At 72.5% G+C, this 111,833-nt stretch carries 107 protein-coding genes and 2 pseudogenes (1 of these 109 running past the window's edge); 62 read left to right on the forward strand and 47 right to left on the reverse strand.

Features of this window, described 5'->3' with window-relative positions:
* Positions 1-256 precede the first annotated feature (256 nt).
* The 5 genes from P3T37_RS06620 (at position 257) to P3T37_RS06640 (ending at position 4,397) form a co-directional block, all read left to right on the forward strand.
* Positions 257-1,039: a DUF4232 domain-containing protein gene (locus tag P3T37_RS06620; protein WP_280722494.1), complete on the forward strand. Its 783-nt coding sequence runs from the start codon at positions 257-259 to the stop codon at positions 1,037-1,039.
* A 99-nt stretch (positions 1,040-1,138) separates the two neighbouring features.
* Positions 1,139-2,134 (forward strand): pirin family protein, encoded by a 996-nt coding sequence (locus tag P3T37_RS06625; protein ID WP_280722495.1) that lies wholly within the window; start codon positions 1,139-1,141, stop codon positions 2,132-2,134.
* A 178-nt stretch (positions 2,135-2,312) separates the two neighbouring features.
* Positions 2,313-3,536 (forward strand): beta-ketoacyl-ACP synthase II, encoded by a 1,224-nt coding sequence (locus tag P3T37_RS06630; protein ID WP_280722496.1) that lies wholly within the window; start codon positions 2,313-2,315, stop codon positions 3,534-3,536.
* Positions 3,537-3,558: 22 nt separating this feature from the next.
* Positions 3,559-3,906 carry a hypothetical protein gene (locus P3T37_RS06635; protein ID WP_280722497.1) on the forward strand — a complete coding sequence of 116 codons (348 nt, stop codon included), beginning with the start codon at positions 3,559-3,561 and terminating at the stop codon, positions 3,904-3,906.
* Positions 3,903-4,397, forward strand: coding sequence for an N-acetyltransferase (locus P3T37_RS06640; RefSeq protein ID WP_280722498.1), 495 nt, complete (start codon positions 3,903-3,905; stop codon positions 4,395-4,397). The genes P3T37_RS06635 and P3T37_RS06640 overlap by 4 nt, the downstream gene beginning before the upstream one ends.
* Positions 4,398-4,400: 3 nt before the next feature.
* On the opposite strand, the gene dacB is transcribed toward P3T37_RS06640, so the two are convergent.
* Complete coding sequence (dacB, locus tag P3T37_RS06645) at positions 4,401-5,945, reverse strand: D-alanyl-D-alanine carboxypeptidase/D-alanyl-D-alanine-endopeptidase (RefSeq protein WP_280722499.1); 1,545 nt, start codon at positions 5,943-5,945, stop codon at positions 4,401-4,403.
* A 192-nt stretch (positions 5,946-6,137) separates the two neighbouring features.
* Between dacB and P3T37_RS06650 the strand changes: the two genes are divergently transcribed.
* Positions 6,138-6,572: a GNAT family N-acetyltransferase gene (locus P3T37_RS06650; RefSeq protein ID WP_280722500.1), complete on the forward strand. Its 435-nt coding sequence runs from the start codon at positions 6,138-6,140 to the stop codon at positions 6,570-6,572.
* Here the strand turns inward: P3T37_RS06650 and P3T37_RS06655 are convergent.
* Positions 6,569-7,651, reverse strand: coding sequence for a Scr1 family TA system antitoxin-like transcriptional regulator (locus P3T37_RS06655; RefSeq protein WP_280722501.1), 1,083 nt, complete (start codon positions 7,649-7,651; stop codon positions 6,569-6,571). The genes P3T37_RS06650 and P3T37_RS06655 overlap by 4 nt on opposite strands.
* Positions 7,652-7,920: 269 nt before the next feature.
* Between P3T37_RS06655 and P3T37_RS06660 the strand changes: the two genes are divergently transcribed.
* Positions 7,921-10,275 carry a family 20 glycosylhydrolase gene (locus P3T37_RS06660; protein WP_280722502.1) on the forward strand — a complete coding sequence of 785 codons (2,355 nt, stop codon included), beginning with the start codon at positions 7,921-7,923 and terminating at the stop codon, positions 10,273-10,275.
* Here the strand turns inward: P3T37_RS06660 and P3T37_RS06665 are convergent.
* Both P3T37_RS06665 and P3T37_RS06670 read right to left on the reverse strand, forming a co-directional pair.
* Positions 10,272-11,336: an NAD(P)-dependent oxidoreductase gene (locus P3T37_RS06665; RefSeq protein ID WP_280722503.1), complete on the reverse strand. Its 1,065-nt coding sequence runs from the start codon at positions 11,334-11,336 to the stop codon at positions 10,272-10,274. The genes P3T37_RS06660 and P3T37_RS06665 overlap by 4 nt on opposite strands.
* A gap of 21 nt (positions 11,337-11,357) precedes the next feature.
* Complete coding sequence (locus tag P3T37_RS06670; protein WP_280722504.1) at positions 11,358-12,842, reverse strand: MFS transporter; 1,485 nt, start codon at positions 12,840-12,842, stop codon at positions 11,358-11,360.
* 152 nt (positions 12,843-12,994) lie between these two features.
* On the opposite strand from P3T37_RS06670, the gene P3T37_RS06675 reads away from it, so the two are divergent.
* From P3T37_RS06675 to acs, 4 genes are all read left to right on the forward strand, one after another.
* Positions 12,995-13,783 carry a TauD/TfdA family dioxygenase gene (locus P3T37_RS06675; RefSeq protein WP_280722505.1) on the forward strand — a complete coding sequence of 263 codons (789 nt, stop codon included), beginning with the start codon at positions 12,995-12,997 and terminating at the stop codon, positions 13,781-13,783.
* 93 nt (positions 13,784-13,876) lie between these two features.
* Entirely contained in the window at positions 13,877-14,269 is a 393-nt protein-coding gene (locus P3T37_RS06680) for a hypothetical protein (protein WP_280722506.1), read from the forward strand.
* Positions 14,270-14,352: 83 nt separating this feature from the next.
* A complete protein-coding gene (locus tag P3T37_RS06685; protein WP_280722507.1) occupies positions 14,353-15,012 on the forward strand; it encodes an acetate uptake transporter in 660 nt (219 codons plus the stop codon).
* Positions 15,013-15,025: 13 nt separating this feature from the next.
* Entirely contained in the window at positions 15,026-16,996 is a 1,971-nt protein-coding gene (gene acs, locus P3T37_RS06690) for an acetate--CoA ligase (protein ID WP_280722508.1), read from the forward strand.
* A 26-nt stretch (positions 16,997-17,022) separates the two neighbouring features.
* Here acs and P3T37_RS06695 read toward each other — a convergent pair whose 3' ends face one another.
* Positions 17,023-17,235: a hypothetical protein gene (locus P3T37_RS06695; protein ID WP_280722509.1), complete on the reverse strand. Its 213-nt coding sequence runs from the start codon at positions 17,233-17,235 to the stop codon at positions 17,023-17,025.
* Positions 17,236-17,559: 324 nt separating this feature from the next.
* Positions 17,560-17,874: a hypothetical protein gene (locus P3T37_RS06700; protein ID WP_280722510.1), complete on the reverse strand. Its 315-nt coding sequence runs from the start codon at positions 17,872-17,874 to the stop codon at positions 17,560-17,562.
* Positions 17,875-17,954: 80 nt separating this feature from the next.
* Between P3T37_RS06700 and P3T37_RS06705 the strand changes: the two genes are divergently transcribed.
* From P3T37_RS06705 to P3T37_RS06720, 4 genes are all read left to right on the forward strand, one after another.
* Positions 17,955-18,314: a DUF6204 family protein gene (locus P3T37_RS06705; protein WP_280722511.1), complete on the forward strand. Its 360-nt coding sequence runs from the start codon at positions 17,955-17,957 to the stop codon at positions 18,312-18,314.
* A gap of 107 nt (positions 18,315-18,421) precedes the next feature.
* Entirely contained in the window at positions 18,422-18,826 is a 405-nt protein-coding gene (locus tag P3T37_RS06710) for a YciI family protein (protein WP_280722512.1), read from the forward strand.
* Positions 18,823-20,079 (forward strand): sigma-70 family RNA polymerase sigma factor, encoded by a 1,257-nt coding sequence (locus P3T37_RS06715; protein ID WP_280722513.1) that lies wholly within the window; start codon positions 18,823-18,825, stop codon positions 20,077-20,079. The genes P3T37_RS06710 and P3T37_RS06715 overlap by 4 nt, the downstream gene beginning before the upstream one ends.
* Positions 20,080-20,100: 21 nt before the next feature.
* Positions 20,101-20,319, forward strand: a complete 219-nt coding sequence (locus tag P3T37_RS06720; protein WP_280722514.1) for a DUF2277 family protein — start codon at positions 20,101-20,103, stop codon at positions 20,317-20,319.
* Positions 20,320-20,331: 12 nt separating this feature from the next.
* Here P3T37_RS06720 and P3T37_RS06725 read toward each other — a convergent pair whose 3' ends face one another.
* The gene (locus P3T37_RS06725; protein ID WP_280722515.1) at positions 20,332-22,359 is read right to left on the reverse strand and encodes a nitrate- and nitrite sensing domain-containing protein; all 2,028 of its coding nucleotides are present in this window, start codon (positions 22,357-22,359) and stop codon (positions 20,332-20,334) included.
* Between the two features lie 586 nt (positions 22,360-22,945).
* Between P3T37_RS06725 and cspC the strand changes: the two genes are divergently transcribed.
* Positions 22,946-23,155 (forward strand): cold shock-like protein CspC, encoded by a 210-nt coding sequence (cspC, locus tag P3T37_RS06730; protein ID WP_280722516.1) that lies wholly within the window; start codon positions 22,946-22,948, stop codon positions 23,153-23,155.
* Here the strand turns inward: cspC and P3T37_RS06735 are convergent.
* Positions 23,152-23,946: a leucyl/phenylalanyl-tRNA--protein transferase gene (locus P3T37_RS06735; protein ID WP_280722517.1), complete on the reverse strand. Its 795-nt coding sequence runs from the start codon at positions 23,944-23,946 to the stop codon at positions 23,152-23,154. The genes cspC and P3T37_RS06735 overlap by 4 nt on opposite strands.
* Positions 23,947-23,959: 13 nt before the next feature.
* The gene (locus tag P3T37_RS06740) at positions 23,960-27,271 is read right to left on the reverse strand and encodes an amino acid adenylation domain-containing protein (protein WP_280722518.1); all 3,312 of its coding nucleotides are present in this window, start codon (positions 27,269-27,271) and stop codon (positions 23,960-23,962) included.
* Between the two features lie 258 nt (positions 27,272-27,529).
* Between P3T37_RS06740 and P3T37_RS06745 the strand changes: the two genes are divergently transcribed.
* Both P3T37_RS06745 and P3T37_RS06750 read left to right on the forward strand, forming a co-directional pair.
* Entirely contained in the window at positions 27,530-30,688 is a 3,159-nt protein-coding gene (locus P3T37_RS06745; RefSeq protein ID WP_280722519.1) for an EAL domain-containing protein, read from the forward strand.
* Positions 30,685-32,892 (forward strand): FUSC family protein, encoded by a 2,208-nt coding sequence (locus tag P3T37_RS06750; RefSeq protein WP_280722520.1) that lies wholly within the window; start codon positions 30,685-30,687, stop codon positions 32,890-32,892. Before P3T37_RS06745 ends, P3T37_RS06750 begins: the two co-directional genes overlap by 4 nt.
* Before the next feature lie 13 nt (positions 32,893-32,905).
* On the opposite strand, the gene P3T37_RS06755 is transcribed toward P3T37_RS06750, so the two are convergent.
* Entirely contained in the window at positions 32,906-34,345 is a 1,440-nt protein-coding gene (locus P3T37_RS06755; RefSeq protein ID WP_280722521.1) for an alkaline phosphatase family protein, read from the reverse strand.
* 234 nt (positions 34,346-34,579) lie between these two features.
* Between P3T37_RS06755 and P3T37_RS06760 the strand changes: the two genes are divergently transcribed.
* A complete protein-coding gene (locus P3T37_RS06760) occupies positions 34,580-35,137 on the forward strand; it encodes a C40 family peptidase (protein WP_280722522.1) in 558 nt (185 codons plus the stop codon).
* Positions 35,138-35,187: 50 nt separating this feature from the next.
* Complete coding sequence (locus tag P3T37_RS06765) at positions 35,188-35,883, forward strand: NAD(P)-binding domain-containing protein (RefSeq protein WP_280722523.1); 696 nt, start codon at positions 35,188-35,190, stop codon at positions 35,881-35,883.
* Positions 35,884-35,894: 11 nt separating this feature from the next.
* Here the strand turns inward: P3T37_RS06765 and P3T37_RS06770 are convergent, their stop codons facing one another.
* Complete coding sequence (locus P3T37_RS06770; protein WP_280722524.1) at positions 35,895-36,920, reverse strand: bile acid:sodium symporter family protein; 1,026 nt, start codon at positions 36,918-36,920, stop codon at positions 35,895-35,897.
* Positions 36,921-37,041: 121 nt separating this feature from the next.
* On the opposite strand from P3T37_RS06770, the gene P3T37_RS06775 reads away from it, so the two are divergent.
* Together P3T37_RS06775 and P3T37_RS06780 are read left to right on the forward strand one after the other, a co-directional pair.
* Positions 37,042-37,902, forward strand: coding sequence for a LysR substrate-binding domain-containing protein (locus P3T37_RS06775; RefSeq protein WP_280722525.1), 861 nt, complete (start codon positions 37,042-37,044; stop codon positions 37,900-37,902).
* Between the two features lie 30 nt (positions 37,903-37,932).
* Positions 37,933-38,757, forward strand: coding sequence for a M55 family metallopeptidase (locus tag P3T37_RS06780; protein ID WP_280722526.1), 825 nt, complete (start codon positions 37,933-37,935; stop codon positions 38,755-38,757).
* 25 nt (positions 38,758-38,782) lie between these two features.
* Here the strand turns inward: P3T37_RS06780 and P3T37_RS06785 are convergent, their stop codons facing one another.
* Positions 38,783-39,001 carry a hypothetical protein gene (locus P3T37_RS06785; protein ID WP_280722527.1) on the reverse strand — a complete coding sequence of 73 codons (219 nt, stop codon included), beginning with the start codon at positions 38,999-39,001 and terminating at the stop codon, positions 38,783-38,785.
* Positions 39,002-39,075: 74 nt separating this feature from the next.
* Positions 39,076-39,591, reverse strand: a complete 516-nt coding sequence (locus P3T37_RS06790) for a MarR family transcriptional regulator (RefSeq protein ID WP_280722528.1) — start codon at positions 39,589-39,591, stop codon at positions 39,076-39,078.
* Between the two features lie 44 nt (positions 39,592-39,635).
* On the opposite strand from P3T37_RS06790, the gene pip reads away from it, so the two are divergent.
* Both pip and P3T37_RS06800 read left to right on the forward strand, forming a co-directional pair.
* Positions 39,636-40,595 carry a prolyl aminopeptidase gene (gene pip, locus P3T37_RS06795; protein ID WP_280722529.1) on the forward strand — a complete coding sequence of 320 codons (960 nt, stop codon included), beginning with the start codon at positions 39,636-39,638 and terminating at the stop codon, positions 40,593-40,595.
* 127 nt (positions 40,596-40,722) lie between these two features.
* On the forward strand, positions 40,723-41,505 hold the full coding sequence (locus P3T37_RS06800) for a TetR/AcrR family transcriptional regulator C-terminal domain-containing protein (RefSeq protein ID WP_280722530.1): 783 nt from the start codon (positions 40,723-40,725) through the stop codon (positions 41,503-41,505).
* Here P3T37_RS06800 and P3T37_RS06805 read toward each other — a convergent pair.
* The 6 genes from P3T37_RS06805 to P3T37_RS06830 form a co-directional block, all read right to left on the reverse strand.
* On the reverse strand, positions 41,495-42,031 hold the full coding sequence (locus P3T37_RS06805) for an AAA family ATPase (protein WP_280722531.1): 537 nt from the start codon (positions 42,029-42,031) through the stop codon (positions 41,495-41,497). The genes P3T37_RS06800 and P3T37_RS06805 overlap by 11 nt on opposite strands.
* Before the next feature lie 70 nt (positions 42,032-42,101).
* Complete coding sequence (locus P3T37_RS06810; RefSeq protein WP_280722532.1) at positions 42,102-42,881, reverse strand: 3-oxoacyl-ACP reductase; 780 nt, start codon at positions 42,879-42,881, stop codon at positions 42,102-42,104.
* 4 nt (positions 42,882-42,885) lie between these two features.
* Positions 42,886-44,274: an aldehyde dehydrogenase family protein gene (locus tag P3T37_RS06815; RefSeq protein ID WP_280722533.1), complete on the reverse strand. Its 1,389-nt coding sequence runs from the start codon at positions 44,272-44,274 to the stop codon at positions 42,886-42,888.
* Between the two features lie 66 nt (positions 44,275-44,340).
* Positions 44,341-45,054, reverse strand: a complete 714-nt coding sequence (locus tag P3T37_RS06820) for a gamma-glutamyl-gamma-aminobutyrate hydrolase family protein (RefSeq protein WP_280722534.1) — start codon at positions 45,052-45,054, stop codon at positions 44,341-44,343.
* The gene (locus P3T37_RS06825; RefSeq protein ID WP_280722535.1) at positions 45,051-46,415 is read right to left on the reverse strand and encodes a glutamine synthetase family protein; all 1,365 of its coding nucleotides are present in this window, start codon (positions 46,413-46,415) and stop codon (positions 45,051-45,053) included. The genes P3T37_RS06820 and P3T37_RS06825 overlap by 4 nt, the downstream gene beginning before the upstream one ends.
* Positions 46,415-47,977 (reverse strand): amino acid permease, encoded by a 1,563-nt coding sequence (locus P3T37_RS06830; protein ID WP_280722815.1) that lies wholly within the window; start codon positions 47,975-47,977, stop codon positions 46,415-46,417. Before P3T37_RS06830 ends, P3T37_RS06825 begins: the two co-directional genes overlap by 1 nt.
* A gap of 281 nt (positions 47,978-48,258) precedes the next feature.
* Here P3T37_RS06830 and P3T37_RS06835 point away from each other — a divergent pair, with 281 nt between their 5' ends.
* From P3T37_RS06835 to P3T37_RS06845, 3 genes are read left to right on the forward strand one after another with little or no spacing between them, the layout of a single operon-like run.
* Positions 48,259-49,005: a GntR family transcriptional regulator gene (locus tag P3T37_RS06835; protein ID WP_280722536.1), complete on the forward strand. Its 747-nt coding sequence runs from the start codon at positions 48,259-48,261 to the stop codon at positions 49,003-49,005.
* 36 nt (positions 49,006-49,041) lie between these two features.
* The gene (locus tag P3T37_RS06840) at positions 49,042-49,842 is read left to right on the forward strand and encodes a methyltransferase domain-containing protein (RefSeq protein ID WP_280722537.1); all 801 of its coding nucleotides are present in this window, start codon (positions 49,042-49,044) and stop codon (positions 49,840-49,842) included.
* A gap of 31 nt (positions 49,843-49,873) precedes the next feature.
* Entirely contained in the window at positions 49,874-50,320 is a 447-nt protein-coding gene (locus tag P3T37_RS06845) for a YchJ family metal-binding protein (RefSeq protein WP_280722538.1), read from the forward strand.
* A 48-nt stretch (positions 50,321-50,368) separates the two neighbouring features.
* On the opposite strand, the gene P3T37_RS06850 is transcribed toward P3T37_RS06845, so the two are convergent.
* From P3T37_RS06850 to gndA, 5 genes are all read right to left on the reverse strand, one after another.
* On the reverse strand, positions 50,369-50,938 hold the full coding sequence (locus P3T37_RS06850; protein ID WP_280722539.1) for an RICIN domain-containing protein: 570 nt from the start codon (positions 50,936-50,938) through the stop codon (positions 50,369-50,371).
* A gap of 114 nt (positions 50,939-51,052) precedes the next feature.
* Positions 51,053-51,583: a gamma carbonic anhydrase family protein gene (locus P3T37_RS06855; RefSeq protein ID WP_280722540.1), complete on the reverse strand. Its 531-nt coding sequence runs from the start codon at positions 51,581-51,583 to the stop codon at positions 51,053-51,055.
* Between the two features lie 77 nt (positions 51,584-51,660).
* A complete protein-coding gene (locus P3T37_RS06860; RefSeq protein ID WP_280722541.1) occupies positions 51,661-52,464 on the reverse strand; it encodes a family 1 encapsulin nanocompartment shell protein in 804 nt (267 codons plus the stop codon).
* The gene (locus P3T37_RS06865) at positions 52,461-53,474 is read right to left on the reverse strand and encodes a Dyp-type peroxidase (RefSeq protein ID WP_280722542.1); all 1,014 of its coding nucleotides are present in this window, start codon (positions 53,472-53,474) and stop codon (positions 52,461-52,463) included. Before P3T37_RS06865 ends, P3T37_RS06860 begins: the two co-directional genes overlap by 4 nt.
* Positions 53,471-54,955, reverse strand: coding sequence for an NADP-dependent phosphogluconate dehydrogenase (gene gndA, locus P3T37_RS06870; protein ID WP_280722543.1), 1,485 nt, complete (start codon positions 54,953-54,955; stop codon positions 53,471-53,473). The genes P3T37_RS06865 and gndA overlap by 4 nt, the downstream gene beginning before the upstream one ends.
* 213 nt (positions 54,956-55,168) lie before the next feature.
* Between gndA and P3T37_RS06875 the strand changes: the two genes are divergently transcribed.
* The 7 genes from P3T37_RS06875 to P3T37_RS06905 all read left to right on the forward strand — a co-directional run bounded on the left by P3T37_RS06875 (position 55,169) and on the right by P3T37_RS06905 (position 59,459).
* The gene (locus P3T37_RS06875; protein WP_280722544.1) at positions 55,169-55,723 is read left to right on the forward strand and encodes a YceI family protein; all 555 of its coding nucleotides are present in this window, start codon (positions 55,169-55,171) and stop codon (positions 55,721-55,723) included.
* A 77-nt stretch (positions 55,724-55,800) separates the two neighbouring features.
* Positions 55,801-56,274, forward strand: a complete 474-nt coding sequence (locus P3T37_RS06880; RefSeq protein ID WP_280722545.1) for a cold shock domain-containing protein — start codon at positions 55,801-55,803, stop codon at positions 56,272-56,274.
* Between the two features lie 37 nt (positions 56,275-56,311).
* On the forward strand, positions 56,312-56,596 hold the full coding sequence (locus P3T37_RS06885; RefSeq protein WP_280722546.1) for a DUF427 domain-containing protein: 285 nt from the start codon (positions 56,312-56,314) through the stop codon (positions 56,594-56,596).
* Positions 56,597-56,646: 50 nt separating this feature from the next.
* Positions 56,647-57,366 (forward strand): YoaK family protein, encoded by a 720-nt coding sequence (locus tag P3T37_RS06890; RefSeq protein WP_280722816.1) that lies wholly within the window; start codon positions 56,647-56,649, stop codon positions 57,364-57,366.
* Between the two features lie 114 nt (positions 57,367-57,480).
* Positions 57,481-58,263 carry an SGNH/GDSL hydrolase family protein gene (locus P3T37_RS06895; RefSeq protein WP_280722547.1) on the forward strand — a complete coding sequence of 261 codons (783 nt, stop codon included), beginning with the start codon at positions 57,481-57,483 and terminating at the stop codon, positions 58,261-58,263.
* A 105-nt stretch (positions 58,264-58,368) separates the two neighbouring features.
* On the forward strand, positions 58,369-58,917 hold the full coding sequence (locus P3T37_RS06900) for a hypothetical protein (RefSeq protein WP_280722548.1): 549 nt from the start codon (positions 58,369-58,371) through the stop codon (positions 58,915-58,917).
* Between the two features lie 5 nt (positions 58,918-58,922).
* Positions 58,923-59,459 carry an ATP-binding protein gene (locus P3T37_RS06905; protein WP_280722549.1) on the forward strand — a complete coding sequence of 179 codons (537 nt, stop codon included), beginning with the start codon at positions 58,923-58,925 and terminating at the stop codon, positions 59,457-59,459.
* A gap of 18 nt (positions 59,460-59,477) precedes the next feature.
* On the opposite strand, the gene P3T37_RS06910 is transcribed toward P3T37_RS06905, so the two are convergent.
* Positions 59,478-59,759: a hypothetical protein gene (locus P3T37_RS06910; protein ID WP_280722550.1), complete on the reverse strand. Its 282-nt coding sequence runs from the start codon at positions 59,757-59,759 to the stop codon at positions 59,478-59,480.
* 43 nt (positions 59,760-59,802) lie between these two features.
* Positions 59,803-59,958, reverse strand: a complete 156-nt coding sequence (locus P3T37_RS06915) for a hypothetical protein (protein ID WP_280722551.1) — start codon at positions 59,956-59,958, stop codon at positions 59,803-59,805.
* Positions 59,959-60,106: 148 nt separating this feature from the next.
* Here P3T37_RS06915 and P3T37_RS06920 point away from each other — a divergent pair, with 148 nt between their 5' ends.
* The 4 genes from P3T37_RS06920 (at position 60,107) to P3T37_RS06935 (ending at position 62,937) form a co-directional block, all read left to right on the forward strand.
* The gene (locus P3T37_RS06920; RefSeq protein WP_280722552.1) at positions 60,107-60,739 is read left to right on the forward strand and encodes a TetR family transcriptional regulator; all 633 of its coding nucleotides are present in this window, start codon (positions 60,107-60,109) and stop codon (positions 60,737-60,739) included.
* Positions 60,740-60,841: 102 nt separating this feature from the next.
* Entirely contained in the window at positions 60,842-61,888 is a 1,047-nt protein-coding gene (locus tag P3T37_RS06925; RefSeq protein ID WP_280722553.1) for a hypothetical protein, read from the forward strand.
* 9 nt (positions 61,889-61,897) lie between these two features.
* Positions 61,898-62,476, forward strand: a complete 579-nt coding sequence (locus P3T37_RS06930; RefSeq protein WP_280722554.1) for a hypothetical protein — start codon at positions 61,898-61,900, stop codon at positions 62,474-62,476.
* A gap of 116 nt (positions 62,477-62,592) precedes the next feature.
* Positions 62,593-62,937, forward strand: a complete 345-nt coding sequence (locus P3T37_RS06935) for a rodlet layer protein (RefSeq protein WP_280722555.1) — start codon at positions 62,593-62,595, stop codon at positions 62,935-62,937.
* 185 nt (positions 62,938-63,122) lie between these two features.
* Here P3T37_RS06935 and P3T37_RS06940 read toward each other — a convergent pair whose 3' ends face one another.
* On the reverse strand, positions 63,123-64,493 hold the full coding sequence (locus tag P3T37_RS06940; RefSeq protein ID WP_280722556.1) for an amidase family protein: 1,371 nt from the start codon (positions 64,491-64,493) through the stop codon (positions 63,123-63,125).
* A gap of 176 nt (positions 64,494-64,669) precedes the next feature.
* Positions 64,670-64,978, reverse strand: a pseudogene (locus P3T37_RS06945) (transglycosylase family protein); the annotation flags it as partial.
* Between the two features lie 562 nt (positions 64,979-65,540).
* On the opposite strand from P3T37_RS06945, the gene P3T37_RS06950 reads away from it, so the two are divergent.
* The 11 genes and pseudogenes from P3T37_RS06950 (at position 65,541) to P3T37_RS07000 (ending at position 77,973) form a co-directional block, all read left to right on the forward strand.
* Positions 65,541-66,233 (forward strand): aspartate/glutamate racemase family protein, encoded by a 693-nt coding sequence (locus tag P3T37_RS06950; RefSeq protein ID WP_280722557.1) that lies wholly within the window; start codon positions 65,541-65,543, stop codon positions 66,231-66,233.
* A 500-nt stretch (positions 66,234-66,733) separates the two neighbouring features.
* Positions 66,734-69,010, forward strand: a complete 2,277-nt coding sequence (locus P3T37_RS06955) for a nitrate- and nitrite sensing domain-containing protein (protein WP_280722558.1) — start codon at positions 66,734-66,736, stop codon at positions 69,008-69,010.
* Positions 69,007-69,432, forward strand: a complete 426-nt coding sequence (locus P3T37_RS06960) for a roadblock/LC7 domain-containing protein (RefSeq protein ID WP_280722559.1) — start codon at positions 69,007-69,009, stop codon at positions 69,430-69,432. Before P3T37_RS06955 ends, P3T37_RS06960 begins: the two co-directional genes overlap by 4 nt.
* A gap of 43 nt (positions 69,433-69,475) precedes the next feature.
* Positions 69,476-70,693 (forward strand): ABC transporter substrate-binding protein, encoded by a 1,218-nt coding sequence (locus tag P3T37_RS06965; protein ID WP_280722560.1) that lies wholly within the window; start codon positions 69,476-69,478, stop codon positions 70,691-70,693.
* Between the two features lie 22 nt (positions 70,694-70,715).
* A pseudogene (locus tag P3T37_RS06970) lies at positions 70,716-72,508 on the forward strand (branched-chain amino acid ABC transporter permease).
* Positions 72,505-73,242, forward strand: a complete 738-nt coding sequence (locus tag P3T37_RS06975) for an ATP-binding cassette domain-containing protein (protein WP_280722561.1) — start codon at positions 72,505-72,507, stop codon at positions 73,240-73,242. The pseudogene P3T37_RS06970 and the gene P3T37_RS06975 overlap by 4 nt, the downstream one beginning before the upstream one ends.
* 2 nt (positions 73,243-73,244) lie before the next feature.
* The gene (locus P3T37_RS06980; protein WP_280722562.1) at positions 73,245-73,970 is read left to right on the forward strand and encodes an ATP-binding cassette domain-containing protein; all 726 of its coding nucleotides are present in this window, start codon (positions 73,245-73,247) and stop codon (positions 73,968-73,970) included.
* Positions 73,970-74,785 carry a class I SAM-dependent methyltransferase gene (locus P3T37_RS06985; RefSeq protein WP_280722563.1) on the forward strand — a complete coding sequence of 272 codons (816 nt, stop codon included), beginning with the start codon at positions 73,970-73,972 and terminating at the stop codon, positions 74,783-74,785. The genes P3T37_RS06980 and P3T37_RS06985 overlap by 1 nt, the downstream gene beginning before the upstream one ends.
* Positions 74,786-74,817: 32 nt before the next feature.
* On the forward strand, positions 74,818-75,561 hold the full coding sequence (locus P3T37_RS06990; protein ID WP_280722564.1) for a PIG-L family deacetylase: 744 nt from the start codon (positions 74,818-74,820) through the stop codon (positions 75,559-75,561).
* A gap of 93 nt (positions 75,562-75,654) precedes the next feature.
* A complete protein-coding gene (locus P3T37_RS06995; RefSeq protein WP_280722565.1) occupies positions 75,655-76,197 on the forward strand; it encodes a PadR family transcriptional regulator in 543 nt (180 codons plus the stop codon).
* A 54-nt stretch (positions 76,198-76,251) separates the two neighbouring features.
* Positions 76,252-77,973 (forward strand): acyl-CoA dehydrogenase, encoded by a 1,722-nt coding sequence (locus P3T37_RS07000; RefSeq protein WP_280722817.1) that lies wholly within the window; start codon positions 76,252-76,254, stop codon positions 77,971-77,973.
* A gap of 63 nt (positions 77,974-78,036) precedes the next feature.
* Here the strand turns inward: P3T37_RS07000 and P3T37_RS07005 are convergent, their stop codons facing one another.
* On the reverse strand, positions 78,037-78,336 hold the full coding sequence (locus tag P3T37_RS07005) for a hypothetical protein (protein WP_280722566.1): 300 nt from the start codon (positions 78,334-78,336) through the stop codon (positions 78,037-78,039).
* 177 nt (positions 78,337-78,513) lie between these two features.
* Between P3T37_RS07005 and P3T37_RS07010 the strand changes: the two genes are divergently transcribed.
* A complete protein-coding gene (locus tag P3T37_RS07010; protein WP_280722567.1) occupies positions 78,514-79,752 on the forward strand; it encodes an FAD-dependent oxidoreductase in 1,239 nt (412 codons plus the stop codon).
* A 17-nt stretch (positions 79,753-79,769) separates the two neighbouring features.
* Here P3T37_RS07010 and P3T37_RS07015 read toward each other — a convergent pair whose 3' ends face one another.
* The 5 genes from P3T37_RS07015 to P3T37_RS07035 form a co-directional block, all read right to left on the reverse strand.
* Entirely contained in the window at positions 79,770-80,468 is a 699-nt protein-coding gene (locus P3T37_RS07015) for a hypothetical protein (protein WP_280722568.1), read from the reverse strand.
* A gap of 94 nt (positions 80,469-80,562) precedes the next feature.
* Positions 80,563-81,939, reverse strand: a complete 1,377-nt coding sequence (locus tag P3T37_RS07020) for a cytochrome P450 (protein WP_280722569.1) — start codon at positions 81,937-81,939, stop codon at positions 80,563-80,565.
* Positions 81,940-82,162: 223 nt separating this feature from the next.
* The gene (locus P3T37_RS07025) at positions 82,163-83,437 is read right to left on the reverse strand and encodes a cytochrome P450 (protein WP_280722570.1); all 1,275 of its coding nucleotides are present in this window, start codon (positions 83,435-83,437) and stop codon (positions 82,163-82,165) included.
* Positions 83,438-83,627: 190 nt separating this feature from the next.
* Complete coding sequence (locus P3T37_RS07030) at positions 83,628-83,834, reverse strand: hypothetical protein (RefSeq protein ID WP_280722571.1); 207 nt, start codon at positions 83,832-83,834, stop codon at positions 83,628-83,630.
* A 113-nt stretch (positions 83,835-83,947) separates the two neighbouring features.
* A complete protein-coding gene (locus P3T37_RS07035; RefSeq protein ID WP_280722572.1) occupies positions 83,948-84,712 on the reverse strand; it encodes a CDP-alcohol phosphatidyltransferase family protein in 765 nt (254 codons plus the stop codon).
* Positions 84,713-84,804: 92 nt separating this feature from the next.
* On the opposite strand from P3T37_RS07035, the gene P3T37_RS07040 reads away from it, so the two are divergent.
* Positions 84,805-86,268 carry a N,N-dimethylformamidase beta subunit family domain-containing protein gene (locus tag P3T37_RS07040; RefSeq protein WP_280722573.1) on the forward strand — a complete coding sequence of 488 codons (1,464 nt, stop codon included), beginning with the start codon at positions 84,805-84,807 and terminating at the stop codon, positions 86,266-86,268.
* A 13-nt stretch (positions 86,269-86,281) separates the two neighbouring features.
* On the opposite strand, the gene P3T37_RS07045 is transcribed toward P3T37_RS07040, so the two are convergent.
* Together P3T37_RS07045 and P3T37_RS07050 are read right to left on the reverse strand one after the other, a co-directional pair.
* Positions 86,282-87,139 (reverse strand): lysozyme, encoded by an 858-nt coding sequence (locus P3T37_RS07045; protein WP_280722574.1) that lies wholly within the window; start codon positions 87,137-87,139, stop codon positions 86,282-86,284.
* Between the two features lie 139 nt (positions 87,140-87,278).
* Positions 87,279-87,746 (reverse strand): MarR family transcriptional regulator, encoded by a 468-nt coding sequence (locus P3T37_RS07050; RefSeq protein WP_280722575.1) that lies wholly within the window; start codon positions 87,744-87,746, stop codon positions 87,279-87,281.
* 133 nt (positions 87,747-87,879) lie between these two features.
* Here P3T37_RS07050 and ribA point away from each other — a divergent pair, with 133 nt between their 5' ends.
* The gene (gene ribA / locus P3T37_RS07055; RefSeq protein ID WP_280722576.1) at positions 87,880-88,536 is read left to right on the forward strand and encodes a GTP cyclohydrolase II; all 657 of its coding nucleotides are present in this window, start codon (positions 87,880-87,882) and stop codon (positions 88,534-88,536) included.
* Between the two features lie 197 nt (positions 88,537-88,733).
* A complete protein-coding gene (locus tag P3T37_RS07060) occupies positions 88,734-89,156 on the forward strand; it encodes an alpha/beta hydrolase (RefSeq protein WP_280722577.1) in 423 nt (140 codons plus the stop codon).
* Between the two features lie 5 nt (positions 89,157-89,161).
* Here the strand turns inward: P3T37_RS07060 and P3T37_RS07065 are convergent, their stop codons facing one another.
* Together P3T37_RS07065 and P3T37_RS07070 are read right to left on the reverse strand one after the other, a co-directional pair.
* Positions 89,162-90,379: a 4-hydroxybenzoate 3-monooxygenase gene (locus tag P3T37_RS07065; RefSeq protein WP_280722578.1), complete on the reverse strand. Its 1,218-nt coding sequence runs from the start codon at positions 90,377-90,379 to the stop codon at positions 89,162-89,164.
* A gap of 192 nt (positions 90,380-90,571) precedes the next feature.
* On the reverse strand, positions 90,572-91,072 hold the full coding sequence (locus tag P3T37_RS07070; protein WP_280722579.1) for a MarR family transcriptional regulator: 501 nt from the start codon (positions 91,070-91,072) through the stop codon (positions 90,572-90,574).
* 119 nt (positions 91,073-91,191) lie between these two features.
* Between P3T37_RS07070 and P3T37_RS07075 the strand changes: the two genes are divergently transcribed.
* Positions 91,192-91,692 carry a VOC family protein gene (locus tag P3T37_RS07075; protein ID WP_280722580.1) on the forward strand — a complete coding sequence of 167 codons (501 nt, stop codon included), beginning with the start codon at positions 91,192-91,194 and terminating at the stop codon, positions 91,690-91,692.
* Positions 91,693-91,711: 19 nt separating this feature from the next.
* Here the strand turns inward: P3T37_RS07075 and P3T37_RS07080 are convergent, their stop codons facing one another.
* Together P3T37_RS07080 and P3T37_RS07085 are read right to left on the reverse strand one after the other, a co-directional pair.
* Positions 91,712-91,858: a hypothetical protein gene (locus P3T37_RS07080; protein WP_280722581.1), complete on the reverse strand. Its 147-nt coding sequence runs from the start codon at positions 91,856-91,858 to the stop codon at positions 91,712-91,714.
* Between the two features lie 141 nt (positions 91,859-91,999).
* The gene (locus tag P3T37_RS07085) at positions 92,000-92,791 is read right to left on the reverse strand and encodes a VOC family protein (RefSeq protein ID WP_280722582.1); all 792 of its coding nucleotides are present in this window, start codon (positions 92,789-92,791) and stop codon (positions 92,000-92,002) included.
* Between the two features lie 179 nt (positions 92,792-92,970).
* On the opposite strand from P3T37_RS07085, the gene P3T37_RS07090 reads away from it, so the two are divergent.
* Entirely contained in the window at positions 92,971-94,014 is a 1,044-nt protein-coding gene (locus P3T37_RS07090; protein WP_280722583.1) for an AI-2E family transporter, read from the forward strand.
* Positions 94,015-94,018: 4 nt separating this feature from the next.
* On the opposite strand, the gene P3T37_RS07095 is transcribed toward P3T37_RS07090, so the two are convergent.
* The 5 genes from P3T37_RS07095 to P3T37_RS07115 all read right to left on the reverse strand — a co-directional run bounded on the left by P3T37_RS07095 (position 94,019) and on the right by P3T37_RS07115 (position 101,941).
* The gene (locus tag P3T37_RS07095) at positions 94,019-95,425 is read right to left on the reverse strand and encodes a class II fumarate hydratase (protein WP_280722584.1); all 1,407 of its coding nucleotides are present in this window, start codon (positions 95,423-95,425) and stop codon (positions 94,019-94,021) included.
* A gap of 154 nt (positions 95,426-95,579) precedes the next feature.
* Positions 95,580-95,786 carry a DUF2180 family protein gene (locus tag P3T37_RS07100; RefSeq protein WP_280722585.1) on the reverse strand — a complete coding sequence of 69 codons (207 nt, stop codon included), beginning with the start codon at positions 95,784-95,786 and terminating at the stop codon, positions 95,580-95,582.
* A gap of 31 nt (positions 95,787-95,817) precedes the next feature.
* Entirely contained in the window at positions 95,818-96,531 is a 714-nt protein-coding gene (locus P3T37_RS07105) for a hypothetical protein (protein WP_280722586.1), read from the reverse strand.
* Positions 96,528-100,724 carry a glycoside hydrolase family 38 C-terminal domain-containing protein gene (locus P3T37_RS07110; RefSeq protein WP_280722587.1) on the reverse strand — a complete coding sequence of 1,399 codons (4,197 nt, stop codon included), beginning with the start codon at positions 100,722-100,724 and terminating at the stop codon, positions 96,528-96,530. The genes P3T37_RS07105 and P3T37_RS07110 overlap by 4 nt, the downstream gene beginning before the upstream one ends.
* Positions 100,725-100,921: 197 nt before the next feature.
* On the reverse strand, positions 100,922-101,941 hold the full coding sequence (locus tag P3T37_RS07115) for a LacI family DNA-binding transcriptional regulator (RefSeq protein WP_280722588.1): 1,020 nt from the start codon (positions 101,939-101,941) through the stop codon (positions 100,922-100,924).
* Between the two features lie 159 nt (positions 101,942-102,100).
* Between P3T37_RS07115 and P3T37_RS07120 the strand changes: the two genes are divergently transcribed.
* From P3T37_RS07120 to P3T37_RS07150, 7 genes are all read left to right on the forward strand, one after another.
* Positions 102,101-103,393, forward strand: coding sequence for an extracellular solute-binding protein (locus P3T37_RS07120; RefSeq protein ID WP_280722589.1), 1,293 nt, complete (start codon positions 102,101-102,103; stop codon positions 103,391-103,393).
* 25 nt (positions 103,394-103,418) lie between these two features.
* A complete protein-coding gene (locus P3T37_RS07125; RefSeq protein WP_280722590.1) occupies positions 103,419-104,291 on the forward strand; it encodes a sugar ABC transporter permease in 873 nt (290 codons plus the stop codon).
* Complete coding sequence (locus tag P3T37_RS07130; protein ID WP_280722591.1) at positions 104,291-105,160, forward strand: carbohydrate ABC transporter permease; 870 nt, start codon at positions 104,291-104,293, stop codon at positions 105,158-105,160. Before P3T37_RS07125 ends, P3T37_RS07130 begins: the two co-directional genes overlap by 1 nt.
* 27 nt (positions 105,161-105,187) lie before the next feature.
* Positions 105,188-106,450 carry a glycosyl hydrolase gene (locus P3T37_RS07135; protein WP_280722592.1) on the forward strand — a complete coding sequence of 421 codons (1,263 nt, stop codon included), beginning with the start codon at positions 105,188-105,190 and terminating at the stop codon, positions 106,448-106,450.
* 33 nt (positions 106,451-106,483) lie between these two features.
* Positions 106,484-109,531, forward strand: a complete 3,048-nt coding sequence (locus tag P3T37_RS07140; RefSeq protein WP_280722593.1) for a glycoside hydrolase family 38 C-terminal domain-containing protein — start codon at positions 106,484-106,486, stop codon at positions 109,529-109,531.
* Entirely contained in the window at positions 109,528-110,487 is a 960-nt protein-coding gene (locus P3T37_RS07145) for an ROK family protein (protein WP_280722594.1), read from the forward strand. Before P3T37_RS07140 ends, P3T37_RS07145 begins: the two co-directional genes overlap by 4 nt.
* 172 nt (positions 110,488-110,659) lie before the next feature.
* Positions 110,660-110,974 (forward strand): DUF3040 domain-containing protein, encoded by a 315-nt coding sequence (locus P3T37_RS07150; RefSeq protein WP_280722595.1) that lies wholly within the window; start codon positions 110,660-110,662, stop codon positions 110,972-110,974.
* Positions 110,975-111,062: 88 nt separating this feature from the next.
* On the opposite strand, the gene P3T37_RS07155 is transcribed toward P3T37_RS07150, so the two are convergent.
* Positions 111,063-111,308 (reverse strand): hypothetical protein, encoded by a 246-nt coding sequence (locus P3T37_RS07155; RefSeq protein ID WP_280722596.1) that lies wholly within the window; start codon positions 111,306-111,308, stop codon positions 111,063-111,065.
* Between the two features lie 441 nt (positions 111,309-111,749).
* Positions 111,750-111,833, reverse strand: partial view of an MFS transporter gene (locus tag P3T37_RS07160; protein ID WP_280722597.1) — the 3' end only. Its footprint extends 1,326 nt past the window's final position; only the last 84 of its 1,410 coding nucleotides appear in the window; the start codon falls outside the window, past its right edge; its stop codon occupies positions 111,750-111,752.

Consider the following 111,833-nt stretch of genomic DNA (forward strand, 5'->3'; position numbering starts at 1 on the left):
TTGGGTTTTCTGTCCAAAATTCTCCTTCTGGGCGCGGGGGCCCCCGCCCCCCCCTTCTCGCGCGCGTGGGGGCCCCCCGGCCCCGCGCGCTCCCGGAGCGCCGGGGGCCGGGGCCCGCCGCCGCGCCCCCGCCCCGACGTGCCGTCCCTCTGTAACAGCGGTTGTTACTCCGGGGCGGCAACCGGTCGTAGCGAGCAGCCGTGTTGAGGGATACGGGGACGACACCGGCTTCCACGCACGCTTCCTGGGGGACCCCATGGCCACGACCAGCACCGACAACCGCCGCCGCATCCTCTCGCTCGCCCTGCTCGCGGCTGCCACCACCCTCGCGCTGACCGCCTGCGACGGCCCGAACGGCTCCGGCTCGACCGCCGCCGCGGGCGGGAGCGGAACGGTCTCCTCGTCCCCGTCGTCCGCCGCAACTCCGGTGGCACCCGCGGGGGCAGGGTCCCACGCTCCGCAGTCCACCGCTCCGATCAGCTCCTCGCACCGGCCGACCAGCACGCCGACCACCCTCCCCACCAGCCCCGGCAACTCCGATGCCACCAGCGACTCCTACGCCGCCAAGCACCCCTGCGCCATGGACCAGCTCAGCCTGAAGACCGTGTACGACGCCCAACTCGGCGCGACCAGACGGCTGATCGAGGTCACCGACACCGGCAGCACCGCCTGCGGCCTCGACGCCTACCCGCTGGTGGCCATCGAGAAGGCCAGCACCATCAACGTCGGCAACGGCCAGGCGGAGAACGTCCAGCCGTCCGTACCGAACGGATCCGGCGGCGCACCCGGCTACCCCCTCCACGCCGGCCGCACCGCCTACGCCGTGGTCGACCTCGACCCGAGCCACAGCACGACCGGCGCGAGCCGCGACTACGACGAACTGGCGGTGATCGCCAGCAGCGACCTGCCGAACGCCGACGAGCTCGACACGAAGCTCACCGAGGAGGGCGGCAGCGCGGGCAACCCGTACGTCAAGTCGCCGCTCCTGGGCCTCTACCGGGACACCATCGCCGCCGCCGCCACCTCCGCCACTGGCTGACCCGCGCTACTACTGAACGCTCGGGAATGTTCAATCTTCAACGGATGTTCTCTCGTACCATGACAACAGGTCCGGGAACGGCTTCCGAAGGAGAGTCCGATGCCCGCAGTCACCGTCCAGAACACGCTTGCCCTCCCCCGCATCCCCCGCCCCGACAGTGCCGCACTGGTCCAGCGACCGGTGCGGTCGGTGACCACCGCGCCCAGTGGGTTCGAGGGTGAGGGGTTTCCCGTCCGGCGAGCCTTCGCCGGCGTCAGTACCCGCGATCTCGACCCCTTCGTCCACCTGGACCAGATGGGCGAGGTCGAGTACGCGCCCGGGGAGGCCAAAGGCACCCCCTGGCATCCGCACCGCGGCTTCGAGACCGTCACCTACATGATCGACGGGATCTTCGAGCACGCCGACTCCAACGGCGGCGGCGGTGTCATCACCAACGGCGACACCCAGTGGATGACGGCCGGCAGCGGCATCCTGCACATCGAGGCGCCGCCCGAGCACCTGGTCGCCTCCGGCGGGCTGTTCCACGGCATCCAGCTGTGGGTGAACCTGCCCAGCGCCAACAAGTGGAACCCGCCGCGCTACCAGAGCATCGAGGGCCGCGAGGCGGTCCTGCTCGCCTCCGACGACGGCGGTGCGCTGGTCCGCCTGATCGCCGGGGAGGTGGCCGGGCACGACGGCCCCGGCTCCACCTTCACGCCGATCACGATGATCCACGCGACCGTCACCGCGGGCGCGCAGCTGGTGCTGCCCTGGCGGCCGGACTTCAACGCGCTGGTGTACGTGCTCGCCGGGCAGGGCACGGCCGGGGCCGAGGCCCGTCCCATCCACTCCGGGCAGCTGGTCCTGTACGGCCCCGGCGACCTGCTGACCCTGGCCGCCGCTCAGCACCAGGACAGCCGTATGCCGGACCTGGAGGTGCTGGTGCTCGGCGGTCGGCCGATCGGCGAACCGGTCGCGCACTACGGCCCGTTCGTGATGAACACCGAGGCCGAACTGCGCCAGGCGATCGAGGACTACCAGGCCGGTCGGCTGGGCACGATTCCCGCCACCCACCTGCCGCACACCGCCCCCGGTGACACCCCCGCGCAGGGCTGACGCGCACACCGGAGTTGTGGAGACCCCACAACTCCGGGCCCGTGCAATCGAGTGCTCCCAGCATCTGACGGCGGGTTACTCCCCTGGCAGAGTCGCTGACAGCCGGACAACGCCTCCCCGCGACCCGCGGACGGAGGCGTGTCCTTGTGGCTCTCTACGACAATGGGGGAATCTCGACATGACGGACGGCAGCGTGCACGTGGTGGTCACCGGCCTGGGCGCGACCACGCCGCTCGGGGGCGACGTCCCCTCGACCTGGGCCGGCCTGCTGGCCGGCGAATCGGGGATCAGCGCGATCGAGGAGGAGTGGGCGGCCGGCCTTCCGACCCGCATCGCGGCACGGCTGCGGGTCGAGCCGACGGAGGTGCTCGACCGGGTGCAGGCCCGCCGCCTGGACCGCTGCGAGCAGATCGCGCTGATCGCCGCCCGGGAGGCGTGGGCGGACGCCGGACGCCCGGAGGTGGAGCCCGAGCGGCTGGCCGTGGTGATCGGGACGGGCACCGGCGGCGCGCTGAGCATGCTGGGCCAGGACGACATCCTGGAGGCCTCGGGCGTGCGGAAGGTCTCCCCGCACACCGTGCCGATGCTGATGGCGAACGGCCCCGCCGCCTGGGTCAGCATCGAACTCGGCGCCCGCGGCGGGGCGCACACCCCGGTCAGCGCCTGCGCCTCCGGCGCCGAGGCGATCGCGATGGGCCTGGACCTGATCCGGCTCGGCCGGGCCGACGTGGTCGTCGCGGGCGGCACCGAGGCCTGCATCCACCCGCTGCCGATGGCCGGATTCGCCCAGGCCAAGGCCCACTCCACCCGCAACGATGCGCCGCAGCAGGCCTCCAGGCCGTTCGACGTGGACCGGGACGGCTTCGTGATCGGCGAGGGCGCCGCCCTGGTGGTACTGGAACGCGCCGACTTCGCCGCCGCCCGGGCCGCCCGGGTGCACGCGACGCTGGCCGGCGCGGGCGTCACCTCCGACGCCCACCACATCACCGCCGCCCACCCCGACGGCCAACTGCGCGCCATCCGGCTGGCGTTGGCCACGGCCGGCGTGCAGCCGCTCGACGTCGGGCACGTGCACGCCCACGCGACCTCCACGCCGCTGGGCGACCTCACCGAGGCGCAGACGATCGCCGAGGCCATCGGCGTCCACCCGGCCGTCACGGCGACGAAGTCGATGACCGGGCACCTCTTCGGCGCGGCGGGCGCGCTCGGCGCCATCGCCGCCGTACTCGCCCTGCGCGAGCAGATCGTCCCCGCCACCAGCAACGTCGACCAGCTCGACCCGCGCGTGAAGCTGGACGTCGTCACCGGCCACCCGCGCCGCACCGCGCTCGACGCGGCCCTGACCAACGCCTTCGGCTTCGGCGGACACAACGCCTCCCTGCTGTTCACCAGGACCCACTGACCGCCGGCGGCGGGGAGTGAGCGTGCCGACCATGGCCGACTCGTGGCGCGCCGTCCCGTTCGGTGGGGTCTGTGACGGCGGGTTGGAGATGACGGTCCTCGTCAACACCGAACGCGTCGATGAGGGCCCCGGTCCGTTGATCCGTTCGGGCGACGAGGTGGGCGTGCGGTACCGCCTGACCAACCACGGCAGGACTGATCTGGACGATATCCACGTGGACGACCCGAGTCTGCCGGGCGGGTCGATCGACTGTGCGGCCCATGTCCTGCCGGCTCGGCGATCCGTGGAGTGCACGGCTCAGTTCGGGTCAGGGGCAAGCGGTTTAACCGGGTGCGGGGTGGTGGGTGATCAGCTAGCCTCCGGCCCATGACCTGGCTACCTGCTGATTTCGTCCATCCCGGCCGCGTGGCACTGCCCGGCGGCCACCACCTGCGCCCGATCACGGGCGCCGACACCGAGCTCGACTACCCGGCCGTCATGGGTTCGCGGGAGCGTCTGTGGTCCATCTACGGCGAGGCGTGGGGCTGGCCGCCGGCGACGATGACGGTTGAGCAGGACCGGGACGATCTGGTGCGGCACGAGGTCGAGATCGCGGCCCACAAGTCCTTCAACTACGCACTGTTCGACGACGCCGGCACGGCCCTGCTCGGCTGCGTCTACATCGACCCGCCGGAGAAGGCCGGCGCCGACGCCGAGATCTCCTGGTGGGTGGTGGACGACCAGGTCGGCACCGACCTCCAGCACGCGCTGGACGCCCTCGTCCCGCAGTGGATCGCCGAGGCCTGGCCCTTCGAACGCCCGCGGTACGTCGGACGCGACCTCTCCTGGCAGGACTGGCAGGCCCTCCCGGATATCGCCTGACCCTCACCCGAGGGCGGCTTCCCAGTCGTGGGTGGAGCGGTGAACTCCGGTGGTCGGGGAGGCTGTTGGATCAACCGCACGGTCGGAGGCGAGCCGGAGTACGAAGGCGTCGATGACCGGGCGCGGGCTCGGGCCGACGAAGTTGTTGAACAGGATGCTGAAGGCGAGCGTGTGCCCGTCCGCCCGGTCCAGGTAGCCGGCCAGCGCGTCCACGCCCGTCATCGACCCGGTCTTCGCGTGCACCCGGCCCTCGGCCGCGGTGCCGCGCAGGCGGTCGGTCATCGTGCCGCCGACCATTCGGCGCGGGTCGCCGGCCACCGGCAGCGCGTCGTACCAGGCGGGGAACCAGGCCTGCCCTCGGGCGAAGCGCAGTAGCGCGTCGAGGCGCGAGGTGGTCATCAGGTCCTGCCGCGACAGACCCGAACCGTCGACCTGCCGGGCGGGCGTGGTCTCCAGTCCGCTGCGCTGGAGGAAGTCCCGGACCTTGTCGAGCCCGGCGGCCCAGCTACCGGACCCCGACCGCACCCGGCCGATCTCCTTGACCAGGTGCTCGGCGATGCCGTTGTTGCTGAGCTTGAGGAACGGCACCAGGAGGGCGGAGAGCGGCGCCGAGTCGTGGGCAGCCACCGCGACGGCGTCGGCAGGGGCCTGCCCCTCGCGCACCCCGCCCCGCACCGCGACGCCGTGCCGGGCCAGCGCCGCCGCGAAGACCGTGGCCGCGAGCCGGGCCGGGTCGTCGACGGCCACCCACTCGGTCGCTGTGCTGCCCGCTGGGAGGCTGCCGGAGAGCACGATCTCGTTGGCGCCCGGCCGCCGGTCCGCCTGGACGGTGTTGTCGCCGCCCGCAGCGCTCGTGTCCACCCGCCCGCTGACCCGCACCGGCGCGTCGGGCGGGATCACCTGCACCGCCGCCGGCCGTCCCGGCGACGCGTCGGGGGTCAGCACGAGCCGGACGCTGTCCACGTCGTCGTCGCTGTCGGTGGTGAGGGTGAGCGCCGAGATCTGCGGGCTGTAGTAGGCGGCCTGGTCGTCCCAGGCCCAACTCGCGCCCAGCGGAACGTCGTCGTAGCGCGAGGCGTCGGCCAGGACGCTGCCGGACACCTCGGTGATCCCGGACGCGGCAACGCGACCGGCCAGTGCCTCCAGGTCGGCAGGCAGCAGGCTGGGGTCCCCGCCGCCGCGTAGCACGAGGTCACCGCCGAGGGTGCCGCCGGTGCGGGGACCGGCGGTCAGCACCTCGGTGGTGAAGTGGTGGTCCTGGCCGAGCAGGTCGAGCGCGGCCGCCGCCGTGACGGTCTTCAGCGTGGAGGCCGGGAGCAGCAGCGCCGCAGGCGCGTGCTGGTAGAGCACCTCGCCGGTGGCGGCGTCCGTGACCAAGGCGGAGACTGCGGCGCCCGTCAGCCTGGGGTCGGCGAGCAGCCGGTCCAGGTCGGCGGAGAGCCCCGATCCCGACGGGCTGCGCGGCGCCGCGCCGGACCCCGTCAGGAGCAGTGCGACGAGGACGGCGGCGAGCGGCACGGCCACCCGCCGAACCGGGATGCTGCGCACGGGGTGCCTCCAGGGGCGGTGATCCGACTGGCTGTCGATCACCACCCTCGCGCCGAGCCGACGTTCTGCGCGCAATGGCTGCGGCCACCCGCCGAGAATTCCCCCGCACAGCGGATCCCCTGGCAGGAAATGCCCGGTCGCTGGCGGTCATCGCCCTGTCGGCGGAGGGGCCGCGCGGATGACCATGGACGCATGCTGATCCGCCGCGCCACCCCCGCCGACCTGCCCGCACTGGCCGCCCTCTGCGCCGACCACGCCCGCTACGAACGCTCGGAACCCGTCGCGCCGGACCTCGCCGACCGGCTGTACCCCGCGCTGTTCGGCGCGGCCCCGCGGCTCGCCGCCCTGGTACTGGCCGCGCCGGACGGCGAGTTGGCCGGATACGCCACCTGGAGCCGGGAGTTCTCCACCTGGGCCGGCTCCGAATACGTCCACCTGGACTGCCTCTATGTCTCAGAGGAGCACCGCAGTGGCGGTCACGGCCGACGGCTGATCGAGGCCGTGATCGCCGAGGCGGACGGCCTCCCCGTGCAGTGGCAGACGCCTGAGTGGAACACCCGTGCGCAGCACTTCTACGACCGCCTCGGCGCCCACGGCACCGCCAAGATCCGGTACAGCTACCGCTAGATGACGTACCGCTCCCCGTCGGCGAACTCGCCCGCGACGACGGCCGCACGGAAGGCGGCGAAGGCATCGGCGGGGAAGAGGAGGTTGGGGCCGTTGGGATCCTTGCTGTCGCGGATCGGGACCTGATTGGTGGCGAGCAGGTCGGCGGAGATTTCGATGCAGGCGCCGTTACCATCCGCCGAATAGCTGGCCTTGAACCAGGAGAGAGACGCAGGAGCGACGGATTGCTGTGCTGTCTTCGTGTTCATCAGCTCTCCGATGATGCTGCGAATGAGGAGGCGGGACTGCGGAACTGACAGGGCCTGAGCCCTCACCCGATCATAATCTTTCCAGTGCTGCGCAAGCTCTGCGAGGTCCTCGGTGACGTACCCCCGGTCCAGGCTCTCCGTGTAGAACGACCTGGAGCGGTTAGGCATCTCCAGGAACGTCATCAAGCTGGCTGGCGCGCTCATACCCACGTCTCTCGGCAGAATCTGCACGGTGACGTTGGGGAGGGTCGAGACCTTGAGCACATGACGAAGCTGACGTGCCATCAGACTTGGATCGCCCACCACACGGCGGAGCACACCCTCGTCCATGACGACCGTGAGGACCAGAGCGTCCGGGCCGTACAGCCGTTCCTGACGGCTCATCCGCGCCACGGTCAGTTCTGCCACTCGCTCCGGCGAATGCCCTCGGTTCGCGAACAGAGCCCGGGCATACTCCTCGCTCTGGAGCAGGCCGGACATGTAGAACGGATGCCACTCGTGCATCACCGCCGCCCTGCCCTCGATCTCGGCGTATCCCCGGAACCAGCGCAGGTGGTAGTCGCTCAGGGCGCTCTGTAGATACTCCAGCTGACGACCGAGCGCACCCCCCGTGTCGAGCTCGACGTCCAGCTGCGCGGTGAACTTCGGAGTCGGGGTCCGCGACCCGCCCTCCAAGCGGCTGATGTACGACGCGTCGCAGTGCACCCTGCGAGCGAGCGCGGGCTGCGAGATCCCCCGGACGGTGTGCCGCCAGTAGTACAACTCCGTACCCCACACCTCCTGCGGGGTACGGAGCGTGCCGTCGGGCTGCAGGTGCTTCCGAACTGCCATGGCGAACTCCTCGCACGAGCCGAAGCTGCGGCGATTCGTGATCGCCAGGCAGCAGCCTGGCAGCTGACGGAGAGTCAGGACAAGTGGATCTCTGAATTATCGCTGAAAAGAAGACTTCTGAAAGCCGTTCATGCTATGCGGTCCGCACTCTTGTCATGGCCGCTCCCGTGTTCGATACTGCCCATTACCCCGCCAGATCGGTCTAGACCACGCACGGGCACGCACAGTCTGCACATTCAGGCACAGCTCCCTCCGAAACCGGGTAGGCCATGCGAATCCTCAGACTCCTGCTCGCCGCGGCGCTGGCCGTCGCGGCCCCTGCGGTCACCGTCGTGACCGCCGCCGCCCCCGCCAAAGCCGCAACCGCCGCCTCCACCGCTGCCCCGACCACCGTCCCCGCCCTGCGCAACTGGACGGCCGGAACCGGCTCGTTCACGTTCAGCGCCGGCAGCCGGGTCGTCGTCGACCCCGCCTACGCCGCCCAGATCACCGGTGACGCGCAGACCTTCGCCGCCGACCTGACCGCGCTGGAGGGCCGCACGGTCGCGGTCGTCCAGGGCGCCGCGGCGGCTGGGGACATCGCGCTCACGCTCGGCGCGAGCACGCTGCCCACCGAGGGCTACAAGATGACGGTCGGGTCGAGCATCTCGATCCAGGGCGCGTCCTCGACCGGCGAGTTCTGGGGCACCCGCACCGTGCTCCAACTCCTGCACCAGAGCCCGACCATCGCCGCCGGGACCGCGACCGACTCGCCGACCAAGCCCGAGCGCGGGCTGATGATCGACACCGGGCGCAACTTCTTCCCCGTCGACTGGATCGAGAACCAGATCCGCGACATGTCCTACCTGAAGATGAACTACTTCCACCTGCACCTGTCCGACACCTTCGGCTTCCGGCTGGCCAGCACCACCCACCCCGAGATCACGTCCGCGCAGCACTACAGCAAGGCCGACATCGCGAACATCATCGCGCTGGGCAACGCGTACCACGTCCAGATCATCCCGGAGATCGACATGCCCGGGCACATGGACGCCATCCTCAGCGGTGAGCTGGCGATCGGCCACGACTACCGGCTCAGGGACTCCGCCGGGAACGTCAGCAGCAGCTACATCGACCTGTCGATACCGGGTGCCCGCTCCCTGATGAGCGACCTGATCAACGAGTACCTACCGCTGTTCACCTCGTCCCCGTACTGGCACCTGGGCGCCGACGAGTACGTCACCGACTACACGTCCTACCCGCAGCTGCTGGCCTACGCGCGCGCCAACTACGGTGCGAACGCGACCGCCAAGGACATCTACTACGGGTTCGTCAACTGGGCCGACGGCATCGTGCGCGCGGGCGGCAAGACGATGCGGATGTGGAACGACGGGATCGCCGCGGGCGACGGCACCATCGCCCCGAACGCCGACATCATCGTCGAGTACTGGTACAACTACGGCCTGACGCCCCAGCAGCTGATCGATGCCGGACACACCGTCGCCAACGAGTCCTGGACCCCCACCTACTACGTCTACGGCGGCGCCAAGCCCGACACCACGTGGATGTACGAGTCGTGGAACACGGACCTGTTCCAGAACTCGGCCACCATCAACGACCCCTCCAGGAACCTCGGTTCACTCATCCACGTCTGGTGCGACACACCGACGGCCGAGACCGTCGACCAGACCGCGGCCGCCCTCAAGTACCCGCTGCGGGACCTGGCGCAGATGACGTGGGGCTCCGCCAAGCCGGTGTCGACGTACGCCGCGTTCGTCCCGATCATGGACGCGATCGGGCGCAACCCGCTCTGGCCGGCCGCGACCATCGCCGGCGACCTCGCCCAGGGCAGGCCCACCACCGCCTCCAGCATCGAGACGCCGAACTTCCCCGCGGTGAACGCCACCGACGGCGACCTGGGCACCCGCTGGTCCAGCAGCTACGTCGACCCCACCTGGCTCCAGGTCGACCTCGGCTCGGTCCAGACCGTCAACCGCGCGGTGCTGGCCTGGGAGGCCGCCTACGGGAAGAACTACCAGATACAGATGTCCAACGACGGCACGACCTGGACGACCGTGTACACCAGGACGAACGGGACCGGGGGCACCGAGACGCTGACCGGCTTCACCGGCTCGGGCCGCTACATCCGCATGAACGGCATTGCACGCGGCACGAGTTGGGGCTACTCGCTCTACGAGTTCGAGGTCTTCCACGACACGTCGGCGACCCTCGGCGGCACGCACACCCTCACCACCTCCGGCCAGGCCCTGGACGACCCGGCCAGCGCGACCGCGCCCGGCACCCAGCTCATCACCTGGCTGCTGCACGGCGGCGCGAACCAGCAGTGGACGTTCACCCAGCAGGCCGACGGCTCCTACCAGTTGGTCAACGGCGTGTCCGGACTCTGCGCCGACGTCAGCGGCGGCTCCACCGCCGCCGGCGCGGCGGTCGTGCAGTCGACGTGCACCGGCTCCGCCGACCAGCACTGGACCGTCACCCCGGCCGGCGGCGGTTACACCCTCGCCAACGTCCAGAGTGGCCTGCTGCTGACGACGGCGTCCACCGCGAACCTGGCGGCGGTCACCCAGCAGGCCGACACCGGCTCTGCGCTTCAGCGGTGGACCGTCAACCAGCCCACCGCTTAGCCCACCGCTGATGCCACCGGCACCCCGCTCGGGCGGTCGGCCAGCAGGGCCGCGATGTGGTCCGCGCAGCGGACGGCCGCCGTCGCCATGGCGCTCCTGGTCATCCCGGCGACATGCGGGGTGAGCAGGGCGTTCGGCAGGCCGAAGAGCGGCGAGGCGAAGGCGGCGTGCTCGTGCTCGAAGGTGTCGACGGCGGCTGCGGCGAGCGGGTGGGCGGGGTCGCTGAGCGCGTCCGCCAGTGCCTGCTCGTCGACGATGCCGCCGCGCGCGGTGTTCAGCAGGATCGACCCCGGGCGCATCAGCGCCAGCTCCGCCCGTCCGATCAGCCGCCGGGTCTGCGCGGTGAGCGGCAGGTGCAGGGAGACCACGTCGCTGCTCGCGAGCAGGTCCGCGAGGGAGTGGGCCGGCGGCACCTGGGCGTCGGCCGGGCGCCGCGCGAGGCCCTGGACGTCCATGCCCAGGGCGATCGCCCGCCGGGCCAGCGCCAGGCCGATCCGGCCCAGCCCGACAATGCCCAGGGTCAGCTCGGAGAGCTCCCTCGCCGGTGCGGTCGGCATGCGCCAACTGCCGAGGTGTGCAGCCTCGTTGTGCGACGGAAGATCCCGGGTCAGCGCGAGCAGCTGGGCCAGGGCGAACTCCGCGACGGCGTTGGCGTTGGAGCCCGGGGTGTGGGTGACGACGACTGCGCAGCGGGCGGCGGCCGCCAGGTCGACGTGGTCGGTGCCCGCCCCGGCCCGGCCGACCACGCGCAGCCGGTGGGTCAGCGCGGCGTCGCTCGCCGCCGCGAGGAAGGCGGCGCGCAGCGGCACGCCGGCCCGGGACTTGACCGCGTGATAGCCGCGCCCGTCCCGGAGCACCTCGGCGAGCAGGGCGTGCTCGTCGAAGGCGTCGAAGTCGGTGAAGTCCACCCGGTCCGCCCACGCGGCGCGCGCCCCGGCCCGGTCGGCCACCCGCCGGAGGTTCAGCGTGACGGCCAGCCCGTGGCCGAGCAGCCGTTCCAGCTCCCTGCCGAGCAACTCCCCCGGAGCCGCGTCCAGCAACAGGACTCGGGACCTCTCCATCTGACACCCCCCGCACGGACTTTACTGCGAGGCGCGGTCGTCCGTACGAACGGGGGTCGGCGCGGGCGCCTGGGGTTCGCGGGGGCCGCCGAAGACGTCCAGCAGGGTGGTGAGCAGAGCGAGAAGGATGAATCCGACCGCCACCGCCAGCGCCCATTCGAAGGCCTCGGCCCAGTCGCCGGCGTCCGAGGCGATCCGCGAGAAGAAGACCGAGCCGACGGCGGCGATGCCCACCGCCGACCCGATCCGCTGGGCGGTCTGGAGCACCCCGCCCGCGCTGCCCGCCCGGCTGACCGGGACCTCGCTGAGGGTGAGCGTCTGGTTCGGCGAGATCACCAGGCCGCTGCCGATCCCGGCCACCAGCAGCGGTCCCAGCGTGGTCCAGCCGACCGACGGGCCCGACCACAGGTGAACAGCCAGTGCTGCGGCTGCCAGGCCGAGCACGACCAGCAGCAGGCCCACCGCCACCAGCGGCCGGCCGAAGCGGGTCACCACCCGGCCGCCGATCGCCGCCGCGACTCCGGAGCCGAGAGCGAACGGGGTGATCGCCAGGCCGGCCGAGAGCGCGCTGTAGTGCAGGCCGTTCTGCAGGTAGAGCGTGAAGATGAAGAAGATCGCGGTGAATCCGGCGAAGTAGACCAGCGAGAGCAGCGTGCCCAGCGAGAACGAACGGGCCTCGAAGAGCCGCATGTTGACCAGCGGCTCGCCGCGCCGGGCGTAGCGCAGCTCCCAGAGCACGAAGGCCGCCAGCAGGACGGCGGAGGCCGGGACCAGCAGCCACTTGGCGGCGCCCGGCCACTGCTGCTCCTGGACGAAGGGGAGCAGCAGCAGGACGGTGCCAAGGCCGAGCAGCAGCACGCCGAGCGGGTCGAAGTCGCCGCGCCGGCGCTCCGCCGACTCGCGCGCGGGTGGCGGTGGCAGCAGGCGGAAGGCCAGTGGGAGGGCGAGCAGGCCGATCGGCAGGTTGACGTAGAAGACCCAGCGCCAGCCCTGCTCGGCGCCGAACGCCTCGATCAGCAGCCCGCCCAGCAACGGGCCGACCGCCGTGGACAGCCCGATGGTGGCGCCCAGCAGGCCGAAGGCCTTGCCGCGCTCGGCGCCGCGGAACAGCTGCTGGATGAAGCCGGAGACCTGCGGCACCAGCAGCCCGCCCGCCATCCCCTGGAGCAGCCGGGCGCCCACCAGCCAGGCCTCGTTCTGCGCGGCGCCGGCCAGCGCGCTGGTGGCCGTGAACAGGGCGAGACCGGTCATGAAGACGCTGCGCCGACTGCGCGCGTCGCCGAGCCGCCCGGCGGGGACCAGGGCCAGCCCGAAGGTCAGCGCGTAGCCGGAGAGGATCCACTGCAGGCCGCTCTCCGACATCCGCAACCCGCTGCGGATCGAGGGCAGCGCGACGTTGACGATGCTCACGTCCAGCAGGGTCATGAACCCGGCGACCAGGCAGACCGCGAGCGCCTGCCAGCGGTGGTCCCGCCCGATCGGCGGCGGTTCGGTGGGGATCGGCATGCCCTGATCGTGGCACCGGCCCGGGGCACGCAGCCGCAGGCACGGCCGAGTGTTCCTCCGATGGTGCTCCGTGCGCCCCCGCGCCGCGCCCTACCGTGCGGAGATTCACGCGTGTCATAGCTGGTACTCGAGCCGGGGAGAGGAGAGGTCGGATGGTGGAGCAGACCGCTGTCGGGGGAGCCACGGCGTGGGACCGTGATGGGCTGAAGCAGGAGGACTGGGTACTCGGTCCCACGGCGGTGGACCTGGTCGCCCGGGTCGACCGGTGTCTGCGAAGCGGCCCGGGGGTGGCGGTGGTGCGGGGCGTGGAGCTGGACGGTCTGGACGACGAGGAGTGCGCCGAGCTGTGCCGGCGGTTGGTGGCGCGGGTGGGCCGGGTCCGGCCGCACGACTGCGGCGCCCGCAGGGACCATCTGGTGGACGCGGGCGCGGCAGGCTCCTCGGAGCTGGGCCCGCACACGGACCGGGCGGGGTTCCCCGGACCACCGCGCCTGCTCGCCCTGCTGTGCATCCGACCGGCGCTGCATGGCGGTGAGTCGCTGCTGGTCAGCGGCCACGCCGTGCACGACCAGCTGCTGGCCGGGCGGCCGGCCGTCCTCCAGCACCTCTACCAGGACTTCAACTTCGGCCGCGGACCGGGCTTCGAGCGGATCTACCCCGTCTTCCGCAGGACGGCCGGCAGCATGCGGGTGCAGTACAACAGGTACTGGATCGGGCGCGGCCGGCACGAGTCGGGCGTGCCCTTCTCGGCCGGACGGACGGCCGCGCTGGACGCCTTCGACGAGGTTCTGGCCGACCCGCGCATGGTCGTGCGGCTACAACTGCGTCGCGGCGACCTGCTGCTGCTGGACAACACGGTGGTCCTGCACGGCAGGACCGCGTTCACCGATCCGCAGCTCCCGCGCCCCCAGCGCTGCCTGGCACGGGTGTGGGCCGACTGAGTCTCCCGAGGGCACGGGCCGCGAGCGGGCGCACGGCTGCGACGTGGGAAGATCGGCTTCTCCGCACCGCCCGTACGTCACCCAGGAGCAGCTGTGACCAAGCAGCCCGGCCTACCGCAGCGCATCGCCGACGCCATCCGTCCGGCCATGCTCGACGGCCTCCAGGACGCCACCCTGCACGGCGCCGCGGGCCGGCAGCGGATCAACGAGTGGGCGGACTGGATCGCCGGGACGGTGGCATTCCAGGTGGCCGGGCCGATCGCGGCGGAGCGGGACGCCTTCGCGGACCGGGTGGACACCCTCTCGGACGTCGCCAAGCGCCACAAGGACGCCTACCGCGACGCGGCCGCGCAGGCCCAGCGGCTGGAGGCCCGGGTCGCCGAGCTGGAGCGGGAGCTGGCCGGGCTGCGAGCGGGAAGCGCGGACGATACGGGAGACGCGCAAGACGCGCACGCGGGCGCGGCGTCCGAGCAGCCGCACGGCTGAGGCGGGCCGAGCCGAGGTGTAACAACGCCGCGGCCGGGCAAGCGAAAGGATGCGGTGTCGGCCGTCATGGAAAGGACCCTGTCATGGCCGACCTTGAACAACCGGAATCGCAACCCCCCTCCCGCCTCACCCCGGCGGGATCGGCAGGACCAGCAGGATCGGCGCCGGTCGCCATCGCGGACCCCGGCGCACTGGGCCTGGCGGCCTTCGCCATGACCACGTTCGTGCTGAGCTGCTTCAACGCCGGTCTGATCAACGTCTCCGTCGAGCGCGTGGTGCTCCCGCTGGCGCTGTTCTACGGCGGACTCGTCCAACTGCTCGCGGGAATGTGGGAGTTCCGCCGCGGCAACACCTTCGCCGCGACCGCCTTCTCCTCCTTCGGCGCATTCTGGCTCTCGTTCGCGGCCTATGTCGGCGTGATCGCGCCCCGGCTGGCGCCGGCCCACGCCTACCAGGCCACCGGTGTCTACCTGCTGGCCTGGACGGTCTTCACCGTGTACATGACACTGGCGGCTCTGCGCACCAGCGTCTCGGTGCTGGCGGTCTTCGTCACCCTGAGCCTGACATTCCTCTTCCTGACCATCGGCGCGCTCAACCAGTCGACCACCATGACCAAGGTCGGGGGGTGGGCGGGCCTGGTGACGGCGGTGGTCGCCTGGTACGCCTCGTTGGCGATCGTCACCAACGGCACCTGGCGCAGAACCGTGCTGCCGACCTGGCCGCTGGCCCGGGCGCCGCGGTGAGGACGGCCCCGGCATGAGTGAGCAGACGCTGTCCAACCTGCTGCACGAGAACCGCCGCTTCCCGCCCCCGCCCGGACTCGCGAAGACCGCGAACGCCACGGCCGACACCGTCCGGGCGGCCGCCGAGGACCGGCTGGCCTTCTGGGAGCAGCAGGCCCACCGGCTCAGTTGGGAGCAGCCGTGGTCGCAGGTGCTGGACTGGAGTAACGCACCGTTCGCCCGCTGGTTCGTGGGTGGGCGACTGAACGTGGCGTACAACTGCGTGGACCGGCACGTGGCCGCCGGTCACGGCGACCGGGTCGCCTTCCACTGGGAGGGCGAGCCCGGTGACCGTCGGACGCTGACCTACGCCGACCTCAAGGACGCGGTCTGCCGGGCCGCCAACGCCCTGGTGGAGCTGGGCGTGCGGGCCGGCGACCGGGTGGCGCTGTACATGCCGATGATCCCGGAGACCGCGATCGCGATGCTCGCCTGCGCCCGGCTGGGCGCCCCGCACACGGTGGTGTTCGGCGGCTTCTCGGCCGAGGCGCTGCGCGGGCGGATCCTGGACTGCGACGCCCGGGTCGTGATCACGGCCGACGGCGGCTTCCGCAAAGGCGCAGCGGCCGCCCTGAAACCGGCGGTGGACGAGGCGGTGGCCAGCTGCCCGGACGTCCGGACCGTCCTGGTGGTGCGCCGCACCGGTGCGCCGGTGGCGTTCACCGAGGGCCGCGACGTGTGGTGGCACGAGGTGGTGGACCGTCAGTCCCCCGAGCACCAGGCGCAGGCGTTCGACGCCGAGCACCCGCTCTACATCATGTACACCTCCGGCACCACCGCCCGCCCCAAGGGCATCCTGCACACCAGCGGCGGCTACCTGACCCAAGTCGCCTGGTCGCACTGGGCGGTGTTCGACATCAAGGCGGAGCAGGACGTCTTCTGGACCGCCGCCGACATCGGCTGGGTCACCGGTCACTCGTACATCGTGTACGGGCCGCTGGCCAACGGGACCACCTCGGTGATGTACGAGGGCACGCCCGACACCCCGCACCAGGGCCGCTGGTGGGAGATCGTCCAGCGCTACGGCGTCACCCAGCTGTACTGCGCGCCGACCGCGATCCGCACCTTTATGAAGTGGGGCGAGCAGTTCCCGGACCGATTCGACCTGTCCAGCCTGCGGCTGCTCGGCTCGGTCGGGGAGCCGATCAATCCGGAGGCCTGGATCTGGTACCGCCGCCACATCGGCGGCGACCACTGCCCGGTGATGGACACCTGGTGGCAGACCGAGACCGGCGCCCAGATGCTCAGCCCGCTGCCGGGTCTGAGCACCTGCAAGCCCGGCTCCGCGCTCGGCCCGCTGCCCGGCATCAGCGCCGATGTAGTGGACGACCTGGGGCAGCCGGTACCGGCCGGCTCCGGCGGCTACCTGGTGCTCACCGAGCCGTGGCCCGCCATGCTGCGCACCATCTGGGGAGACGAGGAGCGCTACCGCGAGACGTACTGGTCGCGCTTCCCCGGCGTGTACTTCGCCGGGGACGGCGCCAAGAAGGACGAGGACGGCGACATCTGGCTGCTCGGCCGGGTCGACGACGTGATGAACGTGTCCGGCCACCGGATCTCCACCACCGAGGTGGAGTCGGCGCTGGTCTCCCATCCGCGGGTGGCCGAGGCGGCCGTGGTGGGCGCCTCGGACCCGGCCACCGGCCAGGGCATCGTCGCCTTCGTGATCCTGCGCACCTCCCAGGAGCCGCAGGCCGGTCCGGAGGAGACCGCTGCGGCGCTGCGGGAGCACGTCGCCCGGCAGATCGGCCCGATTGCCCGCCCCCGGCAGGTCCTGATCGTCCAGGAGCTGCCGAAGACCCGCTCCGGCAAGATCATGCGGCGCCTGCTCAAGGACGTCGCGGAGCACCGCGAGCTCGGTGACGTCACGACCCTGACGGACAGTTCGGTGATGGAGCTGATCAGGGAACTGCTGCCCACCGGAGGTGACGCCGACCGGAGTTGAGCAGCTGCGCCCAGGCTCTCAGGCGCTCATGCGCGGGAGAGCGCCGAGCAGGCCTTGCCGAGCAGCATCGAGTGTGCGCGGCCGTCGAGTTGGTGCCCGGCGACGGTCGCGCAGTACTGGGTGGCCGGCGCGGGCAGCGGCCGGGCGGCGGCGAGGGCGGCCGGGGCGGCCAGCGCCGCGGTACCGGCCAGCAGAGACACCACCACGGCCAGGGTGGGGAGTCGACGCAGGTGACGCATGGGAGGGTCCCTTCACGTGTCGCGAGTGCCGTGCGGCTCCCATTCGACCGAGCCGCGACGGCCCGGCGGGGCCGACGCGCCGAGGGGCCGGATAAGTCGTACGGGTACGGGTAGGCGCGCGAGTGCGGCGCCCGTTCAACCACCTTGGGAGGAGCGAACGATCATGGCTTCCGTCCCCGTCCCCCTCGACCCCGACATCGGCCCGCTACCGCCCGACCCCGGACCGCTTCCCCCGATGCCACCACCGCAGCCCGTCCCGCCGTGGCCACCGGAACCCCGTCCCGACCCCGATCCGTACCCCGTGCCGCCGCCCGACCCGAGCAGCTAGCCCACGTCGATCGCCGTCACCACCGGGTCGCCCATCCAGACGTCGTCCGCCGGGTAGTCGGCCGCTGCCAGCGCGGTGAGCGCGACGGCCATCGCCAGACCCTCCGCCGCGCGGCTGTCGTCAGCCGTGACCTCCACCCGCAGCACGAACCGGGTGTCCCCCTCGTCGGCGGTGAGCACGTCCAGGTCCGGCGGAACCGTGCCCACCTCGTCGGGGTCGACGCCTCGCAGCGCGTTCAGCAGGCGCTGCCGGGCCTGGGCGGTGAGCGGGCGTTTGAAGGTTCCCGGGATGGTCAGCACAAATCTGCTCATACGAACCACCTAACCGCAGCAGGGATCGGTAAACGGAAATCCGGTGGAACCGCAGGTCCCGGACTGCTTAGGGTCCGGTTATGAGCACTCGCACCTTCCGCGTCACCGTCCGCGGCGCCTTCGACGGCCTCACCACCGAGCACCGCGCCGAACTCCTGGCCGCCGCGCCGGAGCACGACGTCCTGCACGCGGCCTTCACCCCCGAGGGCCACCTCAGCTACGACCTCACCGCCCGCCCGTTCTTCAGCTTCCGGTTCCTGGACTCGGGCGAGGCAGAGGAGGACATCCTGGAGGCCGTCGAGCGCGCGGAGGCCGCGGCACAGACCTGGCTGGCTGCACGCGGCTACGGCTACAAGAACCTCAAGTCGCAGGCCGAGGACCTCTCCCAGGCGGCCCTCAGCAAGCGCCAGCGCCGCGCCGCCGCCCATTCGGAGGCCTGACCGAACCGGCTGCAAAAAGTCCCGCTGCGGATGTCGAAATCGCGCACGCTGCTTCTACTGAACGGTGAGAGCACCCGCAGGGGGCGCCGAAGACGAGGAGCAGGGCCATGAAGTACATGCTGCTGATGCAGTTCAGCCAGGACATGGCGGACGCGATCCCCCCGATGGACACCTGGTCGCCCGAGGAGGTGCAGGCGCACATCGCCTTCATGGTGGACGCCAACCGCAAGCTGACCGCCGCCGGGGAGCTGGTCGACGCGCAGGGCCTGGCGATGCCGGCGACCGCCCGGATCGTACGCGCCGGGGCCGACGGCGCGCCCGTGGTCACCGAGGGACCGTTCGCCGAGACCAAGGAGTTCCTGGCCGGCTGGTGGATCGTCGACTGCGACAGCGCCGAGCGGGCGGTGGAGATCGCCGCGTTCGTCTCGACGGCGCCCGGACCCGGCGGCGCGCCGCTGAACATGCCGATCGAGGTCCGCCAGGTGATGTCCGCCCCGCAAGGGGAGCTGTGATCCCGTCGGACGGGGAGCCCGTCGACCTCCTGCTGCGCCGCCTGGCGCCGCAGGTCGTCGGCGTGCTCACCCGGCGTTACGGCGACTTCCACGACGCCGAGGACGCGGTCCAGGAGGCGCTGCTGGCCGCGACCCTCCAGTGGCCGGCCGAAGGGGTGCCCGAGCATCCGCGCGGCTGGCTGATCCAGGTGGCCGGCCGGCGCCTGATCGAGCAGGTGCGCAGCGAGCAGGCCCGCCGGCGCCGGGAGGACCTGGTGGCCCGCCGGGTGCCCGACGACCGGCAGTCGGCCCCCGCGGCGGACAGCGAGGACGCCGCAGGGCGGGACGACACGCTGCCGCTGCTCTTCCTCTGCTGCCACCCCGTGCTGTCGCCGACGTCCGCGGTCGCGCTCACCCTGCGCTCGGTGGCGGGGCTGACCACGGCCGAGATCGCGCACGCCTTTCTGGTGCCCGAGGCGACCATGGGGCAGAGGATCAGCCGGGCCAAGCAGCGGATCAGGGCCGCCGGTGCCACCTTCCGGATGCCCGAGCGCGAGGAGTGGCCGACCAGGCTCGCCAGCGTCCTGCAGGTGCTCTACCTGATCTTCAACGAGGGCTACACCACCTCCGCCGGTCCCGCCCTGCTGCGCGTCGAGCTCTCCCGGGAGGCGATCCGGCTGACCCGGGCCGTGCACGCGCTGCTGCCCGAGGACAGCGAGGTCGCCGGGCTGCTGGCGCTGATGCTGCTCAACGACGCCCGCCGCGCCGCGCGCACCGGCCCGGACGGCGAGCTGATCCCGCTGGACCGCCAGGACCGCGGCCGGTGGGACGGCACGGCCGTCGCCGAGGGCGTCGCGCTGATCACCGAGGCGCTGCCGCGCGGCCCGGTCGGCCCCTACCAGGTGCAGGCGGCCATCTCCGCCTGCCACGACGAGGCGCGCACGGCCGCCGAGACCGACTGGCCGCAGATCCTGGCGCTGTACGGGGTGCTGGAGCGGATCGCCCCCGGACCGGTGGTCACCCTCAACCGGGCCGTCGCCACCGCGATGGTGCACGGACCGGAGCGCGGGCTCGCCCTGCTGGCGAGCGTCGATTCGGACCCGCGGCTGGCGGGGCACCACCGCCTGTACGTGGCGCGGGCCCACCTGCTGGAGATGGCCGGCGACCGGGCGGGGGCCGTCGAGAACTACCGTGCGGCGGCCGAACGGACGGCCAGCCTGCCGGAACGCCACTACCTCACCCTGCGCGCGGCCCGCCTGGCCGCACCTCAGTGACCCCAGGGGGAGACTGGAGGCATGTGCCGAAGCATCAAGACCCTCCGCCCGCCCGTGACGCCCGAGGTCACCGAGGACGACATCCGGGCGGCCGCCCTGCAGTACGTCCGCAAGGTCTCCGGTTTCCGCGCGCCCGCCGCCCACAACCGGGCCGCCTTCGACGCCGCCGTGGACGCGGTGGCCGAGGCCACCCACGAGCTGCTCACCAGCCTCGTGGTCCGCGGCGCCACGGCGGCGTAGCAGCGTTGCGCCCTAACGACCGCCCTGCTGGACGGCGAGCGGCTCCTCCGCCGGGCCCAGCGGCCGACCGGGGTAGCCGCCGAGCGGCGGCGCCGTTCCCTGCACCGCGACGGGCGGGGCGCCGACCGGGGTGAGGTCGGCCGGCAGGATCACCAGGGCCACGGTCCCGGCGGAGTCGCTGGGCCGCAGCTGGATCCGGATGCCGTGCCGCAGCGCCAGCCGCCCCACCACGAAGAGGCCCATTCGGCGCGAGACCGCGACATCGACGGTGGGCGGATTGGCGAGGCGCTCGTTGATCTCGGCGAGGTCCTCGGGGCTGAGGCCGATCCCGGTGTCGTGGATCTCGACCAGGACCCGGCCGTCGGGCAGGGCGTGGCCGGTGACCCGCACGCGGGTCTGCGGGCTGGAGAACGAGGTGGCGTTCTCCAGCAGCTCGGCGAGCAGGTGGACGAGGTCGTTGACGACCCGGCCGGCGACCTCGGCGGAGGGGACGGCGGCGAGTTCGATGCGCTCGTACTGCTCCACCTCGGAGGCGGCGGCGCGCAGCACGTCGACCAGCGGGACGGGACGGGTCCAGCGGCGGCCCGGGTCCTCGCCCGCCAGGACGAGGAGGTTCTCGCCGTTGCGGCGCATGCGGGTCGCGAGGTGGTCGAGCTTGAAGAGGCTGGCGAGCTGGTCGGGGTCGGCCTCGCGGCTCTCCAGCTCGGATATCAGCGACAGCTGACGCTGGATCAGGCCCTGGCTGCGGCGCGAGAGGTTGGTGAACATCGCGTTGATGTTGCCTCGCAGCAGCGCCTGCTCGGCGGCCAGTCGGACCGCCTCGCGGTGCACCATGTCGAAGGCGCGCGCCACATGGCCGATCTCGTCGGTGCTGTCGATCCCGATCGGGCTCACGTCGGCGTTCACCTCCTGCGGCTCGGCCTGCGACAACGCGATGACCAGCTGCGGCAGTTGGTGCTCGGCGACGTCCTCGGCCGCGCGCTGGAGCCGGGCCAGGGCGCGCGCCATCGAGCGGGCCACCAGCACCGCGCCGCCCACCGCGACCATCAGCACCAGCGAGACCAGGATCGCGTTGAGCACGGCGGTGCGCTGGGTGTGCGACTGGAGGCCGGCCGCCTGGCCGTCCATGTCGGCGAGCAGGTGCTGCTCCACCTGGTTCATGGCCTGGATGCGGCGCCCGGCCAGGCTGGTCCAGGTGGCGGCCGACATCTCGCCGTCGGAGGTTCGGCCCGTCGGGTCGGCCAGCACCTGCCGGGCGTACTGGTCGGCCTCCAGGGTGCTGGAGTCGTGGGTGAGCGAGGCGAGCAGCGGCGCGGCGGCCGAGCTGCCGTAGGCCGCGCGGAACGCGTTGAGCAGGCTCTCGCGGTTCTTGGCGGCCTGCGCGGCGTACGCCTGGTCGTCCGGGCTGAGCCGCCCGCCCGGGCCGGCCAGCGCGGCGCCGATCACCGCGCGCACCACGGAGGCCTCGTCCTGGGCGAGCGAGAACTGCTGGAGGGCGTGCGCGGTCCGGATGATGTGCGCGTTGCCGGTGCCCAGCGCCATGTCCTGGCCGAGGCCGATGACGCTCTGGATGACCGAGTCGTAGTCGGCCACGGTCTTCTGGACCGGGCTGCGTCCCGTGGTGGTCGGCGCGAACGCCTCCTGGCGGGTCATCGCCAGCTCCTGGAGCCCGGACTGCACGTCGAGCAGCGCGATGTCGCCGCCGGGCAGGGTGTCGGGCCTGACGGCGGTGACGACGGTGGCGAAGGCGGCCCGCGCGCGGTCGGTGGCGTCGCGGGCCGCCTGGACGTCGGCGTCCACCGGGACCGGCGGCGCGGGCGGCGCCGGTGCGACAGCGGGGGCCGGCGGTGCGGGCCGGCCCGGCAGGATGCTCGCGGAGAGGTCGCGCTCCTGTTGCAGCGCGTCCGCCAGCGAGGTCGCCGCGGTGGCCAGCCGGTTCGTCGCGGTGACCGCGGCGAGAGCCTGGCCGCGTTGCAGGGAGCTCTGCACCCGCAGGCCGCCCAGCACGGTGGCCGCCAGCACCGGTAACGCCAGCAGCACCACCAGTCGGCTGCGGATCCGCCAGTTCCGCAGCGCGTATCCCCTGCGGGGACGCGCTGTTGACGGTATGTCGGGTTTGCCACTCCCCCAGCCGGCCCGCACGGTGCTGCGGCCGTGCCGCGCGCTCCTGGTGGATGCCTCGTTTTCATCGGATGACCCGTGCACGTGTGTCGAAACCCTTAGGGGCAGCGTCCCGCGCGCTGACGCAGGGACGAGTGGATGTGGACCGAACCAGGCGAAGGCGGGGAGCGAGGAGACCCGGGCACACCCGGGCGCCCGGCCGCTGAACGGCGTTCGACGGAAAGGGCATTGGTCCCGTTCGGGCCGTGCCTAAGATGACGATGCGCGTACGGCGGGTCTGCCGCGCTGACGGCCAGGCCGAACCGGATGCCAGAGACATACACGGATTGACATGGTCATGATGCTAGCAGGATGCCGACGGTGCGTGACCGGATGGCGACAGATGGCGAGAAGACGCCAGACCGCACCCGCCGCAACCGGTCCGTTTCTCGGGGCACTTCGCTGGGCATGATCGTCGCGGCACGACCGCTGTCGGTCGCGCCCACGGACTCGAGCGAGGACATCCATGGCGGCGATACAGGGTCAGGTCAAGTGGTTCAACGAGTCGAAGGGGTTCGGCTTCATCACCCCGGCGGACGGGACCAAGGACGTCTTCGTCCACTTCTCGGCGATCCAGGGCAACGGCTTCAAGACGCTGGCTGAGGGCCAGAACGTCGAGTTCGAGATCCAGGACGGCCAGAAGGGCCCGAGCGCGGTCAACGTCGTGGCCGTCTAGTCACGTCCGTCTCCCGGCCCGCCGGCCAGTCGGCGGGCCGGGAGGGGGTGCGCGGCCGGGGGCGGGAGGTCGGGCGTGGCGCGCAGCAGGTCGAGGTAGCGGGTGCGCGGCAGCGGTCCGGCGCCGATGCCGCGGGTCTGCGGGCTGTCGAACTGGGTGTCCAGCAGCACGCCGCCGACCTGGCCGAACCGGGCGGCCAGATCGGCGAGCGCGACCTTGGCGGCGTTGGAGCGCCGGTGGAACATCGAGTCCAGGCTCAGCACCGGCCCGGCCCGGACCCCGAAGACGCCGCCCACCAGCGTGACCTCCTCCCAGACCTCCGCGCTCAGCGCCCAGCCCGACGCGTGCAACCGCGCCAGGCTGTCGACCAACTCACCCGTCAGCCAGCGCGGTTCGCGACCGTCCCGGCAGGCCTCGACCACCTCGTCGAAGGCCCGGTTGAGGCTGGTCGACCAGGGCGCCCGGTTGCGGACCTGCTTGGCGAGGGTGCGTCCCAGCCGCATCCCGGCCACCGGGAGCACCGGGCGCGGATCCGGCGACCACCAGGCGACCGTGTACGGGTCGACGTCCTCGCGGCCCACCAGCGCGATCTGGCCGTCCGCGACCTGCTCCTCGAAGAGCGCCTCGTTGAGATCGCGCAGCATCGGATCGGCGGCGGGGAACGGGTAGAGCCCGGCCCGGTAGGCCGCGAGCAGGTTCTCCGGGCTCAGGTCGCCGCAGAACGCCACCGGCCCGCCGGTCGGCGCGAGGGTGAGGTCGAGCTCTTCCCAGCTCGCGCACCGCCTGATCATGCGGCAGCCCTGCTCATGCGGCCGCCCCGCGCCCGGCCCGCGGCGGAGCCAGGTAGCCGGTCGCCAGCAGGTTCTCCAGATAGCGGTCCAGCAACACACCGTCCACCGGCGGGATGTCGATTCCGCTCCCTGCCAGCGCCGCCTGCGCATTGTCCCTGCTGAAGACCGGGAACGTGTCACGGAAATACAGCTCGCTGACGGTCAGCTCGGTCCCCGGACTTCGGTCCACGAAGAGCGGGAGGAAGGAGGTCATCGGGTGGTTCGGGTGAGCGGCGGCGAATCCCGCGAATCGCCGGACCCATTCCGCGAACGGGAGTTCCTCCACCGGGTATCCGAATTCCCGGATACGCTCGACCAGCGTACCGATCGAGGTGTCCCGTGGATTCGTCAGATGGTAGGTCTCACCGGTCGCCTGACGCCGGGTGGAGATGTGCAGCAGCGCCCGCGCGAAGCAGTCGGCGGGCAGGAAGTCGAGCGGCAGGTCGACGGCCGGGCTGCACCCCGCGTCGACGATGAACTTGATCAGCGCGCACCACTCGGCGCCGGTGTTCATCACCCCCGTCCGCTGGTCGCCGGTGACGTCGTTCAGCCGGTAGACCGCGACCGGCAGCCCGGCCGCGGACGCCTCCTGCAGCAGCGCCTCGGCCACCCACTTGCCCTCGACGTAGCCGACCGCGAGGTGGTCCGGGTGGGCCAGCGGGCTGCGCTCGGTCACCTGGCGCACCCCGGCGGCTCCGTAGCCGGCCAGCACTGCCATGCTGGAGAGGTAGTGCAGCGGGATCGCCCGGGAGTGACCGGCCAGCCGGACGACCTCCCTGGTCCCGGCGATGTTGGCGGCGCTCATCTCGCGGTAGGGGTAGATGAAGTTGACCTGCCCGCCGCAGTGGTAGATCAGGTCCACCCGGTCGGCGAGCGCCTCGAAGCGGGCCCGGTCCAGGCCCAGCAGCGGTTCCGCCAGGTCGCCGACGACCGGGACGATCCGGTCGGCCGAGCGTTCGCCGAGCGGGTCGCGGGCCAGGTGCCGGCGGCAGGCGGCGCGCAGCCGCTCCACCGCGTGTCCGACGTCCCTGGCCCGGATCAGGCAGTGGATCCGGGCGCCGGTGCTACGCAGCAGCTCGTCCAGCAGGTGGGTGCCGCAGAAGCCGGTGGCCCCGGTCAGCAGGATGTCGGCGGGCTGCCGCCAGTCGGGCGGGGGGAGGCTGGCCGGGTTGACCGGCACCTGCAGTCGGCTCTCGGCTGCGAAGTCCACCCGGCCGCCGGCCTCCAAGGTCCCGGCGCGGGCCGCCAGCGTGCTGCGGACGAACGGCACCAGCGCGGCGTCCTCCAGCAACGCCCTGGTCAGCGCGCGCAGTTGGGTGACGCCGATGCCGAACATGATCCGCACCCGAGCCAGCATCTCCATAGCCAGCAGCGAGTTGCCGCCGCTCTGGAAGAAGTCGTCGTCGTCCCCGACCCGTTCGAGGTCCAGCAGCTGCGCCCAGAGCTGGGAGATGCCGGCCGCCACCGACGCCGCGGGGTCGCCCGTCGGCAGCAGCGCGGGCGCGGCGGCGGGCACGTCCGCCACGGGCACCGGCGCCACCGGCGCGTCCCGCACGCTGGTGGCCAGCGACAGCCGTCGGCGGTCCACCTTGCCGTTGCGGTCCAGCGGCAGCTCCTCGACGGCGGTCAGCCGGGTCGGCAGCATGTAGCCGGGCAGGCTCTCGGCGAGGAAGGAGCGCAACTGCGCCTCCGCGACCTCCTCCGATCCGCCCATGGTGGTGTAGAAGGCCACCAACTCCCGCTCGCTGCCCGCCGCCACGGCCACCGCCGCCGCCTGGCCCACCGCCTGGTGGGAGGTCAGCACCACCTCGACCTCGGCCGGGTCCACCCGGTAGCCGCGGATCTTCACCTGGTCGTCGATCCGCCCGAGGAACTCCAGCCGGCCGTCCGGGCGCCACCGCCCGGCGTCGCCCGTCCGGTACATCCGCCCGCCCGGCTCGGCGGCGTACGGGTCGGGCAGGAACGCCTCGGCGGTCAGGCCGGGCCGGCGCCAGAAGCCGCGGGCCACCCCGCAGCCGCCGACGAAGATCTCGCCGCGCCGGCCCGTCGGAACCGGGCGCAGCGCGGAGTCGAGCAGCTGCACGGAGGTGTCCGGGAGCGGGCTGCCGATCGGCACCGGGCCGGCGTGCGTGCCCGCCAGGACGTCCGAGTCCAGGTGGCAGAGCGTCGAGGTGATGGTCGTCTCGGTCAGCCCGTACGCGTTGACCAGCTGCACGCCGGGCATCCGGCGCAGCCAGCGGCGGCAGTCGTCCACCTGCACGGTGTCGCCGCCGACGATCAGCAGGCGCAGCGAGGTCGCCGCGGCGACCTCCTGGTGGTCGGCGGCGAGGAACCGGTGCCAGTAGGAGGGGGTGAGGTCGGCGACCGTGATGCCGTGCTCGCGCAGGCGGCGGGTCAGCTCGGTCGGCGCCCAGCCCGGGCCCTGGGCGAGCACCAGGGTTCCGCCGCCGAGCAGGGTGGTGAAGATCTGTTCCAGCGAGGTGTCGAAGCCCAGCGCGGCCAGTTGCATCACCCGGTCCTCGGGGCGCAGCCCGTACGCGTCGACCAGGTTCAGCAACACCCGGGCGAACGAGCGGTGATCGACCATCACGCCCTTGGGGGCGCCGGTCGAGCCCGAGGTGTAGATCATGTAGGCGAGGTCGTCGGGGTCCGGGCCGTCCGGCAGCTCTGTCCCGTCCTCACCATCGACAGCCTCGTCCACCAGCAGGACCGCAGCGTCACCGGTGACGGACCCGGCGTGATCGCGGCTGGTCAGCACCAGCGTGGACGACGAGTCCTCGATCAGCTGGGCGAGCCGGCGGGCGGGCAGGTCGGGGGCGACCGGGAGGAACGCGCCACCGGCCTTCAGCACCGCGAGCAGCCCGACCACCATGGCAGGAGAGCGCTCCAGAAAGACCGTCACGACCGACTCCGGGCCCACCCCTCGTCGGCGTAGCCGGCGGGCCAGCCGGTCGGCCCGGTGCTCCAACTGCGCGTAGCTGAGCGAGTCGTGGTCCGACACCACGGCGATCCGCTCGCCGGCGCCGCGTGCCCGCTCGGCGAGCAGCCGCGGCACGGTGGGCGCCGCGGGCCCGGGGCCGACCGGGCGCAGCCGTGTCCAGAGCGCGTCGACGGCCGCCGCACAGTCGGCCCGGGACGCCGGCTCCCCCAGGCGCTGCCAACCGGCCGGGACCTGAAGTGCGGTCGGCCACAGCGAACACTGCCCCCTGGCATTCCTGACGACCGTATGGAATGCGTCGGCATGGAATGCGTCGGCCGGTGGCGAGAAGGAGTCGCGGTTCACCACGTCGACCTCCCGCTCTCTCGGCGATCGCGATTGTATTTCGAATATACGCCTGCGGGCCGAACCGGCAGCGAACGAGGCCGACCTGCCACCGATCGCGCGTGCAAATGCACCGGCACGAGCGGGAATTACACCTCCAGAGGGGTCGGGTATGCTGGTGGGGAATTCCGCCCGAAATCCGCCGCGCGAGACCCCGGTGCCGATCGTGCGTACGCGGCACCTCTCGCGCGTATCTCGGTGGAGCGCTGGATGCTGAATGCGATGTCCCGATGGCGGTGGCAGTACGTCATGCTCGGTTTCCTCGGGTGGATGGGCCTGTTCACGGCCATGTACTACGTGCACCCCGGCGAGCGGATCGTCTGGTGGACCGGGATCGGCCTGGGCGGTGTCGCCGCGATCCTGCTCGGCACGCTGCGCAACCGCCCCTCGCACCCGCTGCCGTGGCTGCTGCTCGCCGCGGCCAACCTGAGCTTCACCGCGGGCGAGGTGGCGGAGGTCGTCCTCACCCAGCTGCTGCACCGGGGCAACCCGTTCCCGTCCGTGGCCGACGGCTTCTACCTGGCCACCTACCCGCTGTACGCCGCCGGCCTGCTGATCTTCATCCGCCGCCGCAGCGCCGGGCGCGACCGCGGCAGCCTGCTCGACGCGATGACCTTCACCGCCGCGCTGACCCTGCTCTCCTGGATCTACATCGTCCTGCCGAACGTGCACAGCGCCGAGCTGACCTGGGTGCAGAAGGCCTTCGCCATCGCCTACCCGCTCGGCGACATCCTGGTGCTGGCGATGCTGCTGCGCCTGCTCGTCCCGCACGGTCCCAAGAACTGGGCGCTGCGCCTGCTCACCCTCGGCACGGTCGGCATGCTGGTCTCCGACGTCCTGTTCGGGCTGATCCAGCTCTACGGGACCTGGCGGATCGGCACGGCCGTCGACCTCGGCTGGGCCATGTACTACACCGCCTGGGGCGCAGCCGCGCTGCACCCGTCGATGGTGGCGATGACCCGCCCGGTGCTGCGCCAGCACGCCGACGTAGCACCCGGCCGGATCGGACTGCTCTGCTTCGCCTCGATGATCGCCCCCGGGGTGCTGCTGCTGGAGTCGGCCAGGGGCCAGAACCGCGACGCCGGGGTGGTCGGCGCCTTCTCCGCGCTGCTGTTCCTGCTCGTACTCGCCCGACTGTCCGGGGTGGTCGCCGCGCACCGCCTGACCGTGGCGCGCGAGCGGGCCCTGCGGACCGCCATCGGCGCGCTGGCCGCGGCCACCGGCCTGCACGAGGTGACCACCGCGATCCGCACCGCCGGCGCCGCACTGCCGCCCAGCAACCCGCAGCGCCTGGTGCTGCTCGGGATGAACGACGCCGGCCTCCTGCGCTTCCCGCCCGGCCCGGGTTCCACCGGCGCGGGCCCGCCCTTCCCGCGGCTGCCGGCCGCCGAGCACGCCATGATCGTCACCCGCCGGACCCGGCTGCGGCCGGTGGCCGAACTCGGGGAGGAGTTCAGCGCGGTGCTGCCGGGCTGCGCCGATGCGCTGCTCTGCCCGCTGGCCCTGCAGGACCGTCCCTCGGGCGACCCGCTGATCGGCGTCCTGGTCATCGGCGGCGAGGAGGACGAGCTGGTCCCGCTGATCACCACGGTGGAGTCGCTGGCCGCGCAGGCCGCGCTGGCGCTGGAGCGCATCACGCTCAGCCAGGAGGTCTCCCGGCGCAACAGCGAGGCCTACTTCCGCACCCTGGTGCAGAACGCCTCGGACGTCATCCTGATCCTGGACGACGACGACCGGGTCCGCTACGCCAGCTCCTCGGCGGACCGGGTGCTCGGCTACCCCGAGCTGGTCGGCACCCCGATCGTCGAGCTGGTGCCGCCGGAGGCGAGCGCCACGGCGGTCGGCGCGCTCGCCCAGATGCGCAGCCTCGACCACCGCTCCCGGCGCGAGCACTGGCGGATGGTGCGGCACGACAACGTGGACATCGAGGTCGAGGTGCGGGCCAGCGACCTGCGGACCGACCCCACCGTGCTGGGCCTGGTGCTCACCCTGCGCGACGTCACCGAGCAGCGGCAGCTGGAGCGCGAGCTCAGCCACCGCGCCTTCCACGACTCGCTGACCGGCCTGGCCAACCGGGTGCTGTTCCAGGACCGGGTCAACCAGGCCTTCCTGCGCGGAGTGCGCGGCGGGCTGGCGGCGGGCGTGCTGCTGATCGACCTGGACGACTTCAAGGTCGTCAACGACACCATGGGCCACGGCATCGGCGACGAGCTGCTGGTGGCCGTCTCGCTGCGGCTGTCCACCATCGCGCGGGCCTCGGACACCGCCGCGCGCCTGGGCGGCGACGAGTTCGCCGTCCTGATCGAGAACTCGCTGGCCCCCTCCGACGTCGAGGCGTTCGCCAACCACGTCATCAAGGCGTTCACCGATCCGTTCCGGCTCAGCACCGGCCCGGTCAACGTCTCGGTCAGCGTCGGGATCGCCACCACCGAGGACAGCGAGGACGCCGCCGAGCTGCTGGCCCACGCCGACCTGGCGATGTACGCGGCCAAGGGCGCCGGCAAGCGCCAGTGGCGCCGGTTCCACCCCGTCCTGCAGGCCGGCATGATCGAGCGGCACGAGCTCCAGGAGAGCCTGGACGCGGCGGTCGCCGAGACCTCGTTCACCGTGCTGTACCAGCCGATCGTGGAGATCGCCTCGGGCCACCTGGTCGGCTTCGAGGCGCTGCTGCGCTGGCCGCACTCCAGTCGCGGCATGGTGCCGCCCGAGCAGTTCATCGGCCTGGCGGAGGAGAGCGGCCAGATCGTCCCGCTCGGCGCCTGGGTGCTCGGCCACGCGGCCGAGGAGGCGGCCCGCTGGCAGCGCACGCCGCCCGCCGCCCGGCCCCCGGCGGCGCCGCCGCTCTACGTCAGCGTCAACGTCTCGGCGCGCCAGTTCCGCGACCCCGGCTTCGTGGACGTGGTGCGGCGCACCCTGGACTCCTACGAGCTGAACCCCGGTTCGCTGGTCCTGGAGCTGACCGAGAGCGTGCTGATGCGGCGCGACGACCGGATCCGGGCGGACATGCTGACCCTGAGCGAACTGGGCGTCCGGCTGGCCATCGACGACTTCGGCACCGGCTACTCCTCGCTCAGTTACCTGCGCGAGTTCCCGATCACCATCCTCAAGATCGACAAGTCCTTCATCGACGGCCTGGGCAAGTCCTCGCAGCAGTACGCGCTGGTCGAGGGGATCACCCGGATCGCCGAGACGCTGGGCGTGCGGGTGATCGCCGAGGGCATCGAGAGCGTCCACCAGCGCGACCTGCTGGCGATGATGGGGTGCCCGCTCGGGCAGGGCTACCTGTTCTCCCGCCCGGTGGGCTCGGACCGCGCCAGCTCGCTGATCCGCGGCGGCGGGGACCTCTCGGTCCGGCCGCTGCCCGGGCCCGCGCCGCTATGAGCACGGCGACGGCCCTCTCCCGGGCCCGCCGCGCCTTCGCCGACCTGCTCGGCAGCGGCGGCCCGGTGGCGACCGCGGCCCGGCGCTCGGTGCGCCTCACGCTGGCCGCCTGCGCCGGCTTCTACAGCTGCCTCTACGGGCTGCACCAGCCGGTCACCGCGACCTACGCGCTGTTCGCCACGGTGGCGATGGCCGGACTGTCCCGGATCCCCGGTTCGGGACGCCGGCGCGCGACCGTCATCACCCGGCTGCTGCCGCTGAGTTGGGTGCTGGTCACGGCGGGCAGCCTGCTGGCCGTGCGGACCGCGGCGGCGGTGGCGGGCATGCTGGTGATCGGCTTCGGTCTGGCCTTCGCGGCGGCCGGCGGGCCGCGGCTGGCGGGCGCCGCCCCCGGCCTGCAACTGCTCTACATCCTGCCGTGCTTCCCGCCCTACACCCCGCAGACCCTGGACGAACGGCTGGCCGGCGTCACCCTCGGGCTGGTGCTGCTGATCGCGGCCGAGGCGCTGCTGCTGCCCGACCCGCCCTGCCCGAGCTACCCGGACCTGCTGGCGGACGCGGCCGATGCCGTGCGGCAGTGCACGGACGAGCTGACCCGCCCGCCGTGGGCGCTGACCGCGGGCACCCGCGCGCGGGCGCTCGCGGCGAGCCAGGCGCTGCGCCCCTCCCACGTGCCCGCGGCCGAGCGCCCGGCGGGTCCCGGGGTCCGCGAACGGGCGCTGGCGCATGCGGGCGGGGCCGCGCGCGAGCTGCTGGCCCGGCTGACCGAGCTGCCGCCCGCCCCGCCCACCGAGCCGCCGGGCGACCTGGGCCTGCGGCTGCTGGACCGGATGGGCGAGGCGGCCGGGCAGGCGGGCGCGGCGCTCGACGCGGGCCGGGCCCCCAGCACCGTACGCGCAGGCACCGCACTGCACGCCACGCTGCAGGAGTACCGCCGCGGCCGGATCGCCCGCAGCGGCACGGCGCCCGGGGTGCTGAACCGCCAGTCCGCGCTGATCGAGGCGGCCGTCGCGGCGCTCACCCTGCTGCACGCCACCGGCCTCGTCCTGGGGCGAGACCTCCCGCCGGAGCCGCCCGCCGGTCCGTTCTGGTACGCGCGGCTGAGCACCGGCCGGCTCTGGTGGGTCCGGCTGGACGGGAACCTCAGCCGGCGCTCGGTGTACTTCCAGAACGCGGTGCGCACCAGCGTGGGCCTGGCCGCCGCCCGTACGGTGGCCGGGGTGGTCTCCCTGCCGCACGGCTTCTGGGCGATGCTGGCCGCGCTGACGCTGACCCGCACCACCACCGCGCAGACCCGCACCACCGTCCGCCAGGCGCTGACCGGCACGCTGGTGGGCGCGCTGGTCACGGCGGCCTTCCTGGTGCTGGTCGGCCGGCACACCGACGTCTACGCGGCGATCCTGCCGCTGCTGATGCTGGCCACCTTCTGCCTGGGACCGAACCTCGGAGTCGGCTGGACGCAGGGCCTGTTCACCCTGGTGGTCTCCATGGTCTTCGCCCAACTCGCGCCCGCCGGCTGGCAACTGGCCGAGGCCCGGATCCTGGACGTGCTCACCGGCAGCCTGATCGGCCTGCTCTGCGGGCTGCTGGCCTGGCCGCGCGGCGCGCAGGACGAGCTGCGCCGGGCCACCAGCGCGCTGCTGCACGCGGTCGCGGCGACCGTCACCGACACCGCGGTGACGGTCACCTCACGCGCCGGCGGGGAGGCGTCGGCCCCGATCCCGGCCGTCCAGCACGCACTGACCCTGGCCGAGTCCTCCTATGCCCAGGCGCAGAGCGAGCCCGATCTCAGCGGGGGAAGCCGGCTGGACTGGCAGGCCGCGCTGCTGGCCGGCCACCACGCGCTCAACGGGTCGGCCCGGCTGCTCGACCACCACGACCCGCCGGGCACGCCCGGGCTCGGGCCGCACTCGGGCGCCTGGATCCGGGACCGCGCCGGCGAGGTGGCGGGGCAGTACCTGCTGCTCGCCGCGGAGCTGGAGCGGGCCGGCGGTGTGCGGCCGGCGTCCGTCCTCGCCGGGCCGTCCGCCTCGTTCCGGACGAGCAGGTGGCTGCGGTCCGCGCCCGCCTTCGGCATCACCGACGGCCGCACCGACACGCCGCCGCCCGCGCTGCCGCTACTGTTCGACACCGGCACCTGGCTGCTGGGCCTGACCAACGACCTGCGGCGGATCACCTCGGCGCCGACCCGGGCGCCGGGGTGATCCGGCCGATTGGTCAGTGGTGCTGCGGCGGCACGTGCTTGCGTCCGCCGCGCTCCTGGCGCGGCGGACGCTGCTGGGCGCCGGGCAGGGCGGGCGCCGGCAGGGTCGCCACCTCCTGCTCGGCCAGGGCGAGTTGGGCCGCCGTCGGGGGCAGCCTGGGCGACCGGCGGGCGGCGTGCTGGAACTGGAAGGCCGAGGTCAGATCGCCGAACGCCTCCCGGCGCCAGTCGGTGACATTGGCGGCGCGCACGCCCGTGAAGCGCTCCAGGAACTGGAGCACCGAGGTGTGGTCGAAGGCCTCGGAGGCGACCCAACCACCCACCGTCCAGGGCGAGACGACGATGCACGGCACCCGGAAGCCGCCGCCGATCGGCAGCCCCTGGACGTACTCGCCGGGGGTGCCGGGCTGCGGCACCGGCGGCGGCACGTGGTCGAAGAGGCCGTCGTTCTCGTCGTAGTTGAGGATGAAGACGGTCTTCGCCCAGACCTTCGGGTTGGCGGCGATCGCGGCGATCTTGGAGGCCACGAAGTCGGCGCCCGCAGCGGGCAGGTAGTCCGGGTGCTCGGACTGGGTGCTGGTCGGCAGGATCCAGGAGACGGCCGGCAGGCGGTCGTTGCGCGCGTCGTCCTCGAAGGTGCCGGTCGGCTGCGCGGTCATGCCCTTGTCGTAGAGCGGGTCGCCGGGCTTGGCCTGCTGGAAGCTCTCGAAGAGCGACAGCACGTCGGTGCCGTAGTTGTCGGCCTCCTGGTAGACCTTCCAGGAGACGCCCGCCGACTCCAGCTGCTCGGCGTAGGTGGTCCAGGTCAGCGGGGTCGGCGCGGCGTTCTTCAGGATCGGCCCGCCGTGCGTGCCGTCGGCGTCGATCGAACCCGTCATCCAGTACAGCCGGTTGGGCCAGGTCGGGCCCTGGACCGAGCAGAAGTAGTTGTCGCAGATGGTGAACGCCTCGGCCAGCGCGAACTGGAACGGGATGTCGTCACGGGTGTAATAGCCCATCACGTACGGCCCGTTGACGCCGTCGGCGGCGCGGTGGGCGGGCAGCCACTGGTCCATCTTGCCGCCGTTCCAGGCCTGGTGCTGGACCGCCCAGGCGTGGCTGGTGGACGGTATCGCCTGCGCGCTGGTGGTGCGGGTGTCCAGGTGGAAGGGCAGCAGGTAGCCGTCCGGGTTGACGCTGTCCGGCTGGTAGAAGACCGAGCGGCCGGTGTCCAGCGTCAGTGCGTCGGGGTCGTTGAACCCGCGCACCCCCGACAGCGTGCCGAAGTAGTGGTCGAAGGAACGGTTCTCCTGCATCAGCAGGACGACGTGCTCGACGTCCCGCAGCGAGCCGCGCCGGGGCACCCCGGCCGCCACCGCCTGCTGAACACTCGGCGGCAGCAACGCCATCGCCGCCGCTCCACCTGCCACACCGGCCGCCGAACCCAGCAGCCTGCGTCGGGTCATTCCGGACACTGGTCTCTCCCTCTGTGCCAGTCGCACGAAGCGCCTGAGGTGCGGACGCACGGACGTTCCAGGAAACGGCTTCGACTCTGACCCAGCGACAGGTCCGCTGTCAGCAGGGCAAGCCATGAACAACTGGACAATCCCAGGGGCCCTCTTTTCGTCCAACCGCCCGGCGGGTCGCCGCCCGTCGACGGCCCGCCGGCGCCTAGCGTCGACCTACTGATCCAGCTGTGGAGGTGTGCCTTGGTCGAACGGCGCCAACTGCTGTGCGGCGCGCTGCTGGTCGCCGCGACGGCGGCCGCGGACGTCGGTCCCGGCGCGGCGAGCGCGGGTGCCGTGGAGGATGTGGGCAGCGCGGTGGTGGCGCTGGCGCAGCGTCAGATCGGTGTGCCGTACGCCTGGGGCGGCGGCGACCGGCTCGGCCCGGGGATCGGCTACTGCGAGGACGACAACGGCTACCTGGACGGCGTCTGCCAGGGCGAGAGCACCATCGGCTTCGACTGCAGCGGCCTCACCCTCTACTGCTGGTACGCGGCCAGCCGGGGCGCGGTGCAGCTCGGGCACTACACCGTCGCCCAGTACCGCAAGGGCACGCCGGTCCCCCGCGCCGAGCTGCGCGCCGGGGACCTGCTCTTCTTCTCACGGCCCGACGCCCCACTGCACCACGTGGGAATCCACGCGGGCGGCGGCGCCATGATCCACGCGGCGCACACCGGGACACTGGTCGCCCGACTGGAGAACGCCTTCGCCGACCCGCTCTGGGGACCGCAGTTCGCCGGCGCCGTCCGGCCGACCGGGTGAGCTGAGCCCAGGTCAGGAATAGCGCGGGGGTCGCTGTGGCTGTCACCGCCATGGCTACTCTCGGACTCATCGGCAGTGGAAACATCGGCGGCACCCTGGCCCGGCTGGCGGTCAACGCCGGGTTGGACGTGGTGCTCAGCAACTCGCGCGGGCCGCAGACCCTCGGCGACCTGGTGGCGGAGCTCGGCCCGCACGCCCGGGCCGCCACACCCGCGCAGGCCGCCGAGGCCGGGGACTGGGTCGTGGTGACCGTCCCGCTGAAGAACTACCTCCAGATCCCGGCCGCACCACTGGCCGGCCGCACCGTGCTGGACACCAACAACTACTACGCCGGGCGCGACGGCCGGATCCCGAGCCTCGACGCGCAGCAGACCACCAGCAGCGAGCTGCTCCAGCAGCACCTGGCCGGAGCCCAGGTGGTCAAGGCGTTCAACAACATCTACTTCGGGCACCTGCTCGCACTGGCCCGCCCGACCGGCGCCGCCGACCGCAGTGCCCTGCCGATCGCGGGCGACGACCCCGTTGCCAAGGACCAGGCCCGCATCCTGCTGGACGCACTGGGCTTCGACGCCGTGGACGCAGGCCCGCTCGCCGAGGGCCGGCGCTTCCAGCCGGACACCCCGGCCTACGGCCTCCCGTACCTTGCGGACCCCACCCGCCCGTTCAACGAGGACCCGGGCAAGCCCGTCGACGCCGCCGCGATCCGCGCAGCCCTGAGTGCGGCGCAGCGCCCGGCAGCGGGGTAGCGGCAGCGCCGTCAGTGGTCGACGGCGTCGGGCGTGCGCCGGGCGGCGGCGGGTTGCGGGCTGCCCGCGACGAGGCGGGTCGACTCGGCCTCAGCGGCCCAGCGGCGGGCGAGGACCGCGCAGACCATCAGCTGGATCTGGTGGAAGAGCATCAGCGGTAGCACCATCAGCCCGACCGCGGGCCCGGGGAAGAGGACGGAGGCCATCGGCACGCCGCTGGCCAGGCTCTTCTTGGAACCGCAGAAGACGATCGCGATCCGGTCCGCCCGACTGAACCCCAGCCGGCGGGAGAGCACCAGCGTCGCCGCCAGGACCGCGGCCAGCAGGCCGGCCTCGACCAGCAGGAGCATCGCCAGCCTGGGCAGCGACAGCTGGCCCCAGACCCCGGCGACCACACCCGCGCCGAAGGCGCTGTAGACCACCAGCAGGATCGAGCCGCGGTCGACCAGGCCGAGCACCGTGCGATGCCGGGCGATCCACGGCGCGATCCAGCGGCGCAGCAGCTGTCCGGCCAGGAAGGGCAGCAGCAGCTGCTCCACGATCCCCAGCACCGCGCCCGCCGAGATCCCGCCGCCCTGCGTGCTGAGCAGGGCGGCGGCCAGCAGCGGGGTGACCACGATGCCGAACAGGCTGGAGAACGTCGCGCTGCACACCGCGGCCGCGGTGTTCCCCCGGGCGATCGAGGTGAACGCGATGGAGGACTGCACGGTGGACGGCAGCAGGGTCAGGAACAGCAGTCCCTGGTAGAGCTGCGGAGTGAGCAGGTCCGGGACGAGCAGCCGGCAGGCCAGCCCGAGCAGCGGGAACAGCCCGAACGTGACCGCGAGCACCGTCCCGTGCAGGCGCCACTGCCGCATCCCCTGCACCGCCTCGCGGGTGGAGAGCCGGGCGCCGTAGAGGAAGAAGAGCAGCCCGACCGCGCCGACCGCGGCCCCCGACACCACCGGCGCCGCAGTCCCGCGCGCGGGCAGGAGGACCGCCACCGCGACGGTGCAGAGCAGCATCGCTATGAAGGGGTCGACGGGCAATCGGCGCATGGGGGTCTCCGCGGAGGTTTCGGGGCGTTCCTCCACCTTGGACCCGGCTGCGGTCATTGTGAATCCCGTTCACCCCACTCACTGCCATCACGGATCATGATGTCCAAGCTAGGCTGGTGGCGTGTTCGATCCGGTACAGCTCAGGTCCTTCCTCGCGGTCGCGCAGACCGGCGGGTTCACCCGGGCCGCCGAGCGGCTGGGGCTTCGGCAGTCCACCGTCAGCCAGCACGTCCGGCGCCTGGAGGCCGCCGCCGAGCGGCAGCTGTTCGTCCGGGACACCCATTCGGTGCGGCTCACCGGCGAGGGCGAGGCCATGCTCGGCTTCGCGCGCTCGATCCTCCAGGCGCACGAGCGGGCCGCCGGCTACTTCGCGCAGACGCCGGTCCGCGGGCGGGTGCGGTTCGGCACGTCCGAGGACTTCGTGCTCACCGAGCTGCCGCAGATCCTGCGGGCCTTCCGGCACGAGCACCCGCAGGTCGACCTCGAACTGACCGTCGGCCTCAGCGGCGTCCTGCACCAGCAGCTCGCCGACGGCGGGCTCGACCTGGTGCTCGGCAAACGCCCGGCCGACGCTCCGGGCAGCCGGCTGCTCTGGCGCGACCAGCTGGTCTGGATCGGCGCCGAGGACTTCCGCCCCGACCCGGCCGAGCCGCTGCCGCTGATCGTCTACCCGCCGCCCAGCGTCACCCGGGCCCGCGCGCTGGACGCCCTGGACCGGGCCGGACGCCCGTGGCGGATCGCCTGCACCAGCGGCAGCCTGAGCGGGGTGCGGGCGGCCGCGCTGGCCGGTCTCGGCGTGGTGGCCCATGCCCGCAGCCTGGTGCCGCCGGGCCTGCGGCCGCTGGCGCACCAGGAGGAACTACCCGACCTCGGCGCCGCCGAGTTCGTCCTGAGTACGGGCCGCGCCACCGCCCGGGGGCCGGCGCGGGCGCTGGCCGACGCCGTCATCGCGGGCAGCGACCGGCTGCACCGGGCCGGCTGACCGTTCGCTGTTTATCACTGAGGAGTGGACATGAAGATCTTCATCTCGTCCGACATGGAAGGCACCGCCGGAGTCTCCGACTGGGAGCAGTGCCGGGCCACCGGGCCCTCGTACCCCTACTTCTGCGAGCTGCTCCAGGCCGAGGTGAACGCCGCGATCGAGGGGGCGCTGGCCGCCGGAGCGGACGAGTTCCTGGTCAACGACTCGCACGGCGCAATGGCCAACCTCCGCCCGGACGCGCTGGCGGGACGGGCGCGCTACCTGTCGGGCCGCCACAAGCCGCTGTACATGATGCAGGGCCTGGACGCGTCGTTCGACGCGGTCTTCTTCGTCTCGTACCACGGCTCGATGGGCGGCCCCTCCTCGGTGCTGTCGCACACCTACAGCCCGCGGGCGATCGCCGAGGTCCGGCTGAACGGCGTCCCGACCGGCGAGAGCGGGATCAACGCGCTGGTGGCGCTCGGACACGGCGTGCCGGTGGTGCTGATCACCGGGGACGGGACCACCGCCGAGGAGGCCCGGCCGTTCGTACCCGGCATCCACGCCGCCGTGGTGAAGACCTCGGTGTCACGCCACGCGGCGGACAGCATGCACCCCGAGCAGGCCCGCGAACTCATCAAGGAGACCGCGCTGGAGGCCGTACGACGGCTGCCGGAGGCCGCGCCGCCCGCGATCGAACTCCCCGCCACGCTCAGCGTCCGGCTGCGCAACGCCGATCTGGCCGAGATGGCCACCTGGATCACCGGCGTGGTCCGCGACGACGACCTGAGCGTGCACATCACGGACGAGGACCCGATCCGGCTCTACCGCACGTTCGTCACCATGGTGCTGCTCACCCGCGCGATCGCGGAGTAGGAGCAGGAGCAGCCCCGGCCGTGGCTCAGAACTGCGGCTCGGGGGCGGAGAAGGTCAGCCGGTCGGCGGCGCGAGGGCGCGGGGTGGGCGCCACCGGCTGCTCCTCCTCGGGAATCGGCTCCTGCTGGAAGACGGCCCGCCCGACCGGGAGCGGACGAGGGCCCTTCGGCTGCTCGGGCGGGGCTGCCAGCGGCTCGGAGAAGGAGAGCCGCAGGGGCTGCTGTGCATCGGACGGAGTGGTCATTCTTGCAGTCTCCCTTATTCGCGCGCCGTGCGGTGACGAAACGTCATACCAATTTCCGCCGATCCGGCCGCTGATCAGCCGTTTTGTCGGGGCTCCCGGTTTTCTCCGGAGCTCGGAAATTCGCCGAATTCGGCGATCCGCCGCCGCATCGGGCGCTTGCGCAGCACGCCGATCGCCTCATCGATGAGCCGACTCAGCGGGAACGACAGCTCCCGCTCGAATTCCGCCGCCGCAGCCGCGGTGGCCGCCCACTCGGCGTCCAGCAGCGGCAGCAGCGACTCGGCTTTCTCGGTCAACCGTACGATGCGCTGCCGTGCGTCGTCGCCGGGGGCCAGCACGACGAGCTCCTCGCGGGCCAACTGGGCCACGGTCTGGCTGGCCGCCGAGTGGGTCACGCCGATCGCCGCGGCCAGGTCGCGGATCGAGCTCGGGCCCGAGGAGGCCAGCAGCCGGACGACGGGGGTGTACCGAGGGCGGAACCCGGCAAGGCCGAGGTCGGCGTAGACGGCCGCGACATCGCCGTCCAGGAGTTCCAGGAGGTGGCGCAACCTGGTGCCGAGCAGCTCGGGGCCGGGAGTGGGAGGGGTCATGTAGGTTAATGTAACAGCACTGTTGGATATCGGGAGGGGTTGCCATGGGTGAGCTGTATCCGCCGATCGAGCCGTACGAGCAGGGGATGCTCGATGTCGGCGACGGCAACCTCGTGTACTGGGAGGTCTGCGGCAACCCGGCCGGCAAGCCCGCCCTCGTCGTGCACGGCGGTCCGGGGTCGGGGTGCGGCCCGGGCGTGCGCCGCTACTTCGACCCCGAGCGGTACCGGATCGTCCTCTTCGACCAGCGCGGCTGCGGGCGCAGCACGCCGCACGCGAGCGACCCCACTACCGACCTGCGGCAGAACACCACCTGGCACCTGGTCGCGGACATGGAGCACCTGCGCGAGCACCTGGGCATCGACCGCTGGCTGCTGTACGGCGGCTCGTGGGGCTCCACGCTGACCCTCGCCTACGCGCAGACGCACCCCGAGCGGGTGTCGGAGATCGTCATCGCCGCTGTCACCACCACCCGGCGCTCCGAGATCGACTGGCTCTACCGGGGCGTCGGCCGCTTCTTCCCCGAGCAGTGGGAGCGCTTCCTCGCCGGTGCCCCCGGCACACCGCGCGACGGCGACCTGGTCGGCGCCTACGCCCGCCTGACCGGGCACCCCGACCCGGCGGTACGGGAGCGGGCCACCGCCGACTGGTGCGCCTGGGAGGACGCCGTGCTCTCCGGCGAGACGAAGGGCTCGTCCCAGCCGTACGGCGACCGGCCCCCGGCCGCCCGGCTGGCGATGGTGCGGATCTGCTCGCACTACTTCGCCCACGGCGCGTGGCTGGAGGAGGGCGCGCTGCTGCGCGACGCCGGACGGCTGGCGGGCATCCCCGGCGTGCTGGTGCACGGCCTGCTCGACCTCGGCGGGCCCCCCGACACCGCGTGGCAACTCGCCCGCGCCTGGCCCGACGCGGAGCTGATCACCGTCGCGGACGCGGGCCACCTGGGCGGCGCCGCGACCCGCACCCACGTCCTCGCCGCCCTGGACCGCTTCGCCCGCCGGTGAGACACCGGTTTCACGGGACGGGCAGCGGGTAAGCGGCGCAGTCGGCGTCACCGGTTCGCGTGCGCGGTCGGGGCGGGACCGGAGCGGAAGCAGGGTGGAGCCCCTACGGTTGCTCTGGGAGGTGCACATGGTCGTCTTCGCCGGGCAGGGGGACGGGCGCCGGTCGATGGGTCTGCTGTGGCGCGCCGGGGGGCGCGGGCGCGGGGTGGGGCTCGATGCGATCGTGGACGCCGCCGTCGAGCTCGCCGACGCGCAGGGGGTCGGCGCGATCTCGGTGCAGGCGGTGGGCGAGCGGCTCGGGTGGTCCGCCTCGGTGGTCCGCGAGCAGGTGGGCGGCGCGAGTGAGCTGGTCGACCTGGCGTACGACGGCGTGCTCGGCGAACTGCCCACCGACTACGCCTCGCAGGACGGCTGGCGGGCGGAGCTGACCTGCTGGGCCGAGGACCTCTGGGCGTTCCAGCTGCGCCACCCCTGGGTACTGGAGGTCTCGCAGGCCCGGCCGGTGCTGGGGCCGGGCGAGTACCGCGCGCTTGAAACGGTGGCGCGGATCCTGCACGGGACCGGCGTGCCGGCGGGCGTGCTGCGGCGGGCGGTCGGCGTGCTCTTCCAGTTCGTCCGCGGGATGGCGCAGGCGGTCGCGGAGTCCCGCCGGGCGGCGACGGCGACCGGGGTGTCCGACGAGCAGTGGTGGCCCACCCGGTCCGCGCTGCTGGCCGAGTTCGCGCCGGACTTCGCCGAGCGGTTCCCGATGCTGACCCTGTTGGAGCGCGAGCGCGGCCCGCAGCCCGAGGAGCAGGACGCGGCCTCCTACCTGGAACAGGAGGCCGCGGAGACCTTCGCCGTCGGGCTGACCCTGCTGCTGGACGGGATCGAGGCGGCGATACCGGGACAGGCCGGAGCTACGCGCTGAGCAGCCGCGCCAGCAGTGCGACGTCGACCGGGCGGCTGGTGTCGACCCGGTGCACCGGGCCCAGGCCCAGCGGCTCGGCACCGCGGCCCCACTGCTCCCAGCGCCCATCGGAGCCCGGCCGGTCGTCCAGGTGCACCGGGTGCCGGGTCGGGACGCGTTCGGTGTAGCGCTGCCGCGCCAGCGCCAACGGCACGTCGCACCAGACCTCCTGGACCGCACCGGCGCCGGCCCGGGCCAGCCCGGCGACGGCGAACTCCCGTTGGGGCGCCAGCCACGGGCTCTCCAGCACCGCGCCGCCGGCCGCGTGCGACAGCAGCGTCCACAGCGTCTCCATGGACGCCGCACCCAGTGCGTTGCTCCACGCGCGCGCCTCCCCGGCGTCCGCGGGGATCGGCCCGAGGGCGTCGGCGAGGGTCTCCTTGACGTCGTCCTTGCTGAACAGCGGAAGCATCAACTCCCGTGCGAGGGAACGGGCCAGGGTCGTCTTTCCGGATCCGGGCAGTCCGTTGACCAGTACAGTCACCATGCGGTGATCCTAGACACGGTACGGCGGCGGTCCCCCGCGCGGGGCCGCCGCCGTACCTGCTCGTCAGGGGCTACTCCGGGGTCACGTACGCGCCGGAGATGCCGCCGTCGACCAGGAAGGTGTTGGCGGTCATGAACGAGGAGTCGTCGCTGGCCAGGAAGGCGACGGCGGCGGCGATCTCGGACGGCTCGGCGAACCGGCCCAGCGGGATGTGGATCAGGCGGCGCGCGGCGCGCTCGGGGTCCTTGGCGAACAGCTCCTGGAGCAGCGGGGTGTTCACCGGGCCGGGGCAGAGCGCGTTGACCCGGATTCCCTCGCGGGCGAACTGCACGCCCAGCTCGCGCGACATCGCCAACACGCCGCCCTTGGAGGCGCTGTAGGAGATCTGCGAGGTGGCCGCGCCCATCACCGCGACGAACGAGGCGGTGTTGATGATGGAGCCCTTGCCCTGGCGCTGCATGTGCGGGATGGCGTACTTGCAGCACAGGTAGACGCTGGTGAGGTTGACCTCCTGCACCCGGCGCCAGGCCTCCAGGCCGGTGGTGAGGATCGAGTCGTCCTCGGGGGGCGAGATGCCGGCGTTGTTGAAGGCGATGTCGACGCTGCCGTACTCGGTCACCGCGGCGGCGTACATCGCACGCACGGCGTCCTCGTTGGTGACGTCGGCCTGGATGAACATGCCGCCGACCTCGTCGGCGACGGCCTTGCCGCTGGTCTCGTCGAGGTCGACGCAGACCACGTTCGCGCCCTCGGAGGCGAAGCGCAGGGCGGTGGCGCGGCCGATACCGCTGCCGGCGCCGGTGATGACGGCCACCCGGCCGTCGAGGCGGGGGGCGAGGGGGTTCGTCATGGTGCTACTCCTCCGTTGAGATGAAGACGTTCTTGGTTTCAGTGAAGGCGGCCAGCGCGTCCGGGCCGAGCTCGCGGCCGAGTCCGGACTGCTTGAATCCGCCGAAGGGGGTCGAATAGCGCACCGAGGAGTGGGAGTTGACGGACAGGTTGCCCGCCTCCACGCCCCGGGCGACGCGCAGCCCGCGGCCCAGGTCGCGGGTCCAGATCGAGCCGGAGAGGCCGTACTCGGAGTCGTTGGCGATCCGCAGCGCCTCCTCCTCGTCGCGGAACGGGACGACGGTCACCACCGGTCCGAAGACCTCCTCGGTGAAGACCGGTTCGTCCAGCGACGCCGGCAGCAGGACGGTCGGCGGAAACCAGAAGCCGGGACCGTCGGGAACGCTGCCCCGGAAGGCGACTGACGCATCGTCAGGAACGTAGCCCGCCACCCGGGCGCGGTGGGCCGCCGAGATCAGCGGGCCCATCTCGGTCTTCTCGTCGGTCGGGTCGCCGACCCGCACCGCCCGCACGGCGGGCTCGAAGAGCGCCATGAACTCGTCGATGACCGACTGCTGGACCAGGATCCGCGAGCGGGCGCAGCAGTCCTGGCCGGCGTTGTCGAAGACCGCGGAGGGCGCGCTGGCGGCGGCCCGGGCCAGGTCGGCGTCCGCGAAGACGATGTTGGCGCTCTTGCCGCCGAGTTCCAGGGTGACCGGCTTCACCTGCGCCGCGCAGCCGGCCATGATCTGCTTGCCGACCGCGCTCGATCCGGTGAAGACCACCTTGCGGACGTCCGGGTGGGTGACGAACCGCTGCCCCACCACCGGGCCGTAGCCGGGCAGCACCTGGAAGACGCCCGGCGGGATGCCGGCCTCCAGCGCCAGTTCGGCCAGCCGCAGGGCGGTCAGCGGGGTGAGCTCGGCGGGCTTGAGGACGACGGTGTTGCCCGCCGCCAGCGCCGGTGCCAGCGCCCAGGCGGCGATCGGCATCGGGAAGTTCCACGGCACGATCACGCCGACCACGCCCAGCGGTTCCTGGAACGTGAGGTCCACGCCGCCGGCCACCGGGATCTGCCGGCCGAAGAGCCGTTCGGGCGCGGCCGCGTAGTACTCGATGACGTCGCGGGCGTTGCCGGCCTCCCAGCGCGCGTTGCCCACCGTGTGGCCGGCGTTGGCCACTTCGAGCGCGGCCAGGTGCTCGCGGTCGGCGTCCACGGCGGCGGCGAAGGCGCGCAGCAGCCGGGCCCGGTCGGCGGGGGCCACCGCGCGCCAGGTCGCGAAGGCGGCCTTGGCGCGGGCGATCGCCGCGTCGGTCTCCTCCAGGCCGGCCATGGTGACCGTCTGGATGACCTGCTCGGTGGCCGGGTTGACCACCTCGTACAAGGTCGGGGCGGAGGTGCTCAGTTGGGACATCGTTGACTCACCGGCTCCTTGCGGCAGACACAGCAGACATTGCAGACACCGCTGATGCGGGTGCTCTCATGAGCGTCGGGATTCCTTGACGAAGGCCTCGAACAGGCGAAGGTCCGAGTCGTCCTGCTCCGGGTGCCACTGCACGCCGACGGCGAACCGACGGTCGGGCAGCTCGACGGCCTCCACGCACTCGTCCGCGCTCCACGCGGAGGGCAGCAGCCCCTCACCGAGCCGGCTCACCGCCTGGTGGTGGTAGCACTGGACCTGCGCCTCGCCGCCGAGGATGCCGGCCAGCCGGCTGCTGGCCCGGATCCGCACCGGGCGGGCGGTGAAGACGGCCGGGGCGATCTGGTGGCTCTGGTCGCCGAGCACGTCGGGCAGGTGCTGGACCAGCTCGCCGCCGAGCGCGACGTTCAGCAGCTGCATGCCGCGGCAGACGCCGAGCACCGGGACGTCGCGCTCCAGCGCGGTCCGCACCAGGTCGAACTCCCAGGAGTCGCGGGCGCCGTGCGGCGCTCCGGTGCGCGGGTGCGCGGGTGCGCCGTAGCGGGCGGGGTCGATGTCGGGTCCGCCGGCGAGCAGCAGGCCGTCGATCAGCTCCAGCAGCTCGGGCGCGCCCAACGCCTGCGGGGGCAGCAGGACGGGGACGCCCCCGGCCTGCACGACGCAGTCGACGTAGCTCTGCGGGATCAGCGCGGCCGGCCGCTCCCAGACACCCCAGGAGGCGGTCTCCAGGTAGCTGCTGATGCCGATCACCGGTCGGCGAGGTCCGTCGCTCACAGTCGCTCGAATCCGCGGCGCCGCTCCCAGTCGGTCACCGCCGCGTCGTAGGCGGCCAGTTCGACCCGGCCGTTGTGCGTGTAGTGCTCGACCACGCCCTTGCCGAACGCCGCCGCGGCGACCTCGCTGGCCGCGAAGAGCTCGACCGCGTCGCGCAGGGTCGCGGGGACCCGCGGGGCGTCGGAGGCGTACGCGTTGCCGGTGAACTCCGGTTCCAGCGGCAGGTTCTGCTCGATGCCGTGCAGGCCGGCGGCGATCAGCGCGGCGACCGCGAGGTAGGGGTTCACGTCACCGCCGGGCACCCGGTTCTCGAAGCGCAGCGACTGGCCGTGGCCGACCACCCGCAGGGCGCAGGTGCGGTTGTCGCGGCCCCAGGCGATCGCGGTGGGCGCGAAACTGCCCGGCACGTACCGCTTGTAGGAGTTGACGGTGGGGGCCAGCAGCAGCGAGAACTCGGCCAGGCAGGCCAGCTGCCCGGCCAGGAAGTGCTCCATCACCGGGGAGAAGCCGAACTCGCCCTCCCCCGCCATCACCGGGGCGCCCTCGTCGTCGCGCAGGCTCAGGTGGATGTGGCAGGAGTTGCCCTCGCGCTCGTTGTACTTGGCCATGAAGGTCAGGCTCACCCCCTCCTGGGCGGCGATCTCCTTGGCGCCGGTCTTGTAGACCGCGTGGTCGTCGCAGGTGACCAGCGCCTCGGCGTACTTGAACGCGATCTCGTGCTGTCCGAGGTTGCACTCACCCTTCGCCGACTCCACGGTCAGGCCTGCACCGGCCATCTCGTTGCGCACCCGGCGCAGCAGCGGCTCCACCCGGGAGGTGCCGAGGATCGAGTAGTCCACGTTGTACTGGTTGACCGGTGTCAGGCGGTGGTAGTCCTTGTCCCAGGCCTGCTCGTAGCTGTCCTTGAAGACGATGAACTCCAACTCCGTGCCCGCGTAGGCGTGCCAGCCGTAGGCCGCGAGCCGCTCCTGCTGGCGGCGCAGGATCTGCCGGGGCGAGACGGCGACGGGGGTTCCGTCGTGCGCGATGACGTCGCACTGGACCATCGCGGTGCCGGGGTGCCAGGGGACCAGGCGCAGCGTGCTGAAGTCGGGCTTCAGTACGAAGTCGCCGTAGCCGGTCTCCCAGGAGGAGATCTCGAAGCCGTCCACGGTGTTCATGTCGATGTCGACGGCCAGCAGGTAGCCGCAGCCCTCGGCGGCGTTCTGGACGGTGTCGGCGAAGAAGAAGTCCGCAGCCATCCGCTTGCCCTGGAGGCGGCCCTGCATGTCGGTCATGGCCAGCACGACCGTGTCGATGGTGCCCTCGTCGACCAGGACGCGCAGCTCGTCCAGGGTCAGCCTGCCTCGTCGTTGGCTCATCAGATCTCCAGTTCGCGTTCGATGGCGGCGAGTTCCTCGGGCGTGCCGTGGATCTTCGGCCCGGTGAACCAGTGGCGGGCCGAGACCAGCCACCAGATCCCGGCGAAGCCGAGGACCACCGCCACCGCGACGGGGGTGTAGTTGAAGTTGCTCGCTGTGATGGGGCTGAGGGTCGGGAGCATGAACAGGACGGTGATCAGCGCCGTCCAGCCGACCGCGACGACGCCGATCGGCCGGCTCCAGCGTCCCAGGTTCCAGGGGCCGTTCTGGAATCGCTCACCCTGCCGCAGGCGCAGCAACACCGGGATGGCGTAAGCGATGTAGAGGCCGATCACGGAGACCGAGGTGACCGCGGCGTACGCCGTCGGGTTCCACAGGTCGGGCACACCGAGCAGGAACGCACCGACCGCGGCGAACCAGACGGCGCTGGTGGGGGTCTGGGTGCGCGGGTTGATCCGGTGCCAGAAGCGCGAGCCGGGCAGTGCGCCGTCGCGCGAGAAGGCGTAGATCATACGGGAGTTGGCGGTGACCGAGGCCATCCCGCAGAAGAACTGGGCGCCGATCACGATGAGCAGCAGGAACTTGGCGCCGTTGGTACCGACCGCGTCGATGAAGATCTGCGCGGGCGGCACCCCGGTGGCGCTGTTCAGCGCGCCGTCGTAGTTCTGGATCGCGAAGGTGATGCCGAGCAGCAGGATCCAGCCGGCCACCAGCGAGACCACGATCGACATCACGATGCCGCGCGGTCCCGAGCGGGCGGCGTCCTTGGTCTCCTCGGTCATGTGCGCGGAGGCGTCGTAGCCGGTGAGGGTGTACTGGGCCAGCAGCAGCCCCAGCATGGCGACGTAGAAGGAGTTGTGGAAGCCGGTGTTGTTGACGAACTTGGTGAAGACGAAGGAGGCGGACTCGTGGTGCGAGGGCACCAGGACCAGCGCGCCGACGATCACCGCCACGCCGACCAGGTGCCACCAGACGCTGACGTTGTTGAGAATCGCCACCAGCCGCACGCCGAGGGTGTTGAGCAGTCCGTGCAGCACCAGGATCACGGCGAACAGTTCGACGGTGTGGGCGGGGGTGGCCGCGAAGCCGAACTGCATCTCCAGGAACGCGTTGGTGAAGAACCCGGCGCCGAAGTCGACGCCCGCGGTCACCGCGACCTGGCCGAGGAAGTTGAACCAGCCGGTGAACCAGCTCCAGGCGGGCCCGCGGGAGGGGGCCAACTGGGCCGCCCAGTAGTACAGTCCGCCGGCGGTCGGGTAGCTGGAGCAGATCTCGGCCATCGCCAGGCCGACGGTGAGGGTCATCAGGCCGACCAGCGGCCAGCCCCAGGTGATCATGGCCGGGCCGCCGGTGGCCATGCCGAAGCCGTACAGGGTCAGGCAGCCGGAGAGGATCGAGACGATCGAGAAGGAGACCGCGAAGTTCGAGAAGCCCGACATCGAGCGGGCCAGTTCCTGGGTGTAGCCGAGTTCGTGCAGCCGCTGCTCGTCCGCTGTGCGGACCGCGGCGGCGGAGTCCTCGACCGCGCGGGCGCCGGCCGCGGAGTCGGACGGGTTGAGCATCTCGGCGCCGTTCACCGGATGGTCAGGAGACATGCGCACCTCCTAAGGAAGTGGGGGGTGGGATCCGTATGCAGACGTGGGGGTGGGATCCGAAGGTGCGACCACAGCCCTGTGGCGCGCTCTCCATGCGCTTAATGGACCAGAACCAGTCCATTGAGCGCTGCCGGTATGGTTCACCCCCCGCACACGCCCCGTCAAGAGCCCTCGGGCAACGCGTCCGAATCGTTCTCGCCACACCGTGTTACCGCCCTGTTAACGCGTCGCCTGGGTACGATGCGCGGATGGACGAGCCAGGCGAGCACGGCGTGCGGATAGATTGGCCAGGTGGCGCGATCTTTCGCCCTGTCCGCACGGGCAACGCCTTCGAGGAGACCATCGAGCGGATCCTCCAGGCGATCAAGCTCGGCGTGTTCGCGCACGGTGACCGGCTGCCCGCCGAGCGGGACCTCGCGGTGCGACTGAACGTCAGCAGGGTGACGCTGCGTGAAGCCCTCCGCTCGCTCCAGCAGGCCGGCTGCGTGGAGTCGCGGCGCGGCCGCTACGGGGGCACCTTCGTCACCTACCGGCTGCCCGCGCCCAACCTCAGCGACCTGCGGCGCGCCGCCGAGGACCTGGGCGCCGAGCTGGAGGACGCGCTCACCTACCGCCTGGTGCTGGAGACCGGAGCCTCCGAGCGGGCCGCCAAGCGCGATCTGACGGATAATCAGAAAGGCTATCTGGAACGGCGGTTGGCCGATCTCGAAGCAGCCCCCGCGGATGCCTACCGGCAGTGCGACTCGCGCTTCCACCTGGCCATCGCCGAGCTCACCGGCTCGAACTCACTGGCCTCCGGCATCGCCGAGACCCGGATGCGGCTCAACGACCTGCTCAACGCCATCCCGATGATCGACCGCAACATCGAGCACGCCTCGCAGCAGCACCAGGAGATCGTCCGGGCGATCCTGGCCAAGGACGCCGAGGCCGCCCGGCGCACCACCGAGGAGCACCTGGAGGCCACCGCCGCCCTGCTGCGCGGTTTCCTGGGCTGACCGGGACCCGCAAGGGCGAGCTGGCATGATCGTCGCATGGCCCCTGACGAGCGCTACCTCCTGGACAACCGGCAGACCGAGGCCGGGGCGCGCTTCGACGCGCTCTCCGAGCTCTTCGACCCCTCCACCTTCCGGCACTTCGACGTCCTGGGCGTGGCACCCGGCTGGCGGGTCTGGGAGGTCGGCGCGGGCGGGCCCTCGGTCCCGCGATGGCTGGCCGACCGGGTCGGCCCCACCGGGCGGGTGCTGGCCACCGACCTCGACACCTCCTGGCTGAGCGGCGACACGGCTCTGGAGGTGCGGCGGCACGACATCGGGGCGGACCCGCTGCCGGTCCCGGCCGGGTCGTTCGACCTGGTGCACGCGCGGCTCGTCCTGGTGCACGTCGCCGACCGCGAGCAGGCGCTGCGGACGATGATCCACGCGCTGCGCCCGGGCGGGGTGCTGCTCCTGGAGGATGCCGACCCCGCGCTGCAACCGCTGCTCTGCCCCGAGGAGTCGGGCCCCGAGCAGGAGCTCGCCAACCGGCTGCGCCGCGGCTTCCGCGAGCTGCTGGCCTCGCGCGGCGCGGACCTGAGCTACGGCCGTAAGCTGCCGCGCCTGCTGCGCGAGGCCGGCCTCACCGACGTCACCGCGGACGCCTACTTCCCGATCACCTCGCCCGCCTGCGCCGTGCTGGAGGCGGCCACCGTGCGCCAGGTCAGCGCCTCGCTGCTGGCGAACGGACTGGCGACCGAGGAGGAACTCGCCCGCCACCTCGACGCCGTCGAGGCCGGCCGCCTGGACCTGGCCACCTCGCCGATGATCTCCTGCTGGGGCCGCCGCCCGGCCGAGTGAGGCCGATGCGGGTGAGGCCGATAATGGGGGCATGTCTCGACGCCGCTCCCAGCCCCAGCCCTCCTCCGCCGCACTCTCCCCCGCTGTGCCGTCCCCCGGCGCGCCGTGCCCGTGCGGGCTGCCCGCCACCTACGGCGACTGCTGCGGCCGGCTGCACCGCGGGGAGGCCGCGGCGAGCACCGCCGAGCAGCTGATGCGCTCGCGGTTCAGCGCGTTCGCGGTACACGACGAGGCGTACCTGCTGCGCAGCTGGCACCCCGACACCCGGCCGGCGAGCATCGAGTTCGACCCCGCGCTGAGCTGGCAGCGCCTGGAGGTGCTCGCCACCACCGACGGCGGCCCCTTCCACAGCGAGGGGACCGTCGTCTTCCGCGCGCACTACACCGACGGCGGCACGCCGGGGGCCATGCAGGAGCACAGCCGCTTCGTCCGCCACGACGGCGCCTGGGTCTACCTCGACGCCCTGCTGACCGGGTGACAGGTGACGCCGGCCCGACCGCCAGGCGGGCGGGCCGGCGTCACCAGCTCAGTGCCAGGTCCAGCTCTGGTTGTCCCAGCCGTTGCAGCCCCAGAGCTGCACCTTCGCGCCGTTGTTGCCGATGGTGTTCAGGTCACCGTCCAGGCACTGGCCGCCGTGCTGATTGCGCAGCGTGCTGCCGTTCCAGATCCAGGTCTGGTTGTCCCAGCCGTTGCAGCCCCAGAGCTGCACCTTCGCGCCGTTGTTGCCGATGGTGTTCAGATCGCCGTCCAGACACTGGCCGCCGTGGCCGTTCTGGATAACGTAGTAGCCGGCGGGCTGCCCGGGCGCGGGGGTCCAGTTCCAGCCCTGGTTGTCCCAGCCGTTGCAGCCCCAGAGCTGCACCTTCGCGCCGTTTTTGCCAATGGTGTTCAGGTCACCGTCCAGACACTGGCCGCCGTGGTTGTTGGTGAACTTACCGGTGTGGTAGACGGTGTTGGGCATCGCCGAGCTGTCGGCCTGCACGGAGCCGACCGCCGGGGGCCCGGCGTCGCGCGGGGTGGCCGCCTGGGCGGTGCTGCCCAGGGCGAGAATGCTCGTTCCGACGGTGAGCGCGAGGGTGAACCGGTTCATGCGCATGGGCTGTCCTCAGGATCGTCGCGGACTCTTCTCCGTATACGACGTTATAGAGAACGAAACAGCCTGCGGACAAGGGGTTTTGAAATAGAGTGACAGTCACAAGAAAGCTGTCGATTAGTCAGTTCCGGGAATCTCGCTGTGCCCCTGGGCCAGCAGCTGGTACCCCTCGCCGTTGGCCTTGATGCTCGCGCGCTCGTCCTCGGTGAGTTCGCGCCTCACCTTGGCCGGGACACCGGCCACCAGTGAGCCGGCCGGCACCTGCATGCCCTGCGGGACCACGGCCCCGGCGGCGACCAGCGAACCGGCCCCGATCCGCGCGCCGTTGAGGACGATCGCGCCCATCCCGATCAGCACGTCGTCCTCCACCGTGCAACCGTGCAGCACCGCGTTGTGGCCCACCGAGATCCGCGCGCCGAGCACCGCCGGGAAGCCGAGGTCGCTGTGCACGGTGCAGTTGTCCTGGATGTTGGTGCCCTCGCCCACCGTGATGGACTCGGCGTCCCCGCGCAGCACCGCGCCGTACCAGACGCTCGCTCCGGCGGCGAGCGTGACGGATCCGACCACCACCGCGTTGGGGGCGACGAAGGCCGTCGGGTCGACCTCGGGCACACGGCCGAAGACTGCGGCGATCAGGGGCTCAGGCACGGTCTCTCCCAACGCTGGTCCGGCCGCCGGACGGCCCGGCCGGTTCAGCCCGCACGCTATCCGGCGCCCACCACCGGTCAGACGGCCGGGGTGAGGGTGACCGCGGCCTCCGGCGAGTAGAGCGAAAAGGTCAGCGACTCCTGGAGGTACAGCTGCACGGTGTCGGCGTCGTGCCCGAGGTAGCCGATCGAGAGGTCCTGGCCCAGGTGGAGTTCGAAGTCCCCGCCACGGCAGGACAGTACGACGGCGCCGGCCAGCGCGGGTGCCCAGACGATCTCGCCGTCCACCACCCGCGCCAGGTGCCCGCGCAGCGGATAGCCGTGGTTGGACGTCTCGTTGACCGCCGTGTACGCATCGGCGCCGAGCAGCAGGGCGTACGGACCGTCGACCCCGGCCAGCCGCAGGGTGGTCAGCGCCCGGCTGACGGCGTCGGGGTAGTCGCGGACGTCGGCCGGCAGGGCGAGCACCGGGTTGGACGTCCCCGTGCGGACACCGGTGATCCCGGCGGCCGCCCAGCCCTCGAACACCGCCGAGTCCTCCGCCAGCGCGACGGTCCGCGCGGCGTCCTTGACGGGCTGCCAGTCGGAGTCCCTGGACCCGCGCTCGATGTCGTCCACCGCCTGGCGGGAGACGGTGAACGGCACCCGCAGCTCGACGACCTGCTGCGCACTGCGCGCCCGGGCCTGTGCGCCGGCCACCGGCGACTCGATCGCCCGCAGGTGGCCCGACCCCACGGCGGCCAGCTCCACCCCGGCCGGGCCCGCGAGGTCGACCACCCGGCGGCCCGCCAGATGCAGGATGAAGGTCCGCCGCGCCTCCTCCTCGATCTCGGCCCACGCCCGGGTGGACACCGGCGCCAGTTCGCGATGCAGGTTGTTCATGGTGCGGTGCTCCTTCTGAGACTGCCGATGCCCAGCGACCCGTCCGTGACTGCGTCAATGACCGACAGCAAGGGCGCCGGCGGGTCGTCCAGGAAGTCGGCCGACGGCACGAAGAAGAGCGAGCCGGTGACCGCCGTCGAGAAGTCCAGCAGCCGGTCGTGGCCGCCCGGCGGGCGGCCGAGGAACATGTTCGCGAGCATCTCCTCGGTGACCGAGGGCGTGCGGGAGTAGCCGATGAAGTACGTCCCGAACTCGCCGCGCCCGGGCGAACCGAACGGCATGTTCATCCGGACGATCTGGCGCTCGGCGCCGTCCTCGCCCCTGACGGTGGTCAGCGCGACGTGCGAGTCCGGCGGCTTGACGTCCTCGGCCAGCTCGATGTCCGACAGCTTGGTACGGCCGACCGCGTGCTCCTGGGCCTCCACCGGCAGCGCGTCCCAGGACGCCAGGTCGTGCAGGTACTTCTGCACGACGACGTAGCTGCCGCCGCCGAACGCCGGGTCCTCGTCCGCCACCAGCACAGCGGCGGACGCGTCCGCCCCCTCGGGGTTCTCGGTGCCGTCGACGAACCCCAGCAGGTCGCGCTCCTCGAAGAACCGGAACCCCTGCACCTCGTCGGCCACCTCGACGGCCCCGCGCAGCCGCGTCATCAGCTGGGTCGCCAGCTCGAAGCAGACGTCCGGTCGGTCCGCGCGCAGGTGCAGCAGCAGGGCGCCCGGGGTGGCCGGCGCGGTGTGCCGGGGGCCGCGCAGTTCCCGGAACGGGTGCAGTTCGGCGGGCCGCGGGCCGCCGAAGAGCCGGTCCCAGGCCTCCGAACCCACCCCCAGCACACAGCTCAGCCCCGCCCCGGCGGCCCGGAAGCCCACCGCGCGGCGCAGCCCGGCGAGGTCCGGCAGCAGCTTGCGGACGGCCTGCTCACCGCCCGGCCGCACGGTGAGCACCAGGAACAGCGCGGCACCGGTCAGCGGGCCGAGCACCGCCTGCGGCCGCTGCGGCGACGGCGACCTCACTGCTGGTGCTCGGTCCGGTCGCCGCCCCACAGCGTGTGGAACGAGCCGGGCCGGTCCACCCGCCGGTAGGTGTGCGCGCCGAAGAAGTCGCGCTGGCCCTGCACCAGGGCCGCCGGCAGCCGGGACGCCCGCAGCGCGTCGTAGTAGGCGAGCGCCGAGGCGAAACCGGGGACGGGCACGCCCAGCTGCGCCGCCGTCGAGACCACCCGGCGCCAGGCGAACTGCGCGCCCTCCAGGGCGCTGCGGAAGTGCTCGTCGGTCAGCAGGGTGGGCCGATCGGGGTCGGCGTCGTAGGCGGACTTGATCCGGTCCAGGAAGCGCGCCCGGATGATGCAGCCGCCCCGCCAGATGGTCGCCATCGCGCCCGGGTCGATCCGCCACTCGTACTCGGCGGCGCCGGCCTGGATCTGGTTGAAGCCCTGGGCGTAGGCGACCATCTTGGACGCGTAGAGCGCCTGCTCGACCTCGGCCGCGAAGGTGTCCGAGGCCGCGCTGTCCAGCCAGGTCTCGGTGGGCCCGGGCAGCTCGCGCGTCGCCTCGCGCAGCGCGATGCTGCCCGACAGCGAGCGGGCGAAGACCGCCTCCGCGATCCCGCTCACCGGGACGCCGAGCTCCAGCGCGGTCTGCACGGTCCAGCGGCCGGTGCCCTTCTGCTCGGCCTGGTCCAGCACCACGTCCACGAAGGGCCGGCCGGTCTCGGCGTCGGTGTGCGCGAGCACCTTGGCCGTGATCTCGATCAGGTACGACTCCAGCCGCCCGGCGTTCCAGCCGCGGAACACCTGGGCGATCTCGCCCGGCTGCATCCCGGCGCCGCGCCGCAGCAGGTCGTACGCCTCGGCGATCAGCTGCATGTCGGCGTACTCGATGCCGTTGTGCACCATCTTCACGAAGTGCCCGGCGCCGTCCGAACCGACGTGCGTGCAGCACGGCTCGCCGTCCACCCGGGCCGCGATCGACTCCAGCAGCGGCCCGAGCACCCGGTAGGACTCCACGCTGCCGCCGGGCATGATGCTCGGCCCGAGCAGCGCCCCCTCCTCGCCGCCGGAGATCCCGCTGCCGACGAAGTGCAGGCCGACCTCGCGCAGCGCGGCCTCCCGGCGGCGGGTGTCCAGGAAGTGCGCGTTCCCGCCGTCCACCAGGACGTCGCCGGGGTCGAGCAGCGGCACCAGCTCGTCGATCACGGCGTCGGTCGGGGCGCCCGCCTTGACCATGATCACGATCCGCCGGGGGCGCTCCAGCGAGGCGACGAACCTCTCGGACGTCCTGGCCGGCAGGAAGTCGCCCTCGTGCCCGAAGTCGTCCACCAGCTCGGTGGTGCGGGCCGCGGTCCGGTTGTGGACGGCGACGCGGTAGCCGTGCCGGGCGAAGTTGCGGGCCAGGTTGCGTCCCATGACGGCCAGTCCGGTGACACCGACCTGGGCGTGGGCCTGCTCCGCCGCCTGCGTGTGATCCTGCGCCTGTTCCTGGGCCTGCTCGGTCATGACGGGCTACTCCACCAGGTCGTCCGAAGGGTGTGCCGCTTCTCCGTCCAGCCTGCCGCCATCTCCACAGGCCTGCACCCGGGCGGGCAGGCGGTACGGCTGTGCCGGGCGGTCGGCACTCACCCGGACGGCCCGTTTCGCCGCCGCGACGGTCGGTTACCCATCGGGCGGCAACCCCGTCCGACTGTCACCGGCGAAAGCAGGGTCCCCCCGATGTCCGCTCTCCTTCAGCTGCCCGGACTCACCCCGGGCGTCTGGGCGCTCGATCCCGTCCACTCCACGGTCGGTTTCACCGTGCGCCACATGATGGTCTCCAAGGTCCGCGGCACCTTCGACACCTTCTCGGGGCAGATCACCGTCGCCGAGGACGCGCTGCTGTCGTCCGTGCGGGCCGAGATCGACATGGCGTCGATCAACACCCGCAACGCCGGACGGGACGGAGACCTGCGCAGCACCAACTACTTCGAGACCGACAAGTACCCGACGATGAACTTCGCCTCGACCGCGGTGAGCGGCTCCGGTGACAAGTACACGGTCACCGGGGACCTCACCCTCAAGGGCACCACCCGGCCGGTCGAGCTGGCGCTGGAGTTCCACGGGGTCCGCAGTGCCCCCGGCATGGGCACCCGGGCCGGCTTCTCGGCGACCGGCGAGATCAGCCGCAAGGACTTCGGGGTCTCCTTCGAGATGCCGATGGCGGAGGGCGGCGTCGTGGTCGGCGACCGGATCCGGATCGAGCTGGAGATCGAGGCGGTCCTCCAGTCGTAGGGCCGGCTGCGGCTGGCATACGATCTGACGCAGGTTCGGGCAAGGGGCCCGGATTCCTTGTGTGTTGGGGGTTTGGCGTGGCGACCGGTCGTGTGGTGCGGTTCGACGGCGTGCGGGGCTATGGGTTCATCGCTCCCGACCACGGCGGGGAGGACGTCTTCCTGCACGTGAACGACATGCTGATCCCCGAGGCGGTGGTCCGCTCGGGCCTGGCGGTCGAGTTCGAGGTGGAGGACGGCGAGCGCGGACTGAAGGCCTCCTCGGTCCGGCTCGCCCCCGGCGCCGAACTCCCGTCGGCCGGCCCCGCACCGGCCTTCTCGGCCGCACCCGCGGGGTCGGCCGCCAGGCACGTGGACCGGCACGTCGAGCGGCACGTCGACCGGTCCGCGGACGACGACTCGATGTGCGACGTACTCACCGTCGCCGAGTACACCAGGGACGTCACCGAGCTGCTGCTGCACGTGGCGCCGTCGCTGACGGGCGCACAGATCCTGCAGATCCGTAACGGGCTGGTGCAGTTCGGCAAGGACCACGGCTGGACCGACGCCTGAGCCCACGCCCGGCGCTCTCGAATGCCACACTGGACGCATGACCACAGCGCGTTGGAACGGCAGGATCATCGCCGAGAGCGACCGGACCACGATCGTCGAGGGCAACCACTACTTCCCGCTCGCGGCGGTGCGGGCCGAGTACCTGGAGGCCTCCGAGACCACCACCGTCTGCCCGTGGAAGGGGATGGCGAACTACTACGACCTCGCCGTCGACGGTGAGCGCAACCCCGAAGCCGCCTGGTACTACGCCGAGCCCAGCCTGGAGGCGGCACACATCCGCCACCACGTCGCCTTCTGGCGGGGCGTGCAGATCACCGACTGACGATCCGTCAGAATCGCACCATGCCGAGGAACAGCGCGGGGTGGGCGAGGATGCGAGGGGTGCTGCACGGGGCCTGGCGGACGGTGCTGCCCGCGCACGACGACCGGCACGGGCCGCTGCCGCCGCTACTGCTCGGGCTCACCGTGCTCTCCGGGCTGGTCGACGCGGTCAGCTACCTGCTGTTGGGCCGGGTCTTCGTCGCCAACATGACCGGCAACGTGGTCTTCCTCGGCTTCGCCCTGGCCGGCGCCCCGGGCTTCTCCTCCCCCGCCTCGCTGACCGCGCTGGCCGCCTTCGCGCTCGGCGCACTGCTCGGCGGACGCGTCGCCAGATCGCAGCAGCACCGCGGCCGGGCGCTCCTGTGCGGGGTCCTGATCGAGGCCGCGGCGCTCGCGGCGGCGACCGTCCTGACCGCGACCGGCGGCGTGCACGACGACCGCTACGCGATCATCGCCGCGATGGCCGCCGCGCTGGGCGTCCAGAACGCCGTGGTCCGCGCACTGGGCGTCCCCGACCTCACTACCACCGTGCTGACCCTGACCATCGCGGGCATCTTCGCCGACGCCGGCGACCCGGCGGGCGCCGTCAAGGCGGGCCGCCGGCTGGTCTCCGTGCTGGCGATGCTGGCCGGCGCCGCGCTCGGCACCATCGCGGTGCTGCACGCCGACCACACCACCGCGATGGCCCTGCCACTGGCCGTCATCCTCGCGGTGGTGGCCGTCAGCGGCTACCACGCCCGCGGCGACGCCCCCTGGACCAGGCCGAGTTGACGGGCGCCACCCGCAGCCGAGTTCGCATTGTGACCCGATTCACGCCTGCCGGACGAACGCTGCAGCCCACCTACGGTCGCGTAGGTCACTTGAGATAGTCGATTATTTACGTCCATGGCCGAACTACCGGAGACCCCTGACCTCAGTTCCTACATGGCCCTCGGCGACAGCTTCACCGAAGGGCTCAACGACCCCGCGCCCGACGGCGGTTTCGCCGGCTGGGCCGACCGCCTGGCCGTTCTGCTCGCCGAGCGCCGTCCGGCCGGCGACTTCCGCTACGCCAACCTCGCCGTCCGCGGCCGGCTGCTCCACCAGGTGGTGGCCGAGCAGGTCCCCCAGGTCCAGCGGTTCCAGCCCGACCTGGTGACGTTCTGCGCCGGTGGCAACGACATCCTGCGGCCCGGCAGCGACCCCGACGAGGTCGCCGAGCGCTTCGAGGCCGCCGTGCGGCAGTTGCGCGACTGTGCCGGGACGGTGCTGATCTGCACCGGCTTCGACACCCGCGGCGTGCCGGTGCTGCGCCACCTGCGCGGCAGGATCGCCACCTTCAACCTCCACCTGCGGGCCATCGCCGACCGCAACGACTGCGCGGTGGCGGACCTCTGGTCGCTGCGGCCGCTGCAGGGCCGCCCGGCGTGGAGTGCGGACCGGCTGCACCTCTCCCCCGAGGGGCACCAGCGCGTCGCGCTGCTCGCCGCCCGCTCGCTCGGCCTGACGCCGGACCAGAACCCGGACGCCCCCTGGCCGGCCGAGGACCTGCACAGCCCGGCCGAGCAGCGCCGCGAGAACCTCCAGTGGGCCCGGAGCTACCTGGTGCCCTGGGTCGGGCGACGGCTGCGCGGCGAGTCCTCCGGAGACAACGTCGAGGCCAAGCGCCCGGACCTGCTGCCGCTCTGACCGGACCGGTCGACGATCCGCCGCCGGCGACGGCTATCCTTCCCGCACGCCGCTGCGGGTCACCGCCGGTCGGCAGAGGCGACGACAATGGCAGGGGCGATGGCGATGGCTGGATCGGTGCAGAACGACGGAGGCTGGCGGGAGGAGAGCCGGTTCTCCGTGCTGAGCACCGACCCGGCCGTCCGGGCGGCTCTCGACGCCTGCCTGGCCCGGTCCGCCGCGCCCTCGCCCAGCGCGAAGCAGTTCCTGGCCGCGTGGGCGGGCACGCCGATCATCGGCGGCTCGATGCTGCGCGGCGCCGAACGCGGCCGCAGCTGGGCGCTCTCCCGCAGCATCGCGGTCACCAGGAACCACAGCGCGGAGTTCGCCCAGCCGGTCGGCGAGGTCATCGTCGGCGTGGTCTGCTCGCTGGCCCGCACCGGACGCCCGCTGAAGTCCGTGCAGCAGCTGCCCGACGGGTGCACGCTGACCGCCGCGATCCCCTCCGACGCCCGGACGTTCGGCGGGACCCTGACGGTCACCGTCACGCGCACGGAGAACGGGTCGCTGGTCCGCGCCGCAGCCGAGATCCCGGGCCAGCTGTACGACTGGGGCGTCGCCAAGCGCACCCTCGCCACCCTGCTCGCTGACATCCCGGCGCTGCTCGTACCCTGAGCCGCATGGACGAGGTGGCGGCGGTGGTCGGGACAGTGCTCGGGATGAGGGAGTCGGCGGAGGCCGGTGACGTGGTGATGATGTGTGGCCTGCCCGGGTCCGGCAAGACCACCTACGCGAAGGCCCTCGAACGCCGCGGCTACACCCGGCTGTCCATCGACGAGGTGGTGTGGCAGCGCATCGGCCACGACGCGGCGGATCTCGATCCCGACGAGTACGAGCGTCACCGGTCCACCGCGGAGCAGGAGTTGTGGGAGCAGCTGACGCAGCTGCTGGCGATGCGGCAGCCGGTCGTGCTGGACTACAGCTTCTGGAACCGCGCGACCCGCGAACGCTACAAGGCGCTCATCGAGAGCCACGGCTGCCGCTGGCAGCTGATCCGCCTCCGGGTGGACCTGGACACCCTGCGACGCCGGCTGGCCGCCCGCAACGTGCTGGACGGCGCCAACAGCGTCACCGTCAGCGAGGAGCTGCTTGAGCGCTATGCCGCCGGCTTCCAGGAGCCGGTGGGGGAAGGCGAGTTGCTCATCCCGCAGAGCTGACCGGCGCTGCGGTGGGGCTCAGGCGCCGAGCTGCCAGAGGGTGCCGTGGCTGGACAGCACGGTGGCGGCCAGGATCACCAGGTCGGCCGCGCCGAGGGTGAGGCCGAGCAGCGCGCGGCCGCGGCGGGCGGTGCCGCGGTGCAGGGCGAGGGCGCCAAGGACGAGGGCGCAGGGGCCGAGGACGACGTTGAAGATCAGCAGGCCGACCAGGCCGAGGATGAACGAGGCCACGGCCATGCCGTCCGCGTCCTCGGTGCTGCCTGCGGTGGTGGGGTGCTGAGTGCGGGTCAGGGCTGCCATCGGTCTGTTCCTTCCCGAGAAGTGGTGGTCGATCTGCGGACGGTCAGTGGCGGCGGAGGCGGGCCAGGCCCTCGCGGGCGCCGAAGAGGAGCAGCCAGCCGGTGATGGCGGCTGCCGCGGCGAGGAAGACCGGCAGGGTGGTGTGGCCGGCGGCGCCCAACAGGACGCCCATGACGGCGATCACGGCGAGGAGGAACATCTGCGACCTTTCGGGACGGGCCCGAGCAGTTGACGGGCGGTTGGCGGAGCGGTGGCGATCATTCGGCGAACACTTGGGATGACAAGTGTTCGCTGACTTCTTCACTCTACGCTGGTCAAAGTCGGCAAACAGTTGTTTACTGAATGACGTGAGTCACACCCCCGGAATCAGACAGGCCCAGAAGCAGCAGAGCCGCCGCGCACTGCTGGACGCGGGACTGCTCCTGCTCGAACACCAGAACCTCAGCAGCCTCGGCGTGCGGGAGGTGACCCGCACCGCCGGGATGTCCCCCGCCGGCTTCTACCGGCACTTCCGCGACCTGGACGACCTCGGCGTCGCACTGGTCGAGGAGTCGCTGGCGAGCCTGCACGGCATGATCACCGCGATCCTGGCCGGCGAGGGCGACGCCGACCAACTGATCGACCGCACCGTCGACGTGGTGGCCCGGCACGTCCGGGAGCACCGCGCGCACGTCCGCTTCCTGTGCCGCGAACGGCACGGCGGCGTGCAGCCGGTGCGAGCCGCGATCACCGCCGAGCTCGACGCGTTCATCGTCGAGGTCGCCGCCGCCCTCGGGACCCAGGAGCAGAGCGCCGCCTGGAGCGTGGCGGACCTGCGGATGCTCTCCGGCCTCTACGTCGAGCATCTGGTCTCCACGGCGGCGGCCTTCCTGGAGGCCGCCGAGGAGGCACCCGGGGCCGAGCAGCGGATCGCCGCCACAGCCCGCGCCCAGCTGCGCCTGATCAGCCTCGGCCGCCTGCACTGGCCCACCGTCGGCTAGGGCTGTGACCGCGTTCCGCGCGGGCCCCTGAGCGACTCTGAGCGACCGTCCGCGCCGCGGATCTACGTCGACTACTGGGGCTGGACCTCGGACCCGGCGGGCGTGGCGCCCTACCTCAACCGGTTCTACTCCTCGGTCGGCTCCTCGCCCTGGCTGGCCACCGTCGAGCAGTACGGCGCCGCCTCGACCCCCGACATGCTGGCCGGCACCTGGTCGGACCCGGCGCCGGTGCCCGCCGTGCCGACCGATGCGCAGATCCAGGCCGAGGCGGTCAGCGCCGCGCAGCACTTCGGCGTCCCCACCTCGGTGAACACCCAGATCGTCGTGGCGACTCCGACCGGTCACTCGACGGCGGGCTTCGGCGGCAGCTACTGCGGCTACCACAGCGCGGTCACCGCGATGCCCAGCATCACCTACACCGACCTGCCGTACATGCCGGACGCGGGAGGCTCCTGCGGAGCGGGCAGCGCCAACGGCACCGCCGGCACCCTGGACGGCGTCAGCATCGTCGCGGGGCACGAAATGGCCGAGGCCATCACCGACCCACTGATCAACGGCTGGCGCGACAGCACCGCCGCGGAGATCGGGGACAAGTGCGCCTGGGTCAACATCGGGAACACCAACCTCTCCGGCAACACCTTCGCCATGCAGCCGCTGTGGAGCAACAGTTCCGGCGGCTGCACCATGGGGTCGGGCTCCTGGTCCAGCTGGCAGCAGCACGGCGTGCCGACACCGGGCGCCGCCGCCGGAGCCTCCCCGGCGGTCTCCTCGGCCACCTCACCCGGCAACGGCCGCATCGATCTCTTCGGCCTCGGCACCAACAACAACATCTGGCACAAGTACTGGACCCCGGCCACCGGATGGACCAGCTGGTCGCCCGACCTGCCGGCCCTGCCCGCCGGTATCGCACCCGGCAGCTCGCCGGCCGCCTCGCTGTGGCAGCCGAACGCCGGCGAGATCGAGGTCTACGTCCGCGGAAAGGACCGCGCGATCTGGAACATCCTCTACAGCGGCGGCCGTTGGGGAGCCTGGTCGTCCCAGGGCGGCGCTCTGGCGTCCAACACCACGGCGCTCTCCCCCGGCTCGAACATGATCGACCTGTTCGCGGCCGGCACAAACGGCTCGCTGTACGAGAAGCTCTGGGCCTAGGCTGTCTCGGTGACCCCCTTCCAGCCGCCGCGCCCGCTGACCGCCGAGGCCGCCCGCGACCTCCACCAGATGCTCCGAGCCGAGATCGCACCCGGGATGAGCGGGCGGGAGCTCGACGACGTCGAGGAGCGCTACGGCTTCCGCTTCGCGGCCGACCACCGGGTCTTCCTCGGCGCCGGGCTCCCGCTGGGCGACCGCTGGCCGAACTGGCGCGACGGCGATCCGGCCGACCTGCGGGACCGGCTCGGGCGGCCGGTCGAGGGCACCCTCTTCGACGTCGAGTACAACGGCTTCTGGTACCCGCGCTGGGGGCCGCGGCCGGAGCGCACTGCCGACGCCCTGGCGGTCGCGCGGGCCCGGCTGGCCGACGTCCCCCAGCTCGTCCCCGTCTACGGCCACCGCTATCTGCCGGGGACCGCCGGGCAGTTCGGGCACCCGGTGCTCTCGGTCCACCAGACGGACATCATCTACTACGGCGCCGACCTCACCGACTACATCCGGCACGAGTTCCTCGGCCGGCGTGCCGAACTCGACAGCGCACACTCCACCGTGGACTTCTGGACCTACCTGCTCGAAGGCGAGGACTGAGCCATACGGCTTACAGGCAGTGTCCCGGTCGCGGGCGGCGCGTTGAAACCGACGTTGGTTACTGCGTCGGCGTCGCCCACGAAGGTCCGCGCCGGGCACTGTCGAAAGGATGACTCATGTTCAAGAAGGCTCTTGCGGGCGCCGGAATCGCCGTCGCCTCGATCGCCGCGCTCTCCGCGCCGGCGATGGCGATCGGTGACACCGACGGCTCCGCGGCCTCCGTGCAGGGCAACGGCGGGACCAACACCACCGGAACGACGGGCAACCACAGCGCGAACTACCACACCGCCGACAACCTGAACCTCTGCCTGCCGGAGGTGCACCACGTGCAGGTCGGCGTGCTCGTCCCGGTGCAGGTGGACGTGCCGGTGCTCAACCAGCAGGGGCACCAGATCTGCAACGTCGGCCAGACCACCCAGGCCAACGGCGACGCCGCGCTGCTCTCGCACGCGATCGGCTGACCTGTCGTCCGAAGGCCCACCGGCCTTCGACGCGAACGGAGTCGGACCCTGACGTCCGATCCCGTCCGGTTCACGCGGTCCCCGCAGGTTCGCCTGCGGGGACCGTCCGCGTTGCGGGTGCGGTACGTCTCGGTGAAGACCCGGGCCGGCGGGTCGTCCTGACCTGTGCCGGGCCCGGGCTCAGGTCAGGACGAGGGTTCGAGCGGCGCCGTCCGGGTCCACGGCCGGCGCTGCTCCAGCAGGGCGGCCAGCGCGAGCAGCCGCTCCTCGCCGCCGGGCGGCGCCACCAGCTGCACGGACAGCGGCACCCGGCGGGTCGGGTGCTCGCCGGCCGGCAGCGCCAGCGCGGGCCAACCGGCCAGGTTCCAGGGGAAGCTGAACGGCGCGTAGCGGATGTTCGACACCACGTTGGCCGCCCAGCCGCGGGTGTGCCAGCGCTCGGCCGGCGGCGCGCTCTGCGCCAGGGTCGGCGTGACCAGCACGTCGTAGCGGGAGAAGAACGACTCCAGCAGCTCGTGCCAGCGGTTGCGCTGGGACGGGCGGACCAACCCGGTCCGGGCCACCAGGCGCCCGACGGCGGCGTGCCGGCGGGTGCGCGCGTTCAGCAGCCGGGCGTCCAGCGTCGCCGCGTCGGCCGCGGTACCCGCCAGCCAGCGGCCCACGGTCGCCGGGCCCAGCCAGAGCGGGTACGGCGCCTCGGCCCGCGAGACGACGTGCCCGGCGTCGGTGAGCAGCCGTCCGGTGTCGCGTACGGCTGCGACGTGCGCCGGGTCGACCGGGATCCCCACCGAGGGGCAGCGCGCCGAGAGCGCGATCCGCAGGCCGTCGGTGCGGTCCGGGGCGGCGGCGGAGTCCGTCCAGCCGCTCTGGGCCAGCACCCGGTACATCAGCACCGCGTCGGCCGCGCCTGCGGCGATCGGCCCGTTCTCGGCCATCCCGAACCAGCCGTCCACGCCCACGCCGGAGGGCACCGAGCCGCGGCCGGGCTTCAGGCCGAGCACGCCGCAGTTGGCCGAAGGGATCCGGATCGACCCCATGCCGTCGTTGCCCAGGGCTATCGGCACCATCGCGGACGCCACCGCCGCCGCGCTGCCGCCGGAGGAGCCGCCGGCGCTGCGCGCGAGGTCCCACGGGCTGCGGGTCACGCCGTAGACGCTGTCCGTGGTGCCGAACACGCAGAGTTCCGGGACGGCGGTGAGGCCGAGCGGCACCGCGCCGGCCGCCCGCAGGCGGCGGACCACCTCGTGGTCCTCCTTCGCGGCGGCCCGCGAGGTCGCCCGCGAGCCGTGCCGGGTCACCTCGCCCTCGACCGCGACGTTGTCCTTGATCGCCACCGGGACACCCGCCAGCGGCAGGTCGGCCAGGTCCGGGCGCCGGTCGAGCGCCTGTGCCTCGGCCAGTGCCCGCTCGGGCCAGACGGTACGGAACGCACCCACCCGCCCGTCGAGATCCGCGATCCGCGCCAGGTGCTCGGCCACCACCTCGCGCGCCGTCACCTCGCCCGCCCGTACGGCGGCGGCGATCTCCACCGCACCACGCCCGACCCAGGTCGCCATCGGTCCCACCTTTCCTCGGAGCGCCACACCGCCGCAGGCACGCGTCGGCGCGGTAGGAGGCAACCTAGCGAACCGTGCTCCGGTGATCCAGAGCGCGCATGCCGACGGCCCGGCCGTCTCCCGTGGTGCTGGGGGACGGCCGGGCCGTGGTCAGGCTATGAGGGTGGTGCGGGTCAGGACAGGCCGGCCTTGACCGAGCAGACCGGCCAGGCACCGGGGCCCTGAGCGGCCAGCACCTTCTCCGCGACCGAGATCTGCTGCGCCTCGGTGGCGTGCGAGGCCTTGTCCGCGAACGCGGTGCCACCGAACGCCGCCCAGGTGGACTGGGTGAACTGCAGACCACCCGAGAACCCGTTACCCGAGTCGATGCTCCAGTTCCCCGTGCTCTCACACTGCGCGACCTTCTCCCACGTGGAAGTCGACGCGGCCGAAGCCGCCGTCGCCGTCACGAGACCCGCAACCGGCAGGGCGACAATGACGCCACCCATCAGCGCCATCCGCAGACGACCACGGCTACGCCCGGCCTTCACGGAGTTGTCGGCGACAGCGGCGGCGGTGTTCTCGGTACGGAAGGTCATGCAAAATCCTCTCGACATCCCCGGGCGGACACACGGAACCAGACCCCGGAAAAGGGCCTCGAAATCCCGCTTGCCTCTCCAAACGGACGGCCGGCGCGTCCTCGACGCGCCCCGCCGCCCCGGCCACCCGTCCACACCCGCACGCCCCGGACAGGGGGCCGTACGAGAGGGGGTGAACCCGAGCAGTGCTCGCTGCACTGGGAACGAACTTAGGCGGCACCCACCCCGGTGACAACCATTTCGACGAACCCCCAGCTCAGCACCCCGTTACCACCGGTAAAGATCTCCCCGACCACCCCCGCACCCGCTCAACCCCAACACCCCCGCACCACCCCGAACCCCCCGAAAGTGGCCCACCCCACACCGAAATCCCGGCCCACCCCCACTCCCCGTCCACGGCCACCGAACCCAGTGCGACCGAAGTGGCCCCCGCCACAGCCAGGCCGAACCACTGTGGAAGAGTGGGCGGATGAGGACGATCGGCCTTCTGGGCGGCATGAGCTGGGAATCCACCGCGGAGTACTACCGCCTGCTGAACGAGTTCACCCGGGACCGCCTGGGCGGGCTGCACTCGGCGAAGTGCGTGCTGTGGTCGGTCGACTTCGCGCAGGTCGAGCTGCTGCAGAGCGAGGGGCGCTGGGAGGAGGCCGGCGCGCTGCTCGCGGACGGCGCCCGCGCGGTCGAGGCGGCCGGGGCGGACCTGGTGCTGATCTGCACCAACACCATGCACAAGGTCGCCGACCAGGTGCAGGCGGCCGTCGGGATCCCGCTGCTGCACCTGGCCGACACCACGGCTGCGGCCGTCCGGGCGGCCGGGCTGCGGCGGGTGGGGCTGCTGGGCACCGCGTTCACCATGGAGCAGGACTTCTACAAGGGCCGGCTGGCCTCGCACGACCTGGAGGTGCTCGTCCCGGACGCCGCCGGGCGGGCGGAGGTCCACCGGATCATCTACGACGAGCTGTGCCAGGGCGTCATCCGCGAGGAGTCCCGCGAGGCCTACCGAGCGGTGATCGCCGCGCTGGTCGCCGACGGCGCCGAGGGCGTCATCCTCGGCTGCACCGAGATCGAACTCCTCGTCGGCCCCAAGGACAGCCCGGTCCCGGTCTTCCCCACCACCCGCCTGCACGCGGAGGCCGCCGTCAGCGCAGCGCTGACCCCCTGACGGCCGCGTCCGAGGGCGACCGCGGCCGGGTTTGGTGGCGGGATCAACTGCGACCCTTGATCCGAAGTCTGACGGCGCATGAGTAGGCTACGCTTCCGCCTGAACCCCGACCGGGGATGGCCGGTTCGAGGGCCGAACTCCTGTCCGCAGCAGCGCATGGCAGGTACCTGACCATCGGAGGTCGCTGTGCTCATCGCCGCTCGGACTACCGGCGCCCGGCCCGCACAGCGCTCGGCCTGACGCCCGGCGGCCCCCCAGAACCGCGGCCCGGCCCACCCTGTGCCGCGCGGACCCTGCGGGCCGGCCGCCTCGCACCATCCGCACGACGGAGTCCGCCTGCCCGCGGCAGGGTCGGACCGGTCCGCCGTGCGGCCCATGACGGACCAAGACCCCCTCCAAGGCGCCCTTATGACTGATCGTCACGCTTGCCCACCCTCGGCCCGCCGGATATCCCGCGCCAGCACCCTGCGCGGCCCGCAGCGGCCCGGAGGGTCGGCCCTGTGAGGATCACCCGCAAGCTCGCGGTACTCGCCGTCGTCCCGCTGATCGCCGTGCTGGCCTTCGCCGCGCTGGCCGTGCGCACGGCCGCGAGCCAAGCCCTGGACGCCGCCCGCCTCAAGACGCTGGTCGAACTCGGCTCCCAGGCCGGGCAACTGACCCATCAGCTTCAGGACGAGCGGACCGCCGCCGCGGTGCTGCTCTCAGGAAGCGACGGCACCTCTGGGGGTGACGCCCCCGCCGCCGGCCAGAGCAACGCCTACCTCGACCAGACCCGGGCCACCGACGCCAGCATCACGCGGTACCGCAGGCTGCGCGACCGCCTTCAGGCCATGCCCGGCGGCACCAACGGCCTGCTCCAGGCCGTGGACGGCGCGCTCGACGGCCTGCCTGCCCTGCGCCGGCAGGTCCAGTCCGGCCCGGGGGCCGAACTCTCCGCGGTCACCTTCCAGTACCGGATCGTGGTCGCCGACCTCCTCGACTTCCGCGCCGACGTGGCCGAGGCCGGCAAGGCGTCCGCCACCGTCGCCGCCCGGATCAACAGCGCGGTCGCCCTGGCCCGGGCCGAGGAGTACGCCAGCCAGGAGGAGTTGGCCGTGCTGCGGGCCCAGGCCGCCGGCGGTCTGACCCCCGCCGCGCAGGACGCGATCGCCGCCACCCGCAGCGGCTACACCGAATCCGTCCTGGAGTTCGGCCGCAACGCCGATCCGCAGTGGCAGGCCTGGCTGGACCACGCGCTGACCGGCGACGGCGTGATCGATGCCGGCCGACTGGAGGACGCCGTCGAGCGCTCCCGGCCCGGCGACCGGCTCCCGGCCACCGGCGTCTGGACCGGCGCGATGGATCAGCGGGTCGACCGGCTCCAGGAGGTCGGGCAGCGGATCGACCAGTCGATCGACGGCGACGTCACCCACCTGCGCAACGTCCAGCGCGCCTGGACGCTCGGCGAGGTGCTGGCAGTGCTGCTGGTGGTGGCCGCCGTGGTGACGCTGGCTCTGAGGCTGGGCCGCCCGATGATCCGCGAGCTGCGCCGACTGCGCGATGCGGCGCACGCCGTCGCGCACGAGCGACTGCCCGCCGCAGTCGAGGCGTTGGCGGCCCGCGGGGCGCTCGGCTCCGCCACCCCCGAGGAGTTCGCCGCCGCCGCGGGCGACCCGGTCACGGTCCGCGGGCGGGACGAGATCGCCGAGGTGGGCTCCGCGTTCAACTCGGTCAGCCGCGAGGCGGTCCGGATCGCGGCCGAACAGGCCGCCATGCGCGACCGGTTGGGCGCTCTGCTGGTGGGACTGGCCCGGCGTGGCGATCGGCTGACCGGCGCGCTGATCAAGGCGCTGGACGCGGCCGAGCGCGACGAGCACGACCCGGCCCGGCTGGAGCGGCTCTTCGCGCTCGACCACCTGGCCAGCCGGATGGGCCGCAACAACCACAGCCTGCTGGTGCTCGGCGGCGAGGCCTCCGCGCGGGTGCGCGCCCAGGACGCCGCCATCGAGGACGTCCTGCGGGCCGCGATGGGCCAGATCGAGCGCTACACCCGGGTGGACTTCGGCACCTTCGACCCCGGGGTGCTGATCGCGGCCAAGGCGGTCGACCACCTGGTCCACCTCTTCGCCGAACTCCTCGACAACGCCACGGCGTTCTCCCGTCCCGAGCTCCGGGTCACCGCCGAGGCGCGGCTGCTCGCGGACCGGGTCGTCGTGCTGATCTGCGACGAGGGCATCGGCCTGGCCGAGGACCAGTGGGCGCCCGTGAACGCCCGGCTGGCCTCGCCGCCGCCGGTGGAGGTGACCGGAGTGCGGGCGATGGGCCTGGGCGTGGTAGGCCAGTTGGCGTCCTGGTACGGCATCCGGGTCGAGCTGCGTCCCCGGCCGGGCGGCGGGACGATCGCCGAAGTCTCGCTGCCCGCTGCGGTGTTCAGGGTCGGGACAGCGGAGCCGGTGCAGCCTGCGACGCCCGCGCCCGAGCCGGTGCCCGTCCTCGCACCGGCGGCGGCGCAGGCCGGTGGACCGGCTCCCGCTCCCACCACCGCCCGGACCGCGAGCACCCCGACCACCGCGGCCGGCCTGCCGCAGCGCCGCCCGCGCGGCGCCGAGCCCGAGCCGGCGGCCCTCGCCGCCCCGGCCGCACCCGCCGTGCCGGCCCCGCCCGTGGACGAGCGCCGCGACCCGGCCCGGGTCTCGGCCGCGATGGCCGCCTACGCGCGCGGCATCGGAGCCAGCCGCTCCGGCCGCGTCGCGCCCACGTCCGTCCTGTCCGACCCAGAACAGAAGGAAAACTCGTGACCTCCACCCAGACCCCTGACCTGGACTGGCTGCTGAACGACTTCGCGGGCCGGGTGCCCGAGATCACCCACGCGGTGGCGGTCTCCGCCGACGGCCTGCTGATCGCCGCGACCCGCGACGTCGCGACCGAGCGCGGCGACCAGCTCGCGGCGATCGCCTCCGGACTGGTCAGCCTGCTGGCCGGGGCCGGCCGACTGCTGGAGGCGGACCCGGTGATCAGCAACCTGACCGAGCTCCAGGGCGGTTTCCTCTTCTCGATGGCGGTGAGCAGCGGCGCCTCGCTGCTGGTGCTGGCCACCAAGACCTGCGACATCGGCCAGGTCTCCTACGAGATGGCCGAGTTGATCAACCAGGTCGGCCCGGCACTGGCCCCCGCCGCACGGGCGATGCTGCTGAACACCACGGCTCCAGGCACATCCTGACATCCACTCACATCTCCGCTCTCCCACCGACCCTGGAGTACGCATGACATCGGCACGCGGCGCACGCACGCGACGCACCTCGACACGTCGGGTACGCGCGACGGGACTTCTCCTGCTCGTCACCGCGCTCGGCGCCTCCGGGTGCAGCAGTGGCAGCCCCAGCGCCGCCGCCGGGTCGGGCAGCGTCAGGATCGGCCTGCTGGCCTCGCTCTCGGGGACGTACAAGGAGGTCGGCACCGACCTGCGGGACGGCTTCCAGCTCTATCTGGACAGCCACCAGGGCAAGCTCGGCGGCCACCCCGTCGACCTGGTGGTGGCCGACGAGGGCGACGGCGCGCCGACCGCGCTGCCCGCCGCGACCAAGCTGGTCAAGCAGGACAAGATCCTCGCGATGACCGGCATCGTCGGCGCCGGCTCGGTGGCCGCGGTGAGCCCGCTGCTCACCGAGAACAGGATCCCGCTGGTCAGCTCCAACGGCCGCCCGGTGGTCAAGGACGTCAGCCGCCAGTGGAGCACCAGCTTCATGTCCGACGACCCGGGCGCCGCGATCGCCCAGTACGTCCACGACACCGTCCAGGGACCGGTGTTCGCGATCGGACCGGACTACCAGGGCGGCTGGGACGAACTCCGGGGATTCACCGACGCGTTCACCAAGGCCGGCGGCCAACTCGCCAACCCCGGCGGCAAGACGCTCTTCACCCCGTTCCCGCAGACCAACGACTTCACGCCGTACCTCACGCAGATCAAGAACTCGCACGCCAAGGCGGTGTACTGCTTCTACGCGGGCGGCGCGGCAGTCGACTTCGTCAAGCAGTACGCGCAGTCGGACGTGGCCGGCATCCCGCTCTACGCGGCCGGCTTCCTCACCGAGGGCGGCGTGCTCAACGCCCAGGGCGACGCGGCCAAGGGCATCCAGTCGGTGCTCAACTACGCGCCCGACCTGGACAACGCCACCAACCGCAGCTTCGTCTCGGCCTGGCAGGCCAAGCACTCCGGCCCGCCGACCACCTACGCGATGGCCTCCTACGACGCGGCCGCCGTGCTGGACCAGGCGATCGCCGCGGCCGGAAAGAACCTCACCCCCGAGACACTCAACACCGCGATCGGCGGCCTCGGCCAGATCGACAGCCCGCGCGGCACCTGGGAGTTCGGCAAGAACACGCACTCCCCGGTGCAGAAGTGGTACCTGCGCCAGGTCAAGAGCGACGGCCGGGCACTGTCCAACCTGACCGTCCAGGACCTGGCCACCCTCGGCAACTGAAAGCGACCGGAGACCAGCCACCGTGGGCCTGATCGACGCCAACCTGGTGCCCGCCGTCGACGGGGTGGCCTTCGGGCTGCTGCTCTTCGTCGCGGCGGCCGGACTCACGCTGGCCTTCGGGACCGGCGACGTGCTCAACCTCGCCCACGGCACGCTGTACACCGTGGGCGGGTACAGCGCGGCTGCGCTCTGCGACGGGACCTGGCGCGGGCTGCTGCTCGCCCTGGTCGCCGGCACGGCGGCCGCGGCGGTCGGCGGCGCGCTGCTGGCCGCGCTCACCGCGCCGCTGCGCCGACGCGGCCATCTCGCTCAGGCGCTGCTGACCTTCGGCCTCGCGCTGATCGGCGGCGACCTGCTGAGCAGCGCGGCGGGCGGCGGCGATCTGCCGGTGGCCTTCCCCGCCGCGCTGAACGGCAGCGTGCTGCTGGCCGGGCACCGGTTCCCCGTCCACCGGTTGGCGCTGATCGCGGTGGCCGCCGCGCTGGCCGGCGCCGGACAGCTGGTGCTGACCCGGACCCGGGCCGGCGCGCTGGTGCGGGCCACGGTGGACGATCCGCAGATGGTGTCCTGCCTGGGCACCGATCCGCGCCGGGTGCACGCGGGGGTGCTGGTCGCGGGCGGTGCGCTGGCGGGGCTGGCCGGGGTGCTCGGCGCGCCGGTGATCGGGCCCGGGCCCGGGAGCGCGGACACCGTGCTGCTGCTCTCGCTGGTCGTCGTGGTGCTCGGCGGCCTCGGCTCGGTCGGCGGCGCGCTGGTGGCGGCGGTGGCCGTCGGCGAGGTCCAGACGCTGGGCGTGGTGCTCGCGCCCGGCCTCGCCCCCTACCTGCTGTTCGCCGCGATGGCCGGCGCGCTCGTCCTGCGCAGCCGCACTCCGGGACGGCGCGCATGAGGGCGCAGCTGCTCACAGGTCTGGCCCTGACGGCGCTCGCGCTGTTCGCCGTCCCGGCCGTCCTTGCCGACGGGACGCTCGCCATGCTGGCCCCCGCCGCCGCGCTCGGCCTGCCCGCCGTCGGGGTGAGCGTGCTGACCGGGCGGGCCGGCCTGCCCACGCTCGGCCAGGGCGCACCGTTCGCCGTCGGCGCCTACGCGACCGCGCTGCTGGCCCGTGCCGGGCTGACGACGGGCCCGGCGCAGCTGGTCGCGGCGGCGCTGGCCGGGGCGCTGTTCGCGCTGGCCACCGGCCCGGTGGTGGTGCGGGCGCGGGGCGCCACCGCGTTGATGATCACCCTGGCGCTCGGCGAGCTGGTCGCCACGGCGGCGGGCCGGTGGACCTCGGTGACCGGCGGAACGGACGGCCTCGCGGGCATCCCGCCGGTACAACTCTGGTGGGGTGGCTCACCGTTGACGGACGATACGGCGCTCTACCGATACCTGGTGGTGGTCACCGCGCTCGCGCTCGGCGTGACCGTCCTGGTGCTCGGCTCCCCGCTCGGGCTGCTGCTGGCCGGCAGCCGCGACCACGAGGAGCGGATGCGCGCCGCCGGCCACCGGGTCGGCGGCCACCTGCTCGCCGCCTACATCGGCGCGGGCGCGCTGGCCGGGCTCGGCGGCGCGCTGCTGGTGACCGAGCAGAGCTACGTCTCCCCCGCCGACGTCGGCTTCGGCACCTCCTCGCTGGTGCTGCTCGCCGCGGTGCTCGGCGGCATCGGCTCGCCGCTGGGCGCGCTGGCGGGCACGGTTCTGGTGGTGGTCGTCCGCGACCAGCTGGCCGCGCACTGGCCGGGGCACGGACCGCTGCTGCTCGGAGCCCTCTTCGTCGCGGCCGTCTACCTGCTGCCGGACGGCATCACGAGCATCCGGCTGAGGCGCCCGTGAGCCTGACTCTCAGCGAAGTCACCTGCCGCTACGGCCAGTTGACCGCCGTCGACCGAGTCGACCTCATGGTCCGCGACGGCGAGCGGCACGCCGTGATCGGCCCGAACGGCGCCGGCAAGTCCACCCTGCTGGCCCTGATCGCCGGCACCGTACGCCCCTCGACCGGCCGGGTCCTGCTGGACGGCCGCAACCTCGGCGCCACCGGGCCCGCCCGACGGGCCCGGGCCGGCATCGCCCGCACGTTCCAACAGCCCGCGGTCGCCGCCTCGTTGACCGCACTGGACAACGTGGCGCTGGCGGCCTGGCCGCGCGCCGACCTGCGCGGGTTCTGGCGGCCGAGCCGCTACCGCGCGCTGCGCGCCGGCGCGCTGGACTGGCTCGACCGGGTCGGCGCGGCCGATCTCGCCGACCGTCCGGCCGGCCAACTCTCGCACGGACAGCGGCGGTTGGTCGAGCTCGCGGCGGCGCTGGCGGGCCGGCCCCGACTGCTCCTGCTGGACGAGCCGGCAGCCGGGCTGACCGACACCGAGTCCGCCCGGCTGATCGCGGTGCTCGCCGGGCTCCCCGCCGAGGTGGCAGTGGTCCTGGTCGAGCACGACCTGGCCTTCGTCGGCGCGCTGGCCGGCCGGATCACGGTGCTGCACGAGGGCCGGGTCCTGGCGCACGGCACGCCCGCCGCCGTCGGCGCCGACCCCCAGGTCCGGTCCGTCTACCTCGGCAGCCGGGAGCTGTGACGATGCTGGAGATCCAGGGCCTCGGCGCCGGCTACGGCGGCGGCACGGTGCTGCACGGCATCGACCTCACCCTCCCCGAGGGCAGCATGCACGCCGTCCTCGGGCACAACGGCGCCGGCAAGACCACCCTGCTGCACACCGTCGCCGGACTGGTCCGCCCCTCCCGGGGCAGCGTCACGCTGGCCGGCCGCCGCCTCGACGGGCAGCCGCCGCACCGGATCGCGCAGGCCGGCGTGGGCCTGGTGCCGCAGGGACGGCGGGTCTTCGCCCGGCTCACCGTGGCCGAGCACCTGGCGCTGGCACACCGCCGCCCGCGCGGGCAGGCCGCGCCGTGGACCCCGCAGGCCGTCCTGCGGCTGCTGCCCCGGCTGGACGAGCGGCGCTCGCAGCTGGGCGGCCGGCTCTCCGGCGGCGAGCAGCAGATGCTCGCCCTGGCCCGGGCACTGCTCGGCCAGCCTCGGCTCCTGCTGCTGGACGAGCCGACCGAGGGCCTGGCGCCCGCCGTCGCCGACGAGGTCCTCGCGCTGACCCGCCGATTGGCCGACGACGGGCTGACCGTCCTGCTGGCCGCCCCGCAGCTGCGGACGGCCGCGGCGGTGGCCGAGCGGCTGACCGTCCTGACCGCGGGCCGCACCACCGCCACCCAGGACGGCGCCGCGGCCCGCACCGACCCCTCCCCGCTGCTCGCCGCACTCTCTTTCACCCCTGACCTGGAGGCCACCCCCTGATGCCCGAGACCGCGTACGCCTTCGACAACCGAGCCGCCGACGCCGAGGTCCAACTCGCCGTCCTGGAAGCCTTCCTGGACCCGATCACCACCCGCCAGCTGGACGACCTGGGGCTGCCGCCCGGCGCCCGCTGCTGGGAGGTGGGCGCGGGCGGCGGTTCGATCGCCCGGCTGCTCGCCGAGCGGGTCGGCCCGCAGGGGCGGGTGATCGCCACCGACATCGACCCGGCCCGGTTCCACGGCGAGGCCGCCAATCTGGAGCTGCGCCGCCACGACGTGCGCCACGAGGAGCCGCCGGGCGAGGGCTTCGACCTGATCCACGCCCGCCTGGTCCTGCTGCACCTGCCCGAGCGGCACGAGGTACTGGCCACCCTGGCCGGCGCGCTGCGTCCGGGCGGTGTGCTGCTCGTCGAGGAGTTCGACCGCAGCCCGCTGCACGTGCTCTGCGACCTCGCCCCCGAGCAGCGGGAGCTCTTCGCCCGGGTGGTCGACGGCATCCTCGACGTGCTCGGCACGCTCGGCGCCGACCTGCACTGGGCGCACCGCGCGCCCGCCGCGATGACCGCGCTCGGCCTGCGCGAGGTGCACACCACCGTGCACGCCGAGAGCTGGACGGGCGAGGGCGGCGCCCGGCTGCACGAGATCAACTCCCGCCAGCTCCAGGACCGCCTGCTGGCGGCCGGCCTGACCCCGGACGAGCTGGCCCGGTTCCGCGAGCTGGTCCGCCGACCGGAGTTCAGCGCGCTCTCGTACTCCCTGGTGTCCACCTCGGCGCGGATGCCCGCGCGGGCGCAGGACGTGGCTACAGTGACCTGACGGATGATCAACTACCGGAAGGGAACTCCCCCATGACGGAACCGGCCCCGGCGCCGCTCGAACCACTGGACGAGGACTGGGAGCGGGCCCTGGCGGTCGTCGCCCATCCGGACGACATGGAGTACGGCGCCGCGGCCGCCGTCGCGCACTGGACCTCGCAGGGCAAGACGGTCGTCTACGCGATGATCACCAGCGGCGAGGCCGGCATCGACTCGATGGACCCGGCGCAGTGCCGCCCGGTGCGCGAGGCCGAGCAGATCAGGTCGGCCGCCCTGGTCGGAGTGGACACCGTCGAGTTCCTGGGCCACCCGGACGGCGTGCTGGAGTACGGACTGCCGCTGCGCCGCGACATCGCCCGGCTGGTACGCCGACACCGCCCTGACATCGTGATCACCTCCAACTTCCGCGACACCTACGGCGGCACCTTCCCCAACCAGGCCGACCACATCGCGGCGGGCCGGGCCACCCTGGACGCGGTTCGCGACGCCGGCAACCGCTGGGTCTTCCCCGAGCTGACGGCGGAGGGCCACCAGCCGTGGAACGGGGTGCGCCAGCTCTGGGCAGCGGGCTCCCCGGAGGGCCGGCACGCGGTGGACACCACCGACTTCTTCGACACCGGGGTCGCCTCGCTCAAGGCGCACCAGGCCTACCTGGCCGGCCTCGGCGGGAGCATGGCGGACGCCGAGGGCTTCCTGGAGTCGATGGCCCGGGCCACCGGCAGCCGGCTCGGGGTCCGCTTCGCGGCCTCCTTCGAGGTGCTCCCGCTGCACCTCTGAACAACTGCGGCAGGCCCGGCAACGACCGTGACCTGCGTCTCACGCCGCCCGGACACACTTGCTATGCAACTCGTTGCATAGCAAGCTGGGGCCATGGCGCTTGAGTACGCGATCCTCGTCTCCCTGCTGGAGCAGCCCGGTTCCGGCTACGAGCTGGCCCGGCGCTTCGACCGCTCCATCGGGCGCTTCTGGACCGCCACCCACCAGCAGATCTACCGCGTGCTGGGCCGGATGGAGGCCGACGGCTGGCTGGCCGTCGAGCTGACCGCGCAGAGCGCCAGGCCGGACAAGAAGATCTACTCGGCCGCCGAGCCCGGCCGCGCCGCGCTCGCCGCCTGGCTGCGCGAGCCCGTCCAGCCCGAGTCGGTCCGCCACGAGATGGCGGTCCGGATCCGCGCCGCCGCCTTCGACGACCCGGCCGCGCTGATCCCCGAGGTGGAGCGCCACCGCACCGCCCACGCCGAGCTGCTCGACCGCTATCTCGCGGGCGAGCAGCGGGACTTCCCCGACCTCGAATCCCTCGACGTCCAGCAGCAGCTCCAGCACGTGGTGCTGCGCGGCGGCATCGAGTACGAGCGGATGACGCTGGCCTGGCTGGACGACGTCCTGGTCACCCTGCACAGACTCAGCCACTGAACTCTCTCCCCACCTCAGGCAACTGACCCTCACTCCACACACCTTGGACTCATGATGGCCGAATCCCTGCTGTTCAACCCCCGGACCTACGACCCCGCGCAGTTCGACGAGCCGACCCGCCGTCTGCTGCGGGCCACCGTCGACTGGTTCGAGTCGCGCGGCAAGAAGGCGCTGATCGACTCCTACATCGACCGGTCCTGGTACGGCGACTTCCTCGAATTCGCCGCCAAGGAAGGCCTGTTCGCGGCCTTCCTGACCCCGGCCGAGCAGGCCGGCGGCGACGCCGCCAAGCGCTGGGACACCTCTCGCAACGCCGCACTGAACGAGATCCTCGGCTTCTACGGCCTGGGCTACTGGTACACCTGGCAGGTCACCATCCTGGGTCTCGGTCCGGTCTGGCAGAGCGAGAACGAGGCCCTGCGGGCCCGCGCCGCCCAGCTCCTGACGGAGGGTCACGTGATGGCCTTCGGTCTGTCCGAGCGCACCCACGGCGCCGACATCTACTCGACCGACCTGATCCTCACCCCGGACGGCGAGGGCGGCTTCCGCGCCAACGGCTCCAAGTACTACATCGGCAACGGCAACGTGGCCGGCCTGGTCTCGGTCTTCGGCCGCCGCTCCGACGTCGAGGGCCCCGAGGGCTACGTCTTCTTCGCCGCGGACAGCCGGCACCCGGCCTACCACCTGGTCAAGAACGTGGTGAACTCGCAGATGTACGTCAGCGAGTTCCGCCTGGAGGACTACCCGGTCACCGCCGAGGACGTGCTGCACACCGGCAAGGCCGCCTTCGACGCCGCCCTGAACACCGTCAACGTCGGCAAGTTCAACCTGTGCACCGCCTCGGTCGGCATCTGCGAGCACGCGATGTACGAGGCTGTCACGCACGCCCACAACCGCGTGCTGTACGGCAAGAAGGTCACCGACTTCCCGCACGTGCGCCGGGAGTTGACCGACGCCTACGCCCGCCTGAACGCGATGAAGCTGTTCAGCGACCGCGCCGTGGACTACTTCCGTACCGCCTCCCCCGAGGACCGCCGCTACCTGCTCTTCAACCCGATGACCAAGATGAAGGTCACCACCGAGGGCGAGAAGGTCATCGACCTGATGTGGGACGTCATCGCGGCCAAGGGCTTCGAGGCGGACACCTACTTCGACAAGGCCGCGCGCGACATCCGCGGCCTGCCGAAGCTGGAGGGCACCGTCCACGTCAACCTGGCGCTGATCCTCAAGTTCATGGGCAACTACCTGTTCGCGCCCGCCGAGTACCCGGCGGTGCCGACCCGCACCGACGCCGCGGACGACGCGTTCCTCTTCCAGCAGGGACCGGCCCAGGGCCTGGGCGCGATCCGCTTCCACGACTGGCGCACCGCGTACGACGCGCACGCCGGGGTGGCGAACGTGGCGCGCTTCCGCGAGCAGGCCGACGGCCTGTGCGCGCTGCTGCTCGCGCACGCCCCCGACCAGGCGCAGCAGCAGGACCTGGACTTCCTGCTGGAGATCGGCCAGCTCTTCGCGCTGGTCGTCTACGGCCAGCTGATCCTGGAGCAGGCCGAGCTGGTCGGCCTGGACGGCGACCTGCTGGACGGCATCTTCGACGTGCTGGTCCGGGACTTCTCGGCGCACGCCACCGAGCTGCACGGCAAGGCCTCCGCGACCGAGGAGCAGGCTGCCTGGGCGCTGGCCCACGTCCGCCGCCCGGTCGCCGACGCCGAGCGCGCCGAGCGGCTCTGGGAGCAGGTCGCGGCGCTCTCCGGCGCGTACGAGATGCAGCCGTAAGCCCCGCTGGACACCGCGCCGCTGCGGACCGCGAACCAGATGGTCACGGTCCGCAGCGGGCTTTCAGCTCTGCGTCACACGACGGTGGCGTCCCCTGGCGGGGCGTTCCTCCAGCATCCTGGCGGCCAGCGCGATCATCGCGACCACGGTGATGGCCCAGAAGCCCGCGAAGATCGCCACCACCCACTCGGTCTCGATCTGCGGGGCGCACAGTCCAAGCCCCAGCGAGGCCGCGACCAGGACGAACACCGTGTGGATCCTGATCTCGTAGAGCGCCGTCAGCGCCCGGCGCGCCATCCCGGGCTCTCGGGGAGCTTCGACCGCCGGCGGCCCCGCGGGCCCGGCATCGTTCATGGGTTCCATCGCCGCCTCCTTGAGAAGCTTCGCCGCGCCCGCGCGGCCGGGGTCCTTCCATCTTCCGCCCGCCGCGCCCAGGCCGCTCGATTCGGCCTCCCCCAGCCGTCCCCCGCGTGGCGGTTGGCACCCGCCGTGTCTGCGGGCTGTGATGGACCCGACAGCCCGCAGACCAAGGAGTCGGCCATGGACGCGAACACGCCACACGTCATCGTCGGAGCGAGCCTGGCCGGCGCGAGCGCCGCCCGCACACTGCGCGAGGAGGGCTGGCAGGGCCCGCTGGTGCTGATCGGCGAGGAGAGCGAACTCCCGTACGAGCGGCCACCGTTGTCCAAGGGCTATCTGATGGGCGCGGAGCCCCGGGAGAAGGTCTTCGTGCACCCGCAGGAGTGGTACCGCGAACAGCGGATCGACCTGCGGCTCGGCACCCGGGTCACCGCCGTCGACCCGGCGGCGCACCGGATCACCCTCCAGGACGGCGCCACCCTGGACTACGCGAAACTCCTGCTGACCACCGGCTCCTCCCCGCGCCCGCTGCCGGTCCCGGGCGCCGAGCTGGACGGCGTGCACTACCTGCGCACGCTCGGCGACAGCGACCGGCTGCGGGCGGCGTTCCGCTCCGCCGACCGGATCGCGGTGATCGGCGCGGGCTGGATCGGCCTGGAGGCGGCGGCCGCCGCGCGGGGCGCCGGCGTCCAGGTGGCCGTACTGGAGAGCGCCGGGCTGCCGCTGCTGCGGGTGCTCGGCCCCGAGGTCGCCGAGGTCTTCGCCGCCCTGCACCGGGACCACGACGTGCAGTTGCACTTCGGCGTCCAGGTCCAGTCGCTGACCGGCGGCCCGGACGGCGTGACGGGCGTGCGCCTGGCGGACGGCACGGTGGTGGAGGCCGACGCCGTGCTGATCGGCATCGGCATCACCCCCAACACCGCACTCGCCCAGGCCGCGGGCATCACGGTGGAGAACGGCGTCAAGACCGACCAGAGCCTGCGCACCTCGGACCCCGACGTCTTCGCGGCCGGCGACGTCGCCAACGCCTACCACCCCCTGCTCGGCCGCCACCTGCGCGTGGAGCACTGGGCCAACGCCGTCCACCAGCCGCGCACCGCCGCCCGCGCGATGCTCGGCCAGGACGTCGCCTTCGACCGTACGCCGTACTTCTTCACCGACCAGTACGACCTCGGCATGGAGTACACCGGCTACGTCGAACCCGGCGGCTACGACCGGGTGGTGTTCCGCGGGGACGTCGCGGCCCGCGAGTTCATCGCCTTCTGGCTCTCCGGCGGCCGGGTACTGGCCGGCATGAACGTCAACGTCTGGGACGTCACCGACCCGATCCGCGAACTCGTCCGCTCCGGGCGGGTGGTGGACCTGGCGAAGCTCGCCGACCCCGCCGTCCCGCTCACCGAACTGCCGGACGCCGGCTGATCCTGCGGGCGGGAGTCTCAGTTCGCGTCGTCGTCCGGGTCGCTGGTGGTCGCCGGGCCGGCACTCAGGCCGAGCCTGGCCTCGGCCGTCGTCCAGTCGGCGGCTATCGCCTGCTGGGCGGCGGCCAGGGTGACCTGGTTCTTGCAGATGGCGGTGTGCAGGCGGGTCTCCACCGAGTCCTTGGGGTTGTTGGGGCCCTTGCCCGGCACATGGCCGGGGGACGGCGGCTCGACCCAGAGGTTGCGCGGGTCGTTGGGGTCGCCGCCCAGCTGGAGACTGATCAGGTGGTCGTACTCCGCGTCGCCCATCGGGCCGGTGTAGCCGTAGGACTTGGCGTTCGCGGCCTTCTCCTTGCTGGTGACGCCGGTGCTGGGCCGGATCGCGGAGGTGTAGCCGCCGGCCTTGCAGATCGTCGTGGCGACGGTCGCCTGGGTCACCGCCGGGCTGGTCGCCCCGGGCGTGCAGGCCGGGTCGGGCAACGGCTGCCTGTCCGCCGTGTAGCGGAAGTGGCAGGAGTCCGGGGCGGGTTGCGGCGAGGCCGCGTAGACGGACTGCGGTCCGGCCCCCACCGGGATGGCGACGGCGGGGCCCGGCGCGGCGGTACCCGCGGTCGAGCCGGGGTGGCCGGCCTTCTCGGCGGAGCAGGCGGCCAGCGGCAGCGCGGTCAGCAGGACGGAGAGCGCGACCACGGCGAGCCGGCGGCTGGGTATCGGCACCAGGGGTTCCCTTCAGGCGTGCTGACGGATCGGCAGTCGCCGACCCGTCCGACAGGGATTCTCGCAGGCCAGGGCGGATGTCTCGAAACCGCGGTCAGCGCGGCACGGGCAGCATCGGCAGCGGGCCGGTGCCCAGCGTCATCCGCGGCTGCGCCCGGACCGGGCGCCCCGGCTGCGGGGTCAGCCGCCAGCGCTCGGCGATCCGGGCCAGCGCGAGGGTCGCCTCGGTCAGCGCGTAGGCGTCGCCGACGCACTTGCGGGCGCCGCCGCCGAACGGCAGCATCGCCCCACGCGGCACCTCCTCCAGGCGCTCGGGCAGCCAGCGGTCGGGGTCGAAGACCTCGGGGTCGGCGAAGAGCGCGGGGTCGTGGTGCAGCGAGTACGGGCTGAACGCGACCGTACTGCCGGCCCGCAGCCGGCGTCCGCCGAGCTCGGTGTCGACCGTGGTCACCCGGGTGAGCAGCCAGACCGGCGAGCGCAGGCGCAGCGACTCGGTGAGGGTGCGGCGGGCGCAGTCCAGCTCGGGCAGGTCCTCGACCTGCGGCGGGCGCCCGGCCAGCACCCGGTCCAGCTCGGCGTGCAGCCGGCCCTCGACCGCGGGGTGGGTGCCGACCAGGTGCAGGGTCCAGGCCAGCGCGTTCGCGGTGGTCTCGGTCCCGGCCGACAGCATGGTCATCACCTGGTCGTGGATCTGGTGGCCGGTCAGGCCCTCGCCGCTCTCCTCGTCCCGGGCCGCCAGCAGCGCCGAGAGCAGGTCGCCGCGGTCGGCGGGATCGCGGCGGTGGTCCTCGATCATCGTGTCGATCACCTCGCCGAGCCGCAGCAGCGCCCGCTGGAAGCGCCGGTTGCCGGGAGTCGGCAGCCGGGCCGACCACCCGAGCGGCGCCACCATCCGCCGGTGCATCCCGCCCAGCACGACGGACAGGTCGTGCGCCAGCTCGTCCATGGTCGGTTCGTCGATGTCGGTGGAGAAGAGCGTACGGGCGGTCACCCGCGCGGTCAGCGTGTGCATCCGGGCGCTGACGTCGACGGGCACGCCCGGTTGCCAGTCCGCAGTGGCCCGGTCCACCTCGGCGACGACCTGCTGGGCGTAGCCGCGGACCCGGACGGGGTGGAAGGCCGGCTGCACCAGGCGCCGCTGGTGGCGGTGCTCGGCGCGGCCGCAGGTGACCAGGCCGTCGCCGATCAGCAGCCGGGCCTTGTCGAAGACCGGGCCGCCCTTGTCGAAGGTCTGCGGGTCGCGCAGCACCTGGCGCACCAGTTCGGGGTGGCAGACCAGGTACGCGGGGAGCCGGCCGAAGTGGACGGTGACCAGGTCGCCCCGGGCCGGCAGCGCGCTGAGGAACTCCAGCGGCCGTCTGCGCAGCGGCAGGGCGTGCCCCAGCAGCGGCAGCCGTCCCGGCGCCGCACCGACGATGTACTCCGGGCCGTTCGTCCAGCTCTGCGTGCCGAGCCCGATGGTCTGCGCCATGGCTGTGCCCCCTCCGTCCAGGCGACCGACGCGGGGACCGGCCGCCCCCGACCGGTTCCCCGCAGCAGGGACATGCCACCCGGTCGGCGACGGGAAACGGCCCGACCGGGCCAGCCGGGAGCACCGGGGGCGGCCGAAGCCCTCACCCGGCGCGGACACCCCGGGCAGCGGGCCCGCGTGCGCGGGCTCCGACGTCCCGTCAGCCGTCGCACTCTCCTGGGGGTCAGAAGGTGAAGCGAAGCGAGCGGACCCGGTTGTCGAAGCTGGACGGGACCAGCTCCGGAGCGCCGACCGAGCGCAGCTCGGGCAGCCGGGTGAACAGCTCGCGGTAGAGCACCTTCATCTCCTGCCGGGCCAGTGGGGCGCCGAGGCAGAAGTGCGGACCGCCGCCGCCGAAGCCCAGGTGCGGGTTGGGTCGGCGGGTGATGTCGAAGACGTCGGGGTCGGTGAAGACCGACTCGTCGCGGTTGGCGGAACCGTAGTACAGCACCACCTTGTCGCCGCGGGCCAGTTGGGCGCGGCCCAGAGTGTGCTCGGTGGCCAGGGTGCGGCGGAACTGGATGATCGGGGTCGCACAGCGGATGATCTCGTCCACCGCACCGTCCAGGTGGGCGTCCGGATCCGCGAGCAGCAGTGCGCGCTGCTCGGGGTGCTCGGTGAGCAGATGCAGGCCGTGCGCCAGCGCGTTACGCGTGGTCTCCACGCCCGCCACCAGCAACAGCGAGAAGAACGCGCCGAGTTGGCGATAGCTCAGGGACCGGCCGTCCACATCCGCCGTGACCAGGGCCGAGATCAGGTCGTCGGTGGGCCTGCGCCGCCGCTCCCGGCCCAGGTCGGCGACCATGCCCTGCATCCGGGCCAGTGCGCGAAGTCCCCGGCCGGGAAGGCGGATCCGCTGCCGCAGCGGGCGCTGGACCCCGGTGTGCTCCGAGGCGTGGTCCACCTCGGCCAGGATCGCCGGACGCCGCTCCTCGGGGATGCCCATCATGGCGCAGATCACCTGGAACGGCAGCTCGGCGGCGACCGAGCGCACGAAGTCCTCCGGCCGGTGCGCGATCACGTCGTCGACGATCCGCCGCGCCACGCAGTGGATGTCCTCCTCGACCTGCGCGATCAGCCGCGGCGTGAAGGCGCGCGAGACGATCCGGCGCAGCCGCGCGTGGTCCGGGTCGTCCAGGTTGACCATCGAGTCGCCGAACAACGCGCGGACCCAGCGCGGCGGTTCGGGCGTGGTGACGCCGGGCGCGCTGCGGAACACCTCCGGCGTCCGGCTGGCGGCCACCACGTCGGCATGCCGGACCAGCGCATGGAACCCCCGCTCGGCCCGGAACAGCGATCGCGGACGCTCCACGAAGTAGGTAGGCGTTGGGAGTTGACGCAGCCCTGCGAAGGCCGCGGCCTGCTCGGCGGCGGGCAGCCGCCAGAAAGCGGGATCGGCCAGGTCGGTCCGTTCGACCCCCGCAACCGCCGCCCTCGTGGCCCTCGGTACCGTACCCACCGTTCCGCCGCCTCCCTGCCGGTCTCCGGTCGGCAGGATCGCCGGCCGGAGACCCAGTTATAGGGGCAGAGCCGATCATGGTGTCAAGTCAGCGTTCCCTCAGACGAGTTGATTCCCAGCGTAGAGGCTCCCCCGGATCGGCCAGAACCTCACCTGGATGAGTGAGGTGACCGGACTCAGAGCTGCCGCCTCAGCCCCAGGGGTCGCCCTCGGCGGTCATGTTCTCGGCGGCCAGGCGTTCCTCGTCGCTCGGCTCGCGCTCCGCTCGGACGGACTCGGCGGACTTCTCGACGTCGACGGCGAACGCGTCCGCCGCCTCGTCGTGTGCCAGGGCCGCGCGTTCAGCGGGATCCGCGGACTGATGCGCCTTGGACCGGAACCTGTCGAAGATGCCCATGTCTCCTCCTCGGGTCGGTCGCCCCGACGGGCTTCCCTCCCTGTCACAGTACGTCCCGAAATGTCCCACCGGGAGCCCGCTCCGGGATCGGCCGGCGGCCGGCCCTGCCGCGGTTACCTCTTCAGGCGGGAGGAGGCGACGATCGAGACGATGTGCGCCGGCACCAGGACCCAGACGATCACCGTGACACCGGCGACCACGGCCCTGGTCGCCGCCAGGTGGCCGGTAGCGGCGTCGGCCACCGCCGCGACCAGCAGCACCAGCGTGCACTCGATGCCGTTGACCAGCCGGTGCAGGCCGACGGCGGAGGCCAGGCGGCGCACCGTGGCCAGGCCGGAGGAGCGCGGCACGACCGACTGGTCGGTGGCCTTCGCGAGCCCGCTGTCCGCCCGCGCCACGTGGACCAGGTCCGAGGACGCCTTCAGGATCAGCACGCCGATGGCCGCCGCCATCCCGGCCACCAGGTAGGGGCTGAGGCCGAGCGAGGCGGCCCGAAAGCCCATGCCGACCATCACGGCGGCATCCGCGAGGTACGCGCCGAGCCGGTCGAGGTAGACCCCGAGCGGGCTGAACTGCTTGCGCCAGCGGGCGACTTCGCCGTCCACGCAGTCAAGCAGCAGGTAGAGCTGCATGAACAGCACGCACAGCACGGCGCCGAGCAGCCCGGGGATCAGCAGCGCGGCCCCGGAGAGCACGCCGGCGACCACCATGACGCCGGTGATCTGGTTCGGCGACCAACGGGTGCCGAGCATCAGCCGGGTCAGCCGTAGCGAGACGGAGCGCATGTAGAGGCGTCCGGCCCAGTGTTCCGCCCGGCTGTCGAGCTTGCCCGGCGGGTGGATCACTGCGCGCAGTTCTTCGAGTGGGACCCTGGTCATGCCGTCTCCGTGTCTTGTTCTCTTGCTCTTGTTGCGGCGCGGCGTGCGCGCAAATGAGCGGACCGTTACGACCCGCGCAGTACGGTCGGGACGTGCCAGTCGCCCGGCGGGTCATCCTCCCACTCGTCGCCGCGTCGCTCGTCACCGGCTGCACCAGCGCCCACCGGCCCGCCGCACACCCGGTGTCCGCCACTCCGGCCCCCACCGCCACCCCAGCCCCCACCCCCGAGGCCGCCCTCCCCGGCGCGCCCGACTGGGCGATCGCCGCCCCCGGGCCGGCGGACGAGATCCAGGGCTACGCCGACCGTGCCGGCGTCCTACCCGGCTTGCCCGTACGGCTCATGGTCTCCACCACCGCAAGCACCTTCCAGGTCCGCGCCTACCGCTTCGGCGCGTACGCCGGGGGCCTGCCCGCCCGCCTCGTCTGGTCCTCCCCGCAGACGCCCGGCCGCTCGCAGCCCGCACCCACCACCGACGCCCGCGGGACGACGGTCGCACCGTGGCAACCGAGCCTCACCGTCCCGACCGACGGCTGGCCGCCGGGGTCGTACCTGCTCCGGCTCGACGCCGCCTCGGGCGGCAGGCGCTGGGTGCCGCTGACGGTCGAGTCGCCATCGGTGGCCGGCCGGGTGGTGCTGGTCCAGCCGGTGACCTCGTACCAGGCGTACAACACCTGGGGAGGGCGGAACCTGTACTTCGGGCCGGACGGCGCGTTCGCGACGCGCGCGCGGGCGGTGAGCTTCGACAGGCCGTACCAGGACGAGGACGGCGCGGCGGACTTCTTCCAGCTCGAGCAGCCACTGGTCGCCTTCGCCGAACGCCAGGGCCTGCCGCTCGCGTACCGCACGAGCGTGGACCTCGACCTCGACCCGCACGCGCTGGACGGCGCGGCGGCCGTGCTGAGCGAGGGGCACGACGAGTACTGGTCGCCGGCGATGCGAACCACCGCCACGCACGCCCGGGACGCCGGCAGCAACCTCGCGTTCCTCGGCGCGAACGCGCTCTACCGCAGGATCCGGTTCGAGCCGTCGGCGAACGGGCCCGACCGGGTGGAGGTCAACTACAAGGTGCCGCAGGAGGATCCGCTCTACGGCAAGGACGACAGCCGGGTCACCGGCAACTGGCCGAGCCCGCCGGACGCCGACCCGCAGAGCTCGCTGACCGGCCAGGCCTACGCCTGCGACGCGCACACCAACGCGCCCCTGGTGGTCGAGAACCCGGCCGGCCTTCCGTGGGCCGGCACCGGCGTCACGGCAGGGCAGCAGCTGACCGGGCTGGTCGGACCGGAGTCCGACCACCTCGACACGACGTCCGGACGCGCACCGAAGGTCACCGTCCTCGGACACGCCGAGGTCGCCTGCGCCTTCGGCCCGCCGACCACGGCGAACGCCACCTCCTACACCGCGGCGAGCGGCGCGACCGTCTTCGACGCGGGCACCGAGAACTGGATCTGCGCTCTGCGCACCGACGCCTGCCCGGGCGTGCCAACCGACGTGCGCCGGATCGTCCAGGCGGCGACCGGACACCTCCTGAAAGCGTTCGCGCGGCAGCAGTGACCGGTGGCCGGGCTCAGCCCTTGGCGAGGGCCTGGACCTGGGTGTAGGCGCCGTTGAAGTAGTCCTGGTCGCCGGGGAAGGTGCCGGAGTCGGCGTACTGCCAGAAGGTCTGGTACGACCAGCCGTTCGGCAGGGTGCCGGGCGAGGAGGAGTAACGGGCGATCCAGAGCGGGCTGGTGGTGCCGAAGCCGGCGTTGTCGCCGGTGCAGGTCGACCACCAGTCGTTGGTGGTGTAGATGGTCGGGTAGCGGCCGGTGCGGGTGTGGACGGTGTTGCTGAAGTCGTGGATCCAGCTGACCATGGCGGCCTGGCTGAGGCCGTAGCAGGTGGCGCCGTAGGGGTTGTACTCGATGTCGAGTGCGGGCGGCAGGGTCTTGCCGTCGGCCGACCAGCCGCCGCCGTGGCTGACGAAGTAGTTCGCCTGGGTGGCGCCGCTGGAGGCGTTCGGCAGGGCGAAGTGGTAGGCGCCGCGGATCAGTCCGGTGTTGTAGGAGCCGTTGTACTGCTGTGTGAAGTCGGGGTTGGTGTAGCCGGTGCCCTCGGTCGCCTTGACGTAGGCGAATCTGGCGCCCGCGCCGGCGGCGGCGCTCCAGTTGACGCTGCCCTGGTAGCTGGAGACGTCCAGGCCGGGGGTCTGGGTGACCTGCGGCTGGAGCGGTCCCGAGGGGCCGCGGCCCTCGTGGGCGACGACCGTGGAGCCGGCGAAGTCCCGTTCGGGGTGGGATGGTTGGAACGGGCGGCCGGCGGCGTCGGCCTGCGCGGGGACGGCTGTCGCGCCGAGCAGCAGGGTGCCGAGGGCGAGGGCGGCGAGGGCCGGGCGCAGCAGTCGACGGGAGGAGGGGGCGAGCGGGCGGGGGGCGGTGCTGAACATGAGCGCTCCTACGGGCCTGGGCGGATCCGGGCAGGGCAGAGCAGGTTCTTGTTCCACGCATACCGATGATTGGCATGACCGCGCTGGGCCGAGCCTAACGGCCGACCGCGCCTCCCGCCAGAGACGACCGCACCTCTCGCTAGAGAGTCGAGTCGCCGCGCAGCCGTCGGACGACCTCGCCCAGCGCCTCGGCCAGCACCGCGAGTTGGTCGCGGTCCAGGACGTCGATCAGCGCCTCGCGCACCGCCTCGACATGCCCGGGCGCCGCCTCCCGCAGCACCGCCGCGCCCTGGTCGGTGAGTTGGGCGAAGACCCCGCGCACGTCGCTCGTGCAGGACCGCCGCCCGACCAGCCCGGCCTTCTCCAACTGCGCGACCTGGTAGGTGAGTCCACTCTTGGAGGTGACCAGCCGCTCGGCCAGGTCGGCCATCCTGAGCTCACCATCGGGGGCCGCCGAGAGGTGCACCAGGATCTCGTACTGGGTGTGCGACAGCCCCGAATCGTCCTTGAGCTGCTGCTCCAGGTGGCGCGCCACCAGGTGGCCCGCCGCGAGGAAGCCGCGCCAGGCCGCCATCTCCTGCTCGTCCAGCCATCGGGTCTGCGCCATACCGGGAAGCCTACCGGGTTGTTCAGATTTGAACCACGGTGTACGGTCACCCGGAGAGTGGGTTCAAATTTGAACAACATGCTCTCACCATGACAGCCGCCCTCGCCCGCCCCTGGATGATCGGAGACCGGAGATGCCCAGCACTTCCCGCGACCTGCCTGCGGTGCCGCCGGCCCGCGTCCGCACCACGGTGCGCGTCCCGCTGCGCTTCGGCGACGGCTACCGCGTCGACGCCGACGTGCTGACCTTCCACGACCTCGCCGACGGCGCCGAGCACCTGGCGCTGGCGCTGGGCAACCCGGGCGGCGCAGCGACCCCGCTGGTCCGGCTGCACTCGGAGTGCCTCACCGGGGACGTCTTCGGCTCCGAGCGCTGCGACTGCGGCCCGCAGCTGCGCGAGGCGGTCGAGCAGATCGCCCTCACCGGCGGCTACCTGCTCTACCTGCGCCAGGAGGGCCGCGGCATCGGGCTCTACAACAAGCTCGACGCGTACGCCCTGCAGGACGGCGGCGCCGACACCTACGCCGCCAACGCCGCCCTCGGCCTGCCCGAGGACGGCCGCGACTACACCGCGGCCGCGCAGATGCTGCACACGCTGGGCGCCGACCGGATCGACCTGCTCAGCAACAACACCGACAAGGCCGAGCAGCTCGCCGCCTACGGCATCGAGGTGATCACCCGCGTCCCCACCGGCGTGCACGTCTCCCCCAGCAACGTGCACTACCTGCGCACCAAGGCGCACGGGACCGCGCTGACCCACGCCCACACCATCCAGCTCGAGGTGAGTTGACAGCCAGCTGACAGTTCGCGCCGGAAGTCTTGGTGACGCCCCACCAGGAAACGACCGGAGAGAGATCTGCCGAACGTCCCCGGCACGGGCCGGCCGGGCCTGGGCGCGCTACTGCAGAGGGGCTGTGGACCGCGCCCGACGCGCAGGGGGCACCGCCGACCGGCGTCGCGGGGCAGCAGCCGGAGCAGACCCTCGGCGTGCTGTGCTCCGACACCGCGAACCCGCCTGCCGGCGCCGACTATCCGGCCCTGGCCGATCTCACCCGGGCACGGTCGGGCGACGCCAGACCGTCCTGGGTCTGGCAGACCCAGCGCTGCGCCGAATGGCCCGCCGGCGGCCGACCGGACCGCTACACCGGGCCGTGGAACCGCTACACCTCCGCGCCCATCCTGGTGGTCGCCAACACCGGGGACCCCGCTTGGCCCTACGAGGGCTCCCGGGCCATGGCCGACACCCTCGCGCGCGGCCGGCTGCTGACCGTCGACGGCTACGGGCACACGGTCCTCGGCAACCCGAGCGCCTGCGCCGCCGACAGTGAGGTGCGGTATCTGGTCAGCGGCGAGCTGCCCGCGCGCGGGACGGTCTGCGAGCCGGACCGCCGGCCGTTCGCCGTCCAGTAGCGCTCTCAGACCGGCGACAGGACCGGCCGCGCGCCCGCGTAGCCGTCGGCGAAGGTGGCCGCGAAGGTCTCCGAGTCGCGCAGCTGGGCCAGCCGGGAGAGTTGCAGGCGGTGCATGAACGGCGCGTCCGTGCTGCCGCCCACCGGGCTGTGGGTGAGGTTCAGCAGCCAGCGCGAGAACTCCTGGGTGCGCCAGACCTCCGGCAGGCGGGCGGCCGAGTAGCCGTCCAGCAGGTGCGAACCGGCGCCGGCGTAGTAGGCGGTCAGCGCCCGGGCGAGCTCTCCGGCGTCGGCGACAGCCAGGTTCATGCCCTTGCCGCCGGCCGGCGTGATGATGTGCGCCGCGTCCCCGACCAGGAAGAGCCGGCCGTACTGCATCGGCTCGACCACGAAACTGCGCATGTCCAGGATGCTCGTCTCGGTGATCCGGCCGGTCTTCAACTCCCAGTCGGCGACCGCGAGTCGGCGACGCAGCGTGGCCCAGATCCGGGCGTCGGGCCAGTTCTCGACCGCGTCGCCGACCGGCACCTGGAGGTAGTAGCGGCTGACGGTGGGGGTGCGCAGCATGTGCCCGGCGAAGCCCTCCTCGTGCAGGGCGTAGATGATCTCCTCGGTGGACGGCGGCGCCTCGGCCAGGATCGCCAGCCAGCCGAACTCGTGCTGGCGGCCGAACGCGCGCAGCCGCCCGGCGGGGACGGACGGGCGGGCGGCGCCGTAGAAGCCGTCGCAGCCGGCGACGAACTCGCAGTCGATGTCCACCGGTTCGCCGCGGCCGACGCCGTCCCCCAGCTCGGCATCACTGCCAGCCGGTTCGCAGCGCAGCACCGCCCGGTCACTGTCCAGGCCGGCCACCCCGACCACCGGGTGCGAGAAGAACAGCGTGCCGCCCGCGCCGAGAAAGGACTCGATGAGGTCCCGCACCAGGAACTGCTGGGGATACACCAGGTGGTCCCGGCCGCCGGTGAGCGCGCCGTACGGGACGGAGAAGCGCTCGCCCTGGTAGCGGAACTCGCAGCTGCCGTGCCGCGCGCTCTCGGCGAGGAGCCGGTCCGCCAGGCCGTGCCGGGCAAGGAAGTCGGCCGTCCGGTGCTCGATCACCCCGGCCCTGGCCCGCGCCTCGACGTACGCCCGCGTGTGCCGCTCGACCACCACGCAGCCGATGCCGGCCTGCTGGAGCACGTTCGCCAGCACCAACCCGGCCGGCCCGGCACCGATGATCCCCACCTGAGTCCTAAGACGCACGACTCCCCCAGTCCGGATGGTCCGTCAGGGCGGCCCGCAACCGCCGGCCCGCCCCACCCCGCGCCGGTTCGCCCGGGGTCCCTGGAGCACAGCCTATGCGCCCATCGGTGACGGTGGGTCAGTTGGGCGCGGATAGCGCCTCGGTGGCCCTGACCAGGGCACCCGTGTGCGGGGTCAACTGCGCCGGTCGCCGTCGCGGAAGAGGGCGGAGCTCTCGCCGTCGCGGTCCAGCGTGGTCAGCACGGTCCGCAGGGTCTCCCGCAGTTCCAGCACCTGCTCGCGGCTCAACGGGTCGAACAGGTGCTGGCGGACCGCCTCGACGTGACCGGGCGCCGCGGCCGCCAGGACCTCGAAACCCTCGTCGGTGAGCTTCGCGAAGGTCGTCCGGCGGTCCCCGGGGTGCTTCACCCGCCGGACCCAGCCGGACTCCTCCAGCCGGTTGACCGCGTGCGAGAGCCGGCTGGGCGAGGAGCGGACCAGCCGCGCCAGCTCGCTCATGGTCAGCGAGCGCCCAGGGGCCTCGGAGAGCATCACCAGGATCACGTAGTAGGCGTGCGGCAGACCGGAGTCCCGCTGCAACTGGCGGTCCAGGGCCTCGTTCAGCAGTCGCGAGGCCCACAGGAACGCGCGCCAGGTCTGCTGCTCGTCCTCGTCCAACCATCGGGTTTCGGTCATGGGACTTATCCTAGTGGTGATGCTTGAGAGCTCAATATTTGAGGACTCAAGTACTCTGCTCTATCCTGAACCTTGAAGGCTCAAGCAATGTGCCCCTGAACCCCTGAGGAGAGCCAACCATGCCCGTGCGACGCCTCAACCACGCGGTCCTCTACGTCCGCGAGGTGGCCCGGTCCGTCGAGTTCTACACCGACGTCTTCGGTTTCAAGGTCGACGTCGAGATCCCCGGCCGCGCCGCCTTCCTCAGCGCCGAGGACACCCTGAACGACCACGACCTCGGCCTCTTCTCGGTCGGCGCGCAGGCGGGCGGACCGGTGCCCGGCCAGGTCGGCCTGTACCACCTCGCCTGGGAGGTCGGCACGCTCGGCGAGCTGGCCGAGATCGCCGAGCGGTTGGGCAAGCGCCGGGCAATGGTCGGCGCCACCGACCACCGGGTCTCCAAGTCGCTCTACGCCAAGGACCCCGACGGCATCGAGTTCGAGGTGATGTGGCGCGTCCCGCGCGCCGACTGGCCCGGGGACGACGGCCAGGGCGGCCTGCTGCCGCTGGACCTCCAGGACGCGCTGGACCGCTGGGGCGCCGACCTGAAGACCGGCGCCGCCGCGGGCTCCCCCACCTGACCGGCCTTCGAGCCTGAGGTCAGTCCTCGCCGAGCACCGCGTACGTCTCGGCGTCCCCGTGGTCGAACGAGTCGCTCGGCTCGGGCTCCTCGGCGGCCCGTACCGGGAGCTGCTCCTGCCAGCCGCCCAGGTCGCTCTTGGTGGCGGTGGCGGTCTCTCGTTCCATTGCGGACTCCTCCGGTGGTTGGTTGGCTGTAGGCCGACCCGTTACCGGGGTCGGCCGCACCCAAACGACCGCGCCACCGCGTTCCCCCGAACGGCCGCCGGAATCCCCCCGTCCGGCCTACCATGAGCCGGTGTGACCGCCTCAGCCGCGGCCGCTGATCACCGAGAAACGGCCGCCCTGCGGGTCGTGCAGGTGGGCGACCCTGCCGTACGGGGTGTCCAGGGCCGGCCCTGCCGCGGTGGCGCCCAGCGCCAGGGCCTGGGCGACCGAGGCGTCGGTGTCCAGCACCGAGAAGTAGACGTGCCAGGTGGGCCGGTGCTCCTCGTCGGTGGGCACCATCGCGGCCAGCGCCGCCACGCTGCGGCCCGCGGTGCGCAGCACCACCCGGTCGTGCTCCCAGCGCACCTCCAGCTGCCGGGGGTCGCGGCCGTCCCAGGCGAAGACCTCGCCGTAGAAGAGCGCCGCCTCGAACGCGTCCCGGGTGCGCAGCTCGATCCAGACCGGCGCGCCGGGTGAGGAGAGCCAGGCGGGCCCGTGCCGCCCCTGGCCCTCCCACAGGCCGAACGGCGCGCCCGCCGGGTCGGAGGCGACCGCGAGCCGGCCCTCGTCGAACCCCAGCGGGCCCACCGCCACCGTGCCGCCGCGGGCCTGGACCCGCTCCGCGGTCACGTCGGCGTTCTCGGTGCCGAAGTACGTCGTCCAGGCGACCGGCAGCTGAAGATCCGCCGAGGAGCTCAGGCCTGCCACCGCCACGCCGTCCACCACCGCCCGCACGTACGGGCCCCAGCGGTCCGGCCCGCGCTCGAAGGACCACCCCAGCAGCGGACCGTAGAAGTCCTGCGCGGCCTCCAGGTCCCGGGCCATCAGGGTGACCCAGCTGGGCACCGCGGGCACGCACCGCACCGCCGCCCGCGCCGCTGCTGCGTCGGTCATGGAAGTTCCTCCTCCGTGCACGGCCGGGTTCTCCTCGACCGTACCCGTACCGTGCCCGCCCCGCACGGACCCGCAGCGCAGGCGCACCGGGGCGTGCCATGGCATCGTGGACGGACGGTGCCTGACGGCCCGTCGGACGAGCGGGGGCGGGGCGAGTGAGGCCAGGAGGGGCGGGCACGGTGGTCGAGCAGAGCGAGCGGGTCCGGCGCTCCTGGTTCACCATCGGCTTCGGCCTGGCGGTGGGCGCCCTGGTGGCCTACCACCTGGCCCAGTCGGTGGTCCGGATCACCGGCATCCTCACCCTGGTCCTGCTGGCGCTGTTCATCGCGATCAGCCTGGAGCCGATGGTCGGCTGGCTGCTGCGCGGCGGGCTGCGGCGGGCCTGGGCGGTACTGGTGCTCGCGCTGGCCGTACTGGGGCTGGCCGGCGGCTTCGTGGCGCTGGTCATCCCACCGCTGAGCGGGGAGATCGACGCGCTCGCCAAGGCCGTCCCGGCCTGGCTCCAGCAACTGCACGACCACCAGTCCGTGCTGGGCCGGCTGGAGGACCGCTACCACCTGGTGGACCGGGCGAAGCAGCAGCTGAACGGCGGCAACGCGACGACGCTGGTCAACGGCGTGCTCGGGGCCGGCCAGCTGCTGCTGAGCACGCTCACCGACCTGGTGATCGTCTGCACCCTGACGCTCTACTTCCTGGCCGGACTGCCCACCATCAAGGCCTTCGGCTACCGCTTCGTGCCGCGCACCCGGCGGGCCCGGGTCGAGGAGCTGGTCGAGGAGATCCTGATCCGCACCGGGCGCTTCATGCTGGCCAACATCGTCACTTCGGCCATCGCCGGGCTGGCCACCTTCCTCTGGCTGGAGGCCTGGGGCGTGCCCTATCCGGCGGTGCTGGGGCTCTTCGTGGCGCTGATGGACCTGGTGCCGGTGGTCGGCTCGACCATCGGCGGCGTGGTGGTCTCGCTGGTCGCGCTGGTGGTCTCCTTCCCGGTGGCGCTCGGCACGGCGGCCTTCTACACCGTCTTCCGGCTGGCCGAGGACTACCTGATCATGCCCAGGGCGATGAAGTACGCCGTCGAGGTGCACCCGGTGGTGACGGTCCTGGCGGTGCTGATCGGCGGCGCACTGCTGGGCATCGTGGGGGCGCTGGTCGCCGTGCCGGTGGCGGTGGCGCTCGGGCTGGTGCTGGACGAGGTGCTCTTCCCGCAGCTCGAGCGGGTCTAGGGAGTCACGGGCGGGTCATCCGCAGGACGTCCAGCGCCTCGTCCAGCTGGTCGAGCGTCAGGTCGCCGCGCTCGACGTAGCCGCGGTCAAGGACCACCTCGCGGATCGTCCTGGACTGCGCCAGCGCCTGCTTGGCGACCTTGGCGGCCTCCTCGTAACCGATGTAGCGGTTCAGCGGGGTGACCACCGAGGGGGAGGACTCGGCGAAGAAGCGGGCCCGGTCGACGTTGGCCGTGATGCCGTCCACCGTGCGGTCCGCCAGCAGCCGGGAGGCGTTGGCCAGCAGCCGGACGGACTCCAGCAGGTTGCGGGCGATCACCGGCAGCATCACGTTCAGCTCGAAGTTGCCGCTCGCACCGGCCATCGCCACCGTCGCGTCGTTGCCGACCACCTGGGCCGCGACCATCGCGACCACCTCGGGGATCACCGGGTTCACCTTGCCCGGCATGATGGAGGAGCCGGGCTGGAGGTCGGGCAGGTTGATCTCGCCCAGGCCGGTGCGCGGGCCCGAGGCCATCCAGCGCAGGTCGTTGACGATCTTGGTGAGGCCGACCGCGATCGTCCGCAGCTGGCCGCTCAGCTCCACCAGCGCGTCGCGGGCGCCCTGCGCCTCGAAGTGGTTGCGCGCCTCGGTCAGCGGCAGGCCGGTGGCGCGGGCCAGCTCGGCGATCACGGCGGCGGAGAAGCCGGGCGGGGTGTTGATGCCGGTGCCGACCGCCGTGCCGCCCAGTGGCAGTTCGGCGACCCGCGGCAGGGTCGCCCGCAGCCGCTCCTGCCCGTAGCGGACCTGGGCCGCGTACCCGCCGAACTCCTGGCCGAGGGTGACGGGCGTGGCGTCCATCAGGTGGGTCCGGCCCGCCTTCACCACCTGGTCGAACCCAGCGGCCTTGGCCTCCAGGGCGCTCGCCAGCCGGTCCAGCGCGGGCAGCAGATCCCGCGTGACGGCGGCGGTCGCGGCGATGTGGATCGAGGACGGGAAGACGTCGTTGGACGACTGGCTCGCGTTGACGTGGTCGTTCGGGTGGACCGGGGCGCCCAGCCGCTCGGCCGCCAGGGTGGCGACCACCTCGTTGGTGTTCATGTTGGAGGACGTGCCCGAGCCGGTCTGGAAGACATCCACCGGGAACTGGTCGTCCCAGCGGCCGTCGGCCACCTCCTCGGCGGCGGAGACGATCGCCCGGGCCACCGGCTCGGTCAGGATCCCGAGCTCCGCGTTGACCTTGGCCGCGGCGGCCTTGATCCGGGCCAGCGCCGCGATGTGCGCCCGGCCCAGCCGCTGCCCGGAGACCGGGAAGTTCTGCACCGCCCGCTGCGTCTGCGCCTGCCACTTCGCGTCGGCGGGAACCCTCACCTCCCCCATCGAGTCGTGTTCCGTCCGGTACGTCTGCTCGTGCGTCTGCTCGTCGCCCATGGCGCCACACCTCCACCCAGCTCAGCTCACCCGGACCACCGGGTATTTCCGTTGGCCCGGGTGAATTCGATCATGTCTGGGCGCTGCTACCGGGTTTTGCGCGGTTCGCCGCGGTACGTGCCGAGGTTCCAGCAGCACGCCTGGCCCATCCGCGTCAGCCCAGCGCCTCGGCCTCCGCGCACACCGAGCAGCTGATCCGCCGGGCGCGGCGCGGCAGGGTGGACGCACCCGTGCCGCTGAGGTGATGGACGGTGTCCGGCAGCGCCCTCGCGTGCTCGGCGCACAGGCCGGCGCCGCAGTGGTGGCAGACGGCGAGGGCGGGGGTGGTCCGTTCGGCCGTGTGGCAGTCGTAGCAGTTCATCGCCGGGCTCCGTTCGTCATCCTCCAGGCTCTCAGTGCCGGTGGTGGTTGTCCGGCTGGAACGGGTCGCCCGGGTGCTCCAGGCCCTCGACCAGGGTGAGCCGTTCGGCGCGGGTCCGGTCGAGCCAGCGGACGAAGGCGATCCGCTGGGCGCAGGCGCGCAGCTGCTCGGCCGGATCGGGGGCCGGGGACTGCTCGGCGGGGGGCTCCAGCACTACCGCCGTCCAAGAGCCGACCGTGACCGGCTCTCCCGGCGGCGCGGCGCGCAGGGCGGCGGCGAGGTCGGTGGGGAGGGTGGCCGGGTCCGCGTCGAAGTCGCCGTCGGGGGTGCGGATCCGCCAGCGGGTGGGCGCCCGCTCTCCCGAGGAGGTGGCGGCACGGTAGGCGGCGAGCTCGGCCGGGGGCGCCGCGACCTCGGCGGTCACGGCGGCGAACACCGCGCGGACGGCTGCGCTGCCCTCGTAGGCGGCCGCCGCGATCGAGCCCAGCTCGACCGCCGCCCGCTGGTCCAGGCGCACCGGCGGGGCGGCGGCGCAGTCCAGGCCGCGCGCGGCGGCCTCGGCCCGGCACAGCTCCTCGGTCAGCAGCACCTGCGCCACCCAGCGGGTCAGCTGCCGGTCCTCCGCACTGCCCGGCGCCGGCAGCGCGGAGGCCCGCGGGCCCTCGCGCAACGCGGCGAGCCGGCGGTCGAGTTCGGCGCGCGGCAGTGGACACCCGTCCAGCAGGCCGAGCAGGCCCCCGCTCACGGCGCCACCACCAGCTCGACCGTGGGCGCGTACTGGCAGCGGCCGAACCACATGACCTTGGTGACCGCCCAGTAGGCGCCCGGGTCGGTGTCCGGCGGCGGCGCGACGTCGAAGCCGACCGTCCGCCGCTCCCCCGGCGCCAGGGTGAAGCCGCAGACCGGCGCACCGATCGCCGCCCAGCTGCCCCAGGGCGAGACGGTCTGCAGCTCGCCGCGGATCTCGCCGCGCGTGCGGTTGGTGAGCACCACCTCCAGCCGGGCCCGCCCGCCGGGCGCCACCCGTACGCAGGGGGCGGCGGACTCCACCGACAGGCCGGTGTCGCGCCCGGTCGCAGCCCGGGTGCCCTGGGCCTGGCCCCAGCCGTCCGGGAGTTCGCCGACGGCCGGCAGCAGCTCGGGCAACTCGCCGACCGCGACGGTGGCGACGTCCTCGACCTGCTGGCCGCCGTACTCGGTGCGCACCGCGACGAAGTAGAGGCCGGGCTGCGCGTCGGCGGCCGGAGTGACGGTGACCGGGAAGCGCAGGTGCCCGGCTGCCTCCAGGCGGTAGGGGCGGCGGCGCAGGCCGACCTGCCAGCCCGCCGGGGCGATCACCTCGGCGGTGCCCTCCACCGCCGCGTCCCGCAGGTGCGAGGCGAGGACCACGGACAGTTCGAGTTCCACGGCTAGCTGACGGACCGTCAGGAGCCCCGGGCTCACGCCCACCGAGACCGGCAGGTAGCCCATCGGGGCGGGGCCGCGGTTGTGCAACCAGTAACGGGCGTGGACGGGTTGGGCGATCTCACCGATCGGGCCGAGCGGCTCGCAGGCAGTCACGGCCTCGGTCGGCCGGGCAGTGAAGGTGGCCACCTGGGCGCCTGCCAGCGGGAGTTCACCGTCCACCGGCTCCTGCGGCCGTTCCAGCAGGTCGGCCCGGTGCAGGTCGGCGAGCCCCAGTGCGCCGCTCAGTCGGGCGGTGCTTCCCAGGCCGGTGGATTCGACCAGCCGGATCGTGACGCCGGCCGCCGGGTCGAGGACGGCGGCGGACCCGCAGGCGATCGGATTGCCGGTCGGCTTGAGGCTGCTGAGGCGCACCTCGCGCGCGGGCTCCACCCGCAGCCACGACCGGGTGGCCGGCAGCGGCCCGTCGTGGGCGGGGACCAGCCGGGTGAGCAGCGCGTGGTTGAACTCCTGGCCCTGCGCGGGCAGCGCCAGGGCCCGCCAGTCGCCCGCACCGGAGACCAGGGCGTAATTGAAGTCGTGGGTCCAGCGCTGGAGTTGGAAGGAGGAGCCGTCCACGGCGGTGCGCCGGGGCGGATCGATCCAGACGCCGGAGGGCCAGCCGGTGCAGGAGCGCAGCAGTGACAGGTGCAGGGCGCCGGTGGGATCGACGGCGAAGCCGGGCAGGCCGTAGGTGAGCAGCGCGGCGGTGTGGTCGGTGAGCTGCTCGGAGGCCGGGAGTTCGCCCGGGCAGACGGCTTCGATCCGGGCATCGGCGAGGTCGGCGGCCAGCGCGGCGGGGTCGGTGACCAGCAGGGCGGGCAGCGTACGCAGGTCGCGCAGGTCGGCGTTGGGCTGCCAGACCTCGGTCAGCGGCTTCTCGGCCGGCACCCAGACCCGGCCGCGGGCGGCCAGCACGGTCGCGTACTCGGCGCCGGCCCGCTCCAGCACCTCCGCCGCCGCGGCGCTCTCCTCGGGGCCGCCGAGGACGATCCGGAAGTCCGGCAGGTTGGAGTCGACGTCGAGCCAGCCGTAGCGGGAGCCGTCGGCGCTCGCGGTGGTCGCGGTGACGCCGGCCCGGGCGAGCGCCACCACCAGGTCGCGGGCGTCGGCGGCGTCCGCCTGCCGGGGGACGATCACCTCGGCGACGCCCAGCGCGCGCTCGCCCAGCGCGGCGCCGTCCGGGTCGGTGAGGGTGACGCGGGCGGTGGCGCCGAGGCCGAACCAGGTGTTCGCGGGGTTGTCGAGGGTCCACGGCGCCTCGGCCACGTCCACGTCGGGCAGCGCGAAGCCGCGGCCGACCACGGCGTCGGCGACCTCGCTGACCGGCAGCGTGCCCGGCAGGTCGAGCGGGAAGCGCAGCCGCAGCAGGCGGTCGGCACCGGCGTGGTCGACCACCCGGGTGCGGCAGTCGACGCGGTCGGCGCCGTGCCACAGGGTGACGGTCTGCTCGTAGGCCAGGCCGTCGACCGTCCCGCCGATCACCAACCGCTCGCCCAGCGGTCCGACCTCGCGCCGCACCGCGCCCGCGCTCTCGCGCGACCCCAGCACCGGGCCCTTGGGCAGCAGGTGCCAGGGGCCCTCGCCGAAGTCGGGGTGCTGCGGGTACTCCTCGTACATCCGCAGCTCGTTGCCGACCTGGCCGGAGCGGATCAACTCCCGTCCGTGCAGCTTGTCGTGGACGCTGCTGAGGCCGCCGCCGCGGGCGGGGTCGGCGGTGACCCGGTAGCGATCGTTCTCGGCCGTCAGCCCTTCAGCGTTTTCCCACAGGGCATCTGACGTTCCGTCAACCAGGCGCCAGGTGCGCCAGCCCAGCGCGGGGACGCACTCGGCGTGGAAGGTGAGCGTGCCGCGGTCCAGCGCGCAGGCCACCGGTGCGCCGCTGTCGTCCAGCACCTGGACCTCGGGCGACTGCGCGGGGAGGCGGACGGAGACGGTGCCGGAGCGGTCGAAGGAGAGGGTGTTGGCCACCACGACGGCCTGCCCCTCGCCGCGGGTGTCGATCCGGCCGACCAGCGCGTCCAGCGCCGTGTCGCGCACCTGCGCGGCGAGGTCGTGAGCCTCGCGCCAGCCGCCGAGCAGGTCGAGGTAGACCTGGTCGGACTCCGAGCCGGTGATGGCGTCGTGGTGGGCGCCGTAGGCGAGGTGGCGCCAGACCTTGTCGAGGGCCGCCTGAGGGTATCCGCCCAGGCCCTGCAGCGAGGCCAGCACGGCGAGCTTCTCCGCATCCAATGCGGCGACCTCGCCCGCGCGTTGGGCCTGCTTGGTGTCGATGTAGGAGACGTCCTTGCCGGTGTACACCGGGTTCATGTCGCGGGTCTGCGGGCTGGGACGGCGGCCGTCGGCGGCGAGTTCCTCGCGGACGGCGGTGAGGAAGTCGCGCGGGACGGCGCAGACGAAGCGCGGCCACACGTACCTGGCGGCCCAGGAGCGGTGGATCTCGGTGACCCACTTGTTCGGCGGGGTGTAGTCGGTGCCGACCGGGAGCAGCAGGTTCTTCGTCGCGCCGACCGGCCTGAGCTTGCGGTACAGCTCGTAGACGGCCGCCTCGGCGGTGGCCAGATCGGCGGAGGAGTCCATCCACCAGCCGGCCGAGTAGTGGTTGGGCATGTAGTGGGTGAGCACGCCGCGTCCCGAGGGCGAGATCCACTCGAACTCGCTGGGGAACTGCATGACGGTCGCGTCGTCCTTGGCCTGCCGGAAGTTCTTCTGGATCGGGCCCCACTGGTGGAACGGGCCGCGCGCCCAGGCGCTGCCGGTCAGGCCTGCCTCCGCCAAGTAGCCCGGGAACTGCGGGTCGTGGCCGAACACGTCCAGCTGCCAGGCGGTCTGCGGGTCGCCGCCGAGGATGTCGCGCTGGTAGCCGATGCCGTGGACGATGTTGCGGATCGTCGTCTCGGCGCCGGTCAGGTTGGTGTTCGGCTCGTTGTAGGTGCCCCCGACCAGTTCGACCTGGCCGCGCTCCAGGAGCCGGCGCAGGTCCGCCCGGCGCTCCGGGTGCTGGTCGAAGTAGGGCTTGAGGTAGTCGACTTCGGCCAGCACGAACTTGTAGACCGGGTCGCGCATGGCCAGTTCGAGGTGGGCGTCCACCAGGGCGAAGCCGTTGCGCTCCCAGAGCGGCCGGGTGGTGGCGTCGCCGGAGAGCAGCTCCCAGGGGGAGGTGTAGGCGGCCTGGGTGTTCCACCAGACCGGGTCGTAGTGGAAGTGCGAGACCAGGTACATGGTCCAGCCGGGCTCGGCAACGGTGACGACGGCCTCGACGCGGGCCGGGCCGGCCGAGACGGTGACCGGGAGCTCGGTGCCGGGCGCCGCGTCCGCCACGTCGAGCGGGACCTCGACCGTGCCCGTGCCGGTCGCCTCGCCGCGCACGCCCGGTCCCTGGACGGTGATCGAGGTGGGCGGTCCGTCGAGCACCACCCGCAGCACCTGGCGCGGCGCGTGGGCGGTGCCGACGAACAGGTCGGTGCATTCGACGGCGGTGATGGTGACCGGCACGGGTCGATCCTCTCTGAGGGACGTTCGAGCGGTATCAGTCAGGCAGCGGAGCGGCTGTTCGTCACCCCATCGGCCGCGCCCACGCTGCCGTCGTCGGCACTGCGCTGACTGGACGCTAAAGCGATTTAGTTCACCCGTCAATGCTTCGGCCCATGCCGCCGGGGCGCCGCACACTCAGCAGCGCGCTCAACGCGCGCTCAGCCGCGCGGGACCGCGGTGCTCTCGCGGACCGTCAGGCGCGGGGTGGGCGTCTTGAGGTCCACCGCGGCCGACGGGTCGTCGATCACCGCGAGCAGCGCCCGGGCGACCTGCTCGCCCAGCAGGAAGGTGTCCCGGGAGAGCGCGGTGAGCGGCGGGTGGACGATCCGGGCCAGCACCGAGTCGTCGAAGGAGACGATGGACAGCTCGCCGGGCACCGACACGCCCATCTCGGTGGCCACGCCGAGGCCGGCCACCGCCATCACGTCGTTGTCGTAGATGATCGCGGTCGGCCGCTCGCGGCGGGCCAGCAGCGTCCGGGTCGCGGCCGCCCCCTCGGCGTCGCTGAAGTCGGTGGGCAGCGAGAGCGCCTCGCTCAGACCCAGCCGCTTCGCCGCGTCGCGCAGCGCGCGGATCCGGCGCTGGGTGTGCTGGAAGGCCGGCAGTCCGGCCAGGTGCGCGATCCTGCGGTGGCCGAGCGCGGCCAGGTACTCCACGATCGACAGCATCGCCTCGCGGTCGTCGGCCCACACGCTGGGCAGCCTGCCGTGCCGGCCGGGACCGCCCAGCACCACGGTGGGAATGCCGAGTTCCTCCAGCACCTCGATGCGCGGGTCGCGCACCTGGAGGTCGACCAGGACGAAGCCGTCCACCCGATGCTCGGAGGCCCAGCGCCGGTACACCTCGATCTCGGCGGCGGTGTCCTCGACCACCAGCAGCTGCAGCGCGGTCGAGCGCACCGAGAACTCGGCCTGCAACCCGGAGAGCAGCTGGGCGAAGAAGGGCTCCACCCCGACCGTGCGGGCCGGACGGGCCAGCACCAGGCCGACCGCCCCGGCGCGCGCACCGCCCAGTGCCCGGGCCGCGCTGTGCGGACGCCACTTCATCCGCTCGGCGATCAGCAGGATCCGCTGCCGGGTCTCCTCGCTGACCCCTGGGCGCCCGTTGAGAGCGAACGACACCGCGCCCTTGGACACCCCTGCCTCGCGGGCGATGTCGGCGATCGTCGGCCTGCTCATCGTGGGGGTTTCCTCTCTTGACACCTCTATCGAGCTGGAGCATAGTCCACAGGCAGGAGCTGGACCGGTTTAGTAAACCGCTCCAGAAACTTCCGCCAACTCGCCCCCCGCCTGCGCACCCCTTGGGCAGGCCCGGCCGGGCAGGATCAGGAGATCTCCATGCCAGGAATCCGAGCAGGCCTCGCCCTCGCCGCGATCGCGGCGGCCTCGCTCACCGGGTGCGGCGTCGGCGGTGCCGGCTCCACCGCGTCCCAGCAGACCGTGGCCTCCGACGCCCAGCTCAAGGGCACCATCACCTTCCAGACCTGGTCGCTGAAGAACGACAAGTTCACGCCCTACTTCACCGCCCTGATCAAGGACTTCGAGACCCAGCACCCGGGCACCACGATCACCTGGGTGGACCAGCCGGGCGACGGCTACGCCGACAAGGTGAGCAGCCAGGTCACCAGCGGCAGCCTCCCCGACGTGATCAACCTCCCGCAGGACATCGCGCACTCGGTCGCCAAGGTCGGCGGACTGCTCGACCTCACCAAGAACGTGCCCACGCTGGCCCAGGACTACGTGCACAGCGGCGTGGCCGCCTACACCTACCCCGATCTGGGCAGCGACGGCTTCGCCTTCCCCTGGTACCTGGGCACCGACGTCAGCTACTGGAACAAGGCGATGCTGCAACGCGACGGCCTGGACCCGGCCAAGCCGCCCAGGACCTTCGACGAGCTGGTCGCCCAGGCCAAGGTCATGCACGACGCCTCCGGCGGCAGGGACTACCTGATGAGCCGCCCGCCCGGACTCTCCGACATCGTCAACTCCGGTACTCCACTGATGACTTCGGACGGCAGGACGTTCGCCTTCAACACCGCCGGCGCCGCCGCCATGCTGGACAAGTACACCGCCGCCTACGCGGCCGGCTACCTGCCCTCCAACGTGCTCACCAGCACCTACGAGGGCAACTCGGCGCTCTTCACCAAGCAGGAGGTGGCCTGGACCACCGGCGGCGGCAACTACATCGAGAGCACCCTGCAGAGCAACCCGAGCCTGGCCCCGCAGATCGTCCCCTCCCCCGCCCTGGACACCGCCCCGCTCTACGTGCAGGGCATCTCGGTGGCGGCCAGGAGCAGGAACCTGCCGCTCGCGCTGGCCTTCGGCAGATTCGTCACCGACGACGCCAACCAGAAGGCCTTCATCAAGCTGGCCCCCGGCTTCCTGCCCGGCAGCGCCGCCTCGGCCGCGGACCCGGCCTACAGCAGGAGCGACGGCACCGCGCAGGGCGACGCCTCGGTGATCGCCTACCAGGACATGCAGAAGGCAGTGATCTTCACCCCGCCGGTGTGGACGGACGCCATGAACACCTTCCTCAACCAGCAGGTCGCCCTCGCGATGACCGGCAAGGAGCCGGCCGAGCAGGCGCTGGACAACGCCGTCAACCGGGCGAACCAGCTGCTCGGCCAGTGATCCCCGAGGCATCCGGGAGGCGACGATGACGTCCCACCGCTGGTACACCCCCTGGCTGTTGATCGCCCCGGCGCTGCTCTGGCTGGCCGTCTTCAGCCTCTGGCCCGCGATCAACACCGGTGTGCTCTCCTTCACCGACGTGCACACCCTCAGCGGCGGTCGGTTCATCGGCGTGCACAACTACGCCCTGATGTGGCACGACCCGCAGCTGCGCGACGCGATCCTCAACACGCTGATCTTCATGGCGGTCTGCGTCCCGCTGCTGACCTTCCTGCCACTGCTGCTCGCCCTGCTGGTGCAGCGCACGCTGCCCTTCATGGGCTTCTTCCGGACCGTGTTCTACTTCCCGGTGATCGCCTCGGCCGTGGTGGTGGCGCTGATCTGGCAGTGGCTGCTGGACGACCGCGGCCTGGTCAACGGGCTCGGCAGGCAGGCCGGCCTGCTCCACGGCGCCCTGCCGTTCCTCACCGACCGCTGGCTACTGCTGTTCAGCGCCATCGCCCTGACGGTCTGGAAGGGCCTGGGCTACTACATGGTGCTCTACCTGTCCGCGCTCGGGAACGTCCGCCGCGAGCTGCACGAGGCGGCCGCGGTGGACGGCGCCGGGACCGTCCGCCGGTTCTGGGCGGTGACCGTTCCCGGGGTACGCGGCACCATGGCGCTGGTCTCGGTGCTGATCGCGGTCAACGCCATGCGCGTCTTCTCCGAGCTGTACATCCTCGGCGGGCGCACCGGCGGGATCGGCGGCCAGGACGTGTCGCTGGTGATGCTGATCCAGCAGGCCGCCGCGGGCAGCGACGGCCGGATCGGCTACGCGTCCGCGCTCAGCGTGCTGCTCTTCGTCCTGACCATCGGCCCGCTGCTGCTCCTGGCGCGCTGGAACCGGAGGACCGACTGATGACCACCCCCTCCCCCGGGCGCCGCCGATCGCCGGTCTTCGACGCGGTGACCCCGCTGGGCCTGACCGCCCGCTACCTGACGCTGCTGGTGATCCTGGCCGTCACGGTCGGGCCGATGCTGTGGGAGCTGTCCACCTCACTGAAGAGCGTCTTCGAGGACGTCTACACCGCCACCCCGCAACTCCTGCCGCACCGCCCGACGTTGGACAACTACACGCAGGTCGCCCGGACCGTCCCGATCACGCACTTCGCGCTGAACTCGCTGATCGTCGCGGCGCTCTGCGTGGGCGGCAACCTGCTGGGCGCCACCACCGCCGGCTACGCGCTGGCCCGGCTGCGCTTTTGCGGCCGACGCCTGGTGCTGGGCCTGTTCCTGTCCACGCTGATCCTGCCCGGCGAGGTGACCATCATCTCGCAGTACCAGACGGTCACCCGGCTGGGCCTTGGCAACTCGCTCGTCGGGGTGGCGCTGCCGGCGATGATCGGCGCGCTGAACGTGCTGCTGATGCGCAACGCGTTCCTGGCCATCCCACCAGAGGTGGAGGAGGCCGCCGTGATCGACGGCGCCACCGTCTGGCAGCGGCTGCGCCACATCGCGCTGCCCAGCGTGAAGGGCACGCTGAGCGTGATCGCCATCCTGACCTTCATAGGGGCCTGGGACGACTTCCTGTGGCCGCTGCTGGTGCTGCAGAGCCCCGACAAGCTCACCCTCACCGTTGGACTGTCCTATCTGCAGAGCGTCTTCGCCGCCGATCCGCGCGTCATCGCGGCCGGCGCGATGATCGCCCTGCTGCCAATCCTGGCCCTCTTCACGGCGTTGCAGCGGTACTTCTTCCGCGGCGTCGGCGAGGGTGCGGTGAAGGGCTGACGAACCGTCATGACGACCGGAGAACCGATGACCACCCCGACCGACCGTCCGCCGCGCTTCGGCGTCAACTACACCCCGTCCCAGGGGTGGTTCCACCACTGGCTGGACTTCGACCTGGACGCTGTGCGGGCCGACCTGGACTCGGTCGCCGCGCTGGGCCTGGACCACGTCCGGGTCTTCCCACTCTGGCCGCTGTTCCAGCCCAACCGCACGCTGATCCGCCCGCGCGCCGTCGAACAGCTGACCGCTCTGGTGGACGCGGCGGGTGAACGCGGTCTGGACGTGGCGGTGGACGGCCTCCAGGGCCACCTGTCCAGCTTCGACTTCCTGCCCGCCTGGACCACCACCTGGCACCGGCGCAACCTCTTCACCGACCCCGAGGTCGTCGAGGGCCAGGCCGCCTACCTGCACACCCTGGCCGCCGCACTGGCCGAGCGCGGCAACTTCCTGGGTCTGACCATCGGCAACGAGATCAACCAGTTCTCCGGCGACCCGCACCCCGACCCGGACCGGATCACCCCCGACCAGGCCGCCGGCTGGCTGCGCCGCCTGCTGGCCGCCTGCGAGCAGGGCGCGCCGGGCCGGCTGCACCTGCACGCGGCGTACGACGCGGCGTGGTACCAGGACGACCACCCGTTCACCCCGGCGCAGGCCGCCCGGATCGGCGCGGCCACCGCCGTGCACTCCTGGGTCTTCAACGGCACCGCCCAGCGCTACGGCGCCGATTCGACCGCTACCGGCCAACACGCCGCCTACCTGGTCGAGTTGTCCAAGGCCTGGGCCGACGATCCGCACCGCCCGATCTGGTTGCAGGAGGTCGGCGCGCCGGCCCCGCAGATCGCCGCCGAGGACGCGGCCGGCTTCACCGAGACCACTCTCGCCGCCGCACTCGACTGCCCCGATCTGTGGGGCGTCACCTGGTGGTGCTCGCACGACGTCGACCGCTCGCTCGCCGACTTCCCCGAACTCGAATACAGTCTGGGTCTGTTGACCAACGACAGACAGCTCAAGCCGGCCGGACGGGCGCTCTCGCGAGCGGTCTCCGAAGCCAGGACGCACTGGCAGCCACCGCTTCCCCGCAGCACGGCCCTGGTCCTGGACCTGCCGGACGACGCGCCCAGGCGCTCCACCTGCGCCCCCGGCGGCGCGTTCTTCGAGGCCTTCATGCGGCTGACCGCCGACGGTGCGCGGCCGACCGCGCTGCTGGCCGCGCACGCCTCGGACGAGCAGCACCTGAGCGCGCGCGGGATCACCGAAGTCGTCACGGTCGAGGACGTCGACCGCTCCTGACCCGCCCACCCCCGCCCTCTTCTGGAGCCCACCGTGCATGACGACCGCACCCTCGTCGAGTCCCGCCTCAAGCGCGTCCTCGACGAGCGCATCCGCCCCGCGATCCACCCCGCGTCGGTGCCGCTGGAGGTCGGTATCTGGACCGCCCCCGACGAGCCCGTCCCGGTCGCCGAGGGCCTGGCCGCACTGCGCACCCCGATCGCGGTCGGGCAACCGTGGGGTGCGCCCTGGGGCACCAGCTGGCTGACGGTCTCCGGCACCGTTCCCGCGGCCTGGGCCGGGCGGACCGTGGAGGCGCTGATCGACCTGGGCTTCGACAAGAACATGCCCGGTTTCCAGTGCGAGGGCCTGGTCTACCGGCCGGACGGCACGCCGGTGAAGGGCATCAACCCGTGCAACCAGTGGGTGCGGATCGCCGCACCCGCGATCGGCGGCGAGCAGGTGCTGCTGCACGTCGAAGCCGCCTCCAACCCGGTGGTTCTGGACTACCACCCCTTCCTACCAACCGAGTTGGGCGAGAAGGCGACGGCCGGCGACCAGCCGCAGTACCGGCTGACCCGCGTCGACCTGGCGGTCTTCGACGAGAGCGTCTGGCAGCTGGTGATGGACCTGGAGGTGCTGGGCGAACTGATGGCCGAGCTCCCGGTGGACGGTGCGCGGCGCTGGGAGATCCTGCGGGCGGTCGAACGGGCGCTGGACGCCGTCGACCTCCAGGACGTCAACGGGACGGCAGAAGCGGCCCGTTCGGAACTCGCGGCGGTACTGGCCGCACCCGCCTCGGCCTCCGCGCACCGGATCAGCGCGGTCGGCCACGCGCACATCGACTCCGCCTGGCTGTGGCCGCTGCGCGAGACGGTCCGCAAGGTGGCGCGCACCACGGCCAACATGACCGCGCTCCTCCAGGACGAGCCGGACTTCGTCTACACCATGTCCCAGGCCCAGCAGTACGCCTGGATCAAGGAGCACAGGCCCGAGGTGTACGCGAAGGTCAAGGCGGCGGTGGCCGAGGGCCGCTTCGTGCCGGCCGGCGGCATGTGGGTGGAGTCGGACACCAACATGCCGGGCTCGGAGGCGATGGCCCGGCAGTTCGTGCACGGCAAGCGGTTCTTCCTGGAGGAGTTCGGCATCGATAACCAGGAGGCCTGGCTGCCGGACACCTTCGGCTTCACCGGCGGGCTGCCGCAGATCATCAAGGCGGCCGGGTCGAAGTGGCTGCTCACCCAGAAGATCTCCTGGAGCCAGGTCAACTCCTTTCCGCACCACACCTTCTGGTGGGAGGGCATCGACGGGACGCGGATCTTCACCCACTTCCCGCCGATCGACACCTACAACTGCTCCATGAAGGGCAGTGAAATCGCCCACGCAGCACGGAACTTCAAGGACAAGGGGCGGGCCTCGCACTCGCTCGCGCCGACCGGCTGGGGCGACGGCGGCGGCGGCACCACCCGCGAGATGATCGCCAAGGCGGCCCGGCTGCGCAACCTGGAGGGCTCGGCCACCGTCCAGTGGGAGAAGCCCGCCGAGTTCTTCGCCAAGGCGCAGGCCGAGTACCCGGACCCGCCGGTCTGGGTCGGCGAGCTCTACCTCGAACTGCACCGCGCCACACTGACCAGCCAGGCCAGAACCAAGCAGGGCAACCGGGCGAGCGAGAACCTGCTGCGCGAGGCCGAGCTGTGGGCCGCCACCGCAGCCGTCCGCAGCAAATTCGCCTACCCGTACCAGCAGTTGGACCGGATCTGGAAGACCGTGCTGCTGCACCAGTTCCACGACATCCTGCCCGGCTCCTCGATCGCCTGGGTGCACCGGGAGGCCGAGCAGACCTACGCCGCCGTCGCCGAGGAGCTGACCGCCCTGGTCGCCGAGGCCCAGCAGGCACTGGCCGGTGGCGCAACGTCCGGCACGGAGGTGGTCTTCAACGCGACCCCGCACGAGCGGGCGGGCGTACCGGCCGGCGGCGCCCGCAGGACGCCTCCGACACTGAGCGGCTGCACGGTCCAGCCCCGGGCCGAGGGCGGATTCCTGCTGGACAACGGCCTGTTGCGGGTCGCGGTCGACGGACGCGGGCTCGTCGTCTCGGCGTACGACCTGGCAAACGAGCGCGAGACGGTCGCCCCCGGCACGGCCGCCAACCTGCTGCAGATCCACCCCGACTTCCCCAACATGTGGGACGCCTGGGACGTCGACCAGTTCTACCGCAACACCGTCACCGACCTCACCGACCTGGACGAACTCACCGTCCTCGCCAAGGACTCGGACGCGGTGGCGGTCCGGGTGACGCGTTCCTTCGGCGCCTCACGGGTGGTGCAGACGCTGACCCTCGCCGCCGGCGTCGGGCGCCTCGACCTGGACACCGAGGTGGACTGGCACGAGCGAGAGAAGTTCCTCAAAGCCGCCTTCCCCCTCGACCTGCACACCGAACGCTACGCCGCCGAGACCCAGTTCGGCCACCTGCACCGCCCCACCCACACCAACACCAGCTGGGAGGCGGCGAAGTTCGAGGCCTGCAACCACCGCTTCGTCCACTTCGCCGAACCCGACTGGGGCGTGGCCCTGGTGACCGCCTCCACCTACGGCCACGACGTGACCCGCAGTGTGCGGGCCGAGGACCAGGGCACCACCACCACGGTCCGCGTCTCGCTGCTGCGCGCCCCGCGCTTCCCCGACCCGCACACCGACCAGGGCGTGCACCACTTCCGGCACGCACTGGTCCCCGGCGCCACCATCGGCGACGCGGTCCGCGAGGGCTACCGGATCAACCTGCCCGAGCGGCGGATCCCCGGGGACGCCGAGGTGGTACCCCTGGTGAGCGTTGACCGCGACGCGGTGGTGGTCAGCGCCGTCAAACTGGCCGACGACGGCAGCGGCGACGTGGTGGTGCGGCTGTACGAGGCGCACGGCGCCCGGGCCCGGGCACAGTTGCGCGCTTCGTTCGCCCCGGTCGGCGTGCAGGCCTGCGACCTGCTGGAGCGCCCGCTCGGCGCGCATCCGGAACTGCGCGGGGACACCGTGGAGTTGAAGCTTCGACCGTTCGAGCTGGTCACCCTGCGGTTCGCCCGCGCGGTCGACGCCTGGTCGTCATGAGCGCGGTCGTCACGAGCACGCCGGAGCCAGCCGGGCTGATCGCCGCTCTCGACATCGGGGGCACGAAGATCGCCGGCGCGCTGGTCGACCGACAGGGCACCGTACTGCATCGGGTGCAGCGGCTCACCCCGGCGCAGGAGCCGGGCGAGGCCGTACTACTGACGATCCATCAGGTGCTCGGAAGGCTCAGCGCCGTCCCGCGCTGGCAGCAGGTGCGGGCGCTGGGAATCGGCTGCGCGGGCCCGGTGGACATCGCCCGCGGGACCGTCAGCCCGGTCAACATCCCCGGCTGGCGTGACTTTCCCCTGGTCGCGCGGGTGGCCGCCGACCCGGCGGTGGCGGGCCTGCCGGTGGTGCTGGGCGGCGACGGCGTCGCGATGGCCGCCGGTGAGCGCTGGCGCGGCGCCGCCCGGGACGCCGTCAGCGCGCTCTGCCTGGTGGTCTCCACCGGCGTCGGGGCCGGACTCGTCCTCGACGGCGCCGTCCACCCCGGCCCCAGCGGCAACGCCGGGCACCTGGGCCACCTCAGCGTGGACCTCGACGGGGAGCCGTGCCCGTGCGGATCACGCGGCTGCCTGGAGATGCTAGCCAGCGGCACCGCGATCGCCCGCCAGGCGCTGCGCTCCGGCTGGCAGCCCGCCGCCCGCGGCGGCGCCGCCGACGCCGCCGCGGTCGCCGAGTCCGCACGTCAGGGCGACTCGCTGGCCCTCGCGGCCTACGACCGCGCGGCCCGGGCACTGGCCGCGGGCATCGCGGCCACCGCCACCCTGCTGGACCTGCGCCTGGCGGTGGTCGGCGGCGGCGTGGCGCAGGCGGGCGAGCTGCTGCTCGCCCCGCTGCGGCGGCACCTGCACACCTACGCCGCCCTGCCCTACGTGCACCCGGTCGAGGTCCGCCGCACCGGTCTGGGCCCCGACGCGGGCCTGATCGGCGCCGCCGCGCTCACGGTGTCCTGACCTTCGCCTTCGTCCGCCGGTCCGTGCGCCCGAGGCACCCGGTCCGCGGCCCGGCGGGACCCAGGCCGTCATCGCGATTTCCGCTGCGTTGAGCGCCCGACCGACGTGTTCGCGGCCCTGGTGGGGGTATCCGCCATAGGAGGGCTACCGGCGCGCGAGGAGGTGGACAGCCGTGAGCGCGGGCTTTTCGGAGCGGGAGCGGCAGATCCTGCTCGACATCGAGTGTCAGCTGGCCTGTGATCGCAGGTTGGAGCGACATCTGCGAACCGGGCACGTCGGGCTGCGCGCTGCCTGGGACAGCATCTGGACCGTGGCGATCGTCGGCGCGCTGCTGCTGGCGGGAGCGCTGGCGGCGCTGACCGCGGGCGCCTGGCTGGACCGGCCGGCCCTGGTCGTTCTGGGGGCGACGGTGGGCGCGGGCGCGGTGGCAGCCGTGATGCGGATCGTCGGCCTCCGCCGCACCGGCCTGCGCCGCACCGACCGCTGACGCGCCCCCGCGCAAGGCCCGCGTGCCTACTTCGGCTGTCGCCGGTCGCGGCGCTCTGGCCGACACCGGGTCCACCGAGGCAGGACAATCAGTATTCGGAGCCGCTTCGTCGATACGTCCCGGTAACCTGAAGCCACGCTCCGACACCGAAGAACCCCTCGACCACATGGGGACCGTTCTCCGAAACTCGCAGAATCCGCAAAGCTCCGCTGGGGTGCACGTCGTACTCATAGGTGGTGGTCACGGGCTTGTCTTCGTACTGCACGTCCAGCGGACCGCTGGACGGCTCCCCAGGAGACCGGGCCTCGCTCGCAAGCTTGATGTAGACAGACATACCTCTACGGTATTCCCCCGAGCGCAAAAAGGCCGCTCCCGCATTCTCTGCGGAAACGGCCTGCACCCTGATCACACATGCTGGTCTGACAACAGGATTTGTACCTGCGCCCCCACCCCTACGTGTCCTTGTCAATCTCCCCGCCGAAAGCTGGGTGAGAATTTCGCGGTCACGAGTCGCAGCGTCAGGGCTTCTGCTTCACCAAGCTGCATCTGGTTACCTCCTCGCGATCGCTCTGCCGTTCAATTGTTCCGGCAAATTCCATGTTACTCCGCGCAGCGCGCTTGCGGGCCTGCCGCGTAGGAGAATCACGCCGTGCGAGGGTACGGACGGCGTGATTGTCATCCTTCAGGTCAGCGCCGACCCGCCCTGTCTGCTCCCCCTTGCGGCGCGTGGTCCCGACCGAGGCGGTCGGCGTCGTACGGTCGGACATGACGGTGGTCAGCCGCGGGGCAGCAGGAGGCGGGAGAGCGCGGCGGTGGCCAGGAGGAGGGCGGCGACCGCGAGGAGGCCGAGGCGCATGCC

The organism is Kitasatospora sp. MAA4 (assembly GCF_029893355.1).
Classification (GTDB): Bacteria; Actinomycetota; Actinomycetes; order Streptomycetales; family Streptomycetaceae; genus Kitasatospora.

What these genes read in the sequence shown, in the direction of transcription:
- P3T37_RS06640 (WP_280722498.1), top strand. Translation starts at nt 3,903, where the DNA reads ATGACCTGGCTACCTGCTGATTTCGTCCATCCCGGCCGCGTGGCACTG.
- P3T37_RS06785 (WP_280722527.1), bottom strand. Translation starts at nt 39,001, where the DNA reads ATGACCACTCCGTCCGATGCACAGCAGCCCCTGCGGCTCTCCTTCTCC.
- P3T37_RS06710 (WP_280722512.1), top strand. Translation starts at nt 18,422, where the DNA reads ATGAAGTACATGCTGCTGATGCAGTTCAGCCAGGACATGGCGGACGCG.
- P3T37_RS06735 (WP_280722517.1), bottom strand. Translation starts at nt 23,946, where the DNA reads ATGATCAGGCGGTGCGCGAGCTGGGAAGAGCTCGACCTCACCCTCGCG.
- P3T37_RS06965 (WP_280722560.1), top strand. Translation starts at nt 69,476, where the DNA reads ATGACATCGGCACGCGGCGCACGCACGCGACGCACCTCGACACGTCGG.
- P3T37_RS06915 (WP_280722551.1), bottom strand. Translation starts at nt 59,958, where the DNA reads ATGTTCCTCCTCGCCGTGATCGCCGTCATGGGCGTCCTGTTGGGCGCC.
- P3T37_RS07075 (WP_280722580.1), top strand. Translation starts at nt 91,192, where the DNA reads ATGCCCGTGCGACGCCTCAACCACGCGGTCCTCTACGTCCGCGAGGTG.
- P3T37_RS07085 (WP_280722582.1), bottom strand. Translation starts at nt 92,791, where the DNA reads ATGACCGACGCAGCAGCGGCGCGGGCGGCGGTGCGGTGCGTGCCCGCG.
- P3T37_RS07115 (WP_280722588.1), bottom strand. Translation starts at nt 101,941, where the DNA reads ATGAGCAGGCCGACGATCGCCGACATCGCCCGCGAGGCAGGGGTGTCC.
- P3T37_RS07050 (WP_280722575.1), bottom strand. Translation starts at nt 87,746, where the DNA reads ATGGCGCAGACCCGATGGCTGGACGAGCAGGAGATGGCGGCCTGGCGC.
- P3T37_RS06625 (WP_280722495.1), top strand. Translation starts at nt 1,139, where the DNA reads ATGCCCGCAGTCACCGTCCAGAACACGCTTGCCCTCCCCCGCATCCCC.
- acs (WP_280722508.1), top strand. Translation starts at nt 15,026, where the DNA reads ATGAGTGAGCAGACGCTGTCCAACCTGCTGCACGAGAACCGCCGCTTC.
- cspC (WP_280722516.1), top strand. Translation starts at nt 22,946, where the DNA reads ATGGCGGCGATACAGGGTCAGGTCAAGTGGTTCAACGAGTCGAAGGGG.
- P3T37_RS06675 (WP_280722505.1), top strand. Translation starts at nt 12,995, where the DNA reads ATGGTGGAGCAGACCGCTGTCGGGGGAGCCACGGCGTGGGACCGTGAT.
- P3T37_RS07035 (WP_280722572.1), bottom strand. Translation starts at nt 84,712, where the DNA reads ATGACCAGGGTCCCACTCGAAGAACTGCGCGCAGTGATCCACCCGCCG.
- P3T37_RS06990 (WP_280722564.1), top strand. Translation starts at nt 74,818, where the DNA reads ATGACGGAACCGGCCCCGGCGCCGCTCGAACCACTGGACGAGGACTGG.
- P3T37_RS07005 (WP_280722566.1), bottom strand. Translation starts at nt 78,336, where the DNA reads ATGGAACCCATGAACGATGCCGGGCCCGCGGGGCCGCCGGCGGTCGAA.
- P3T37_RS06630 (WP_280722496.1), top strand. Translation starts at nt 2,313, where the DNA reads ATGACGGACGGCAGCGTGCACGTGGTGGTCACCGGCCTGGGCGCGACC.
- P3T37_RS06665 (WP_280722503.1), bottom strand. Translation starts at nt 11,336, where the DNA reads ATGGAGAGGTCCCGAGTCCTGTTGCTGGACGCGGCTCCGGGGGAGTTG.
- gndA (WP_280722543.1), bottom strand. Translation starts at nt 54,955, where the DNA reads ATGACCGAGCAGGCCCAGGAACAGGCGCAGGATCACACGCAGGCGGCG.
- P3T37_RS07100 (WP_280722585.1), bottom strand. Translation starts at nt 95,786, where the DNA reads ATGAACTGCTACGACTGCCACACGGCCGAACGGACCACCCCCGCCCTC.
- P3T37_RS06835 (WP_280722536.1), top strand. Translation starts at nt 48,259, where the DNA reads ATGGACGAGCCAGGCGAGCACGGCGTGCGGATAGATTGGCCAGGTGGC.
- P3T37_RS07135 (WP_280722592.1), top strand. Translation starts at nt 105,188, where the DNA reads ATGACCACCCCGACCGACCGTCCGCCGCGCTTCGGCGTCAACTACACC.
- P3T37_RS06745 (WP_280722519.1), top strand. Translation starts at nt 27,530, where the DNA reads ATGTCCCGATGGCGGTGGCAGTACGTCATGCTCGGTTTCCTCGGGTGG.
- P3T37_RS06875 (WP_280722544.1), top strand. Translation starts at nt 55,169, where the DNA reads ATGTCCGCTCTCCTTCAGCTGCCCGGACTCACCCCGGGCGTCTGGGCG.
- P3T37_RS06985 (WP_280722563.1), top strand. Translation starts at nt 73,970, where the DNA reads ATGCCCGAGACCGCGTACGCCTTCGACAACCGAGCCGCCGACGCCGAG.
- P3T37_RS06825 (WP_280722535.1), bottom strand. Translation starts at nt 46,415, where the DNA reads ATGAGCCAACGACGAGGCAGGCTGACCCTGGACGAGCTGCGCGTCCTG.
- P3T37_RS06815 (WP_280722533.1), bottom strand. Translation starts at nt 44,274, where the DNA reads ATGTCCCAACTGAGCACCTCCGCCCCGACCTTGTACGAGGTGGTCAAC.
- P3T37_RS07095 (WP_280722584.1), bottom strand. Translation starts at nt 95,425, where the DNA reads ATGGGCGACGAGCAGACGCACGAGCAGACGTACCGGACGGAACACGAC.
- P3T37_RS07020 (WP_280722569.1), bottom strand. Translation starts at nt 81,939, where the DNA reads ATGGCGCAGACCATCGGGCTCGGCACGCAGAGCTGGACGAACGGCCCG.
- P3T37_RS07070 (WP_280722579.1), bottom strand. Translation starts at nt 91,072, where the DNA reads ATGACCGAAACCCGATGGTTGGACGAGGACGAGCAGCAGACCTGGCGC.
- P3T37_RS06905 (WP_280722549.1), top strand. Translation starts at nt 58,923, where the DNA reads ATGGACGAGGTGGCGGCGGTGGTCGGGACAGTGCTCGGGATGAGGGAG.
- P3T37_RS07155 (WP_280722596.1), bottom strand. Translation starts at nt 111,308, where the DNA reads ATGTCTGTCTACATCAAGCTTGCGAGCGAGGCCCGGTCTCCTGGGGAG.
- P3T37_RS06650 (WP_280722500.1), top strand. Translation starts at nt 6,138, where the DNA reads ATGCTGATCCGCCGCGCCACCCCCGCCGACCTGCCCGCACTGGCCGCC.
- P3T37_RS06895 (WP_280722547.1), top strand. Translation starts at nt 57,481, where the DNA reads ATGGCCGAACTACCGGAGACCCCTGACCTCAGTTCCTACATGGCCCTC.
- P3T37_RS07120 (WP_280722589.1), top strand. Translation starts at nt 102,101, where the DNA reads ATGCCAGGAATCCGAGCAGGCCTCGCCCTCGCCGCGATCGCGGCGGCC.
- P3T37_RS07145 (WP_280722594.1), top strand. Translation starts at nt 109,528, where the DNA reads ATGAGCGCGGTCGTCACGAGCACGCCGGAGCCAGCCGGGCTGATCGCC.
- P3T37_RS06935 (WP_280722555.1), top strand. Translation starts at nt 62,593, where the DNA reads ATGTTCAAGAAGGCTCTTGCGGGCGCCGGAATCGCCGTCGCCTCGATC.
- P3T37_RS06780 (WP_280722526.1), top strand. Translation starts at nt 37,933, where the DNA reads ATGAAGATCTTCATCTCGTCCGACATGGAAGGCACCGCCGGAGTCTCC.
- pip (WP_280722529.1), top strand. Translation starts at nt 39,636, where the DNA reads ATGGGTGAGCTGTATCCGCCGATCGAGCCGTACGAGCAGGGGATGCTC.
- P3T37_RS06670 (WP_280722504.1), bottom strand. Translation starts at nt 12,842, where the DNA reads ATGCCGATCCCCACCGAACCGCCGCCGATCGGGCGGGACCACCGCTGG.
- P3T37_RS06950 (WP_280722557.1), top strand. Translation starts at nt 65,541, where the DNA reads ATGAGGACGATCGGCCTTCTGGGCGGCATGAGCTGGGAATCCACCGCG.
- P3T37_RS06790 (WP_280722528.1), bottom strand. Translation starts at nt 39,591, where the DNA reads ATGACCCCTCCCACTCCCGGCCCCGAGCTGCTCGGCACCAGGTTGCGC.
- P3T37_RS06830 (WP_280722815.1), bottom strand. Translation starts at nt 47,977, where the DNA reads ATGCTCAACCCGTCCGACTCCGCGGCCGGCGCCCGCGCGGTCGAGGAC.
- P3T37_RS06805 (WP_280722531.1), bottom strand. Translation starts at nt 42,031, where the DNA reads ATGGTGACTGTACTGGTCAACGGACTGCCCGGATCCGGAAAGACGACC.
- P3T37_RS06940 (WP_280722556.1), bottom strand. Translation starts at nt 64,493, where the DNA reads ATGGCGACCTGGGTCGGGCGTGGTGCGGTGGAGATCGCCGCCGCCGTA.
- P3T37_RS06700 (WP_280722510.1), bottom strand. Translation starts at nt 17,874, where the DNA reads ATGAGCAGATTTGTGCTGACCATCCCGGGAACCTTCAAACGCCCGCTC.
- P3T37_RS07130 (WP_280722591.1), top strand. Translation starts at nt 104,291, where the DNA reads ATGACCACCCCCTCCCCCGGGCGCCGCCGATCGCCGGTCTTCGACGCG.
- P3T37_RS06885 (WP_280722546.1), top strand. Translation starts at nt 56,312, where the DNA reads ATGACCACAGCGCGTTGGAACGGCAGGATCATCGCCGAGAGCGACCGG.
- P3T37_RS06845 (WP_280722538.1), top strand. Translation starts at nt 49,874, where the DNA reads ATGTCTCGACGCCGCTCCCAGCCCCAGCCCTCCTCCGCCGCACTCTCC.
- P3T37_RS06750 (WP_280722520.1), top strand. Translation starts at nt 30,685, where the DNA reads ATGAGCACGGCGACGGCCCTCTCCCGGGCCCGCCGCGCCTTCGCCGAC.
- P3T37_RS06800 (WP_280722530.1), top strand. Translation starts at nt 40,723, where the DNA reads ATGGTCGTCTTCGCCGGGCAGGGGGACGGGCGCCGGTCGATGGGTCTG.
- P3T37_RS06770 (WP_280722524.1), bottom strand. Translation starts at nt 36,920, where the DNA reads ATGCGCCGATTGCCCGTCGACCCCTTCATAGCGATGCTGCTCTGCACC.
- P3T37_RS06810 (WP_280722532.1), bottom strand. Translation starts at nt 42,881, where the DNA reads ATGACGAACCCCCTCGCCCCCCGCCTCGACGGCCGGGTGGCCGTCATC.
- P3T37_RS06860 (WP_280722541.1), bottom strand. Translation starts at nt 52,464, where the DNA reads ATGAACAACCTGCATCGCGAACTGGCGCCGGTGTCCACCCGGGCGTGG.
- P3T37_RS06980 (WP_280722562.1), top strand. Translation starts at nt 73,245, where the DNA reads ATGCTGGAGATCCAGGGCCTCGGCGCCGGCTACGGCGGCGGCACGGTG.
- P3T37_RS06850 (WP_280722539.1), bottom strand. Translation starts at nt 50,938, where the DNA reads ATGCGCATGAACCGGTTCACCCTCGCGCTCACCGTCGGAACGAGCATT.
- P3T37_RS06840 (WP_280722537.1), top strand. Translation starts at nt 49,042, where the DNA reads ATGGCCCCTGACGAGCGCTACCTCCTGGACAACCGGCAGACCGAGGCC.
- P3T37_RS06720 (WP_280722514.1), top strand. Translation starts at nt 20,101, where the DNA reads ATGTGCCGAAGCATCAAGACCCTCCGCCCGCCCGTGACGCCCGAGGTC.
- P3T37_RS07045 (WP_280722574.1), bottom strand. Translation starts at nt 87,139, where the DNA reads ATGTTCAGCACCGCCCCCCGCCCGCTCGCCCCCTCCTCCCGTCGACTG.
- P3T37_RS06695 (WP_280722509.1), bottom strand. Translation starts at nt 17,235, where the DNA reads ATGCGTCACCTGCGTCGACTCCCCACCCTGGCCGTGGTGGTGTCTCTG.
- P3T37_RS06620 (WP_280722494.1), top strand. Translation starts at nt 257, where the DNA reads ATGGCCACGACCAGCACCGACAACCGCCGCCGCATCCTCTCGCTCGCC.
- ribA (WP_280722576.1), top strand. Translation starts at nt 87,880, where the DNA reads ATGCCCAGCACTTCCCGCGACCTGCCTGCGGTGCCGCCGGCCCGCGTC.
- P3T37_RS06660 (WP_280722502.1), top strand. Translation starts at nt 7,921, where the DNA reads ATGCGAATCCTCAGACTCCTGCTCGCCGCGGCGCTGGCCGTCGCGGCC.
- P3T37_RS06900 (WP_280722548.1), top strand. Translation starts at nt 58,369, where the DNA reads ATGGCTGGATCGGTGCAGAACGACGGAGGCTGGCGGGAGGAGAGCCGG.
- P3T37_RS06705 (WP_280722511.1), top strand. Translation starts at nt 17,955, where the DNA reads ATGAGCACTCGCACCTTCCGCGTCACCGTCCGCGGCGCCTTCGACGGC.
- P3T37_RS07125 (WP_280722590.1), top strand. Translation starts at nt 103,419, where the DNA reads ATGACGTCCCACCGCTGGTACACCCCCTGGCTGTTGATCGCCCCGGCG.
- P3T37_RS07000 (WP_280722817.1), top strand. Translation starts at nt 76,252, where the DNA reads ATGGCCGAATCCCTGCTGTTCAACCCCCGGACCTACGACCCCGCGCAG.
- P3T37_RS06910 (WP_280722550.1), bottom strand. Translation starts at nt 59,759, where the DNA reads ATGGCAGCCCTGACCCGCACTCAGCACCCCACCACCGCAGGCAGCACC.
- P3T37_RS06890 (WP_280722816.1), top strand. Translation starts at nt 56,647, where the DNA reads ATGCGAGGGGTGCTGCACGGGGCCTGGCGGACGGTGCTGCCCGCGCAC.
- P3T37_RS07010 (WP_280722567.1), top strand. Translation starts at nt 78,514, where the DNA reads ATGGACGCGAACACGCCACACGTCATCGTCGGAGCGAGCCTGGCCGGC.
- P3T37_RS07030 (WP_280722571.1), bottom strand. Translation starts at nt 83,834, where the DNA reads ATGGGCATCTTCGACAGGTTCCGGTCCAAGGCGCATCAGTCCGCGGAT.
- P3T37_RS07080 (WP_280722581.1), bottom strand. Translation starts at nt 91,858, where the DNA reads ATGGAACGAGAGACCGCCACCGCCACCAAGAGCGACCTGGGCGGCTGG.
- P3T37_RS06995 (WP_280722565.1), top strand. Translation starts at nt 75,655, where the DNA reads ATGGCGCTTGAGTACGCGATCCTCGTCTCCCTGCTGGAGCAGCCCGGT.
- P3T37_RS06655 (WP_280722501.1), bottom strand. Translation starts at nt 7,651, where the DNA reads ATGGCAGTTCGGAAGCACCTGCAGCCCGACGGCACGCTCCGTACCCCG.
- P3T37_RS06685 (WP_280722507.1), top strand. Translation starts at nt 14,353, where the DNA reads ATGGCCGACCTTGAACAACCGGAATCGCAACCCCCCTCCCGCCTCACC.
- P3T37_RS06765 (WP_280722523.1), top strand. Translation starts at nt 35,188, where the DNA reads ATGGCTACTCTCGGACTCATCGGCAGTGGAAACATCGGCGGCACCCTG.